The sequence below is a fragment of the Pseudomonas sp. KH_040 genome (assembly GCF_057839305.1).
The window spans coordinates 6,284,665-6,397,147 of record NZ_CM174487.1 but is presented as its reverse complement, the minus strand read 5'-3'; the positions used below and the strand labels follow the sequence as shown (position 1 = coordinate 6,397,147).

At 60.1% G+C, this 112,483-nt stretch carries 107 protein-coding genes and 1 other RNA gene (2 of these 108 running past the window's edge); 66 read left to right on the top strand and 42 right to left on the bottom strand.

Annotated features, from left to right (window positions below; all coding sequences use genetic code 11):
- The 3 genes from ubiD to AC3IUF_RS28615 form a co-directional block, all read left to right on the top strand.
- Window positions 1–902 carry the 3' portion of a 4-hydroxy-3-polyprenylbenzoate decarboxylase gene (gene ubiD / locus AC3IUF_RS28625; protein WP_489279908.1) on the top strand. The gene continues 565 nt to the left of window position 1, outside the view, so 902 of the gene's 1,467 nt are visible here — the last part of the coding sequence; its start codon lies off the left edge, out of view; the stop codon is at window positions 900–902.
- Window positions 902–1,870: a CDP-6-deoxy-delta-3,4-glucoseen reductase gene (locus tag AC3IUF_RS28620; RefSeq protein ID WP_016985911.1), complete on the top strand. Its 969-nt coding sequence runs from the start codon at window positions 902–904 to the stop codon at window positions 1,868–1,870. Before ubiD ends, AC3IUF_RS28620 begins: the two co-directional genes overlap by 1 nt.
- Before the next feature lie 222 nt (window positions 1,871–2,092).
- A complete protein-coding gene (locus AC3IUF_RS28615; protein ID WP_095112845.1) occupies window positions 2,093–2,761 on the top strand; it encodes a gamma-glutamylcyclotransferase in 669 nt (222 codons plus the stop codon).
- Here AC3IUF_RS28615 and glpT read toward each other — a convergent pair.
- Window positions 2,737–4,086, bottom strand: a complete 1,350-nt coding sequence (gene glpT / locus AC3IUF_RS28610; protein WP_007911178.1) for a glycerol-3-phosphate transporter — start codon at window positions 4,084–4,086, stop codon at window positions 2,737–2,739. The two genes, AC3IUF_RS28615 and glpT, sit on opposite strands and share 25 nt — an antisense overlap.
- 224 nt (window positions 4,087–4,310) lie before the next feature.
- On the opposite strand from glpT, the gene AC3IUF_RS28605 reads away from it, so the two are divergent.
- Window positions 4,311–4,928, top strand: a complete 618-nt coding sequence (locus AC3IUF_RS28605) for a hypothetical protein (protein ID WP_007911180.1) — start codon at window positions 4,311–4,313, stop codon at window positions 4,926–4,928.
- Between the two features lie 187 nt (window positions 4,929–5,115).
- Window positions 5,116–5,730 carry an energy transducer TonB gene (locus AC3IUF_RS28600; RefSeq protein WP_007911182.1) on the top strand — a complete coding sequence of 205 codons (615 nt, stop codon included), beginning with the start codon at window positions 5,116–5,118 and terminating at the stop codon, window positions 5,728–5,730.
- A 54-nt stretch (window positions 5,731–5,784) separates the two neighbouring features.
- Here the strand turns inward: AC3IUF_RS28600 and AC3IUF_RS28595 are convergent, their stop codons facing one another.
- Complete coding sequence (locus tag AC3IUF_RS28595) at window positions 5,785–6,762, bottom strand: NADPH:quinone oxidoreductase family protein (protein ID WP_007911184.1); 978 nt, start codon at window positions 6,760–6,762, stop codon at window positions 5,785–5,787.
- Between the two features lie 150 nt (window positions 6,763–6,912).
- Here AC3IUF_RS28595 and AC3IUF_RS28590 point away from each other — a divergent pair, with 150 nt between their 5' ends.
- On the top strand, window positions 6,913–7,320 hold the full coding sequence (locus AC3IUF_RS28590) for a flagellar basal body-associated protein FliL (protein ID WP_027610485.1): 408 nt from the start codon (window positions 6,913–6,915) through the stop codon (window positions 7,318–7,320).
- A 139-nt stretch (window positions 7,321–7,459) separates the two neighbouring features.
- On the opposite strand, the gene AC3IUF_RS28585 is transcribed toward AC3IUF_RS28590, so the two are convergent.
- Complete coding sequence (locus tag AC3IUF_RS28585; RefSeq protein ID WP_489279907.1) at window positions 7,460–7,912, bottom strand: EVE domain-containing protein; 453 nt, start codon at window positions 7,910–7,912, stop codon at window positions 7,460–7,462.
- Window positions 7,913–8,110: 198 nt separating this feature from the next.
- Here AC3IUF_RS28585 and AC3IUF_RS28580 point away from each other — a divergent pair, with 198 nt between their 5' ends.
- Entirely contained in the window at window positions 8,111–8,266 is a 156-nt protein-coding gene (locus AC3IUF_RS28580) for a hypothetical protein (RefSeq protein ID WP_007911192.1), read from the top strand.
- Between the two features lie 36 nt (window positions 8,267–8,302).
- Here AC3IUF_RS28580 and AC3IUF_RS28575 read toward each other — a convergent pair whose 3' ends face one another.
- The 4 genes from AC3IUF_RS28575 to AC3IUF_RS28560 form a co-directional block, all read right to left on the bottom strand.
- Entirely contained in the window at window positions 8,303–8,908 is a 606-nt protein-coding gene (locus AC3IUF_RS28575) for a 5-formyltetrahydrofolate cyclo-ligase (RefSeq protein WP_489279905.1), read from the bottom strand.
- Between the two features lie 81 nt (window positions 8,909–8,989).
- Window positions 8,990–9,168, bottom strand: a non-coding RNA gene (gene ssrS / locus AC3IUF_RS28570) — 6S RNA.
- 30 nt (window positions 9,169–9,198) lie between these two features.
- Window positions 9,199–9,516 (bottom strand): cell division protein ZapA, encoded by a 318-nt coding sequence (locus AC3IUF_RS28565; RefSeq protein WP_007911195.1) that lies wholly within the window; start codon window positions 9,514–9,516, stop codon window positions 9,199–9,201.
- Window positions 9,513–9,722, bottom strand: a complete 210-nt coding sequence (locus AC3IUF_RS28560) for a TIGR02449 family protein (protein WP_007911197.1) — start codon at window positions 9,720–9,722, stop codon at window positions 9,513–9,515. Before AC3IUF_RS28560 ends, AC3IUF_RS28565 begins: the two co-directional genes overlap by 4 nt.
- Before the next feature lie 130 nt (window positions 9,723–9,852).
- Here AC3IUF_RS28560 and AC3IUF_RS28555 point away from each other — a divergent pair, with 130 nt between their 5' ends.
- From AC3IUF_RS28555 to gcvP, 10 genes are all read left to right on the top strand, one after another.
- Entirely contained in the window at window positions 9,853–10,413 is a 561-nt protein-coding gene (locus tag AC3IUF_RS28555) for a YecA/YgfB family protein (protein WP_134176010.1), read from the top strand.
- Between the two features lie 27 nt (window positions 10,414–10,440).
- Entirely contained in the window at window positions 10,441–11,775 is a 1,335-nt protein-coding gene (gene pepP, locus AC3IUF_RS28550) for a Xaa-Pro aminopeptidase (RefSeq protein ID WP_007911201.1), read from the top strand.
- Window positions 11,772–12,959, top strand: a complete 1,188-nt coding sequence (gene ubiH, locus AC3IUF_RS28545) for a 2-octaprenyl-6-methoxyphenyl hydroxylase (RefSeq protein WP_038359031.1) — start codon at window positions 11,772–11,774, stop codon at window positions 12,957–12,959. Before pepP ends, ubiH begins: the two co-directional genes overlap by 4 nt.
- Complete coding sequence (locus AC3IUF_RS28540) at window positions 12,952–13,437, top strand: DUF4442 domain-containing protein (protein WP_007911204.1); 486 nt, start codon at window positions 12,952–12,954, stop codon at window positions 13,435–13,437. Before ubiH ends, AC3IUF_RS28540 begins: the two co-directional genes overlap by 8 nt.
- 9 nt (window positions 13,438–13,446) lie before the next feature.
- Window positions 13,447–14,664: a 2-octaprenyl-3-methyl-6-methoxy-1,4-benzoquinol hydroxylase gene (locus tag AC3IUF_RS28535; protein ID WP_162835966.1), complete on the top strand. Its 1,218-nt coding sequence runs from the start codon at window positions 13,447–13,449 to the stop codon at window positions 14,662–14,664.
- Between the two features lie 164 nt (window positions 14,665–14,828).
- On the top strand, window positions 14,829–15,833 hold the full coding sequence (locus tag AC3IUF_RS28530) for an extracellular solute-binding protein (protein ID WP_016772637.1): 1,005 nt from the start codon (window positions 14,829–14,831) through the stop codon (window positions 15,831–15,833).
- Between the two features lie 245 nt (window positions 15,834–16,078).
- A complete protein-coding gene (locus AC3IUF_RS28525) occupies window positions 16,079–17,695 on the top strand; it encodes an ABC transporter permease (protein ID WP_414894584.1) in 1,617 nt (538 codons plus the stop codon).
- 155 nt (window positions 17,696–17,850) lie between these two features.
- Window positions 17,851–18,933: a glycine cleavage system aminomethyltransferase GcvT gene (gene gcvT, locus AC3IUF_RS28520; protein ID WP_489279902.1), complete on the top strand. Its 1,083-nt coding sequence runs from the start codon at window positions 17,851–17,853 to the stop codon at window positions 18,931–18,933.
- A 47-nt stretch (window positions 18,934–18,980) separates the two neighbouring features.
- Window positions 18,981–19,364, top strand: coding sequence for a glycine cleavage system protein GcvH (gcvH, locus tag AC3IUF_RS28515; RefSeq protein ID WP_007911216.1), 384 nt, complete (start codon window positions 18,981–18,983; stop codon window positions 19,362–19,364).
- A 205-nt stretch (window positions 19,365–19,569) separates the two neighbouring features.
- On the top strand, window positions 19,570–22,443 hold the full coding sequence (gene gcvP / locus AC3IUF_RS28510; RefSeq protein ID WP_489279900.1) for an aminomethyl-transferring glycine dehydrogenase: 2,874 nt from the start codon (window positions 19,570–19,572) through the stop codon (window positions 22,441–22,443).
- A 176-nt stretch (window positions 22,444–22,619) separates the two neighbouring features.
- Here gcvP and AC3IUF_RS28505 read toward each other — a convergent pair whose 3' ends face one another.
- The 3 genes from AC3IUF_RS28505 to AC3IUF_RS28495 all read right to left on the bottom strand — a co-directional run bounded on the left by AC3IUF_RS28505 (window position 22,620) and on the right by AC3IUF_RS28495 (window position 25,222).
- Window positions 22,620–22,940 (bottom strand): DUF2388 domain-containing protein, encoded by a 321-nt coding sequence (locus AC3IUF_RS28505; protein ID WP_174245147.1) that lies wholly within the window; start codon window positions 22,938–22,940, stop codon window positions 22,620–22,622.
- A gap of 66 nt (window positions 22,941–23,006) precedes the next feature.
- Window positions 23,007–24,791, bottom strand: a complete 1,785-nt coding sequence (gene tfpB, locus AC3IUF_RS28500) for a type IV pilus assembly ATPase TfpB (protein ID WP_095112836.1) — start codon at window positions 24,789–24,791, stop codon at window positions 23,007–23,009.
- A 92-nt stretch (window positions 24,792–24,883) separates the two neighbouring features.
- Entirely contained in the window at window positions 24,884–25,222 is a 339-nt protein-coding gene (locus AC3IUF_RS28495; protein ID WP_095112835.1) for a hypothetical protein, read from the bottom strand.
- Window positions 25,223–25,348: 126 nt separating this feature from the next.
- Here AC3IUF_RS28495 and AC3IUF_RS28490 point away from each other — a divergent pair, with 126 nt between their 5' ends.
- Window positions 25,349–25,819 (top strand): Lrp/AsnC family transcriptional regulator, encoded by a 471-nt coding sequence (locus tag AC3IUF_RS28490; protein ID WP_489279897.1) that lies wholly within the window; start codon window positions 25,349–25,351, stop codon window positions 25,817–25,819.
- 88 nt (window positions 25,820–25,907) lie between these two features.
- Here the strand turns inward: AC3IUF_RS28490 and AC3IUF_RS28485 are convergent, their stop codons facing one another.
- A complete protein-coding gene (locus AC3IUF_RS28485; RefSeq protein ID WP_007913820.1) occupies window positions 25,908–27,278 on the bottom strand; it encodes a CYTH domain-containing protein in 1,371 nt (456 codons plus the stop codon).
- Window positions 27,279–27,433: 155 nt separating this feature from the next.
- On the opposite strand from AC3IUF_RS28485, the gene argE reads away from it, so the two are divergent.
- Complete coding sequence (argE, locus tag AC3IUF_RS28480) at window positions 27,434–28,603, top strand: acetylornithine deacetylase (RefSeq protein ID WP_489279895.1); 1,170 nt, start codon at window positions 27,434–27,436, stop codon at window positions 28,601–28,603.
- Between the two features lie 263 nt (window positions 28,604–28,866).
- Window positions 28,867–30,165, top strand: coding sequence for an amino-acid N-acetyltransferase (argA, locus tag AC3IUF_RS28475; RefSeq protein ID WP_489279893.1), 1,299 nt, complete (start codon window positions 28,867–28,869; stop codon window positions 30,163–30,165).
- Between the two features lie 129 nt (window positions 30,166–30,294).
- Here argA and tauA read toward each other — a convergent pair whose 3' ends face one another.
- Complete coding sequence (gene tauA / locus AC3IUF_RS28470) at window positions 30,295–31,284, bottom strand: taurine ABC transporter substrate-binding protein (protein WP_489279892.1); 990 nt, start codon at window positions 31,282–31,284, stop codon at window positions 30,295–30,297.
- Window positions 31,285–31,648: 364 nt separating this feature from the next.
- On the opposite strand from tauA, the gene AC3IUF_RS28465 reads away from it, so the two are divergent.
- The 8 genes from AC3IUF_RS28465 to AC3IUF_RS28430 all read left to right on the top strand — a co-directional run bounded on the left by AC3IUF_RS28465 (window position 31,649) and on the right by AC3IUF_RS28430 (window position 38,923).
- Window positions 31,649–32,992 (top strand): OprD family porin, encoded by a 1,344-nt coding sequence (locus AC3IUF_RS28465; protein ID WP_489279890.1) that lies wholly within the window; start codon window positions 31,649–31,651, stop codon window positions 32,990–32,992.
- A gap of 297 nt (window positions 32,993–33,289) precedes the next feature.
- Window positions 33,290–33,928 carry a peroxiredoxin gene (locus AC3IUF_RS28460; RefSeq protein WP_007913831.1) on the top strand — a complete coding sequence of 213 codons (639 nt, stop codon included), beginning with the start codon at window positions 33,290–33,292 and terminating at the stop codon, window positions 33,926–33,928.
- Window positions 33,929–34,262: 334 nt separating this feature from the next.
- On the top strand, window positions 34,263–34,856 hold the full coding sequence (gene ssuE, locus AC3IUF_RS28455) for an NADPH-dependent FMN reductase (protein ID WP_034151973.1): 594 nt from the start codon (window positions 34,263–34,265) through the stop codon (window positions 34,854–34,856).
- A 90-nt stretch (window positions 34,857–34,946) separates the two neighbouring features.
- Entirely contained in the window at window positions 34,947–35,912 is a 966-nt protein-coding gene (locus AC3IUF_RS28450; RefSeq protein ID WP_007913834.1) for a sulfonate ABC transporter substrate-binding protein, read from the top strand.
- A gap of 25 nt (window positions 35,913–35,937) precedes the next feature.
- The gene (gene ssuD / locus AC3IUF_RS28445; protein ID WP_007939251.1) at window positions 35,938–37,086 is read left to right on the top strand and encodes an FMNH2-dependent alkanesulfonate monooxygenase; all 1,149 of its coding nucleotides are present in this window, start codon (window positions 35,938–35,940) and stop codon (window positions 37,084–37,086) included.
- A gap of 8 nt (window positions 37,087–37,094) precedes the next feature.
- Window positions 37,095–37,877 carry an aliphatic sulfonate ABC transporter permease SsuC gene (ssuC, locus tag AC3IUF_RS28440; protein ID WP_489279889.1) on the top strand — a complete coding sequence of 261 codons (783 nt, stop codon included), beginning with the start codon at window positions 37,095–37,097 and terminating at the stop codon, window positions 37,875–37,877.
- A complete protein-coding gene (ssuB, locus tag AC3IUF_RS28435) occupies window positions 37,874–38,680 on the top strand; it encodes an aliphatic sulfonates ABC transporter ATP-binding protein (RefSeq protein ID WP_007913838.1) in 807 nt (268 codons plus the stop codon). Before ssuC ends, ssuB begins: the two co-directional genes overlap by 4 nt.
- Window positions 38,681–38,707: 27 nt before the next feature.
- Entirely contained in the window at window positions 38,708–38,923 is a 216-nt protein-coding gene (locus tag AC3IUF_RS28430) for a TOBE domain-containing protein (RefSeq protein ID WP_003229256.1), read from the top strand.
- A 106-nt stretch (window positions 38,924–39,029) separates the two neighbouring features.
- On the opposite strand, the gene AC3IUF_RS28425 is transcribed toward AC3IUF_RS28430, so the two are convergent.
- Entirely contained in the window at window positions 39,030–39,656 is a 627-nt protein-coding gene (locus AC3IUF_RS28425) for a TetR/AcrR family transcriptional regulator (protein WP_489279886.1), read from the bottom strand.
- A gap of 228 nt (window positions 39,657–39,884) precedes the next feature.
- The gene (locus AC3IUF_RS28420) at window positions 39,885–41,261 is read right to left on the bottom strand and encodes a glutamine synthetase family protein (RefSeq protein ID WP_007913842.1); all 1,377 of its coding nucleotides are present in this window, start codon (window positions 41,259–41,261) and stop codon (window positions 39,885–39,887) included.
- 278 nt (window positions 41,262–41,539) lie between these two features.
- On the opposite strand from AC3IUF_RS28420, the gene AC3IUF_RS28415 reads away from it, so the two are divergent.
- The 8 genes from AC3IUF_RS28415 (at window position 41,540) to AC3IUF_RS28380 (ending at window position 50,354) form a co-directional block, all read left to right on the top strand.
- Window positions 41,540–41,896 (top strand): gamma-glutamyl-gamma-aminobutyrate hydrolase family protein, encoded by a 357-nt coding sequence (locus AC3IUF_RS28415; RefSeq protein ID WP_447795636.1) that lies wholly within the window; start codon window positions 41,540–41,542, stop codon window positions 41,894–41,896.
- Between the two features lie 94 nt (window positions 41,897–41,990).
- The gene (locus AC3IUF_RS28410; RefSeq protein ID WP_007913846.1) at window positions 41,991–43,349 is read left to right on the top strand and encodes a glutamine synthetase family protein; all 1,359 of its coding nucleotides are present in this window, start codon (window positions 41,991–41,993) and stop codon (window positions 43,347–43,349) included.
- Window positions 43,350–43,405: 56 nt separating this feature from the next.
- Entirely contained in the window at window positions 43,406–44,770 is a 1,365-nt protein-coding gene (locus AC3IUF_RS28405; protein WP_007913848.1) for an aspartate aminotransferase family protein, read from the top strand.
- Between the two features lie 172 nt (window positions 44,771–44,942).
- Window positions 44,943–46,055 carry a polyamine ABC transporter substrate-binding protein gene (locus AC3IUF_RS28400; RefSeq protein ID WP_007913851.1) on the top strand — a complete coding sequence of 371 codons (1,113 nt, stop codon included), beginning with the start codon at window positions 44,943–44,945 and terminating at the stop codon, window positions 46,053–46,055.
- Between the two features lie 188 nt (window positions 46,056–46,243).
- Window positions 46,244–47,341, top strand: a complete 1,098-nt coding sequence (locus tag AC3IUF_RS28395; RefSeq protein WP_007913853.1) for a polyamine ABC transporter substrate-binding protein — start codon at window positions 46,244–46,246, stop codon at window positions 47,339–47,341.
- 66 nt (window positions 47,342–47,407) lie between these two features.
- Window positions 47,408–48,550 carry an ABC transporter ATP-binding protein gene (locus AC3IUF_RS28390; protein ID WP_007913856.1) on the top strand — a complete coding sequence of 381 codons (1,143 nt, stop codon included), beginning with the start codon at window positions 47,408–47,410 and terminating at the stop codon, window positions 48,548–48,550.
- Between the two features lie 35 nt (window positions 48,551–48,585).
- A complete protein-coding gene (locus AC3IUF_RS28385; RefSeq protein ID WP_176091783.1) occupies window positions 48,586–49,467 on the top strand; it encodes an ABC transporter permease subunit in 882 nt (293 codons plus the stop codon).
- Window positions 49,464–50,354: an ABC transporter permease subunit gene (locus tag AC3IUF_RS28380; protein WP_007913861.1), complete on the top strand. Its 891-nt coding sequence runs from the start codon at window positions 49,464–49,466 to the stop codon at window positions 50,352–50,354. The genes AC3IUF_RS28385 and AC3IUF_RS28380 overlap by 4 nt, the downstream gene beginning before the upstream one ends.
- Before the next feature lie 140 nt (window positions 50,355–50,494).
- Here the strand turns inward: AC3IUF_RS28380 and AC3IUF_RS28375 are convergent, their stop codons facing one another.
- Window positions 50,495–51,136 (bottom strand): HD domain-containing protein, encoded by a 642-nt coding sequence (locus tag AC3IUF_RS28375; protein WP_414894595.1) that lies wholly within the window; start codon window positions 51,134–51,136, stop codon window positions 50,495–50,497.
- 178 nt (window positions 51,137–51,314) lie between these two features.
- Here AC3IUF_RS28375 and AC3IUF_RS28370 point away from each other — a divergent pair, with 178 nt between their 5' ends.
- Window positions 51,315–52,280: a GlxA family transcriptional regulator gene (locus tag AC3IUF_RS28370; RefSeq protein ID WP_489279882.1), complete on the top strand. Its 966-nt coding sequence runs from the start codon at window positions 51,315–51,317 to the stop codon at window positions 52,278–52,280.
- A 216-nt stretch (window positions 52,281–52,496) separates the two neighbouring features.
- Here the strand turns inward: AC3IUF_RS28370 and AC3IUF_RS28365 are convergent, their stop codons facing one another.
- On the bottom strand, window positions 52,497–54,905 hold the full coding sequence (locus AC3IUF_RS28365) for a penicillin acylase family protein (RefSeq protein ID WP_489279881.1): 2,409 nt from the start codon (window positions 54,903–54,905) through the stop codon (window positions 52,497–52,499).
- Window positions 54,906–55,006: 101 nt separating this feature from the next.
- Window positions 55,007–55,585, bottom strand: a complete 579-nt coding sequence (locus AC3IUF_RS28360; RefSeq protein WP_414894598.1) for a DUF6436 domain-containing protein — start codon at window positions 55,583–55,585, stop codon at window positions 55,007–55,009.
- Between the two features lie 99 nt (window positions 55,586–55,684).
- On the opposite strand from AC3IUF_RS28360, the gene bipL reads away from it, so the two are divergent.
- A complete protein-coding gene (bipL, locus tag AC3IUF_RS28355) occupies window positions 55,685–56,632 on the top strand; it encodes a phospholipase BipL (RefSeq protein WP_007913866.1) in 948 nt (315 codons plus the stop codon).
- Between the two features lie 42 nt (window positions 56,633–56,674).
- Here bipL and AC3IUF_RS28350 read toward each other — a convergent pair whose 3' ends face one another.
- The gene (locus AC3IUF_RS28350) at window positions 56,675–57,406 is read right to left on the bottom strand and encodes a DUF2059 domain-containing protein (protein WP_007913867.1); all 732 of its coding nucleotides are present in this window, start codon (window positions 57,404–57,406) and stop codon (window positions 56,675–56,677) included.
- A 108-nt stretch (window positions 57,407–57,514) separates the two neighbouring features.
- Between AC3IUF_RS28350 and AC3IUF_RS28345 the strand changes: the two genes are divergently transcribed.
- Window positions 57,515–58,147 (top strand): 2OG-Fe(II) oxygenase, encoded by a 633-nt coding sequence (locus tag AC3IUF_RS28345; protein ID WP_007913869.1) that lies wholly within the window; start codon window positions 57,515–57,517, stop codon window positions 58,145–58,147.
- Window position 58,148: 1 nt separating this feature from the next.
- Complete coding sequence (locus AC3IUF_RS28340) at window positions 58,149–58,634, top strand: 2-thiouracil desulfurase family protein (RefSeq protein ID WP_489279879.1); 486 nt, start codon at window positions 58,149–58,151, stop codon at window positions 58,632–58,634.
- Between the two features lie 285 nt (window positions 58,635–58,919).
- On the opposite strand, the gene AC3IUF_RS28335 is transcribed toward AC3IUF_RS28340, so the two are convergent.
- On the bottom strand, window positions 58,920–59,483 hold the full coding sequence (locus tag AC3IUF_RS28335) for a transporter substrate-binding domain-containing protein (RefSeq protein WP_414916444.1): 564 nt from the start codon (window positions 59,481–59,483) through the stop codon (window positions 58,920–58,922).
- Between the two features lie 135 nt (window positions 59,484–59,618).
- Here AC3IUF_RS28335 and AC3IUF_RS28330 point away from each other — a divergent pair, with 135 nt between their 5' ends.
- Window positions 59,619–60,044, top strand: coding sequence for a DUF4399 domain-containing protein (locus tag AC3IUF_RS28330; RefSeq protein WP_489279878.1), 426 nt, complete (start codon window positions 59,619–59,621; stop codon window positions 60,042–60,044).
- Between the two features lie 62 nt (window positions 60,045–60,106).
- Here AC3IUF_RS28330 and serA read toward each other — a convergent pair whose 3' ends face one another.
- On the bottom strand, window positions 60,107–61,336 hold the full coding sequence (serA, locus tag AC3IUF_RS28325; RefSeq protein ID WP_008085296.1) for a phosphoglycerate dehydrogenase: 1,230 nt from the start codon (window positions 61,334–61,336) through the stop codon (window positions 60,107–60,109).
- A gap of 204 nt (window positions 61,337–61,540) precedes the next feature.
- Here serA and AC3IUF_RS28320 point away from each other — a divergent pair, with 204 nt between their 5' ends.
- The 4 genes from AC3IUF_RS28320 to AC3IUF_RS28305 all read left to right on the top strand — a co-directional run bounded on the left by AC3IUF_RS28320 (window position 61,541) and on the right by AC3IUF_RS28305 (window position 65,984).
- Window positions 61,541–62,935 (top strand): FAD-binding oxidoreductase, encoded by a 1,395-nt coding sequence (locus AC3IUF_RS28320; protein WP_042704915.1) that lies wholly within the window; start codon window positions 61,541–61,543, stop codon window positions 62,933–62,935.
- Between the two features lie 41 nt (window positions 62,936–62,976).
- Window positions 62,977–63,642: a fumarylacetoacetate hydrolase family protein gene (locus AC3IUF_RS28315; protein ID WP_007913879.1), complete on the top strand. Its 666-nt coding sequence runs from the start codon at window positions 62,977–62,979 to the stop codon at window positions 63,640–63,642.
- Window positions 63,643–63,900: 258 nt separating this feature from the next.
- The gene (locus tag AC3IUF_RS28310) at window positions 63,901–64,824 is read left to right on the top strand and encodes an SdiA-regulated domain-containing protein (protein ID WP_489279876.1); all 924 of its coding nucleotides are present in this window, start codon (window positions 63,901–63,903) and stop codon (window positions 64,822–64,824) included.
- Between the two features lie 242 nt (window positions 64,825–65,066).
- Entirely contained in the window at window positions 65,067–65,984 is a 918-nt protein-coding gene (locus AC3IUF_RS28305; protein ID WP_489279874.1) for an SdiA-regulated domain-containing protein, read from the top strand.
- 147 nt (window positions 65,985–66,131) lie between these two features.
- Here the strand turns inward: AC3IUF_RS28305 and rpiA are convergent, their stop codons facing one another.
- A complete protein-coding gene (gene rpiA, locus AC3IUF_RS28300; protein ID WP_489279873.1) occupies window positions 66,132–66,806 on the bottom strand; it encodes a ribose-5-phosphate isomerase RpiA in 675 nt (224 codons plus the stop codon).
- A 147-nt stretch (window positions 66,807–66,953) separates the two neighbouring features.
- On the opposite strand from rpiA, the gene ilvA reads away from it, so the two are divergent.
- Window positions 66,954–68,468, top strand: a complete 1,515-nt coding sequence (gene ilvA / locus AC3IUF_RS28295) for a threonine ammonia-lyase, biosynthetic (protein ID WP_007913893.1) — start codon at window positions 66,954–66,956, stop codon at window positions 68,466–68,468.
- 40 nt (window positions 68,469–68,508) lie between these two features.
- Window positions 68,509–68,922 carry a DUF2269 family protein gene (locus AC3IUF_RS28290; RefSeq protein WP_095112822.1) on the top strand — a complete coding sequence of 138 codons (414 nt, stop codon included), beginning with the start codon at window positions 68,509–68,511 and terminating at the stop codon, window positions 68,920–68,922.
- A 120-nt stretch (window positions 68,923–69,042) separates the two neighbouring features.
- Here the strand turns inward: AC3IUF_RS28290 and AC3IUF_RS28285 are convergent, their stop codons facing one another.
- Window positions 69,043–69,699: a histidinol-phosphatase gene (locus tag AC3IUF_RS28285; RefSeq protein ID WP_007913897.1), complete on the bottom strand. Its 657-nt coding sequence runs from the start codon at window positions 69,697–69,699 to the stop codon at window positions 69,043–69,045.
- Window positions 69,700–69,842: 143 nt separating this feature from the next.
- On the opposite strand from AC3IUF_RS28285, the gene AC3IUF_RS28280 reads away from it, so the two are divergent.
- Entirely contained in the window at window positions 69,843–70,322 is a 480-nt protein-coding gene (locus AC3IUF_RS28280) for an RNA pyrophosphohydrolase (protein WP_003229203.1), read from the top strand.
- Between the two features lie 22 nt (window positions 70,323–70,344).
- A complete protein-coding gene (gene ptsP / locus AC3IUF_RS28275; protein WP_007913900.1) occupies window positions 70,345–72,624 on the top strand; it encodes a phosphoenolpyruvate--protein phosphotransferase in 2,280 nt (759 codons plus the stop codon).
- A 276-nt stretch (window positions 72,625–72,900) separates the two neighbouring features.
- Here the strand turns inward: ptsP and AC3IUF_RS28270 are convergent, their stop codons facing one another.
- Window positions 72,901–73,647 carry an NRDE family protein gene (locus tag AC3IUF_RS28270; RefSeq protein ID WP_414916446.1) on the bottom strand — a complete coding sequence of 249 codons (747 nt, stop codon included), beginning with the start codon at window positions 73,645–73,647 and terminating at the stop codon, window positions 72,901–72,903.
- Between the two features lie 132 nt (window positions 73,648–73,779).
- Here AC3IUF_RS28270 and AC3IUF_RS28265 point away from each other — a divergent pair, with 132 nt between their 5' ends.
- From AC3IUF_RS28265 to AC3IUF_RS28255, 3 genes are all read left to right on the top strand, one after another.
- Entirely contained in the window at window positions 73,780–74,562 is a 783-nt protein-coding gene (locus AC3IUF_RS28265; protein WP_007913005.1) for a sulfite exporter TauE/SafE family protein, read from the top strand.
- A gap of 79 nt (window positions 74,563–74,641) precedes the next feature.
- Complete coding sequence (gene lgt / locus AC3IUF_RS28260; protein ID WP_007913003.1) at window positions 74,642–75,457, top strand: prolipoprotein diacylglyceryl transferase; 816 nt, start codon at window positions 74,642–74,644, stop codon at window positions 75,455–75,457.
- Window positions 75,458–75,507: 50 nt separating this feature from the next.
- Window positions 75,508–76,479 (top strand): thymidylate synthase, encoded by a 972-nt coding sequence (locus AC3IUF_RS28255; RefSeq protein ID WP_489279870.1) that lies wholly within the window; start codon window positions 75,508–75,510, stop codon window positions 76,477–76,479.
- Between the two features lie 118 nt (window positions 76,480–76,597).
- Here AC3IUF_RS28255 and cadR read toward each other — a convergent pair whose 3' ends face one another.
- On the bottom strand, window positions 76,598–77,047 hold the full coding sequence (gene cadR / locus AC3IUF_RS28250; RefSeq protein WP_007912999.1) for a Cd(II)/Pb(II)-responsive transcriptional regulator: 450 nt from the start codon (window positions 77,045–77,047) through the stop codon (window positions 76,598–76,600).
- A gap of 84 nt (window positions 77,048–77,131) precedes the next feature.
- On the opposite strand from cadR, the gene AC3IUF_RS28245 reads away from it, so the two are divergent.
- The 7 genes from AC3IUF_RS28245 (at window position 77,132) to AC3IUF_RS28215 (ending at window position 86,213) form a co-directional block, all read left to right on the top strand.
- Complete coding sequence (locus AC3IUF_RS28245) at window positions 77,132–79,441, top strand: heavy metal translocating P-type ATPase (RefSeq protein ID WP_489279868.1); 2,310 nt, start codon at window positions 77,132–77,134, stop codon at window positions 79,439–79,441.
- A 16-nt stretch (window positions 79,442–79,457) separates the two neighbouring features.
- Window positions 79,458–80,321: a LysR family transcriptional regulator gene (locus AC3IUF_RS28240; RefSeq protein WP_064116303.1), complete on the top strand. Its 864-nt coding sequence runs from the start codon at window positions 79,458–79,460 to the stop codon at window positions 80,319–80,321.
- Window positions 80,322–80,514: 193 nt separating this feature from the next.
- Entirely contained in the window at window positions 80,515–81,591 is a 1,077-nt protein-coding gene (locus tag AC3IUF_RS28235) for a putative 2-aminoethylphosphonate ABC transporter ATP-binding protein (RefSeq protein WP_122842270.1), read from the top strand.
- A complete protein-coding gene (locus AC3IUF_RS28230; RefSeq protein ID WP_007912990.1) occupies window positions 81,591–83,315 on the top strand; it encodes a putative 2-aminoethylphosphonate ABC transporter permease subunit in 1,725 nt (574 codons plus the stop codon). The genes AC3IUF_RS28235 and AC3IUF_RS28230 overlap by 1 nt, the downstream gene beginning before the upstream one ends.
- A gap of 36 nt (window positions 83,316–83,351) precedes the next feature.
- Complete coding sequence (locus tag AC3IUF_RS28225; protein ID WP_034153698.1) at window positions 83,352–84,377, top strand: putative 2-aminoethylphosphonate ABC transporter substrate-binding protein; 1,026 nt, start codon at window positions 83,352–83,354, stop codon at window positions 84,375–84,377.
- 142 nt (window positions 84,378–84,519) lie between these two features.
- On the top strand, window positions 84,520–85,656 hold the full coding sequence (locus AC3IUF_RS28220; protein WP_489279866.1) for a TIGR03364 family FAD-dependent oxidoreductase: 1,137 nt from the start codon (window positions 84,520–84,522) through the stop codon (window positions 85,654–85,656).
- On the top strand, window positions 85,653–86,213 hold the full coding sequence (locus AC3IUF_RS28215) for a phosphonate degradation HD-domain oxygenase (protein ID WP_489279865.1): 561 nt from the start codon (window positions 85,653–85,655) through the stop codon (window positions 86,211–86,213). Before AC3IUF_RS28220 ends, AC3IUF_RS28215 begins: the two co-directional genes overlap by 4 nt.
- A gap of 160 nt (window positions 86,214–86,373) precedes the next feature.
- Here AC3IUF_RS28215 and AC3IUF_RS28210 read toward each other — a convergent pair whose 3' ends face one another.
- Window positions 86,374–87,759, bottom strand: a complete 1,386-nt coding sequence (locus AC3IUF_RS28210; protein ID WP_489279864.1) for a GTPase/DUF3482 domain-containing protein — start codon at window positions 87,757–87,759, stop codon at window positions 86,374–86,376.
- Complete coding sequence (locus AC3IUF_RS28205; protein WP_489279862.1) at window positions 87,752–89,125, bottom strand: DUF2868 domain-containing protein; 1,374 nt, start codon at window positions 89,123–89,125, stop codon at window positions 87,752–87,754. Before AC3IUF_RS28205 ends, AC3IUF_RS28210 begins: the two co-directional genes overlap by 8 nt.
- A gap of 85 nt (window positions 89,126–89,210) precedes the next feature.
- Between AC3IUF_RS28205 and AC3IUF_RS28200 the strand changes: the two genes are divergently transcribed.
- Window positions 89,211–89,723 (top strand): dihydrofolate reductase, encoded by a 513-nt coding sequence (locus tag AC3IUF_RS28200; RefSeq protein ID WP_007913563.1) that lies wholly within the window; start codon window positions 89,211–89,213, stop codon window positions 89,721–89,723.
- 88 nt (window positions 89,724–89,811) lie between these two features.
- Here the strand turns inward: AC3IUF_RS28200 and AC3IUF_RS28195 are convergent, their stop codons facing one another.
- Window positions 89,812–91,203, bottom strand: coding sequence for an L-cystine transporter (locus AC3IUF_RS28195; protein ID WP_489279861.1), 1,392 nt, complete (start codon window positions 91,201–91,203; stop codon window positions 89,812–89,814).
- Window positions 91,204–91,444: 241 nt separating this feature from the next.
- Between AC3IUF_RS28195 and AC3IUF_RS28190 the strand changes: the two genes are divergently transcribed.
- A complete protein-coding gene (locus AC3IUF_RS28190) occupies window positions 91,445–92,506 on the top strand; it encodes an HAD family hydrolase (protein WP_007913565.1) in 1,062 nt (353 codons plus the stop codon).
- A gap of 142 nt (window positions 92,507–92,648) precedes the next feature.
- On the opposite strand, the gene ilvD is transcribed toward AC3IUF_RS28190, so the two are convergent.
- From ilvD to AC3IUF_RS28160, 6 genes are all read right to left on the bottom strand, one after another.
- Complete coding sequence (gene ilvD / locus AC3IUF_RS28185) at window positions 92,649–94,490, bottom strand: dihydroxy-acid dehydratase (protein WP_489279860.1); 1,842 nt, start codon at window positions 94,488–94,490, stop codon at window positions 92,649–92,651.
- Window positions 94,491–94,758: 268 nt separating this feature from the next.
- Window positions 94,759–95,991 carry a multidrug effflux MFS transporter gene (locus AC3IUF_RS28180; RefSeq protein ID WP_095112809.1) on the bottom strand — a complete coding sequence of 411 codons (1,233 nt, stop codon included), beginning with the start codon at window positions 95,989–95,991 and terminating at the stop codon, window positions 94,759–94,761.
- Window positions 95,984–96,961: a diiron oxygenase gene (locus AC3IUF_RS28175; RefSeq protein ID WP_123376164.1), complete on the bottom strand. Its 978-nt coding sequence runs from the start codon at window positions 96,959–96,961 to the stop codon at window positions 95,984–95,986. The genes AC3IUF_RS28180 and AC3IUF_RS28175 overlap by 8 nt, the downstream gene beginning before the upstream one ends.
- Window positions 96,958–98,031 carry a SagB family peptide dehydrogenase gene (locus AC3IUF_RS28170; protein ID WP_489279858.1) on the bottom strand — a complete coding sequence of 358 codons (1,074 nt, stop codon included), beginning with the start codon at window positions 98,029–98,031 and terminating at the stop codon, window positions 96,958–96,960. Before AC3IUF_RS28170 ends, AC3IUF_RS28175 begins: the two co-directional genes overlap by 4 nt.
- 438 nt (window positions 98,032–98,469) lie before the next feature.
- Window positions 98,470–99,666, bottom strand: coding sequence for a class I SAM-dependent rRNA methyltransferase (locus AC3IUF_RS28165; protein WP_007913577.1), 1,197 nt, complete (start codon window positions 99,664–99,666; stop codon window positions 98,470–98,472).
- A 187-nt stretch (window positions 99,667–99,853) separates the two neighbouring features.
- Window positions 99,854–100,393 (bottom strand): type 1 glutamine amidotransferase domain-containing protein, encoded by a 540-nt coding sequence (locus tag AC3IUF_RS28160; RefSeq protein WP_489279856.1) that lies wholly within the window; start codon window positions 100,391–100,393, stop codon window positions 99,854–99,856.
- Between the two features lie 228 nt (window positions 100,394–100,621).
- Here AC3IUF_RS28160 and AC3IUF_RS28155 point away from each other — a divergent pair, with 228 nt between their 5' ends.
- From AC3IUF_RS28155 to AC3IUF_RS28145, 3 genes are all read left to right on the top strand, one after another.
- Entirely contained in the window at window positions 100,622–101,434 is an 813-nt protein-coding gene (locus AC3IUF_RS28155; RefSeq protein ID WP_162131202.1) for an HDOD domain-containing protein, read from the top strand.
- Between the two features lie 12 nt (window positions 101,435–101,446).
- Window positions 101,447–102,259 carry a bifunctional DNA-formamidopyrimidine glycosylase/DNA-(apurinic or apyrimidinic site) lyase gene (gene mutM, locus AC3IUF_RS28150; protein WP_007913582.1) on the top strand — a complete coding sequence of 271 codons (813 nt, stop codon included), beginning with the start codon at window positions 101,447–101,449 and terminating at the stop codon, window positions 102,257–102,259.
- 69 nt (window positions 102,260–102,328) lie between these two features.
- Complete coding sequence (locus AC3IUF_RS28145) at window positions 102,329–102,652, top strand: hypothetical protein (RefSeq protein ID WP_007913584.1); 324 nt, start codon at window positions 102,329–102,331, stop codon at window positions 102,650–102,652.
- 125 nt (window positions 102,653–102,777) lie between these two features.
- Here the strand turns inward: AC3IUF_RS28145 and AC3IUF_RS28140 are convergent, their stop codons facing one another.
- From AC3IUF_RS28140 to AC3IUF_RS28120, 5 genes are all read right to left on the bottom strand, one after another.
- Window positions 102,778–103,029 (bottom strand): YfhL family 4Fe-4S dicluster ferredoxin, encoded by a 252-nt coding sequence (locus tag AC3IUF_RS28140; RefSeq protein WP_003195146.1) that lies wholly within the window; start codon window positions 103,027–103,029, stop codon window positions 102,778–102,780.
- Between the two features lie 141 nt (window positions 103,030–103,170).
- Complete coding sequence (gene coaD / locus AC3IUF_RS28135) at window positions 103,171–103,650, bottom strand: pantetheine-phosphate adenylyltransferase (protein WP_003229157.1); 480 nt, start codon at window positions 103,648–103,650, stop codon at window positions 103,171–103,173.
- Between the two features lie 115 nt (window positions 103,651–103,765).
- Complete coding sequence (locus AC3IUF_RS28130) at window positions 103,766–105,361, bottom strand: GMC family oxidoreductase (protein WP_095112805.1); 1,596 nt, start codon at window positions 105,359–105,361, stop codon at window positions 103,766–103,768.
- Between the two features lie 119 nt (window positions 105,362–105,480).
- Window positions 105,481–106,026 (bottom strand): twin-arginine translocation pathway signal protein, encoded by a 546-nt coding sequence (locus AC3IUF_RS28125; RefSeq protein WP_123376166.1) that lies wholly within the window; start codon window positions 106,024–106,026, stop codon window positions 105,481–105,483.
- 29 nt (window positions 106,027–106,055) lie between these two features.
- Window positions 106,056–107,486: a coniferyl aldehyde dehydrogenase gene (locus AC3IUF_RS28120; RefSeq protein ID WP_095112803.1), complete on the bottom strand. Its 1,431-nt coding sequence runs from the start codon at window positions 107,484–107,486 to the stop codon at window positions 106,056–106,058.
- 146 nt (window positions 107,487–107,632) lie between these two features.
- On the opposite strand from AC3IUF_RS28120, the gene AC3IUF_RS28115 reads away from it, so the two are divergent.
- Both AC3IUF_RS28115 and AC3IUF_RS28110 read left to right on the top strand, forming a co-directional pair.
- Window positions 107,633–108,304 carry a TetR/AcrR family transcriptional regulator gene (locus tag AC3IUF_RS28115; protein ID WP_007913599.1) on the top strand — a complete coding sequence of 224 codons (672 nt, stop codon included), beginning with the start codon at window positions 107,633–107,635 and terminating at the stop codon, window positions 108,302–108,304.
- A 32-nt stretch (window positions 108,305–108,336) separates the two neighbouring features.
- On the top strand, window positions 108,337–109,191 hold the full coding sequence (locus AC3IUF_RS28110; RefSeq protein WP_123376167.1) for a sulfurtransferase: 855 nt from the start codon (window positions 108,337–108,339) through the stop codon (window positions 109,189–109,191).
- Window positions 109,192–109,269: 78 nt separating this feature from the next.
- Here the strand turns inward: AC3IUF_RS28110 and AC3IUF_RS28105 are convergent, their stop codons facing one another.
- The 4 genes from AC3IUF_RS28105 to AC3IUF_RS28090 form a co-directional block, all read right to left on the bottom strand.
- A complete protein-coding gene (locus AC3IUF_RS28105; RefSeq protein WP_489279852.1) occupies window positions 109,270–110,100 on the bottom strand; it encodes an AraC family transcriptional regulator in 831 nt (276 codons plus the stop codon).
- Window positions 110,097–111,092 carry a hydrolase gene (locus AC3IUF_RS28100; RefSeq protein WP_489279851.1) on the bottom strand — a complete coding sequence of 332 codons (996 nt, stop codon included), beginning with the start codon at window positions 111,090–111,092 and terminating at the stop codon, window positions 110,097–110,099. Before AC3IUF_RS28100 ends, AC3IUF_RS28105 begins: the two co-directional genes overlap by 4 nt.
- Before the next feature lie 63 nt (window positions 111,093–111,155).
- Window positions 111,156–111,770 (bottom strand): 16S rRNA (guanine(966)-N(2))-methyltransferase RsmD, encoded by a 615-nt coding sequence (rsmD, locus tag AC3IUF_RS28095; RefSeq protein ID WP_007913608.1) that lies wholly within the window; start codon window positions 111,768–111,770, stop codon window positions 111,156–111,158.
- Window positions 111,770–112,483: the final stretch of a M16 family metallopeptidase gene (locus tag AC3IUF_RS28090; protein ID WP_489279850.1), read on the bottom strand. 774 nt of this gene lie beyond the right edge of the window; the window shows 714 of its 1,488 coding nt (coding positions 775–1,488); the start codon falls outside the window, past its right edge — the gene reads right to left on this strand; it ends in the stop codon at window positions 111,770–111,772. The genes rsmD and AC3IUF_RS28090 overlap by 1 nt, the downstream gene beginning before the upstream one ends.

Genomic DNA, 112,483 nt, shown 5'->3' with positions numbered 1-112,483 from the left:
GCTGGCTCAGCCACCGTGGCGGCGCCCTCGACTTCCGCGAGTGGTGCGAGAAGCATCCGGGTCAGCCGTTCCCGGTGTCGGTGGCCCTTGGCGCGGATCCGGCGACCATTCTCGGCGCCGTGACGCCGGTGCCGGACAGTCTTTCCGAATACGCTTTCGCAGGGCTCTTGCGTGGTAACCGTACCGAACTGGTCAAGTGCCGTGGCAACGACCTGCAAGTGCCGGCCACCGCCGAAATCATCCTCGAAGGCGTGATCCATCCGGGCGAAATGGCCGATGAAGGCCCGTACGGCGACCACACCGGTTACTACAACGAAGTCGACAGCTTCCCGGTGTTCACCGTCGAGCGCATCACCCACCGGATCAAACCGATCTACCACAGCACCTACACCGGCCGTCCGCCGGATGAGCCGGCAATCCTCGGCGTGGCGCTGAACGAAGTGTTTGTGCCGATCCTGCAAAAGCAGTTCCCGGAGATCACCGACTTCTACCTGCCGCCGGAAGGCTGCTCTTACCGCATGGCCATCGTGACCATGAAGAAGTCGTATCCGGGGCATGCCAAGCGCGTGATGCTCGGTGTCTGGTCGTTTTTGCGACAGTTCATGTACACCAAGTTCGTTATCGTCACCGACGACGATATCAATGCCCGCGACTGGAACGACGTGATCTGGGCCATCACCACGCGCATGGATCCCAAGCGCGACACGGTGATGATCGATAACACGCCGATCGACTACCTCGATTTCGCCTCGCCGATCTCCGGCCTGGGCTCGAAAATGGGCCTCGATGCCACCCACAAGTGGCCGGGCGAAACCACTCGCGAGTGGGGCCGCGTGATCGTCAAGGACGACGCCGTCACCCAACGGATCGATGCCCTCTGGAATCAGTTAGGAATAGATTGATGCGTGTAACCTTGCAGCCCTCCGGAGCAGTGCTTGAGATACAGCCCGGCGAGCGGATTCTCGATGGTGCGCGGCGCCTGGGCTACGAATGCCCGCAAAGCTGCCGCAACGGCAATTGTCATGTGTGTGCGGCGCTGCTGGTTGAAGGCCGCGTTGCGCAGGACGGCAAGGTGCACGACCACGGCGAGTTCTACACTTGCATAGCCGAGCCGCTGGAAGACTGCATCCTGCTGTGGGATGGCGTGCTCGCGCTGGGAGAACTGCCGGTGCGCAGCCTGTCGTGTCAGGTCATCGAATGCCGCGATGTGGGCGGCGACACTTGGCGCGTGCGTCTGCGTGCGCCGGCGGGCAAGCCACCGCGTTATCACGCCGGGCAATACTTGATGATCGAGCGCGAGAACGGCGAGAAGTCGGCGTTCTCCATGGCCTCGGCACCGCATGGCGGGCGTGATCTGGAAATCCACGTGCTGGCGCGCGAAGCCAGTGCACTGAGCCTGATCGAACAGCTGCAACGCAACGCCATGGTGCGTGTCGAGCTGCCGTTTGGCGATACGCATCTGGCCGAGCTGCCCGACGGGCCGTTGGTGCTGGTCGCCGCCGGCACCGGCATGGGCCAGATTCATGCGCTGATCGAGCATTGCCGCGCCAACGGCTTCAAACACCCGGTGCATCTGTACTGGGGCGTGCGCCGCCCAGAAGATTTTTATGAGATCGAACATTGGGACGAATGGCTGAAGTTGCCTAACCTGTTCCTGCACAAAGTCGTCAGTGATCAATGCGGCTGGGAAGGGCGCTGCGGCATGCTGCACGAGGCAGTCTGTGAAGACTTCCCTGACCTGAAACCGCTGCACGTCTACGCCAGCGGCTCGCCGGCCATGGTCTACGGCACCCTCGACGCCTTGGTCGAAGCCGGGATGGATGCCCATCAAATGCGTGCCGATGTGTTCGCTTACGCCCCGCGCTCTTGAGCCGCGCTCTTGAGCCTCGTGCTGAATCCGTTATAACTCCCTATATAGCCGATCGGTATTTATGTAATTGCATAAATACCGCTAGGTTATATATCAATCAGGCAATCAATTAAGAACTGTGCCATGGCACTCAAATTGCCTTAAAACATATGTGCCTTATTGTTACAGCGGTGCGTTCTATTAAGTAATTCTTCACCCGCGGGGAGCTGAACGCTATTCGCCATGAGCGCCATTGAAAACGCTTTTCTGAATTTGAATTACCCTCCGCGGCTCGATCTTGGGCCGCAGCTGACGCACGAACAACTTCTCGCTTCCATGCAATCGACCATGGCGCGCCACAAGGGCGGGCCGGTGTGGCTGTTCGCCTATGGTTCGCTGATCTGGCGGCCGGAGTGTTCGGCGGTGGAGCGGGTGCGCGGACGTGTGCATGGCTACCATCGCGGCCTGTACCTGTGGTCGCACGAGCACCGCGGTACGCCGGAAATGCCTGGTCTGGTGTTTGGTCTGGATCGTGGCGGTTCGTGCAGTGGCTTTGCCTACCGCTTGCCGGAAGACAATCTCGATACCGCACTCTATGCGCTGTGGAAACGCGAGATGCCGGTGCCGTCCTATCGGCCACACTGGCTCAACTGCCGTCTTGAAGATGGCAGTCAGGTTCAGGCCTTGGGATTTGTGTTGGAGCGTCACCTGCCCAGCTATGCCGGCAACTTGCCGGATCACGTGCTGAGCCAGGTGTTCGAAAGCGCCAGCGGGCGTTACGGTACCACTCGCGATTATGTCGAGCAGACCGCGCACGCCCTGCGCAGCCACGCCATGCCAGATCGCAATCTGGAGGCGCGGCTCAAGCGCTGTCAGTCACAGGTCGATCAAGCGACTGCTTCACGGCTCTGACTGGCGACTTGCTTGTGCCACAGCGTCGGGGCCAGGAAGGCCATCGACAGCAGGCAAGCGCCCACCAGCAGGACAAAACCACCGTCCCAGCCGAAATGGTCCACGGTGTAGCCCATCGCCGCACTGGCCGCGACCGAGCCACCCAGATAACCGAACAGGCCAGTGAAACCCGCAGCGGTGCCAGCGGCTTTCTTCGGTGCCAGCTCCAGCGCTTGCAGGCCGATCAGCATCACCGGGCCGTAGATCAGGAAGCCGATCGAGAACAGCGCGATCATGTCGACGGTCGGGTTGCCGGCCGGGTTCAGCCAATAGACCAGCGTTGCCACGGTCACCAGTGCCATGAACACCATGCCGGTCAAGCCACGGTTGCCACGGAAGATCTTGTCCGACATCCAGCCGCACAGCAGCGTGCCCGGGATACCCGCCCATTCGTAGAAGAAATAGGCCCACGAGGTTTTATCGACGGTGAAACCCTTGGCTTCCTTCAGGTACGTCGGTGCCCAGTCCAGTACGCCGTAGCGCAGTAGATAGACGAAGACGTTGGCCATGGCGATGTACCAGAGCATTTTGTTGCGCAGCACGTATTTGACGAAGATCTCTTTCGCGCTGAATTCGTCTTCGTGGCTGGCGTCGTAGCCTTCCGGGTAATCGTTCTTGTACTTCTCGATCGGCGGCAGGCCAACCGATTGCGGGGTGTCGCGCATGGTGATGAACGCGAACACCGCGACGCCCAGCGCTACCGCTGCCGGTACGTAGAACGCTGCATGCCAGTCGTTGAACAAGCCCATGCCGAGCAGGAACAGCGGGCCGATCAGGCCGCCGCCGACGTTATGCGCCACGTTCCATACGGACACCACGCCGCCACGCTCCTTCTGCGACCACCAGTGCACCATGGTCCGGCCACTTGGCGGCCAGCCCATGCCCTGGGCCCAGCCGTTGATGAACAGCAGAATGAACATCATGGTCACGCTGGACGTTGCCCAAGGCGCGAAACCGAAAATGAACATTACCCCGGCCGAGACCAGCAGGCCGAACGGCAGGAAGTAGCGCGGGTTGGAACGGTCGGACACCAGGCCCATGAGGAATTTCGACAAACCATAAGCGATGGCGATTGCCGACATCGCCAGACCCAGGTCGCCGCGGCTGTAGCCTTCGTCGATCAGGTACGGCATGGCCAGGGAAAAGTTTTTGCGCAGCAGGTAGTAACCCGCGTAGCCAAAGAAAATACCGGCGAAGATCTGCCAGCGCAGGCGTCGGTAGGTGCTGTCTATTTTTTCTTCAGGCAATGGAGCCTGATGTGCGGCAGGACGAAAGAAAGCAAACATTCAAGAGCTCCAGATTTCTTGTTTTGACTGCGGATGCGAATGTTACAGTTTCGTTACCGAAAATAGCACCGGTTCGCATCGAGCAAATAGCGGAAAATGTTGGAAGTCGCGTGTTCCTTTACGAACCTGTCGCTCAGCTGTAAGAACAGGGCGTTTTTGTCACGCTCGGGACGTTGTGACTTAGACTCGCGATCTACAGATCGACTGATATCTCGAGATAAGCGATGACCCGGAAAGTTCGCAGGCTATTGCCCAGACTGTTGATGGTCGCAGCGGTGACTGTTTCAGTGTTGGCACTGAGCTTCGCCCAAGGTTCTGCAGCACCAGGTCTGCGCAATGTCACCGTATTGATCATCCGCCATGCAGAAAAGCCTGATGTCGGCCGAGAACTCAATGCCCGGGGCGAACAGCGCGCCGCGGCTTACGCGGACTATTTCACCTCGTTGCAGTTGGACGACCAGACACTCACACCCCAACGTCTGATCGCTACCGCCGACAGCCCGGAAAGCATCCGCCCGCGACAGACGCTGATTGCACTGTCCCAGCGCCTGCAACTGCCGATCGAGCAGCCCTACGCCAATAACGACGTCGACAAACTGGTCAGCTCGCTGCGCAAGAATAATCAGGCGAAAACCGTGCTGATCGCCTGGCACCACAGCCACATCAACAAACTGATTGCGGCGTTCGGCGGAGACGGCCCGGCACTGATCGGTCAGCCGAAATGGCCGGTGGATGTTTATGACTGGCTGATTGTTTTGCGTTTCGATGACAAGGGGCAGTTGATCAAGTCGCGTAGCGAGAAGGTTCAGGAACATCTGATGCCAGGCGATATTGCAGGCTGAAACGGTATAGGGTCCGTCAGAAAAGTTACCTTTGAGCATTCGCGTGGTGCGTTCGCCCGATTTACCGTCGTGTCTTGGGAAACGTCCTGCGTCCAAAGCAGAAGTTGCGCCATTCAGTTAAACGCCATAGCTCCGTAACCTTTGTGCTGTTGCCGGGATCGGCATTCGGGTGCTCAGGGGGCGGATCATGCGGTGGATTGTGGCGTTGCTTTTGTTGCTGGTCGGCGGTGTCGTGCAAGCGGCGGGAGCGCTGTTGATTCCCGAAGACAACCCCCGACCAATTTATCCACTGGCATTGTCCAGGGCCGGGATTACGGGAGAGGTTAAGGCTCGTTTCATCGTCAGGGCGGATGGCTCGGTCAGCGAAATCAGCATTCTGAAAAGCGACCACCCCGATCTGGCTGAAGCGGTCAGAGTTGCGCTGGTGCAGTGGCGTTTCAAGCCTTGGGCTGTAGAGGAGGACAAACCCGAAAAGCAGGAAGTCGTCGCGCCGATAGTCTTTCGGCTCGATCTGGATCAATCCATTCACGTCAACCAGCAACTGAAAGCCTTGCGATGCCGTGCAGTTAACGACAACCTCGCCAACATTGCAGAGTACTCATGGATCGATTCGACGGTGTTCGCACAAACCCGCGCCTATCTATCGAACGTCTTCCATAAAACTCAGCTACCGGAGGCACAGCGTCTGGCGATGATTGCCAGGATGAATCGGCAGGTTGAAAAGATTGTCAGGGCTTGTCGAGAGAGCCCTGCGCGCAAATTCATGAGCCTGTTGCCGGCGGATATTCGTGAGTTGCTTTGATAGCAAAGGCCAGTACAACCGAACCGGACATTCTGGCCTTTATCGAAAGGTCACTCAGCGAACCTGCACCACAACCTTGCCTACAGCCTTGCGCTGGCCAAGGTCATTGATCGCCTGTGCGGCATTGCTCAGCGGATAGACCTGCGACACCAGCGGCTTCAACTTGCCCTCGGCAAACCAACCGAACAATTGCTGGAAGTTCGCCGCATTGTCTTGCGGCTGGCGCTGGGCGAAGGAGCCCCAGAACACGCCGAGTACCGCCGCGCCTTTGAGCAGGGCGAGATTGACTGGCAACTCCGGAATGCGCCCGCTGGCGAAGCCGACCACCAGCAGGCGGCCATTCCAGGCGATGGCGCGGATGGCCTGGTCGAACAGGTCGCCGCCGACCGGGTCGTAAATCACATCGGCGCCCTGGCCGTCGGTGAGGCGTTTGATTTCGTCCTTGAGGCTGGTTTCGCTGTAGTTGATCAGCTCATCGGCGCCCGCAGCCTTGGCCACCGCGAGTTTCTCGGCGCTGCTGGCGGCAGCAATCACGCGGGCGCCCATGGCTTTGCCGATTTCCACAGCCGCCAGGCCGACACCGCCGGAAGCGCCGAGCACCAGCAGGGTTTCGCCCGGTTGCAGGTTGGCGCGTTGCTTGAGCGCGTGCATCGAGGTGCCGTAGGTCATGCTGAAGGCGGCAGCGATATTGAAGTCCATCGACGGCGGGATCGGCAGCACGTTATAGCCCGGTACCGCGACCTGTTCGGCGAAGCTGCCCCAACCGGTCAGCGCCATGACCCGGTCACCAACCTTGAGGTGGCTGACCTTTTCCCCGACTTCGCGGACCACGCCTGCGGCTTCTCCGCCCGGCGAGAACGGGAAGGGCGGCTTGAACTGGTATTTGCCCTCGATGATCAGCGTGTCCGGGAAGTTGACCCCGGCGGCGTGCACGTCCAGCAGGATTTCGTTCTTCTTCAGGGCGGGACTGGCGACGTCTTCCAGCACCAGCGATTCGGCAGGGCCGAAGGCTTTGCACAGCACGGCTTTCATCAGGGCTATTCCTTTGGGAGTGATGGCCGATAAGTGTAGGTGTGTCAGTCAACGGGTCAACGAGCATGCCCGCCCCTGATAGTCAGCCATAAGCTTGTGCTTGCGCGGCGGGTCGTTATGCTAGGCCGCAAACCGGATAAGGAGCGAATTGTGAAAGCGTGGATCATGTTGTTGCTGGCCCTGTCTCTGCCTGTGGCAGCGCTGGCCGAAGAAGCCAAAGAAGGCGAGGCGCCGAAGGTCAACTACATCACCCTGAGCCCGCCATTTGTGGGCAACTACGGGCTGGACGGCACGCCGAAGCTCAAGGTCTACAAGGCCGATGTGGCATTGCGCGTGACTGGTGAAGAAGCGACCAAACTGGTCAAGGCCAACGAGCCGCTGATCCGTAATCAACTGGTGGCGTTGTTTACGCAGCAGACCACCGAGGCGATGGGCAGCATCGAAGGTAAAGAGAAGCTGCGTCAGGAAGCGCTGAAACAGACCCAGCAAGTGATGAATGACGAGACCGGCAAGCCGGTGGTTGAAGATCTGTTGTTCAACAACCTGATCATTCAATAAATCTTCTGTTGTCCGGGCCGGCCTCATCGCTGGCAGCCAGCTCCCACAAGGTTCTGCGGCGATCACAATATTGTGTTCCATCGCAAATCCTGTGGGAGCTGGCTTGCCAGCGATTGCATTATGGCAGGCGCCAAATAAATCAGGGTTTGAGGGTGATCACCGCCGCCCACTGCTCAGCCGTCACCGGCATCACCGACAACCGCGATCCCTTCTGCACCAACGGCATCTCGGCCAACGCGATCTGCTGCTTCAGATAATCCAGCTTCAACACCCGCGCAAACGTCTCGACGTGTTCAACGTCAATCGCGCTCCAGGCATTTTTCTCCGCTGTAGCCTTCGGGTCGAAGTAATGACTTTCCGGCTCCAGTGCGGTGGGATCCGGGTACGCCGCTGCGATTATTTTGCCGATTCCGGCAATTCCCGGCTCCGGGCAACTGGAATGGTAAAAAAAGAACTCATCGCCCACCGCCATCGCACGCAGGAAGTTGCGCGCCTGATAGTTGCGAACCCCGTCCCAGCGCGCTTTGCCGAGTTTTTCCAGACCTTTGATCGAGAGTTCGTCGGGCTCGGACTTCATCAGCCAATAGGCCATGGTTTTGTGCTCCTGAAACGGTCATTGGGCAGGTTGTCGGGCAATTTTATGACAAACCGACAGTCGGTTGACGTCAGCGTTTGCGCGCAGGTTCACGTTGTCGCAAAATGCCGGCCTTTAAAGCTTGACGCTGCTGCACGGCCTACAAACGGAAACCGCTGCTGTCATCGTGATGATGTGCCTTGAGGGGGGCAATCGATGAAACGCAAACCGGATTTACTATGGACTTTGGTAATTTTGTTCGGCCTGGGCGTCGTGACCACCGGTTACGCGCAGAGCCTGTGGGCCAATAAGGCCGATGCGCCGATCGAAGTCGCGCAACAGGTTCAACAGTCGACAGCCTTCAAGCGCTGAAACGGCTTTTTCGACGCCGCTGATCTGCGCGGCGTCCTATCCTGCGAAATACCACGCCTTGTCGCTGACCGTGCCCTGTAACGGTACATCCCAACTCGCCTGCGCCAACCGCTCGACCTTCTGACATTCATGGGCCAGCCCCAGCAACGTCGGCTTGCGCCAGCTTTTGCGTCGAACCAGATACCCCAGACTGCGATCATAGAAACCGCCGCCCATGCCCAGGCGCCCGCCGACATCGTCAAACCCTACCAACGGCAACAACACCAGATCCAGCGCCCAGACTTTGCGTTGCTGCGCCAGATTGGCGCGCGGCTCGAGAATGCGGAAGCGATTGGGTTTGAGTTTTTCCCCGGGACGAATGCGCTGGAAAACCATCTTGGTCCGCGGCCAGGCGCTGAGCACCGGCAGGTAGGTCGCTTTGCCGCGACGCTGGGCTTCACGCAGCAGCAGGCGCGGATCGATTTCACCGTCGGTGGGCAAATACAAAGAGATGTGTCTGGCCCGGCGAAAGTGCGGGTCTTGCGCCAATTGCCGGTACAGGCCCTTGGCAGCCTGGCGTTGTTCGCTTTTGCTCAGCGAACGGCGCGCCTTGCGCAGCAGGCGGCGGAGTTGCGGGCGGGGCAGCAGCGCGGGTTCGGTCATGGTTCGGCTTCGGCAGGATGGGTGCAAAAACGTACGCATAAAAAATCCGATGGCGGTTTTCACCGACATCGGATTCGAATCAGGCTCCCCGGATGAACCGCTGTCAACTTAGCCCTTGAACCCGAAAGTTCAAGGTGGAAGATGCAGTAGACTTTAAGGCTTTCCGTCTAGCGGACATGCACACCAGCCCAACGTGCAACTTCCAGGGTAGTGCGAATCGGCTCAGGGACATCGTCAACTGGCAAGCACCCCAGGGAGTGCCGCGAGTATACCGCAAGCGGCCAGTCGAATCAGCCCTTGGTGGTGGTCTGATCGTCGGCGAGCACCAGATCGACACGATCAAGCAAGTCGCGCACCTGTTCACGGGTCGAACCGCTGGCCTGGATGTCCGGGCGCTCTTCTTTGTGCAAGAGGTCGTGAGTGATGTTCAGCGCGGCCATCACAGCAATGCGATCGGCGCCGATGACTTTGCCGCTGCTGCGGATTTCGCGCATCTTGCCATCCAGGTAGCGCGCGGCGCTGACCAGATTGCTGCGTTCTTCCTGCGGACAGATGATCGAATACTCTTTATCGAGGATCTGCACGGTGACGCTATTGCTTGAACTCATGAGTCTTGCTCCAGGGCCTTGAGGCGCGAAATCATCGATTCGACCTTACGCCGGGCGATTTCGTTTTTTTCAATGAGGTGAGCGCGTTCCTCGCGCCAGGTCTTTTCCTGAGCTAGTAAGAGTGCGTTTTGGCTCTTAAGTTGCTCGACTCGGCCAATCAGCAGTTCGAGTCTGGCCATCAGCGCTTGCAGGTCGGTGTCTTCCATTGTGTCCACTGGGTCGGAGTCTGTCTGATGGGATAGCTGGCGGACAGCCTTTAATAGTCTTGGCGAGTCTGTCGATGTAGGATACAAGGCCTTCATTCTAGACATAGCGCCGTCTGGCGCCTAGCTGCCCATGACCATTGCGAATTCCCCGTACCAAGCCTTTGCCACCCTGCTGACTGCCAGCGGCCACAACGTCTCGCCTGCCGAACTGCACGGCGTGCTGCTCGGACGCAGCTGCGCCGGTGCCGGCTTCGATAACGAAGGCTGGTTGATCGACGCCGCCGAACTGCTCGAAGGCGATATCCAGGACAACGTCCGTAACGCCTTGATCGGCCTGCAAGAGATGGTCAAAGGTGAACTGACCGGCGACGACGTCACTGTCGTCCTGCTGCTGCCGACCGATGATGCGCCACTGGCCGACCGCGCCGCTGCACTGGGCGAATGGTGCCAGGGCTTCCTCAGCGGTTTCGGCCTGAACTGCCGCGACAGCAGCATGCTCAGCACGGAAGCCACCGAAGTGCTGCAGGACTTGGCGGCCATTTCTCAGGTGCAAGACGCCCTCGAAGAATCCGAAGACGGCGAGACCGACTACATGGAAGTCATGGAGTACCTGCGCGTCGCGCCGCTGCTGCTGTTCTCGGAAACCAAGAAAGCCGACGTGCCGCCAGCCGCCAAGCCGTCGCTGCATTAATCGCGTGCCAGGGAAAGCCATCTGCCCATGACCCATATCCCGAAAGCGGAATACAGCCGTCGCCGCAAGGCCCTGATGGCGCAGATGGAACCCAACAGCATTGCGATTTTGCCCGCCGCCGCGGTGGCCATTCGCAACCGCGACGTCGAGCACGTCTACCGCCAGGACAGCGACTTCCAGTACCTCAGCGGGTTTCCCGAGCCGCAAGCCGTCATCGTTTTGATGCCCGGCCGCGAGCACGGCGAATACGTGCTGTTCTGCCGTGAGCGCAACGCCGAACGCGAATTGTGGGACGGCTTGCGCGCAGGCCAGGAGGGCGCGATCCGCGACTTCGGCGCCGACGACGCTTTCCCGATCACCGACATCGACGACATCCTCCCGGGCCTGATCGAAGGCCGTGACCGGGTGTATTCGGCGATGGGCAGCAACCCCGAATTCGATCGCCACTTGATGGACTGGATCAACGTCATCCGCTCCAAGGCGCATCTTGGCGCCCAGCCGCCGAACGAATTCGTTGCCCTGGATCATCTGCTGCACGACATGCGCCTGTATAAATCGGCGGCGGAAGTGAAGGTGATGCGCGAAGCCGCACGGATCTCGGCGCAAGCCCACATCCGCGCGATGCAAGCCAGTCGGGCCGGGCTCCACGAGTACAGCCTCGAAGCCGAACTCGACTACGAATTCCGCAAGGGCGGGGCGAAAATGCCCGCGTACGGTTCCATCGTCGCCGCCGGGCGCAACAGCTGCATCCTGCATTACCAGCAGAATGACGCAGTGCTCAAGGACGGCGATCTGGTGTTGATCGACGCTGGCTGCGAGATCGATTGCTACGCCAGCGACATCACCCGCACCTGGCCGGTCAACGGCAAGTTTTCGCCCGAGCAGAAAGCGATCTACGAATTGGTACTGGCCTCGCAGGAAGCCGCGTTCGCTGAAATCGCCCCGAACAAGCACTGGAATCAGGCGCACGAAGCCACGGTTCGAGTGATTACCACGGGGCTGGTGAAGCTCGGATTGCTGCAAGGCGAGGTCGATGAATTGATCGCCAGTGAAGCCTACAAAGCTTTCTATATGCACCGCGCCGGTCACTGGCTGGGCATGGATGTACACGACGTCGGCGAGTACAAGGTCGGCGGCGAATGGCGCGTGCTGGAAGTCGGCATGGCGCTGACCGTGGAACCGGGCATCTACATCGCTCCGGACAATCAGAACGTTGCGAAGAAATGGCGCGGCATCGGCGTGCGCATCGAGGACGACGTGGTGGTGACCAAAACCGGTTGTGAAATCCTCACCAGCGGCGTGCCGAAAACCGTCGCCGACATCGAAGCGCTGATGGCGCAAGCAAGGACACACGCGGCATGAGTCGAGTCAATCTGGCAATCATCGGTGGCGGTCTGGTCGGCGCCAGTCTGGCGTTGGCCTTACAGGCCGGCGCCAAGGCGCGAGGCTGGAAGATCGTGCTGATCGAGCCGTTCGCTCCCGGCGACAGCTGGCAGCCGAGCTACGACGCACGTTCGTCGGCGTTGTCCTTCGGCTCCCGGCAGATTTATCAACGCTTGGGCGTGTGGCAGGAAATCTCCCGTCGCGCCGAGCCGATCAAACAGATTCACGTGTCCGACCGTGGCCGTTTCTCTACCGCGCGCTTGTCGGCGATGGAAGAGGGCGTGCCAGCGCTCGGTTACGTGGTGGAAAACGCCTGGCTCGGCCAGTGCCTGTGGCAGCACATCGATAAAGACGTGATCAGTTGGCGCTGCCCGGCGGAAGTCACGCGCATGGAGCCGCTGCCCGATGGCTATCGCCTGACCCTCAACGATGAAACCACCCTTGAGTGCGACCTCGCAGTGCTCGCCGATGGCGGTCGTTCCGGTCTGCGCGAACAGCTAGGCATCAACGTGCGCAAGCGTCCGTACAACCAGAGCGCGCTGATCGCCAACATCACCCCGAGTGAAGCGCACAACGGCATGGCCTTCGAGCGTTTCACCGACGAAGGCCCGATGGCGCTGCTGCCGCTGCCGGACAACCGCTGCGCACTGGTCTGGACGCGTCTGGGCATGGACGCGCAGCGCTTGGCCGATTTGAGCGAGCGCGATTTCCTCAGCGAATTGCAGGGTGTGTTCGGTTATCGCCTCGGAACTTTGAAGCAGGTTGGCGCACGGCATTTGTATCCGCTGACGCTGGTCGAAGCCGAAGAGCAGGTGCGTTCGCATCTGGCCGTGCTCGGTAATGCTGCGCATAGCCTGCACCCGATAGCCGGGCAGGGTTTCAACCTCTCGCTGCGTGATGCCGATGCCTTGGCCGCCGCGTTGTTGTCCAGTGAAAAGCCGCTGGGCGACTTCGCCACGTTGCAGGCTTATCGCGAGCGGCAGCGCCTCGATCAGGACCTCACCGTCGGTTTTTCCGATCAGGTCACGCGCCTGTTCGGCAGCACGCAGCCGCTGGTTTCGCTGGGGCGCAACATCGGTTTGCTCGGTCTCGATCTGTTGCCGCCGGCCAAGCGCTGGTTTGCGCGTCAGGCCATGGGTTTGGGAACGCGTCCGGATGCGTAACTGGTTGATCCGTTCGTTCGGCAAGGCGCGGTTGATGCGCTGGATCATGACGTTCTACCCACCATATCTAGGCGCCGGTGTTCGGGTTCGGCACATCAGCGATGATTTTCGCGACGTGCAGGTGTCGATGGGGCTGGGCTGGTACAACCGCAACTACGTCGGCACGCAGTTTGGCGGCAGTCTGTATTCGATGGTCGATCCGTTCTTCATGCTGATGCTCATGGAAAACCTCGGATCGAAGTACATCGTCTGGGACAAGGCTGCCGACATCGATTTCATTGCGCCGGGCAAAGGCCCGGTGTTCGCCCGGTTCACGATCGACGAGACCTTGCTCGCCGAGGTTCGCCGGCAGACCGCCAATGGCGAAAAGTACCTGCCGCAGTTGCAGGTCGACATTCATGACGGCGCCGGCAATCTGGTGGCGCGGGTCGGTAAAACCCTTTACGTGCGGCTCAAGCCGCAAGCGAGACAGGCTTAAAGCATGGAAATGCGCGCAGATCTGCTGATTGTCGGAGCCGGAATGGTCGGCAGCGCCTTGGCGTTGGCGCTGCAGGACAGCGGGCTGGAAGTCCTGCTGCTCGATGGCAGCCCGCTGAGCGTCAAACCGTTCGATGCCGACGCGGCGTTTGAACCGCGCGTGAGCGCCTTGTCGGCCGCCAGTCAGCGGATTCTCGAACGCCTTGGCGTGTGGGACGGCATCGCCAAACGCCGCAGCAGCCCGTACACCGACATGCACGTCTGGGACGGCAGCGGCACCGGGCAGATTCATTTCTCGGCGAGCAGCGTGCATGCCGAGGTACTCGGTCATATCGTCGAGAACCGCGTGGTGCAGGATGCCTTGCTCGACCGTTTGCACGATTGCGATCTGGGCATGCTGGCCAATGCGCGGCTGGAACAGATGCGCCGCTCGGGCGATGACTGGCTGCTGACGCTGGCCGATGGTCGACAGTTACGCGCGCCGCTGGTGATTGCCGCTGACGGCGCCAATTCGGCAGTGCGACGTCTGACCGGTGTGGCGACGCGTGAGTGGGATTATCTGCACCACGCCATCGTCACCAGTGTGCGCAGCAGCAAACCACACCAGATGACCGCGTGGCAGCGTTTTACCGATCACGGGCCGTTGGCGTTTTTGCCATTGGAACGTGACGGGCAGCAGGATTGGTGTTCGATCGTCTGGTCGACCACGCCGAGCGAGGCCGAGCGTTTGATGGCGCTGGATGAAGCGGATTTCTGCCGTGAGCTGGAGCGCGCCTTTGAGGGGCGTCTTGGTGAGGTAATCAGTGCTGACCCGCGACTGTGCGTGCCGCTGCGTCAGCGCCACGCCAAACGCTATGTGGCTGAAGGCTTGGCGTTGATCGGCGATGCGGCGCACACCATTCACCCGTTGGCGGGGCAGGGTGTGAATCTGGGTTTCCTTGATGCGGCGGTGCTCGCTGAAGTGCTGTTGCAGGCGGCGGAACGCGGTGAGCGTTTGGCCGATGTGAAGGTGTTGAGCCGTTACGAGCGTCGGCGCATGCCGCATAACCTGGCGTTGATGGCGGCGATGGAAGGGTTTGAGCGGTTGTTTCAGGCTGATCCGTTGCCGGTGCGTTGGTTAAGGAATGCCGGGTTGAAGCTGGTTGAGCAGATGCCGGAGGCGAAGGCTTTGTTTGTGCGGGAGGCCCTCGGGTTGACGGGTGATCTTCCGGCGCTCGCAAAGCCTTGATCTTTTCGTTGCTGCTGATGGCCTCATCGCGAGCAGGCTCACTCCTACAGGGGTGGCGGTCAATCATGCAACATCTGGTAACTCCTTCAAAAAGAGTTCGATTGAGGTGGTAAATGTGAGTCCTTATCATTTGGCCCACATTTCCCGACCGAGAGACCACTCCCATGTTGGCACCCAAGCGTCTTCTGACCGCACTGGCCTTGACCCTGATCGGCAGCACCACGGCCCAGGCCGCTGATGAGGTGGTGGTTTACTCGTCGCGCATCGATGAACTGATCAAACCGGTCTTCGATGCCTACACCGCCAAGACCGGGGTGAAGATCAAGTTCATTACTGACAAGGAAGCGCCGCTGATGCAGCGCATCAAGGCCGAAGGTGAAAACGCCACCGCCGACCTGCTGCTCACCGTCGACGCTGGTAACCTCTGGCAGGCCGAGCAGATGGGCATCTTGCAGCCGTTCACCTCGAAAACCATCGACGCCAATATTCCCCTGCAATATCGCTCGTCCACTCACGCCTGGACTGGCCTGAGCCTGCGCGCGCGGACCATCGCCTACTCCACCGAACGCGTGAAGCCGGGCGAGCTGACCACCTACGAAGCGCTGGCCGACAAGAACTGGGAAGGGCGCCTGTGCCTGCGCACGGCGAAGAAGGTCTACAACCAGTCGCTGACCGCGACCATGATCGAAGTCCATGGCGCCGAGAAGACCGAGAAGATCCTCAAGGGCTGGGTCAACAACCTGTCCACCGACGTGTTCTCCGATGACGTTGCGGTGCTCGAAGCGATCAACGCCGGGCAGTGCGACGTCGGCATCGTCAACACGTACTACTACGGCCGCCTGCACAAGCAGAAACCGGAGTTGCCGGTGAAACTGTTCTGGCCGAACCAGGCCGATCGTGGTGTGCACGTGAACCTGTCCGGCATTGGCTTGACCAAACATGCGCCGCACCCGGAAGCGGCCAAGGCTTTGGTTGAGTGGATGACCACGCCTGAGGCGCAGAAGATTTTTGCTGATGTGAACCAGGAATTCCCGGCTAACCCGGCGGTGGCGCCTTCGGAAGAAGTAGCGGCGTGGGGCAAGTTCATTGCCGATACGTTGCCGGTGGAAGTGGCGGGCAAGCGTCAGGCTGAAGCGATCCGGATGATGGATCGGGCGGGTTGGAATTGAGGCTTTTCCGATAGACTTGTCTGCTTCAAGATCGCAGCCCCTCACCCCAGCCCTCTCCCAAGGGAGAGGGAGCCGATCTGTGTTGTTTTCGAAACTTGAGTTCGACTCAATATCTCAGTTCGATGTAGCTTGCATGAGCACCTCACCCTAGCCCTCTCCCTTTGGGAGAGGGCTAGGGTGAGGGCAACAATCCCAACCTGAAATACCTAATCCAAGAACACCCCAATCCCCCCAGAGACCCAAAAGTGGCCCACCCCGCCCAACGCCGCTGGTACCCCATCGTCTTCGCCATCGCCGCGCTGGTGCTGTTGCCCCTGAGTGTCCTGCTGCTCTCCTGGCAAACCATCGATCAGCAGATCTGGTCGCACTTGTGGCAAACCCAGATGCCACGCCTGCTGGGCAACACTCTGACGCTGGTCGTCGGCGTCGGTGTCGGTGTGACGCTGCTCGGTGTCAGCCTCGCCTGGCTCACCAGCCTCTGCGAATTCCCCGGGCGGCGCTGGCTCGACTGGGCACTGATGCTGCCTTTCGCCATTCCCGCCTATGTGTTGGCCTTCGTTTTCGTCGGCCTGCTCGACTTCGCCGGCCCTGTGCAGACCTTGCTGCGCGAATGGTTCGGCACCGGCCTGCGCCTGCCACGGGTGCGCTCCACCAGCGGGGTGATCATCGTGCTGGTGCTGGTCTTCTATCCCTATGTTTACCTGCTGGCGCGCACCGCGTTCCTCGCGCAGGGCAAGGGCTTGATGGAAGCGGCGCGGGTGCTCGGGCAATCGCCGTGGCAAGCCTTCTGGCGCGTGGCATTGCCGATGGCGCGGCCGGCCATCGGTGCGGGTGTGGCGCTGGCGCTGATGGAAACCCTGGCGGATTTCGGCGCGGTGTCGGTGTTCAACTTCGACACCTTCACCACGGCGATCTACAAAACCTGGTACGGCTTCTTCAGCCTGTCGAGCGCGGCGCAACTGGCCAGCCTGTTGCTGCTGGTGGTGATGCTGGTGCTCTACGGTGAACGCCGTGCGCGCGGGGCTAATCGGGCAAGCAACGAGCGGCCACGGGTCAAGGCGCTGTACCACCTGCGTGGATTCAAGGCGCTCGCGGCGATGAGCTGGTGCGGATTGGTCTTCGCCTGCGCTTTTGTCATCCCGATGCTGCAACTGATCGTCTGGTTCTGGCAGCGTGGACGTTTCGATCTGGATGAGCGTTACGCCGGGCTGATCCTGCATACCCTGTATCTGGGCGGCATGGCGGCGCTGATTACGGTCAGTGTTGCCCTACTGCTAGCGTTCGCTCGGCGACTGGCGCCGACGCCAGCGATCAACTCCGGGGTTGGTCTGGCCAACCTCGGTTACGCCTTGCCGGGTTCGGTGCTGGCGGTGTCGATCATGCTGGCGTTCAGTTATCTGGACCGTGAGCTGGTGATCCCACTGTCAGGCTGGTTCGGCGGCGCTGCCAAACCGCTGCTGCTCGGCAGTCTGGCCGCTCTGCTGATGGCCTATCTGGTGCGCTTCATCGCTGTCGCGTACGGCCCGCTGGAAAACAGCTTGGCGCGTATACGGCCATCTTTGCCCGAAGCAGCACGTAGCCTCGGTGTCAGTGGGCCGCGACTGTTTTTCAAAGTGTATCTGCCACTGTTGCTGCCCGGCACGCTGAGCGCCGCGTTGCTGGTGTTCGTCGATGTGCTCAAGGAAATGCCCGCGACCCTGCTGATGCGCCCGTTTGGCTGGGACACGCTGGCGGTGCGGATCTTTGAAATGACCAGCGAAGGCGAATGGGCACGGGCGTCATTGCCGGCGTTGACGCTGGTTCTGGTCGGCTTATTGCCGGTCATCGGACTGATTCGCCGTTCTGCGCACAGAAACACTTAGTCGTCAGTCCTGAATCATGCGGCTACAATGCGCGGCATTCGGTGCGGTTAGTCTGACAGACCTGTTCGCTGGAATCGGCTGAGAGCCTTCTATTTCAAGGCTTTCACCCGTGCAGCGGCTGTCCGCACCTTCGCCACGCCCGGAAGGAGAAACCCATGGGACAGCGTACGCCTCTGTATGACCTGCATCTCGCCTTAGGCGCGAAGATGGTCGATTTTGGCGGTTGGGACATGCCACTGCATTACGGCTCGCAGGTCGAGGAGCACCACGAAGTGCGCCGCGATTGCGGGGTGTTCGATGTATCCCACATGACCGTGATCGATGTCACCGGCAGTCAGGCCAAGGCCTGGCTTCAGCATCTGCTGGCCAATGATGTCGACCGCCTGCACCGCCCCGGCCGTGCGTTGTACAGCACCATGCTCAACGAGCGCGGCGGCATCGTCGATGACATGATCGTCTATCGTCTCTATGACTGTTATCGCCTGGTGTTCAATGCCTCCACCCGCGATCAGGATCTGGCCTGGATGAACGCGCAGCGCGGCGATTACGACGTGCAACTGCACGAACGCGCCGAACTGGCGATGCTCGCCATTCAAGGTCCGCAGGCCCGGCACAAGATTGCCGAACTGGTGACCCAGTCGCGCGCCACGCTGATCCAGCACCTCAAACCCTTCGAAGGCTATACCGATGGCGACTGGTTTATCGCCCGGACCGGTTATACCGGTGAGGATGGTCTGGAAATCTGTCTGCCGGCCAATCAGGCGCCGGGGTTCTTCAACGATCTGGTCGGTGCCGGCATTTCCCCGATCGGCCTCGGTGCCCGCGACACTCTGCGGGTTGAAGCCGGTATGAACCTTTACGGTCAGGACATTCATCAAGACGTTTCGCCGCTGGCCTCGAACATGGCCTGGAGCATTGCCTGGGAACCGACTACGCGCCAGTTCATCGGCCGCGCCGCGCTGGAAGCGGAAAAAGCCGCCGGTGTTGCACACAAACTGGTCGGCCTGGTGCTGGAAGAGCGCGGTGTTTTGCGCGCTCATCAAGTGGTTCGCATCGCTGATGTTGGCGAAGGGGAGATCACCAGTGGTAGTTTCTCTCCTACGCTAAGCAAATCGATTGCCCTGGCGCGTGTGCCGATGGCCACCGCCGACCGCGCCGAAGTGGAAATCCGTGGCAAGTGGTACCCGGTACGAGTGGTCAAACCGACCTTCGTACGCCATGGCAAAACTTTGATCTAACCTTTTCCGGCGGGCAGCCCGCTGACAATTTCTTGAGGACACCGAAGATGAGCGATATCCCTGCCGAACTGCGTTTTGCCGAAAGTCACGAATGGGCGCGTCTGGAAGCCGACGGCACCGTAACTGTGGGCATCAGCGATCACGCGCAGGAAGCGCTGGGCGATGTGGTGTTTGTCGAGCTGACCGAAGTGGGCAAGGTGTTCGCTGCCGGTGATCAATCCGGTGTGGTCGAGTCGGTGAAAGCCGCTTCCGATATCTATTCGCCGGTCAGCGGTGAAGTCATCGCGATCAACGAAGAACTGGGCGCCTCGCCCGAGCTGCTGAACTCCGACCCGTATGGCGCGTGGATCTTCAAGCTCAAGCCAAGCGACAAGGCTGAGCTGGACAAGCTGCTGGATGCTGCAGCGTACAAGGCTGCCATCGGCGAGTAAGCGTTAAGCAACACCCCAAAGCCCCGACTTGTCGGGGCTTTTTTTTAGGATCAAAAGATCGCAGCCTTCGGCAGCTCCTACAGGAGGATGGTGTACATCTTGTAGGAGCTGCCGAAGGCTGCGATCTTTTGATCTTCAAGGGCACTGCTATGCTGGTTTGACCGTGTTGCATTGACGCCGAGCGCCAGCCAAGAGAGAGCCCGTCATGTCCCAGTTGCCGTCCCTGAGCCAGTTACGCGACCCCGACGCTTTTCTGCGCCGTCACCTCGGCCCCGATGCTGCCGAACAGCAGGCGATGCTCGACAGCCTCGGCCTCGGTAGTCGAATCGAACTGATCGAGCAAACGGTGCCGCCAGGCATTCGCTTCAATCGCGCGCTCGACCTGCCGGCGGCGCTGGATGAACAAGCCGCGCTGGCCAAGCTGCGCAGTTACGCCGAGCAGAATCAGGTCTGGACCAGCCTGATCGGTATGGGCTACCACGGTACCCTGACGCCAACCGTCATCCTGCGCAGCGTGCTGGAAAATCCCGGTTGGTACACCGCGTACACGCCATATCAGCCCGAGATCGCGCAGGGCAGACTCGAAGCGCTGCTGAACTTTCAGCAGCTGACCATCGACCTCACCGGCCTCGAATTGGCCAATGCCTCGCTGCTCGATGAAGCCACGGCAGCGGCGGAAGCCATGGCACTGGCCAAGCGTGTGGCGAAGTCGAAGAGCAATCTGTTTTTCGTCGATGAGAACTGCCACCCGCAAACCATTTCCGTGGTGCAGACCCGTGCCGAAGGCTTCGGTTTCGAGCTGATCATCGACGCTGTGGATAACTTGAAGCAGCATCAGGTGTTTGGCGCGCTTCTGCAATATCCGGACACTCATGGCGAGGTTCGCGACCTGCGTCCGCTGATCGATCACTTGCATGCGCAACAGGCATTGGCTTGTGTCGCTACTGATTTATTGAGCTTGCTACTGCTGACACCCCCGGGAGAGTTGGGCGCGGATGTGGTGTTCGGTTCCTCGCAGCGTTTTGGCGTGCCAATGGGTTATGGCGGCCCGCACGCGGCGTTCTTTGCCAGCCGCGAGGAATACAAAAGGGCGATTCCCGGGCGGATCATCGGTGTGTCGAAAGATGCCCGGGGCAACGTCGCGTTGCGCATGGCATTGCAAACCCGCGAGCAACATATTCGTCGTGAGAAGGCCAATTCGAACATCTGTACGGCGCAGGTATTGCTGGCCAACATCGCCAGTTTTTACGCGGTCTATCACGGGCCGGAAGGCTTGAAGCGTATCGCCCAGCGCGTCCATCGGCTGACCTGCATTCTGGCCGCAGGACTTGAGCGCAAAGGGATCAACCGGATCAATGCGCAATTCTTCGACACGCTGACGCTGGACGTCGGCGGTGCGCAAACGGCGATCATCGAGAGTGCTCAGGCTGCGCAGATCAACCTGAGGATTCTCGGCCGTGGGCGGGTAGGGCTGAGCCTCGACGAAACCTGCGATGAAACCACCGTCGCCAGACTGTTCGATGTATTGCTCGGAGCTGATCACGGGTTGACCGTCGTCGATCTCGACGCCGAGGCGCTGACCTCAGGCATTCCCGACAACCTTCAACGCCAAACACCGTATCTGCGTCATCCGGTGTTCAACGCGCATCACAGCGAAACCGAGATGCTGCGCTACCTCAAGCAACTGGAAAACAAGGATCTGGCGCTCAACCAGTCAATGATCCCGCTGGGCTCCTGCACCATGAAACTCAACGCCACCAGCGAAATGATCCCGATCACCTGGCCGCAGTTCGCTAACCTGCATCCGTTCGTGCCGCGTGAGCAGGCGGTCGGTTATACGTTGATGATCGAAGAACTGGAGCGCTGGCTGTGCGCAATCACCGGGTTCGATGCTATTTGCATGCAACCCAACTCCGGCGCCCAAGGCGAGTACGCCGGGTTGCTGGCGATCCGCAAATACCACGAAAGCCGTCAGCAGGGCGCGCGGGAGATCTGCCTGATTCCGTCCTCGGCCCATGGCACCAACCCGGCCTCGGCGCAAATGGCCGGGATGCGTGTGGTGATCGTTGAGTGCGACGAGGCGGGCAACGTCGATCTGCAGGATCTGAAAGCGAAAGCCGCCGAGGCTGGGGATAAGTTGTCGTGCCTGATGGCGACCTATCCGTCGACCCACGGGGTGTACGAGGAGGGCATCAGCGAGATCTGCGAGGTTATCCACAAGTACGGCGGTCAGGTTTACATGGACGGCGCCAATCTCAATGCGCAGGTCGGGCTGGCGCGGCCGGCGGACATCGGCGCCGACGTGTCGCACATGAATTTGCACAAGACTTTTTGCATTCCCCATGGCGGCGGTGGGCCGGGCATGGGGCCGATCGGTATTCGTGCGCACCTGGCGCCGTTCGTCGCCAATCATCCGGTGGTGCCAATCGATGGGCCGTTGGCGCAGAACGGCGCCGTCAGCGCAGCACCGTGGGGCAGCGCGAGCATTTTGCCGATCAGCTGGATGTACATCGCCATGATGGGGCCGCAGTTGGCCGATGCCAGTGAAGTGGCGATCCTGGCGGCGAATTACCTGGCGCAGCATTTATCCGGCGCGTTCCCGGTGTTGTACACAGGACGCGACGGGCGTGTGGCTCATGAATGCATTCTCGACCTGCGACCGTTGAAAACGCAGACCGGCATCAGTGAGGAAGACGTAGCCAAGCGTCTGATGGATTACGGCTTCCATGCACCGACCATGTCATTCCCGGTACCGGGGACTTTGATGGTCGAGCCGACCGAGAGTGAATCCAAAGCAGAGCTGGACCGATTTATTGGTGCAATGTTGAGTATTCGCGCGGAAATCACTGAGGTGCAAAACGGCAACTGGCCGACCGAGGACAACCCGCTGAAACGCGCGCCGCATACCTTGGCGGATGTCACCGGGGTGTGGGAGCGGCCGTACAGCATCGAGCAAGGAGTTACCCCGGATGCGCACACCAAGGCACACAAGTATTGGCCGGCGGTGAATCGTGTCGACAATGTCTACGGCGATCGCAACCTGTTCTGCGCCTGCGTCCCGGTGGACGACTACCGCTGATACTTAGGTCCACTCAGTTCCCCTGTAGGAGTGAGCCTGCTCACGATAGCGGTGGATCAGTCACCGGAAAATTTGCCTGATACACCGCTATCGCGAGCAGGCTCACTCCTACAAGGGATTGTGGTGAATCTGAAATCCGGGCAAAAAAATGCCGCTCGATTGAGCGGCATTTTTTGTTACTCGGACGCCACGGCGTTTTTCGCCAGAATCGCGTTCGCCAGTTCCATGTCCGACGCCTGCAGGCCCGGATTGTCGGCGCGGACTTTCTGCATCGCTGCTTCCAGATACGGCCCACGAATACCGCCGTCGCTGGCAACGAAGCTGCCGGCATCGTCCTGCGCGGCGATGATCAGCTTGTGATCCTTGAAGGTCAGGTAGGTCGAACCGGTGGTGGCGCCGGACGAGATGACGTTACGCCAAAAGCTGTCCGCCATGGCCGAACCAACGGGAAGGGACAGCAAGGCCAGTGTGGCAACAGCAAGTTTGAGACGCATGATGAGGTGACTCCTGGGGGTTAACTAGGGCGTTGGATTGCCATTCCCCCGATCCAGTTCCGTGATGGGCTATTTCTGCTCGCTCTGCGGCGTCACCCGGAGCACTTCCTCAACCGTCGTCAGCCCTGCCGCGACTTTTTGCGCACCGGACAAACGCAAACTGCGCATGCCTTCCTTGAACGCCTGCCGGCGAATCGCCGTGAGGTCGGTGTCCGGGGTGATAAAAGCCTTGAGGCTATCGCTCAGTTGCATGATTTCGTAGACACCGGCGCGGCCGCGATAGCCGGTGTCGCGGCATTCCACACAACCGATCGCACGTTGCGCGTTGCCCGGCAGCGGCGCTTGCCACGGGCGTGTCAGGGTTTGCCAATCCTCGTCTTCCAGCGTTAGTGGCGCCTTGCAATGCGGACACAAGGTGCGCACCAAACGCTGGGCCATGACGCCGAGCACGGTGGCTTTGATCAGGTAGTGCGGCACGCCGAGTTCGAGCAAACGACTGATCGCGCTGGGTGCGTCGTTGGTGTGCAGCGTCGACAGCACCAGGTGCCCGGTGAGCGCCGCCTGAATCGCCATTTCAGCGGTTTCCAGATCACGGATCTCGCCAATCATGATGATGTCCGGGTCTTGTCGCATCAGCGCACGCACGCCGGCGGCGAAGCTCAGGTCGATGTTGTGCTGCACCTGCATCTGGTTGAACGCCGGCTCGACCATTTCGATCGGGTCTTCGATGGTGCAAAGGTTCACTTCCGGCGTCGCCAGTTTTTTCAGCGTGGTGTAGAGCGTGGTGGTCTTGCCCGAACCAGTCGGCCCGGTAACCAGAATGATGCCGTTGGGCTGACGGGTCATGTCCTGCCAGCGCCTCAGGTCATCGGCGCTGAAACCCAACTGATCGAAATCCTTGAGCAGCACTTCCGGATCGAAGATCCGCATGACCATTTTTTCACCGAACGCTGTAGGCAGGGTCGAAAGCCGCAGTTCGACTTCGCCGCCATCCGGAGTCTTGGTCTTGACCCGGCCGTCCTGCGGTTTGCGCTTTTCGGCGACGTTCATCCGCCCGAGGCTTTTCAGGCGACTGACGATCGCCATGGTCACCTGCGGCGGAAATTGATAGACGTTGTGCAACACGCCGTCGATGCGAAACCGCACCGTTCCTTGCTCGCGCCGCGGTTCGATGTGGATATCGCTGGCGCGCTGCTGGAAGGCGTACTGGAACAGCCAGTCGACAATGTTGACGATGTGCGCGTCGTTGGCGTCCGGCTCCTGATCGCTGGCGCCGAGGTTGAGCAGTTGTTCGAAGTTGCCGAGGTTACCGCTTTGCTGATCGGCATTGCTGGCGCCGCTGACCGATTTCGCCAGGCGGAAGAACTCGACGCTGAAGCGCTGGATATCCGCCGGGTTGGCCACCACTCGTTTGATCGGCAGCTTCAACACGTGAGTCAGATCCGCTTCCCAACCGGTGACGTAAGGCTGAGCGCTGGCCACGGTTACCGCATCACGGTCGACCGCCACGGCGAGGATCTTGTGTCGTTGCGCGAAGGCGTAAGACATCAACGGTGTAATGGCGGCGACGTTGATCTTCAGCGGATCGATACGCAGATAAGGCTGGCCGGCCTGTTGCGCCAGCCAGAGGGTCAGGCTTTCCAGGTCGAGGTGTTTGCCCGGACGGCTGAGGTCGTCCAGTTGCTGGCTGGCGATGAATTCCAGCGGGTGCATCTGGCCATTCGCGGCGTGACGGCGGCGCGCATTCAGCGCCTGCTCCGCCGAGTCCTGGCAGATAAAACCCTGGGCGACCAGTTCACGCAGCACATCATTGAGCTCCAGCCAGCGGTCCTGAGTGGCGAATTGAACGGACATGCGGGCTTCCTTTTGAACGACAGTGCGCAAAAGGATAGTCGCGGCCCGGTAGACCGTTGGGCCACTACCCGACGAAGGCGTTGCCGGGTTTGTCAGCCGGCCGCTTGCGTCCGCGCATCCCAAGCGCTGTCGGCGTTTTGCAGATTCACCGAGCAAACGCTGATCAGGTTACGAAGTTTTTCCGCGATCACTTGCGCGCGATGCCAACTGAGACCGCCCATGACCAGGTCGATCGACAGCAGATCGTCCATGCGCTGCACGTTGACCTGCTCGGGCGTGAGGAACTGCAACGCGAACAGATTCAACACCCGCACCAGCAGATCCGGTTCAGCCTCGGCAAGGATTTGATACTGCGCCAGGCAATGGGCGTTGCTGACGTTCCAGACATCGGCGCGGGTTGGCGGGGAGGTGACGGCTTCGAGGTGCGGCATGACAAGTCTCCAAAATCTCTGGAGGAATTTTTACATTCGGTGCGGGGTATTTCTTGGCTATGATCGGCGTTAATGACGGTTGATCGAAAAGATCAATTCGCATAATCCGGTTATTGAGGTTTTTCTATGCACGGCGAACTGGACAGCTACGACCGCAAGATTCTCGCCCTGCTGCAAGAGGACGCATCGCTCTCGAGCGCGCAGATCGCCGAGCAGGTCGGCCTGTCGCAATCGCCGTGCTGGCGGCGGATTCAGCGGATGAAAGAAGAGGGGATCATTCGCGGGCAGGTGACTTTGCTCGATCGCAAGAAGATTGGCCTGAATACGCAGATCTTTGCCGAGATCAAACTCAACGCACACGGGCGTTCGAACTTCACTGAGTTCACCGAAGCGATTCGCGGGTTTCCGGAGGTGCTGGAGTGTTATGTATTGATGGGGGCGGTGGATTTTTTACTGCGGATTGTTGCGGCGGACATCGAGGCGTATGAGCGGTTCTTCTTCGAGAAGCTGTCGCTGGTGCCGGGGATACAGGAAGTGAATTCGATTGTGGCGTTATCGGAGATCAAGTCCACCACCAGCTTGCCTGTGTTGCGATAAAGCAAAAGATCGCAGCCTGCGGCAGCTCCTCCATGGGGCGGGTGTACACCCTGTAGGAGCTGCCGAAGGCTGCGATCTTTTAGCGGTGTTACATGCGCAGGAGCATTTTCCACGCGCGATTCTGGTAAACCGCAATCGCCTGTTGCTTGCGTGCGTCGAGCAGTTCGTCAGTGATCGTCGGTTCGTTGGCCAGTTGCGCCAGCTTGTTCAGCTCGCCGTACAGGCGATCCATTTCCGGGATCTCCAGCACGTTGCGTGCGTGGTGCAGCCAGACCTGAATGCGCTCGATACGCGGCAGTTGTTCAGCCAGATCTTCCGGCTGCTGCTGATAACGCTGCAATTGCAGGGCCGTGGCCTCTTCGCCCAACAGGCGTGGCAACCAGCTGTGCAACTGCGCGCCGCCCTGACGGTTACCACGAACGTTGCGGTCGGCGGTCCAGGTGCGGGCCAGCAACCAGCGTGACGTGCTCAGCGAGAACAGGCCCCAGCGCGGGTCTTCGAGTTCTTCGAGGAACTGCTCCGGCGCGGCTTTGCGCACGTCTTCGTCTTCGATACCGGCCTGCACCAGCGGGCGCCAGTCTTCCAGCAACGCATCCAGGGCAACGCGCAAGTCGTGGGTCGACTGACGCGGCGCGGCCTGGCCGAGGCTGCTGAGCAGGGCACGCATTTCCGCGAGGTTCTCGACCCAGTCGAGCAACAGGCGCCAGTGGCCGTTGAAACGGTACTGTTCGGCCAGACGCTGGCTGCTGCCGAGCAAATGCCAGCTCAGCGCAGCGAAGGCGTCGTCGAGTTGGGTTTCCGGGGTCAGCTCCGGCGCCGGCAGGCTCAGCGAGTAACTGTTGGCGTCGTACAGGCGATAGCCACGCTCAGCCTTGCTGATGTCACACGGCATCAACGCCAGGGTTTCCGCCAGCTCGGCAGCCAGTTCCAGCAGCGCGGCAGGCTCGCCTTCGCGTAGTTCCAGTTCCAGCTCGCAGATTTCTTCTTTCTGTTTGCCGACCACTACGTGGCCAAGATCCAGCGCGGCTTCGATGACTACTTTGCTCTTGCCACGGCCCCAGGCGATTTCGGCGCGTTCGCGAACGAAGTCGGTGGTGAAGATCGGCTTGAGGGTTTTCTTGTCCAGCTCGGCCAGCGACTCGGGCCAGCATTCGCCGTCGAGTTTCTTCACGTCGAGCTTGGCTTTCGGCAACTTCCAGTCGTATTCATTGCGTTCGGACAGACCGGCAACGCTTTGGCCACGGGTCTTGAGGGTCTGAATCACTTCGTCACCGTCCTTGCGCAGGCGCAGGGCGACTTTGGCCTGAGCCAGATCGCGCTCGGGGGTGTCGAAATACTGGTTCATCAACTCACGGCGTTCCCAGCCACTTTTGTTGCGTTTTTTCAGTAACGGGTGCTCGCGCAGGGCGGCGAGGGTTTCGCGGCTGACGCGGAGTTTGATTTCGGTTTCTTTCTGCATGGCCGGAAAATCCAGGATCGGGAGCGCAGCCGGGGAATATGTGGCTGCCAAGGCCGTGCAGTGTACAGGACTGATTCGTCCTACGCCCTGCGGCGGTTTATTCCTGACGCCGGATGGTTCTATGATGGACTTCAATTCGGGAGTTGGAGTCAGCGATGCCTTTGCCGTCCATGCAAGACCAGTTCGCTGCGCTGATCGCCGCGCCATCGGTCAGCTGTACCCAACCGAACCTTGATCAATCCAATCGCGCGGTGATCGATTTGCTCGCCGGTTGGCTGGGGGATCTGGGTTTCAATTGCGACATCCAGCAGGTCAGCCCCGGCAAATTCAACCTGCTCGCCAGTTTCGGCAGCGGTCCCGGCGGGCTGGTGCTGGCCGGACACAGCGACACGGTGCCGTACGACGATGCGTTGTGGCAGACCGATCCGCTGAAGCTCACCGAGGTCGATGGCCGTTGGGTCGGGCTGGGCAGTTGCGACATGAAAGGTTTCTTCGCGCTGATCATCGAAGCGGTGCTGCCGCTGCTCGATCAGCCGTTCAAGCAGCCGCTGCTGATCCTCGCCACTTGCGATGAAGAAAGCTCGATGTCCGGCGCCCGTGCGCTGGCCGAGGCCGGGCGTCCGTTGGGCCGCGCAGCGGTAATCGGTGAGCCGACCGGGCTGAAACCGATCCGCATGCACAAAGGCATCATGATGGAGCGCATCGACATCCTCGGGCAGAGCGGCCATTCGTCGGATCCGCGCCTGGGGCACAGCGCACTCGAAGCGATGCACGATGCCATCGGCGAACTGCGCGGTTTGCGCCTGTTGTGGCAGCGCGAATTCAACAATCCGCAGTTCAGCGTGCCGCAGCCGACGATGAATTTCGGCTGCATTCATGGCGGCGACAACCCAAACCGTATCTGCGGCCAGTGTTCGCTGGAGTTCGATCTGCGGCCATTGCCGGGCATGGACCCGAAAGTCCTGCGCGCGGAGATTCTGCGCAAGCTCAACCCGGTGGCCGAGCGGCATCAGGTGAAGATTGATTACAAACCGCTGTTCCCGGAAGTGCCGTCGTTCGAGCAGTCTGAAGACGCCGAACTGGTGCGCATCGCTGAAAAGCTCACCGGTCACAGTGCCGAAGCAGTGGCGTTCGGCACCGAAGCGCCTTATCTTCAGCGCCTTGGCTGCGAAACCATTGTGCTCGGCCCTGGCGACATCGCCTGTGCGCATCAGCCGGGCGAGTACCTTGAAATGTCACGTTTGCAGCCTACCGTGCATCTATTACGGCAACTGATTGAACATTACTGTCTGACAGGTGCACCAACGTCAAAGGATCCCAAGTGACCCTTTGTAGGAGTGAGCCTGCTCGCGATAGCGGTGAGACAGTCCCGGAGGTATTGACTGAAACTCCGCTATCGCGAGCAGGCTCACTCCTACAAGGGATCTATGTTTTGTCTGACCAATCGCTGTAAATTGCCAGCATTCCAACCCGTATTCATGAGGAGAGCGCGCGTGTCGCCAAGCCTGTTCCGACGATAACCATCAGCCCGCTGTGCGTTTTCCGTTTCGCCCCTTTTTAGGCTGCTATTTATTACAGGCCCAGGTTCATGCCCGAATACGTTAACTGGCTTCGTCACGCGTCCCCTTACATCAATGCCCACCGCGACTGCACCTTCGTCGTCATGCTGCCCGGCGATGGCGTGGAGCATCCGAACTTCGGCAACATCGTCCACGACATTGTTCTGCTGCATAGCCTTGGCGTGCGTCTGGTGCTGGTGCACGGTTCGCGTCCACAGATCGAAACCCGCCTCGCCGCGCGTGGCCTGACCCCGCATTACCACCACGGCATGCGCATCACCGATGCCGCGACCCTGGAATGTGTGATCGACGCGGTCGGCCAGTTGCGCATCGCCATCGAAGCGCGGCTGTCGATGGACATGGCTTCGTCGCCGATGCAGGGCTCGCGTTTGCGCGTGGCTAGCGGCAACCTTGTTACCGCGCGGCCGATCGGCGTGCTGGAAGGCGTCGACTATCACCACACCGGCGAAGTGCGCCGGGTCGACCGCAAAGGCATCAACCGTCTACTCGATGAGCGCTCGATCGTGTTGCTGTCGCCGTTGGGCTACTCGCCGACCGGTGAAATCTTCAACCTCGCCTGCGAAGACGTCGCGACCCGCGCCGCCATCGACCTGGGCGCGGACAAGTTGCTGCTGTTCGGTGCTGACCTCGGTCTGATCGACGAGAACGGCAAACTCGTGCGCGAGCTGCGTCCACAGCAAGTGCCGGCACACTTGCAGCGTTTGGGCAGCAACTATCAGGCAGAACTGCTCGATGCTGCCGCCGAGGCTTGCCGTGGCGGCGTGGCGCGCAGCCATATCGTCAGCTACGCCGAAGACGGCGCGCTGCTGACCGAGCTGTTCACCCGTGACGGTGGCGGCACGCTGGTCGCGCAGGAGCAATTCGAACTGGTCCGCGAGGCGGCGATTGAAGACGTCGGCGGCTTGCTCGACTTGATCAGTCCGCTGGAAGAGCAGGGGATTCTGGTGCGTCGTTCGCGCGAAGTGCTGGAGCGCGAGATCGAGCAGTTCAGCGTGGTCGAGCGTGAAGGCATGATCATCGCCTGTGCGGCGCTGTATCAGATTGCCGATTCGGATGCCGGTGAACTGGCGTGCCTGGCAGTGAACCCGGAGTACCGCCATGGCGGTCGCGGTGATGAATTGCTGGAGCGCATCGAAACCCGAGCACGGGTGCAGGGTTTGAAGACCTTGTTCGTCCTCACCACGCGCACCGCGCACTGGTTCCGTGAGCGTGGTTTCGAGCCGAGCAGCGTTGAGCGCCTGCCGGCGGCGCGGGCTTCGCTGTACAACTTTCAGCGTAATTCGAAGATCTTCGAAAAAACCCTTTAACCGAGTTGGTCCATTCGATCGTTCCCACGCTCTGCGTGGGAACGCCTCAACGGACGCTCCGCGTTCGGCTTTTGATGGGACGCGGAGCGTCCCGGGCTGCATTCCCACGCAGAGCGCGGGAACGATCAATCACTCGGTGATGAATTTGGCGCTGACGTAGGGTGAATAATCCGGCAGCACCGTTTCAACCTTGCCCTGTTCCTTCAAAAACTTCGCCGTCTCGCCAATCGCTTTCGCCGTGCCGCCATCCAGCAGCGCCGTGGTTTGCTGCGCCTTTGCGTCCGGGAACGCTGAACCTGCCAGCAATTCCGGCACATCAGCGGCATTGGCACCGGTCAGTTTGGCGATTTTCTGTACCGGCACCGAGTCAGCCGTCCAGCGGTCTTTGTGTGCGGCGTAATCGGCGAATGAGTCGAGCGTGACCTTGGCGAACTTTGCGACAACCTCAGGATGCTTCTCGGCAAAATCCTTGCGCGCGACCCAGACCTCGAAGGTCGGCGCGCCCCACTGGCCGACCTGCGCGGCATCGGTCAGGGTCTTGCCGGTCTTGCGGATTTCCCCCAGCGCCGGCGACCAGACAAATGCGCCATCGATATCGCCACGCTTCCACGCCGCTGCGATCTCTGCTGGTTGCAGGTTCACCACTTTGACTTTCGAGGCGTCCAGGCCCCAATGCTTGAGGGCGCCGAGCAGGCTGTAGTGTGAGGTCGAAACGAAAGGTGTGGCGATGGTTTTGCCGACCAGGTCCTGGGGGGTGTTGATACCGCTGCCATTGCGCACCACTAGCGCTTCGGCGGCATTGATCTGCGCCGAAACGATGAACGCCACAATCGGCAGATTGCGCGAAGCCGCCGCGGCCAACGGGCTGGAACCGAGGTTGCCGATCTGCACGTCACCCGAAGCAATGGCTGTCACAACTTCCGGGCCGCTGTTGAAGCGACGCCAGTCGATTTTCTCGCCAATGGTTTTCTCGTAGACGCCGTCGGCCTGGGGGACTTTGCTCGGGTCGATACCGGTTTGATACCCCACTGTGAGGTTGGTGGCATGCGCGGAAAAAGAAATCAGCGCTGACACACAAACTGTAACAAATTGACTAGATAGTGCGCGTTTGGCCATCATGGCGTCGCCTTTTCGATAGGGTTTGACGATTCGGGGTTACGCCAAAGCTAATCGATATAAAAAAAGGCTAACAAATACCATTTAGGAATGAGCTTAGTCGCCGATACGCTGTTTCCCGGCGGAGGTGGCAAGATAATGGCCATATTCCGAAATGATATGAAAAAGAATGAATAAATTCTTTTTGGGTTTATCAGGAAATCTTTACTCTGCACGGACCAAATCACTGCGATTAGACCTTGGTCGTAGACACACAAGGTTACGATTGACTTGTCGGTCACGGTCTGGCGCTAATCGCGCATCTTAGGACCCAGGGCATCAGACCCCGGGCCAGGAACACAAGAATTAGAAACGAGAGGAGCTTTACATGAACAAGTCCACCTTGGCCCTGGCTGTGGCCGTAGGGGTTATGGCGCAGCAGGCAGGCGCCGCCGGTTTCATCGAAGACAGCAAAGCTACCTTGGGGCTGCGTAACTTCTACATCAACACCGATAACCGTGATGGCGCTGGCGCCAACAAGAACGAAGAGTGGGGCCAAGGCTTCGATCTGCGTTTCATCTCCGGTTATACCCAAGGCACCGTAGGTTTCGGTATCGATGCCATCGGCCTGCTGGGCGTACGTCTGGATTCGGGCGGCGGCACTAACGGCAACAGCGGTACCGCTTACGGCGGCACTGTGTTCCCGAGCGAGTCCAACGGCAAAGCGGTGGACAACTTCTCCAGCCTGGGTCTGACTGCCAAAGCCAAGATCTCCCAGACTGAACTGAAGCTGGGTACTCTGCAGCCGAAGAACCCGGTCATCGTGACCAACGACGGTCGTCTGCTGCCACAAACCTGGCAGGGTGGCCAGATCACTTCCGGCGAAATCAAGGACCTGACTCTGGTCGGCGGTCAGATCGAAGCTGCGAAAGGTCGTAACTCCAGCAACAACGAAAACCTGTCCATCAGCGGTGCAAACACCCGTGGTACTGCGTTCCGTGACAGCAACAAATTCATCTACGCCGGTGGTGACTACAAGATCACCAAAGACCTGACTGCCCAGTACTACTACGGCAACCTGGAAGACTTCTACAAGCAGCACTTCCTGGGTCTGGTTCACAACTGGGCAATCGGCCCCGGCGTATTGAAATCCGATTTCCGTTACTTCAACAGCTCCGATGACGGCAAAAACGGTACCGATCCAGCCTACTACAGCACCGGTAACTACACCGGCGTGCGTAACGGTCGCGGTGAAGTCGACAACAACCTGTACAGCGGCCTGTTCCTGTACACCGTTGAAGGCCACACCTTCGGTGGCGGTTACCAGGTTTCCAATGGCAGCAGCGACTTCCCTTGGCTGAACCAGGGCGACGGCTCGTCGAACTACACCATCACCGACATGCAGATCCAGAAGTTCGGCCGTGCCGGCGAGAAAACCTGGCAAGCTCGCTACTCGTATGACTTCGCTAAAGTCGGCGTACCTGGCCTGACCGCCGGTGTCGTTTACCTCAAAGGCGATTCGATCGATACCGTTGGCACCAACGGTCGTGAGAACGGTTCGAACAGTTCCGAGTGGGAACGCGACTTCACCATCGGTTACGTTGTACCGGAAGGTCCGTTCAAGAACGTCGGCCTGATGTGGAAAAACGCTGTATGGCGCACCGATCTGCCGAACACCCGTTCGCAGGACGAAAACCGCCTGATCGTCAGCTACTCGATCCCGCTGCTGTAATAGCGCGTCTCGATTCGCGGATGTAAAAAAAGCCCCGTCCGGCATCGCGCCGGACGGGGCTTTTGCGTTTTCGAGTCAGGCTCACCCCCGTAAGCCTGCCCCGAAATTCCCCTCTTTACAGCAACTCAAGGCCTTCTCGAACCTTGTGAGCGATGTTCGTCGGGATGCCGTCGAGCGTCCAGTGAACAGATGTTTAATATTCAATAATGATCTAGATATCTAGTTATTTATTCTTTTTCACGATGGCAAATCCCGGGCTACAGTTGAGGTCTCGAACAACTCATCAGGAGCAGCACCATGAGCCTCAGACTCGGCGACATCGCCCCCGATTTCGAACAGGATTCCAGCGCCGGCAAGATTCGTTTCCACGAATGGCTGGGCGATAGCTGGGGCGTGCTGTTCTCCCACCCGGCGGACTTCACCCCGGTGTGCACCACTGAGCTGGGCTTCACCGCCAAGCTCAAGGATGAGTTCAGCAAACGCGGTGTCAAAGCCATCGCGCTGTCGGTCGACCCGGTGGATTCGCACCACAAGTGGATCGAAGACATCAACGAAACCCAGAACACCGTCGTCAACTTCCCGATCCTGGCCGATGCCGATCGCAAAGTCTCTGATCTGTATGACCTCATTCACCCGAACGCCAACGATACGCTGACCGTGCGTTCGCTGTTCGTGATCGACCCGAACAAAAAGATCCGCCTGACCATCACCTACCCGGCGAGCACCGGCCGTAACTTCCACGAGATTTTGCGAGTGATCGATTCGCTGCAGCTCACCGACAACTACAAGGTGGCCACCCCGGCCAACTGGCAGGACGGTGAAGAGGTGGTGATCGTGCCTTCGTTGAAAGATGAAGAAGAGATCAAGCAGCGCTTTCCGAAGGGTTATCGCGCGGTGAAACCGTATCTGCGTCTGACGCCACAGCCGAACAAATGATCTTCTTGGGCAGACTCGTTCCCACGTCGAGGCGTCGAACCGTCCGCGTGGGAATGCCGTCCGTGACGCTCCGCGTCACAGTGGACGCGGAGCGTCCATGGATTCATTCCCACGCAGAGCGTGGGAACGATCAGTGGTAGCTACTAAGCAGGGGATTTGAGGCCGTTTCGACGGCCTTTTTTTTCGCCTTGAATAACCTGAATTGCATATCTCTAAAACGAATAACCAAATGAATAAATATGATTTATGGATATATAAATCAGCTGGTAAGGTCACTCCATCGAAGCGAGATCGCAACCCGCGAATCGCCTGTAACGCTTAAGGAATGGTCTCAATGCTGGTCGTCTCACTCGGTGGCAGTCCCAGCCTGCGCTCCCGTTCCGGAGTGCTGCTGGAGCGCTCGCAACGTTGGTTGCAGCAGCAAGGCGTGGAAGTGGTGAGTTATCAGGTGCGCGACTTTCCGGCTGAAGACCTGCTCCATGCCCGCTTCGACAGCCCGAAGGTGCTCGACCTGCTGCAACAGATTGAAAATGCCGACGGCCTGCTGATCGCCACGCCGGTTTACAAAGCGTCGTTCTCCGGTGCCCTGAAAACCCTGCTGGATCTGTTGCCCGAGCGCGCCCTGAACCACAAGATTGTTTTGCCGATGGCTACCGGCGGCAGCATCGCCCACATGCTGGTGGTCGATTACGCCCTCAAACCCGTGTTGTCGGCATTGAAAGCCCAGGAAATGCTTCAGGGGATTTTCGCCGAGGACAGCCAGATCGCTTACGGCGAAGGCAGTGCTGCGGCGCAACTGGCACCGGCGCTGGAGCAGCGTCTGCATGAAGCGCTGGATCAGTTTGTCGGTGCCATGGCCCGCCGGCCGAAACCGCTGGAGCCGGGCCTGTTGAACGAACGTTTGTTGAGTGCTCGCTGGAGCATTTAAGCCTCACCAGAATTTGATGTAACTCACCTTACTTCGCCGACAACGGCCAAGCAGGTGCAGCCAAAACCCAACAGCAAAAAGGAGAGCGCTATGCGCACTGTATTTTTGCGTCGTGGTCTGGTCGCTCTGTTTGCTGCGGCTGTTACCTTCGGCGCCATCACTCAAGCTCAAGCCGAGACATTGCGGATCGGTTATCAGAAGTACGGCACGCTGGTGCTGCTCAAAGCCAAAGGCACTTTGGAAAAGCGTCTGGCCGCCCAAGGCGTCGACGTGCAATGGACTGAATTCCCCGGTGGCCCGCAACTGCTCGAAGGCCTGAACGTCGGCTCGATCGACTTCGGTGTCACCGGCGAAACCCCGCCAGTCTTCGCCCAGGCTGCCGGCGCCGATTTGCTTTACGTCGCTTATGAACCACCAGCGCCCAACAGCGAAGCGATCCTCGTGCCGAAAGACTCGCCGATCAAATCGGTGGCCGATCTCAAAGGCAAGAAAGTCGCCCTGAACAAAGGTTCCAACGTGCACTACCTGCTGGTGCGCGCACTGGAAGACGCCGGCCTCAAATACAGCGACATTCAAACCGTATTCCTGCCGCCCGCCGATGCTCGCGCCGCGTTCGAGCGTGGCAGCGTCGACGCCTGGGTTATCTGGGATCCGTACCAGGCTGCCGCCGAGAAACAACTGCAAGCACACACCCTGCGCGACGGCAAAGGCATCGTCGACAACCACCAGTTCTATCTCGCGACCAAACCTTACGCGCAGAAAAATCCTGAGGTGATCAAGACCCTCGTGGAAGAAGTACGCGCCGTTGGCGAGTGGTCCAAAGCCAATCCTGAAGACGTGACTCAACAAGTTGCGCCACTGCTCGGTCTGCCGGCGGACATCACCCTGACCTCGGTGAAACGCCAGGGCTACGGCGCGTTGTTCCTGACCCCGGAGGTGGTCGCCGCGCAGCAGAAGATCGCCGACACGTTCTTCCAGCTCAAGCTGATTCCCAAGCCATTGAGCATCAAGGATGTGATCTGGACCCCACCGGCCGCTGTGGCTAAAGCGCAGTAATTCGAATCCCCAAGGAGACCACTCCATGAGCCTCAATATCTTCTGGTTCCTGCCCACCCACGGCGACGGCCATTACCTTGGCACCGCCGAAGGCGCTCGCGCCGTCGACCACGGTTATCTGCAACAGGTCGCGCAAGCGGCGGATCGTCTGGGCTTCGGCGGTGTGCTGATCCCCACCGGCCGTTCCTGCGAAGACTCGTGGCTGGTGGCAGCGTCGCTGATCCCGGTGACCCAGCGTTTGAAATTCCTCGTTGCCCTGCGCCCCGGGATCATTTCCCCGACGGTGGCAGCGCGGCAGGCCGCCACGCTGGATCGTCTGTCCGGCGGCCGTGCGCTGTTCAATCTGGTCACCGGTGGCGACCCGGAAGAGTTGGCAGGCGACGGTCTGTTTCTCAGCCACGAAGAACGCTATCAAGCCTCGGTGGAGTTCACTCGCATCTGGCGCCGTGTGCTCGAAGGCGAAACCGTTGATTACGACGGTCAGCACATCAGCGTCAAAGGCGCCAAGTTGCTCTATCCACCAATCCAGCAACCACGTCCGCCGCTGTACTTCGGTGGCTCGTCGGAAGCCGCGCAGGATCTGGCTGCTGAACAAGTGGAAATGGTCCTGACCTGGGGCGAACCGCCCGCAGCGGTCGCGGAGAAGATCGAACAGGTCCGCGCCAAGGCCGCCAAGCTTGGCCGCACCGTGCGCTTCGGCATTCGTCTGCACGTAATCGTTCGCGAAACCAACGCAGAAGCATGGCAAGCGGCAGATCGGCTGATCTCGCACCTGGACGACGACACCATCGCTCGCGCTCAGGCTTCGCTGGCGCGTTTCGATTCGGTCGGCCAGCAACGCATGGCCGCACTGCACGGCGGCAGCCGCGACAATCTCGAAGTCAGCCCGAACCTGTGGGCCGGTGTTGGCTTGGTACGCGGCGGTGCCGGTACGGCGCTGGTTGGCGATGGCCCGACCGTCGCAGCGCGCGTGAAGGAGTACGCCGATCTGGGCATCGACACCTTTATCTTCTCCGGTTATCCACACCTCGAAGAATCGTATCGCGTCGCTGAACTGCTGTTTCCGCACCTCGACATCGAGCGTCCGGAACTGCCGAAAAGCGCCGGTTATGTCAGCCCGTTCGGCGAGATGGTCGCCAACGATATTCTTCCCAAAGCCGCGTCGCAGAGCTGAGGCGCGCCATGAAGAAAATCATCCACAGCCTCGCGCCCTGGGCGTTGCCGGTGTTGTTGCTGGCGGTGTGGCAGTTGTCGGTGTCGGCGGGTTGGTTGTCGACGCGGATTCTGCCGGCACCGGTGGCGGTGATCGAGGCCGGCGTGAGCCAGGTGCGCAGCGGCGAAATCTGGACGCACCTGGCGATCAGTGGCTGGCGCGCGGCGCTCGGTTTCACCATCGGCGGCAGCATCGGTCTGGTCTTGGGCTTTATCACTGGCCTGTCGAAATGGGGCGAACGCTTGCTCGACAGCTCGGTGCAGATGATCCGCAACGTGCCGCACCTGGCGCTGATTCCGCTGGTGATCCTGTGGTTCGGCATCGACGAGTCGGCGAAGATTTTTCTGGTGGCGTTGGGCACGCTGTTCCCGATCTACCTCAACACTTATCACGGCATCCGCAACGTCGACCCGGCGCTGGTGGAGATGGCGCGCAGTTATGGCTTGAGCGGGTTCAGCCTGTTCTGGCAGGTGATTCTGCCGGGGGCACTGCCTTCGATTCTGGTCGGCGTGCGCTTCGCCCTGGGCTTTATGTGGCTGACGCTGATCGTCGCCGAAACCATTTCCGCCAGCTCCGGCATTGGCTATCTGGCGATGAACGCTCGCGAGTTCCTGCAGACCGATGTGGTGGTGCTGGCAATCCTGCTTTACGCGGTGCTGGGCAAACTCGCTGACCTTGCGGCGCGCGGACTTGAACGTGTGTGGTTGCGTTGGCACCCGGCCTATCAGGTTTCCAAAGGAGGTGCGGCATGACTGCTCAACAACCTCCACGCCTGCTGCGCGGGATTCCGCTGGCGGTGCGCAACCTGCAGAAAACCTTTGGCGCGCGGCAGGTGCTGCGTGACATCGATCTGCACATTCCGGCAGGGCAATTCGTCGCTGTGGTCGGTCGCAGTGGTTGCGGCAAAAGTACCTTGCTGCGCTTGCTCGCCGGCCTCGATCAACCAACGGGCGGTGACTTGCTGGCCGGCTCTGCGCCGCTGAGCGATGCGCGGGAAGACACCCGATTGATGTTCCAGGAAGCGCGTCTGCTGCCGTGGAAAAAGATCATCGACAACGTGGGTCTCGGCCTCAAAGGCAACTGGCGCCCGAAGGCTCTCGAAGCCCTGGATGCGGTGGGTCTGGCTGATCGCGCCAATGAATGGCCGGCGGCGTTGTCCGGTGGGCAGAAGCAGCGGGTTGCACTAGCTCGCGCGCTGATCCATCAGCCGCGTCTGCTGCTGCTCGACGAACCGCTCGGCGCACTGGACGCGCTGACCCGCATCGAAATGCAGCAACTGATCGAACGTCTCTGGCAGCAACACGGCTTCACCGTGCTGCTGGTGACCCATGACGTCAGCGAAGCGGTGGCGATTGCCGACCGGGTGATTCTGATCGAGGACGGCGAAGTCGGTCTCGACCTGCATGTCGAACTGCCGCGCCCAAGGGTGCGTGGTTCACATCGACTGGCGGCGCTGGAAACCGAAGTGCTTAACCGTGTTCTCTCCCTGCCCGGCGAACCGCCGGCGCCGGAACCTGTTTCACCACTGCCTACGCAACTGCGTTGGGCTCAATAACTCAAGCAAACGACAGGAATCATTGCCATGACTATCAAAGCCATCAACGTCCGTAACCAGTTCAAAGGCTCGATCAAGGAAATCGTCCTCGGTGACGTGCTGTCGGAAATCGACGTGCAGACCGCTTCCGGCATCGTCACTTCGGTGATCACCACCCGCTCGGTAAAGGAGCTGGAACTGGTGGTCGGCAGCGAAGTGATCGCCTTTGTGAAATCCACCGAGGTGTCGATCGCCAAGTTGTAAGCCGGTGAGTAAAAAACAACCCCGAAGGGCGTGAGCCCTTCGGGGTTTTTTGTGTTTTGAAGAGCAAAAGATCGTCCGATCGCGGCCCGAGCCTTCGGACGATCTTTTAGCGTTTAGGTAGATACGGCGGCAGATACAGGCCGATATAGGCATCAAACACCCGCATCCCTTCCTCGGCCATGCGCGGCGTGATTTGCCCATGTTGCTGCACCGAGCGCGCATAAACCCGGTCACCCAACTCCATCGCCAGGGCGAATACATCGACATCCTCCGGCAGCCTCGGCAACTCGAAGTGATGATTGAACAGCTTGTGCATCAGGTCGCCCAGTTCTATGTCGTGCTGACGGTCAGCCTGGGTCACTTCGGTCAAGCCGTGTTGGGCGAGGATCAACTGGCGCGCCGCCGCATCTTCGTCGTAGATCTCCAGCATCCGTTGCTCGACCAGTCGCGACAGATCTCGCCAGTCACGCAGCGCGTCATGATCGATCGGCGCTTGCAGGCAGGCGCGGAACGCCGCGTGTACATCTGCCGTCAGTGCCTCAAGCAGCGCCGGCACACTGGCGAAGAAGTGGTACACGGAGGAGGGCGGAATCTGCGCGCGCTCGGCGACGCTATAGATCGACAGACTCGCCACACCCTCGGCCGCCAGTAATGTGCGCGCGGCGTCGAGTATCGAGTCGATGCGCGCCTGGCTGCGGGCACGGGGTTTGCGGACGGGGGCGGGTCGCGTCATGAAAGTCTCCTGCGGGGCAGCGGGCATTGTACGAGCCGGTTCCTGTGTTGTCTTGTCGGCCGCCATCGCTGGCAAGCCAGCTCCCACAGTGATCTTCAGTGAACCGGGATTTATGTGCGCAGAAAATCCCTGTGGGAGCTGGCTTGCCAGCGATCCGCCGCAGGCGGCCATAAAAAAACGCCGTTGGCTAAATCAGCCAACGGCGTTCTTTCCTGAAGCTGCAACCGCTTAAACGGTATGCAGATACCAGTTGTACTCAAGGTCGGAGATGGAGTGTTCGAACTCCTCCAGCTCGCTTTCCTTGCAGGCGACGAAGATATCGATGTACTTCGGATCGATGTACTTGGCCATCACCTCGCTGTCGTCCAGCTCACGCAGGGCATCGCGCAAGTTGTTCGGCAGGCTTTGCTCGTTCTGCTCGTAGCTGTTGCCTTCGACTGGCGCGCCCGGCTCGATCTTGTTGGTCAGACCGTGGTGCACGCCGGCCAGTACCGAAGCCATCAGCAGGTAAGGGTTGGCGTCGGCACCGGCGACGCGGTGTTCGATACGCACGGCATCGGACGAGCCGGTCGGTACGCGAATCGCCACGGTGCGGTTGTCCAGGCCCCAGCACGGTGAGTTCGGCACGTAGAACTGTGCGCCGAAACGACGGTACGAGTTGACGTTCGGGCAGAGGAAAGCCATCTGCGCGGGCAGGGTCTCGAGCACACCGCCGATCGCGTGACGCAGCGCGGCGTTCTGCTCGGGATCCTCGCTGGCAAAAATGTTTTTGCCTTCTTTATCCAGAATCGAAATGTGTACGTGCAGACCATTACCGGCCTGACCCGGATAAGGCTTGGCCATGAAGGTGGTGTCCATTTCATGGTCGTAGGCGATGTTCTTGATCAGACGCTTGAGCAGTACCGCGTAGTCGCAGGCCTTGATCGGGTCGGCGACGTGGTGCAGGTTCACTTCGAACTGCGCCGGGGCACTTTCCTTGACGATGGCGTCGGCCGGGATGCCTTGCTCTTTGGCACCTTCCAGAATGTCCTGGAGGCAGTCGACGTATTCGTCGAGGTCGTCGATCAGGTAGACCTGCGTCGAGTGCGGGCGTTTGCCGGAGATCGGCGAGCGTGGCGGCTGAGGGCGGCCGTTCACGTTTTCCTGGTCGATCAGGTAGAACTCGAGTTCGAATGCGGCGCAGATGGTCAGGCCCAGCTCGTCAAACTTTGCAACAACTTGACGGAGCACTTCGCGCGGATCGGCGAAGAATGGGTCGCCTTCGAGTTCGTGCATGGTCATCAACAGTTGCGCGGTCGGGCGTTTCTGCCATGGCTCGTTGCACAGGGTATCGGGGATTGGATAGCAGATACGATCGGCGTCGCCGATGTCCAGGCCCAGGCCGGTGCTTTCCACCGTAGAGCCATTGATATCCAGAGCAAATAGAGAGGCCGGCAGGTTGATGCCTTTCTCGTAAACCTTGTGGAGGCTGGTGCGTTCGATGCGCTTGCCGCGCACCACACCATTCATATCCGCAATCAGAAGGTCAACGTACAGAACCTCAGGATGTTCCTTAAGGAACGCGTTCGCTTCGTTAAGCTGAACGGCACGCGGGGGTACCGACATGATGCAACACCTTTGTTGTTAAAAATATCAATCATTGATCTTTTCTGGTTTCAGTCAACCCGAACGGCCTGCCGAAGTCAAGCGAGGCCTTTTTTGCCCTAAAAAAGCGCTGCAAGGGCATTTATGGGGCACTTTCGGGCGTTTTTTTGTCCCTGGAAGACTGTGCACCCGCGGGCTTGAGCAGGCCGTGTTGTATTTTTTACGGGGGTGTTGTGTAAAAAAATGAACAAGGCTAAGCTCGGATCAAACCCATAACAGCAATAATACCGGGGTGCTTCATGTCTCGCCTGCCGTTAATCGGCATCACCGACTGCTCGCAACAGTCCGGTCTGCATGCTCATCACATCAGTGGCGACCAATCCGTCCGTAGCGCAGCCAGCATGGCTCGCCAGTTGCCGACGATATTCCCGTCCATGGCCGTTCAAACGCCAGCGTCCGATATTCTGGACGTACGGGAAAGCATCCTGTTTATGGCGTCCCCTTCCAATATAGATCGCTTTCACCCTCAAAGCCTGTGCCGCTTGCCCAGCCGTGCTCATGATTCTGCACGCCTGGACTGTGCACAGGAAATGCAACGCCAGCGTAAAGGGCAGGTAAGCTCCTCTTTCATTGTCTATGCGCGGTGCCGGGCGTAAGCCGGTACTGCGCGAGCAAGCCCCCTTTAACGCGACGCTCCAAGCGTCAAACTTTGCCTGACATTCTGTCAGGAGACTCAGCCCAGAGGCATTTATGAGTAACAACCTCGACCAGCTCACCGATTGGTTGAAAGACCACAAGATCACAGAAGTCGAATGCATGATCGCCGACTTGACCGGTATCACCCGGGGCAAGATCTCGCCGACCAACAAGTTCATCGCCGAAAAAGGCATGCGTCTGCCAGAAAGCGTGCTGTTGCAGACCGTGACCGGCGACTACGTCGAAGACGACATCTATTACGAACTGCTCGACCCGGCCGACATCGACATGATCTGCCGCCCCGACCAGAACGCCGTGTACATGGTGCCGTGGGCCATCGAGCCGACCGCGCAGGTGATCCACGACACCTACGACAAGCAAGGCAACCCGATCGAGCTGTCGCCGCGCAACGTCCTCAAGAAAGTCCTCAAACTCTATGCTGACAAAGGCTGGCAGCCGATCGTGGCGCCGGAGATGGAGTTCTACCTGACCAAGCGCAGCGACGACCCTGACTATCCGTTGCAGCCGCCGATTGGTCGCTCGGGCCGTCCGGAAATCGGTCGTCAGTCGTTCTCGATCGAAGCGGCGAACGAATTCGACCCGCTGTTCGAGGACGTCTACGACTGGTGCGAACTGCAGGAGCTGGATCTCGACACGCTGATCCACGAAGACGGCACGGCGCAGATGGAAATCAACTTCCGTCACGGCGACGCACTGTCGCTGGCCGACCAGATCCTGGTGTTCAAACGCACCATGCGCGAAGCCGCGCTCAAGCACGATGTAGCCGCGACATTTATGGCCAAACCGATGACCGGCGAGCCGGGCAGTGCGATGCACTTGCACCAGAGCATCATCGACATCGAGACCGGCAAGAACGTCTTCTCTAATGAAGACGGGACCATGAGCCAGTTGTTCCTGCACCACATCGGTGGTTTGCAGAAACTGATTCCTGAGCTGTTGCCGTTGTTCGCACCGAACGTCAACTCGTTCCGCCGCTTCCTGCCGGACACCTCGGCACCGGTGAACGTCGAGTGGGGCGAAGAAAACCGCACCGTCGGCCTGCGCGTACCGGATGCCGGCCCGCAGAACCGCCGTGTGGAAAACCGCCTGCCGGGCGCTGACGCCAACCCGTACCTGGCGATCGCCGCGAGCCTGCTCTGCGGCTATATCGGCATGGTCGAAGGCCTCAACCCGAGCGCGCCAGTGGTGGGCCGTGGTTACGAGCGCCGCAACCTGCGCCTGCCGCTGACCATCGAAGATGCGCTGGAGCGTATGGAAAACAGCGCGACCATCGAGAAGTACCTGGGCAAAACCTTCATCACAGGCTACGTCGCGGTAAAACGGGCCGAGCATGAAAACTTCAAGCGCGTGATCAGTTCCTGGGAGCGTGAGTACCTGCTCTTCGCCGTCTGATACGCCGGGCGCGGTCCTCACCGGCCGCGCCTTCACCGATAACAAGGAGAATTGGCATGACCAGCAACAACCCGCAAACCCGCGAGTGGCAAGCACTCAGCAATGATCATCACCTGGCCCCGTTCAGCGACTTCAAGCAGCTGAAAGAGAAAGGCCCGCGGATCATCACCAACGCCAAGGGCGTTTACCTGTGGGACAGCGAAGGCAACAAGATTCTCGACGGCATGGCCGGTCTGTGGTGTGTGGCCATCGGTTATGGTCGCGATGAGCTGGCCGACGCGGCTGCCAAACAGATGCGCGAACTGCCGTACTACAACCTGTTCTTCCAGACCGCGCACCCGCCGGCGCTGGAACTGGCCAAGGCCATTGCCGACGTGGCACCGCAAGGCATGAACCACGTGTTCTTCACCGGTTCCGGCTCCGAAGGCAACGACACCATGCTGCGCATGGTCCGCCACTACTGGGCGATCAAAGGCCAGCCGAACAAGAAAGTCATCATCAGCCGCAAGAATGGTTATCACGGTTCGACCGTGGCCGGCGCGAGCCTCGGTGGCATGACGTATATGCACGAACAAGGCGACTTGCCGATCCCGGGCATCGTCCATATCGCGCAGCCGTACTGGTTCGCCGAAGGCGGCGACATGTCGCCGGAAGAGTTCGGTATCTGGGCGGCCAATCAGCTGGAAGAGAAGATTCTCGAAGTCGGCGTCGACAACGTCGGTGCCTTTATTGCCGAGCCGATCCAGGGCGCCGGCGGCGTGATCATTCCGCCCGACAGCTACTGGCCGCGCATCAAGGAAATCCTCGCCAAGTACGACATCCTGTTCGTCGCGGACGAAGTGATCTGCGGTTTCGGCCGTACCGGTGAGTGGTTCGGCAGTGATTTTTACGATCTCAAGCCGGACATGATGACCATCGCCAAAGGCCTGACCTCCGGCTACATCCCGATGGGTGGCCTGATCGTTCGCGACTCCGTGGTGGCGGTGCTCAATGAAGGCGGCGATTTCAATCACGGCTTCACTTACTCCGGTCACCCGGTGGCAGCAGCGGTGGGCCTGGAAAACATCCGCATCTTGCGTGATGAAAAAATTATCGAGAACGCGCACAACGAAACGGCACCGTATTTGCAGAAACGTCTGCGGGAACTGAACGATCACCCGTTGGTGGGTGAAGTTCGCGGAGTCGGTCTGTTGGGCGCGATCGAGCTGGTGCAGGACAAGGCCACGCGCAAGCGTTACGAAGGCAAGGGCGTCGGCATGATCTGCCGCCAGTTCTGCTTCGACAACGGCCTGATCATGCGCGCTGTGGGCGACACCATGATCATTGCGCCGCCGCTGGTGATCAGCAAAGCGGAAATCGATGAGCTGGTTACAAAGGCACGCAAGTGTCTGGACCTGACCCTCAGTGCGTTGCAGGGCTAAGTGCTAGGCTTTGAGCGGGGGAGCCGTGGCGCTCGCGCTTAAAGCTGTCAGAAAGGCTGGTCTTTTCTTGAAAGACCGCCTCGGATCTTGCCAGACTAGCCGCGGTTCCAGTTGTCCGGGTTCGGCCGCTGAACAAAGTGGTTCAAAAAAGAAAAATTTGGAGCATTAACGCATGAAGGCATTAGGCAAAAAGCTCGCTGGCAAGACTCTGCTCGCCATGTCCCTGATGGGAGTCATGGCGGCTGCGGCGCAGGCGGACGACAAGGTGTTGCACGTCTACAACTGGTCCGACTACATCGCCCCGGACACTGTGGCCAACTTTGAAAAAGCCACCGGGATCAAAGTCGTTTATGACGTCTTCGACAGTAACGAAACCCTGGAAGCCAAGCTGCTGGCCGGCAAGTCCGGTTACGACATCGTGGTGCCTTCCAATAACTTCCTCGCCAAGCAGATCAAGGCCGGTGTTTACCAGGAGCTGGACAAGTCCAAGCTGCCGAACTGGAAGAACCTCGACGAAGACCTGCTCAAGGCTGTTGGCGATGCCAGCGACCAAGGCAACAAGCACGCGTTCCCGTACATGTGGGGCTCGATCGGCATCGGCTACAACCCGGCCAAGGTCAAGGCAGCGCTGGGCATCGACAAGATCGATTCCTGGGACGTGGTGTTCAAGCCGGAAAACATCGAGAAGCTCAAAAGCTGCGGCGTAAGCTTCCTCGACGCACCGACCGAAATGATTCCGGCGGCGTTGCACTATCTGGGCAAGCCGACCAACAGCAAGGACAAGGCTGACCTGAAAGCCGCCGAAGACCTGTTCCTGAAAATTCGTCCTTCGGTTGCCTACTTCCATTCCTCCAAGTACATCTCCGACCTGGCCAACGGCAACATCTGCGTCGCCGTCGGTTACTCGGGCGACCTGGAACAATCCAAGACCCGCGCCCAGGAAGCCGGTGACAAGGTCAAGCTGGCCTACACCATTCCAAAAGAAGGTGCTGGCACGTTCTACGACATGGTCGCCATTCCCAAGGATGCCGAAAACGTCGAAGCCGCCTACAAGTTCATGAACTACCTGCTTGAGCCGCAAGTGATGGCCGGCATCACCAACGCCGTGCGTTTCCCGAACGGCAACAAAGCTGCTACGCCACTGGTCGACAAAGACATCACCAGCGATCCGAGCATCTACCCATCGGCTGAAGTGAAGAAACAGCTCTATGCGATCAGCGACCTGGATGCAGCGACCCTGCGCCTGATCACTCGCAGCTGGACCAAGATCAAATCCGGTAAATAACCCGGTTTGAAGCAGCAACCGCTGGCCGTCGTCTCCCGCGAAGGCGGCCAGCGGATCAATTAAATGACAGGAAGTTTTGCAGGAACGGTTTTTCGAGGGTAAGTTGCGCGCCGGTTTTGTTGCCGGGCAGCCACGGCTGTCATGCAGCGCGGGGCAACTTGGGCCCAACTAATTTAGAGGACCTCCACTTGCCTATTTTTTCTTCTTTGCGCAAAGCCCTGCTGGCCACTGCCGGCCTGACGATTGCTGTCGGAGCCCAGGCCGCCGGTACGGTGCATATTTATAACTGGTCCGATTACATCGGCGAGACCACCCTGGCCGACTTCCAGAAAGCCACCGGGATCAAGCCGGTCTATGACGTGTTCGATTCCAACGAAACCCTGGAAGGCAAACTGCTGGCCGGGCGTACCGGTTACGACGTGGTCGTGCCGTCGAACCACTTCCTCGGCAAGCAGATCAAGGCCGGCGCGTTCCAGAAACTCGACAAGTCGCAGCTGCCAAATTATTCCAATCTCGACCCGGCGCTGCTCAAGCGTCTGGAGCAGAACGATCCGGGCAACCTGTACGCCGTGCCGTACCTGTGGGGCACCAACGGCATCGGTTACAACGTCGATAAAGTGAAGGCCGTTCTGGGTGTCGACAAGATCGATTCGTGGGGCGTTTTGTTCGAGCCTGAGAACATCAAGAAGCTGCAAAGCTGCGGTGTGGCATTCCTCGATTCGGCGGATGAAATGATGCCGACCGTGCTCAACTATCTGGGCCTGAATGCCAACAGCACCAATCCGAAGGATTACGAAAAAGCCACCGACAAATTGCTCGCGGTGCGTCCTTACGTGACCTACTTCCACTCCTCGAAATACATCGGTGATCTGGCCAACGGCGACATCTGCGTGGCCATCGGTTTCTCTGGCGATATCTTCCAGGCGAAGAACCGCGCAGCCGAAGCCAAGAAGGGCGTGAACATCGCCTACGCGGTGCCGAAAGAAGGTGGTGCGCTGTGGTTCGACATGCTGGCAATCCCCAAGGATTCGTCGAACGTGAAGCAGGCCCATGCCTTCATCAACTATCTGCTGAAACCTGAGGTGATCGCTCAGGTCAGTGATTACGTCGGTTATGCCAACCCTAATCCGGGTGCGGACAAGTTGATGGAGCAATCCATCCGCACCGATGCGTCGGTGTATCCGCCGCAGGCCGTTATCGACAAGGCTTATGTGTCGATCGAGTTGCCACCGAACATTCAGCGCCTGATGACCCGCAGCTGGACCAAGGTCAAGTCGGGGATGTAAGGCACACACTATCCTGGGTTCGCCTTGCGGGGCGAACTGCATTGTTTTTTTCTGGGAGTTTCGTAAATGGCAGTTGCCTCCGGCGCCTATAAGAAAGCCCTCGAGGGCGACCAGACACCGAAACAGGTGTTGGTCAAAATCGACCGGGTCACGAAGAAGTTCGACGAGACGATTGCCGTGGACGATGTGTCCCTGGAAATCAAAAAGGGCGAAATCTTCGCCCTGCTCGGCGGTTCGGGATCGGGCAAATCCACTCTGCTGCGGATGCTGGCAGGGTTCGAACGGCCCACGGAGGGGCGCATTTTCCTCGACGGCGTCGACATCACCGACATGCCGCCGTACGAACGTCCGATCAACATGATGTTCCAGTCGTACGCCTTGTTCCCGCACATGACCGTGGCGCAGAACATCGCCTTCGGCCTCAAGCAGGACAAGATCCCGGCCGCTGAAGTCGATGCCCGCGTGGCCGAGATGCTCAAGCTGGTGCAGATGAGCCAGTACGCCAAGCGCAAGCCGCATCAACTGTCCGGCGGTCAGCGTCAGCGCGTGGCGCTGGCACGTTCGCTGGCGAAGCGGCCGAAGCTGTTGCTACTCGATGAGCCGATGGGCGCACTGGACAAGAAACTGCGCTCGCAGATGCAGCTGGAACTGGTCGAGATCATCGAGCGCGTCGGTGTGACCTGCGTGATGGTGACCCACGATCAGGAAGAGGCCATGACCATGGCCGAGCGCATCGCGATCATGCACCTGGGCTGGATCGCCCAGATCGGCAGCCCGATCGACATCTACGAAACCCCGACCAGCCGCTTGGTCTGCGAATTCATCGGCAACGTCAACATCTTCGAAGGCGAAGTGATCGACGACGCTGAAGGCCACGCAACCATTACCTGCAAAGATCTCGATCGGCAGATCTACGTCGGCCACGGCATCAGTACTTCGGTGCAGGACAAATCGGTGACTTACGCGATCCGTCCGGAGAAGCTGCTGGTCACCGCCGATCAACCGACCTGTGAATACAACTGGTCGAGCGGCAAGGTGCACGACATCGCCTACCTCGGCGGGCACTCGGTGTTCTACGTTGAATTGCCGAGCGGCAAACTGGTGCAGTCGTTCGTCGCCAACGCCGAGCGCCGTGGCGCGCGTCCGACCTGGGGCGATCAGGTTTACGTGTGGTGGGAAGACGACAGCGGCGTGGTACTTCGCTCATGAACATGCGCAAATTCAAACGCCGCATCAACCGAATAATCCCCAATGGCCGCCAACTGGTCATCGGGGTCCCGTTCATCTGGCTGTTCCTGTTCTTCATGCTGCCGTTCTTCATCGTTCTGAAGATCAGCTTCGCCGAAGCCGACGTGGCCATCCCGCCGTACACCGAGATCTACACGTACGCCGAGCAGAAGCTGCAACTGCTGCTGAACCTGGGCAACTACGCAATGCTGGCGGGCGACGAGTTGTACATCGCCGCTTACCTCGGCTCGCTGAAGATGGCGCTGATCAGCACCATCCTCTGTCTGGTGATCGGCTACCCGATGGCCTACGCCATTGCCACCGCCCGTAAAGAGCTGCAAACGGTGCTGGTGTTGCTGATCATGATGCCGACGTGGACGGCGATCCTGATCCGCGTTTACGCGTGGATGGGCATCCTCAGCAACAACGGTTTGCTCAACGGTTTCCTGATGAGCATGGGTTTCATCGACGAGCCACTGCAGATCCTCAACACCAACCTTGCGGTGTACATCGGTGTCGTTTACTCGTACCTGCCGTTCATGATCCTGCCGCTGTACGCCAACCTGGTGAAGCACGACAACAGTCTGCTCGAAGCCGCATCGGACTTGGGTTCGAGCACCTTCAACAGTTTCTGGAAAATCACCATCCCGCTGTCCAAGAACGGCATTATTGCCGGCTGCATGCTGGTTTTCATCCCGGTGGTCGGTGAGTTCGTGATCCCGGAACTGCTCGGCGGTCCGGAAACCCTGATGATCGGTAAAGTGCTCTGGCAAGAGTTCTTCAATAACCGTGACTGGCCGGTGGCATCCGCGCTGGCAGTGGTGATGCTGGCGATCCTGATTGTGCCGATCATTCTGTTCAACCGCAGTCAGGCCAAAGAAATGGAGGGCAAAGAATGAAGCGCATCCGTTTCTCCAGCCTGATGCTGGTCATCGGTTTGTTGTTCATCTACCTGCCGATGCTGATCCTGGTGATCTACTCGTTCAACGCCTCGAAACTTGTAACGGTGTGGGGCGGCTGGTCGATCAAGTGGTACGTCGGGTTGCTCGACAACACCCAACTGATGGGCTCGGTGCTGCGCTCGCTGGAAATCGCCTGCTACACCGCAGTTGCTGCGGTGGCGCTGGGCACACTGGCGGCGTTCGTGCTGACCCGCATCACCCGCTTCAAGGGTCGCACGCTGTTCGGCGGTCTGGTGACGGCGCCATTGGTAATGCCGGAAGTGATCACCGGTCTGTCGCTGTTGCTGTTGTTCGTGGCCATGGCGCAGATGATCGGCTGGCCGCAGGAACGTGGCATCGTCACCATCTGGATCGCCCACACCACATTCTGTGCGGCGTATGTGGCGGTGGTGGTGTCGGCGCGTCTGCGTGAGCTGGACCTGTCGATCGAAGAAGCGGCGATGGACCTCGGTGCGCGGCCGTGGAAGGTGTTCTTCCTGATCACCATCCCGATGATCGCGCCATCGCTGGCGGCGGGCGGCATGATGTCGTTCGCGCTGTCGCTGGATGACCTGGTGCTGGCGAGCTTCGTTTCCGGTCCGGGTTCGACGACCCTGCCGATGGAAGTGTTCTCGGCGGTGCGTCTGGGCGTGAAGCCCGAGATCAACGCCGTGGCCAGTCTGATTCTGCTGGCGGTGTCGATCGTGACCTTCATGGTCTGGTTCTTCAGCCGCCGTGCCGAAGAAGCGCGCAAGAAAGCCATCCAGCAAGCCATCGAAGAAAGCGCAGCCGATTCGTGGAAGCAGCCGGACGTGCGTCGCGCACCAAGCCCGGAAGCCGCGTAAGCACTAATGGGTTGGCCTCATTCTCGAGGTCAACCCAATTCAAACTGTAGGAGTGAGCCTGCTCGCGATAGCGGAGTGTCAGTCAGGAAATTTCCAACTGACAGGACGCCATCGCGAGCAGGCTCACTCCTACATGGGTTTTAGGCAGTCCAGGGTGAGTGGCGGATGACCTCGACAAAGTTCATCGGCTTGAACCCCGGCTCCTGATCCTTCAGCACATCGGTCTTCACATTGCCGAACGTGGTCTGCGGACGATGGCGCAAACCCTCGGCAAACGCGCAGATGATGCATTCCTTGAAGCCTTCCCCACGCGGGTGCGCATGCACCACTGCCTCGCGCTGCACCGTGCTGAACGCGGCGTAGTCCATTCCGAGTACATCCATCTCGACACCTGCAGTGACCAGCGCCACGGTCGGACGCAGATGCTTCGGTACGCCCGGCGTGGTGTGCAGGGCAATCGACAGCCACACCTGTTCGATATCGTCATCGCTGAGCCCGTACGGTTTGAGAAACGCCGCCGCCGCGTTGGCACCGTCCACTTCGAAACGCTCGTCATCACTGCGATGACCTTCGACCAGACCGAGGTCGTGGAACATCGCGCCGACGTAGAGCAGCTCCGGATCGTAAGCCAGTTGTTGGCGTTCACCGCTCAGTGCGCCGAACAGAAATACCCGCCGCGAGTGGTGGTAGAGCAGGTCGGATTCGATATCGCGGATGTACTCGGTGGTGGCCCGGACGAGGGCGCTGTCGGGGATTTTGATGCCGGCAATGGTCGTGCTCATGGGGAGTTTCCTCAGTGAACGCCGTCGTGGCGCTGATGGGGAAAGTCTGTTCCCGGCGCTGAAAGCGAACAATCGATGCATGGCTGCGATCCTTGCCAATCCACCTGCAAATCGTGCCAAGCTAAAAGATCGTCCGATCGCGGCCCGATCTTTTGCATTTGAAAGGGAATCCACAGTCATGACTAAAACCGTCGCCATCGTCGTGTTCGCCGGCGTGCAGTCGCTGGACGTCAGCGGCCCGATGGATGTGTTCGCCGAGGCCAATCGCTTCCTGACGCCCGAGGATCACTATCGGCTCGAAGTGATCGGCGTCGAACGCGGCCCGATGGCCTGCTCCAACGGTTTGAACCTGAATGCCCATCGGCATTTCAGCGAAGCACTCGACGCCTACGATCTGCTGCTGGTCGCCGGTGGGCCACAATTGCCGTTCATGGATTTTGGCGCGACGTTCGACGGTTGGCTGCGTGAGGCCTGTGCACGGGCGCAGCGTTTTGGTTCGATCTGCAACGGCGCGTTCACGCTCGCGCGCGCGGGGTTGCTGGAGGGGCGCACCGTGACTACGCACTGGAATGACGCCGAGGCGTTGGCGCAGTTGTGTCCGACGACGCAGGTCGAGGCTGATCGCTTGTATGTCGAGGACGGCACGCTCTATACCTCGGCCGGGGTCACGGCGGGGATTGATCTGTCGCTCTACCTGCTGGCGCGTGATCACGGTGCTGAAGTGGCGCTGAGCGTGGCTAAACGGCTGGTGGTGTTCACCCAGCGGTCTGGTGGGCAGTCGCAGTTCAGCCCGTTCCTCACGCCGCATGCAGAGCCGACGTCGGCGGTGGCGATGGTGCAGTTGTATGTGTTGGCCAATCTCACGGGTGATCTGACGATCGCCGATCTGGCCAATGCGGCGAACATGAGTGCGCGTAATTTCTCCAGAGTGTTTGCCCGGGAAGCCAAAGTCACGCCGGCGGAGTTTGTCGAGCGGGCGCGGGTGGATGCGGCGCGGGTGATGCTGGAGAGCACGGCGGCGCCGTTGAAAACTGTGGCGTATCAGTGTGGGTTTCGCGATGCGCAGCATATGCGTGGGGTGTTTAACCGGCGGTTGGGGGTTACGCCGCAGCAGTTTCGGCTGAATTTTGCGGTGATGCTTTGACCCTTACCCTCACCCCAGCCCTCCCGAAACGTCGGACCGCCCAGAGGGAGAGGGGGCCGACCGCAGTGTCTGGCGTGATACATCGACCTGAAAGACCTTAGCGATTATGGATTCGGTAAAGCAGTGTCAGGTCGCTGTAAACCTTGAGCATCCCCCAATCAGTCCCCTCTCCCTCTGGGCGGTCCGACGTTTCGGGAGGGCTAGGGTGAGGGGCTTTTACGGTGCCCGCATCGGCAACAGCTTCAAGGTACTGCGCGTATTCGCCGTCACCTCTTCGTCATTGAAATGCGCCTGCACATACATCCCGTCGACATACGCCTCAGCCTGATCGTCATAGTGACTGTCGAACGGCACACCGCTCTGCCCAACCGGGTTAATCGTTAACCCATGCGCCGGATCGGCAAAATCCACCAAGCGCCGCGTCGACGGCCCATACGTCACCGGCCATGGCGCCGGGCCGATCCTCGCCGACAGGTTGTTCGGCACTTCATGACTGCCCGGCGCCGCAAACGGCCCAACGTTGAAAATCCGATCCAGCGGCTTCTGCTGTCCCAACGGATGGCCGTGAGTCAGCGTGTGCGCAGCGCCCCATTTCCACTCGGCAGAGTTATCGCCGAGGGTCAGCTTCAAGTGCTGAATGCTCGCCTGCCACGCCGCGCGGACGATATCGGCGCGGGTCTCCTTGTTCGGCGTGCTGCGGTTGTCCCACCACGGTGAATCGGCATTCGCCGCCAGTTTCGGCAGCGCCGCATCGATCACCCGCGTCGACAGTAATGTCTCGAAGAAGTCATTGCCCAACTCATCACGCATCGCCGCATCGGCCAGGTCGTAGAGGAACTGGCTGAATACCGTCGCGCTGACCGAATCCAGCGGATAGTCGCCTGGCCACTGCGCCAGTTGCTCGACCAGTTTCAGTTGCGCCGGATCGCTGACCACCTCACGCAGCACCGGCAGCAACGGCGCGAGCAAGCGCGGGCCGTAACCGGTAGTGGTGCCCAGTTGCAGCTTCTGATTGGCCTCGTTGGTCCACTTCACGCTCTTGTCGCTGAGCTGCCGGTTCAGTTGCTGACCGCGATCGGCGAGGTTGTAGTAACCAGGAATCTGCATGCCGGTCGGCGACACGGGCTGGAAGTTGGCCGAGACGATGTAGCCGCGCGCCGGGTTTTCTTCCTGCGGGTTGGCGCTGAACGGGTAGAAACCGTCCTTGTCGGCCTGATTGCTGCTGCCGTCGAGCATGAATTCCGGCCGCACCCCGGCCGGGCGCTTGGGCAGCAATGCCGAGGCCCACCAGGCGATATCGCCCTTGGCGTTGGCGTAAACCAGGTTCAGCCCCGGCGCCTGGACTTTTGCGGCAGCGGCGCGGGCCTTGGCCAGGGTGTCGGCGCGATTGAGCTGGTAGAAGCCTTCGAGGATCGGGTTCGGTGTTTCGAGAAAGGCCCACCACATGGCGATCGGCGTCTTGCCGGCAGCGGTGCCGAGCGCATCGTTGACGATAGGGCCGTGGGGCGATTGGCGCAGGGTCAGGGTCACCGGCGACTGCCCCTTCACGTTGATCTGCTGTTGCGTGACGACCATGTCGGTCCACTGGCCGCGATACCAGACCTGATTCGGATTATCCGGGTTGACCTTCTCGGCGATCAGATCGAGATCGTCGTTCTGGAACATGGTCAGGCTCCAGCCGAAATCGAGGTTGTGACCGAGAAACGCAAACGGCACCAGCGCCTGATGATGGCCGTACAACTCGAAGCCGGGCGCCGACAATTGCGCTTCGTACCACACCGACGGCACCGAGAAACGAATGTGCGGATCACCCGCCAGCAATGGCTTGCCGCTCTGGCTGCGGCTGCCCGCGATGACCCAAGCGTTACTTCCTTCGAACTGCGGCAGACCGTTGTCGATCAACGCCTGTTCGCTGAGGCGGGCGAGGGCGTTGAGGTCCTTCCAGTCGCCAGCGGCGAGGGCCGGCGCAGGCTTGGCGTGACCGTTGACCAGCACGCCTTTGGGCTGCCAGTCGAGGTCGAAGACGTTGAGGTAATCGGCGCCGAGCTGATCGCGCACGTAGGTCAGCAGCGGTTCGGTGCGAAACGCCGCGGCAAAGCTATAGGCCATGTAGCCGGCGACGCTGATGCTGTCTTCCGCCGTGAACGGCCGTTTGGGGATGCCCAGCACATCAAACTCGATCGGTGCAGCGTGGCTGTCCTGATATTGATTGATGCCATCCAGATAGGCTTGCAGGCCCTTCCACGCCGGAGACTGTTTATCGAGACTGGCGACGTAACTGGCCGCGCGTTCACGGATGCGCAGGCTGCGGAACAGTTTGTCGGTGTCGAGCAGCTTCGGCCCGAGCACTTCGGCCAGTTCGCCGCGAGCTAGGCGGCGCATGGCTTCCATCTGGAACAGGCGATCCTGGGCATGCACATAGCCAAGGGCACGGTAGAGGTCGGTTTCGTTCTCGGCGCGAATGTGCGGCACGCCGCGTTCGTCGTAGCGCACGGTCACCGAACCCTGCAGGTTGCGCAGCTCGACCTGACCCTGGCGCGTCGGTTGTTTGCTGTAGACATACCCGCCGACGCCGACAAGCAGAACAACGATGAGCAGGGCAAGTACGGTGAACACGCGCTTCATGGTGACTCCTTGTGCAGGCGGGATGCCGCCCGTCGGGCTGCAAACAATTAGCACAGACCTTCAGTGCCGTGCAGCGCTGTCCTTGAAAAGTCCGGAATGCCTTACTGCGTCTCCACCGGCCACGGGCAGTAACACCCGACCGCCAGGGTGTGCGTGGCACTGACTGGGCGATCTTCCGTCAAGGCATTCAAAATCGGTTCGATAAAGCTGTTGCTGGAATTGCAGGTGAGGCCTTCGCTGTACGGACCGAAGTAGGCCAGTTTGCCGCTGCGATCCCAGATCGCCACGGCCGGGCTGGCGGGTACCTGTTCGGAGCCGGGCAATATCGTGATGGTTTTCAGGCTGCTGAGGGTTGCCGGCAACTGACCGTGGCTGCCAGCCTTCTGCACAGCGAAGAACTCCACGCCTTTGGCGCCAAACTGCTCGACCATCTCGGTCAGGTGCTGTTGATTGCCGACATTGCACGGGCAGGCCGGGTCCCAAAAGTGCACCAGACGAATCTTGCCGGGACCGGCGAGATTGTCCGGCAGGCGCAGCGGATCACCGGAAAACACCGCCGTGTGTTCGCTGAACGCTCGCAGATAACGCCCCTGAAACCAGTCATACGCCGCCCACAGCACCCCGGCGCAAATCAGCGCGAGCAGGCTGGCAAACAGTGCGGTGCGGTAGGGCGAACGCATGGTTTTCGATCCTCGAAAGGTCGGCTAGCTTGCCATGTCTGTCACTACAGATGAATATCGCAGGCCGATAAAGTCTGTTTACCGCTTTGGAATTGCCTTATGTCTGCCACTTTCGACCCCGATCAAATCCGCGCCAGCCTCAAGCCTTTGGCCGAGTGGCAGCCGTTGTCGGACGAGGCGAAGGCGTACCAGCAGTTTTATCAAACCGATTTTCCCCATCGCGATGTCTGGCGTGGCATGGGCCGTTTCGAAGTCGATGGTTATGAAGTGGTCAGCCATTGCTGGTGGCCGGAGAAGGTCAAGGCGACGCTGTTTCTGCTGCACGGCTACTACGATCACACCGGGCTGTATCGGCATGTGATCGAGTGGGCGCTGGATCAGGACTTCGCGGTGATCGCCTGCGATTTGCCGGGGCATGGTCTGTCGAGCGGGCCGCGCGCGAGCATTCGCGATTTCTCCGAGTATCAGGACGTCCTGCAAGCGTTGTTCGCCGAGGCGCAGTCGATCGCCCTGCCGCAGCCGTGGCATTTGTGCGGGCAGAGCACTGGCGGGGCGATTGTGGTCGATCACCTGCTCAACCATGCTGAAAACAGCCCGGCGCAGGGCCAGGTGATTTTGATGGCGCCGCTGGTGCGGCCACGGGCGTGGGGCTGGTCGCAGCTGAGTTATTACCTGCTCAGGCCTTTCGTCAGGGGTGTCGCGCGACGCTTCAGCGAGAATTCCAACGACCCGGATTTCCTGCCGTTTCTGCAGGCCGATCCGTTGCAGCCACGACGCTTGCCGACGAAATGGGTGGGGGCGTTATCGCGTTGGATCATCCGCGTCGAGCACGCGAAGAAGAGTCCGCGGCGGCCGCTGATCATTCAGGGGCAGGCGGACATGACCGTCGACTGGCAGCACAATCTACAGGTGTTGAAATGGAAGTTTGATCGGCCGCAGATCTTGTTGTTAGCCGAGGCGCGGCATCATCTGGCGAATGAGACGGCGGAGATGCGGGAGGAGTATTTCGAGTTTCTCAGCAAGCGCATCAGAGGCCGGAATCTCTAGTGAAGCTGAAGGCCCCATCGCTGGCAAGTCAGGCGCTGAAGCTCATTGCCCGACCGCCAACCCTGCGCGAATCGCCGCCAGCGCCGCCTGATAGTAGGCCTTGCCTTCAGTCGACTCGGCAAACGTCGCAAACTCTTCCAGCTCTTCATCCGACAAATCGCGATAGACGTAGAGCAACGTGTTGTTCATGTCCGCGCCAATCTGATCCATCAAACGCTGGCGCTGACCGTTGAGCATACCTTGCGCCTGACCACCACCGAGCAGCCCCGGAATCATCGAACTCAAGCTGTCCGCCGCCACACCAGCAATCGCCAAGCTCACTTCGGCGCCAGCTTCACGGGCCGGCAAGGCTTGCGCGAGGTGGCCGATGATCAGCAGACGGCTGTCGCTGGCCTGCATCTTTGGCAGACCCTTGGCATTTTTCGCCAATTGATCGCGCCGGGTCGCCAGCAATTCGGCTGCGACGATTTTCTTGCCCAGCGGTGATTGAAAGAAGGTCAGCGCCGGTTTCGGGTCGGCAAGCTTCTGCCGCAGTTGCGCTTCGGCGCGTTGATCGACGGCCTGCGGGGCGAAGCGCTGATTACTGTTGTTCACCAATGCTTGAAACACCGCCGGCGGCAGGCTGTTCTGATAGCGCTGCTGTGCGGCCGTCAGGGCGTCATTGAAATGCGCACGTTGATCTGGCCAGCCGGCGACCTTGTACAACTGATCGTGGCCGTCCGCCCAGGCGGGCAAAACGCAGAACATCAACAGTGAAAAAAGCAAACGGCGCATAGGGACTCCTGTCAGCAGCGGACTATTCTCCGTGCGGTGCCGGTACTTGTCGAGAATTCGTAGCAAGCCGCCGCGTGGCTCTGTCGGATTTGTTGCCGCCGACATACTATGCGCGCCATGCAAATATCCTCTGAACACCCACTGCTGTTACGCATTGTCGATGACCTGGCCGAACACGGCTGGTCGCAGCAGAACATATTCCTGCCCGCCGGTTTGACCCGCGAGCTGGCGGCCGAGTGCCGCAAACGTGAAGCCGAGGGTGAACTGGCGCCGGCGGCGGTGGGGCGTGGGCCGTTTTCGGAGATCCGCGAGGGGATTCGTGGCGACCACATTCAGTGGATCGATCCCGGTCAGGCCGAGGCCAGCGACCGCTATCTGAACTTGATGGAAAGCCTGCGTGAGGCGCTCAACCGTGGCCTGTTTCTCGGTCTTGAGGATTTTGAGTGCCATTTCGCCTTGTATCCGCCCGGCGCTTTTTATCGCCGGCATGTCGACCGTTTTCGCGACGATGACAAGCGCATGGTGTCGGTGGTGGTCTATCTCAATGACGCGTGGCTGCCGGAGGATGGCGGTCAGTTGCGCATGTACCTGAATGATGAGCGCGTGCATGACGTGCAGCCTACTGGCGGGTGTCTGGTGGTGTTTCTCTCTGGTGAGGTGCCTCATGAAGTGCTGCCGGCGAACCGCGAGCGCCTGTCGCTGACTGGCTGGTTTCGTCGCCGTGGCAACGAGCCGTTCTGAGATGCACAGGATTCTGGTCAGTCGCTGCCTGTTGGGTCATCGCGTGCGTTATGACGGTGGTGCGAGCGGGCCGTTTGATTTGCTTGAACAGTGGATTGCCGAAGGGCGGGTGGTGCCGTTGTGTCCGGAGGTTGCGGGTGGTTTGCCAACGCCACGGGCGGCGGCGGAGATCCCGGGCGGGCAGGGCGGTGAAGTGCTCGATGGTGTCGCGGCGGTGATCACCACTGAGGGCGAAAATGTCAGTGCGCAGTTTCTCGATGGTGCGCGGCAGGCACTGGAGTTGGTGCAGAAGCACGGGATTCGTGTGGCGGTGCTCAAGGCCAACAGTCCTTCTTGCGGGAATCTGTTGACGTATGACGGGACGTTCAGCGGAGTGAAAGTCTCTGGCGAAGGCGTGACGGCTGCGTTGCTCAAGCGCCATGGTGTGCAGGTTTTCAGTGAGCTTGAATTGGCTGAGGCGGCGGTGGCCCTGGCGGCTTTGGGCTGATCCGGAATCGTTGCCCTCACCCCAGCCCTCCCGAAACGTCGGACCGCCCGGAGGGAGAGGGGGCCGACCGAGGTGTCTGACGTCTTGCATCGACCTGGAAGACCTTATCGACTATGGATTCGACACAGCCATGACCGATCGATTATGGAATCGACAAAGCCATGACCAGTCGATTTCGGATTCGGTATAGCCATCCCAGGTCGGCGTATCTCTAAAGCAACCCCAAATCAGTCCCCTCTCCCTACGGGCGGTCCGACGTTTCGGGAGGGCTAGGGTGAGGGGCTTCTAAGGCTTCAACCACTTCTCGGTCAGCGCCGCCAGGCGTCCGTCCTCCTTGATCCGCTGCATCGCACTCGCAAGGCTGGCCTGAAATGCCGGATTACCCTTCTGAAACGGAATCGCCAATTCCACCGGCTCTGCCACTTTCGGCTTCTCTTCCGTCAACGCCTGCACCAGCACCATCGGCCGTGGCTGCTCGTCTTTTTTCGCCAGCAACTGCGAATCGACCTTGCCGTAAGACTCGCTGAAGTCGAAACGATCCTTGAGTTCGGATGTCAGTGCTATGTGGTTGAGCGCAACGTCGTACTTGCCGCTTTCAACGCCCTGGAGCAGGTCTGCCTCATCTGTGACGATGAAATCGGCGCGTACATCCAGCTCCCGGGCCAGCAGTTGCCCAAGCTCGACCTCGAACCCCGTGAGTGTGTCGCCTTCCTTGTAATTGAACGGCGGTGTATTAGCCTCAAGGGCTATGCGCAGCTCGCCACGGTCGTTGACGTCATCAATCAGTTCGGCGTGAGCCAAAGGGCTCAAAAGGGGTAGCAGGCAGATCAGGCCAGGCAGAAAACGCATGGTCACTCCTTTGAAATCATTATCGCGACGCTCTGATTCAGGCTCGCTTTGCTATGGTTGTCGAGTGCCTTCGACAACGAATGGTCATGAAGTTGTCATGACCGTGCGGATTTTACGGAAAAACTGGAGAAGAAAATGAAAAGCTTTTTGTCACGTGCAGCGTTGGCGGGTGTGCTGATGGGTGTTTCGGTGCTGGCCAGTGCGGCGACACCGGCACCAAAAGGCGCCGAAGTGTTCATCGTTTCTCCCGAGGACGGGGCCACGGTTTCGCAGACATTTACCGTCAAATTCGGTACCAAGGGCGTCGCGCTGGCGCCGGCCGGTGACGTCACCAAAAACACCGGTCACCATCACCTGCTGATCGACGCCAAGGAAATCGTTCCTGCCGGTTCGGTCGTCCCTACCGATGCCAATCATATGCACTTCGGCAAGGCGCAGACCCAGGCTGACATCAAGCTCGCCCCGGGCCAACACACCTTGCAGCTGGAACTTGGCGACAGCGGTCACATGGCGTTCGACCCGCCAATCGTTTCGAAGAAAATCACCATCAACGTCGAATAACCGTTTCGCCGTGCATGAAAAAGGGAGCCCGAAGGCTCCCTTTTTTGTCGCTCAACGCTAAATCAGAACAACACACGGCTACGGATAGTGCCGTTGATGTGCTGCAGCTTCTCTTGCGCCAGATCCGAGTACTCGGCGTCGACGTCGATCACCACGTAGCCAACCTTCTCGTTGGTCTGCAGGAACTGACCGGAGATGTTGATGCCGTTTTCGGCGAAGACCTTGTTGATCTCGCTCATCACACCCGGGATGTTCTCGTGGATGTGCAGCAGGCGGTGCTTGCCAGGGTGAGCCGGCAGGGCCACTTCCGGGAAGTTCACCGACGAAACGGAGGTACCGTTGTCGCTGTACTTGACCAGTTTTTCTGCCACTTCCAGACCGATGTTGGCTTGCGCTTCGGCGGTCGAACCACCGATGTGCGGAGTCAGGATCACGTTGTCGAGGCCACGCAGCGGGCTTTCGAACTCTTCGTCGTTGGAGCGTGGCTCCACCGGGAACACGTCGATGGCCGCGCCGATCAGGTGCTTGTCCTTGATCGCGTCCGCCAGGGCGTCCAGCTCGACCACGGTACCGCGCGCCGCGTTGATCAGGATGCCGCCCTTTTTGATGGCGCGGATTTCCTTCTCGCCGATCATCCACTGGGTCGCAGCGGTTTCCGGAACGTGCAGGGTGACGATGTCGGACATGCCCAGCAGTTCGGTCAGGCTGCCGATCTGAGTAGCGTTGCCCAGTGGCAGCTTGGTCACGGTGTCGTAGAAGTACACCTGCATGCCCAGGCCTTCAGCCAGAACCGACAGCTGCGTACCGATCGAGCCGTAGCCGACGATACCCAGTTTCTTGCCACGGATTTCGAAGGAGTTAGCTGCGGATTTGATCCAGCCGCCACGGTGGCAGGAAGCGTTTTTCTCCGGGATGCCGCGCAGCAGCAGGATCGCTTCGGCCAGCACCAGTTCCGCTACGGAGCGGGTGTTGGAGTACGGCGCGTTGAACACGGCAATGCCGCGCTCACGGGCAGCACTCAGGTCAACCTGGTTGGTGCCGATGCAGAAACAGCCGACCGCTACCAGCTTCTTCGCGTGATCGAAGATCTCTTCGGTCAGTTGGGTGCGCGAACGAATGCCGATGAAGTGAGCGTCAGCGATCTTTTCCTTGAGCTGGGCTTCCGGCAAGGAACCTGTCAGGTATTCGATGCTGGTGTAGCCCGCCGCCTTGAGGACGTCGACAGCCGATTGGTGGACGCCTTCGAGAAGAAGGAACTTGATCTTGCTCTTATCGAGAGAAGTCTTGCTCATCTGCGTAAACCTGTATCCCGGAGAAAAATGGCAGGAAATGGTCAACAGACGCTGACCCGGACGACAAGAATGTCGTCTCCGCGGATCTGGCCTTGGGCGCTGTCCTGCGGGGTCGATATGCTAGCATAGCCTCCCCGCTAAACACTCATTCCTGCGACGTGAAGCGTTCTCAGGATGACCATGAATTGTTCGAGAGTTCTGTCGATGACCAATCCTGCCCTGATTGATGAACTGAAGACCCTGGTCGAGCCTGGCAAGGTCCTGACCGACGCCGACTCCCTGAATGCGTACGGCAAGGATTGGACCAAGCACTTCGCCCCGGCGCCAAGTGCCATCGTGTTTCCCAAGACCATTGAGCAGGTGCAGGCGGTGGTCCGTTGGGCCAACTCGCACAAGGTCGCACTGGTGCCATCGGGCGGGCGCACCGGGCTTTCCGCCGCTGCCGTGGCGGCGAATGGCGAAGTGGTCGTGTCGTTCGATTACATGAATCAGATTCTCGACGTGAACCTCACCGACCGCACCGCCGTTTGTCAGCCGGGCGTGGTCACCGAGCATTTGCAGAACGTCGCGGAAGAGAAAGGCTTGTACTACCCGGTCGATTTCGCTTCGGCAGGTTCCAGCCAGATTGGCGGCAATATCGGCACCAATGCCGGCGGGATCAAGGTGATTCGCTACGGCATGACCCGCAACTGGGTCGCCGGCATGAAGGTGGTCACCGGCAAGGGTGATGTGCTGGAACTGAACAAAGACCTGATCAAGAACGCCACCGGCTACGACTTGCGTCAGCTGTTTATCGGTGCTGAAGGCACCCTCGGTTTTGTCGTCGAAGCGACCATGCGCCTCGATCGAGCGCCGAAAAACCTCACCGCGATGGTCCTCGGCACCGCTGATTTCGACTCGATCATGCCGGTGCTGCACGCCTTCCAGGGCAAGCTTGACCTGACCGCGTTCGAATTCTTCTCCGACAAAGCTCTGGCCAAAGTCATGGGCCGTGGTGACGTGCCGGCACCTTTCGAAACCGATTGCCCGTTCTACGCACTGCTGGAATTCGAAGCGACCACCGAAGAAGTGGCCAACAGTGCACTGGAAACCTTCGAGCATTGCGTCGAGCAGGGCTGGGTGCTGGACGGCGTGATGAGCCAGAGCGAAACGCAGTTGCAGAACTTGTGGAAACTGCGCGAATACATCTCCGAAACCATCTCGCACTGGACGCCGTACAAGAACGACATCTCGGTCACCGTGTCGAAAGTGCCGGCATTTCTCAAGGAAATCGACGCGATCGTCGGCGAACACTATCCGGACTTCGAAATCGTCTGGTTCGGCCACATCGGCGACGGCAACCTGCACTTGAACATTCTCAAGCCGGATAACCTTAGCAAGGACGAGTTCTTCGCCAAGTGCGCGACCGTCAACAAGTGGGTGTTCGAAACCGTCGAGAAGTACAACGGTTCGATTTCCGCTGAACATGGCGTGGGCATGACCAAGCGCGATTACTTGACCTACAGCCGTTCCCCGGTCGAGATCGAGTACATGAAAGCGGTAAAAGCGGTGTTCGACCCGAACGGCATCATGAACCCGGGCAAGATTTTTGCGGTTTGATCGGCAATCTTTGATGAATCAATGAAGGCAGGAGTCGGTAAATGAGCTATCAGCACCAGTACGTCGACGGCACGCGCATCCACTTCCCGATCGGGAAAGTCGTGTGCATTGGCCGTAATTACGCCGAACACGCCAAGGAACTGGACAACCCGGTGCCTACCGAGCCGTTACTGTTCATCAAACCGGGCAGTTGCGTGGTCGAGCTGGAAGGCGGTTTCGCCATTCCGACCGAGCGCGGTTCGGTGCACTACGAAGCGGAAATCGCCGTGTTGATCGGCAAGCCGTTGTCGACCAAACCGAGCCGTGAAGAAGTGCTCGACGCCATTTCCGGTTTCGCCCCGGCGCTGGACCTGACCCTGCGCGACAAGCAGGCCGAGCTGAAAGCCAAGGGCCTGCCGTGGGAAATCGCCAAGTCGTTCGACGGCGCGGCGGTGCTTGCGCCGTTCGTGGTCGGCAGCACCTTTGCTGATCTGACCGACATCGGCATTCGTCTGACCATCAACGGCGAAGTCCGCCAGGACGGCAACAGCAGTGCGATGCTCAATCCGATCGTGCCGATGATCCAGCACATGGCCGGCTGCTTCTCGCTGCAGGCCGGTGATGTGATCCTCACCGGTACGCCGGTGGGTGTTGGCCCGCTGAACGTGGGCGACGACATCGTCCTCGAGCTGGTCGGCGCGAGCAGCTTCACCAGCAGCGTGCGCTGATTTAACGCGGTCCCCTTGCAGGAGTGAGCCTGCTCGCAATAGCGGTCTGTCAGTCAACGATTGTTTCGACTGACCTGACGCCATCGCGAGCAGGCTCACTCCTACAGGGTTTTGTGATCTCTCCCACAATGGCGCAGGGCAATCCCGCCATTTGCCGTTTTTTTCACATCCTGTACGGATAATTCCTCTCATTCTGGCGTCTGAGCCGGCCTCTTTGTGCTATTACCCATAGCCTGAATTTTCGGAACGCGTCCATCGATGTCATCTCAAACTCAGCTCAAACCCACCCGCCGCTCACGTTTCTCCCTGCGCTGGTATGTCTGGCTCTTGCTGGTGGTTGCCGCCGCTTATGCCTTGGCGTTTGCCATGCATTGGGATGATCGCGGGGTGCTCTGGCTGCAGGAAAGCTTCGAAAGCCAGGCCGAGCAGAAGGAAAGCATCTGGCTGCCGGACTATCGAGTGGTGATAGATGCCAAGCCGCTCAAGGGGATGGAGAAGGACGAAGCTTCGGATCTGGCGTACAACCCGCAGACCAAAACGCTGTTCTCGGTGATGGGCAAGAACCCGTTTCTCGCCGAGCTGACCTTGCAAGGTGATGTGCTGCGCAAGATGCCGCTGGTGGGCTGGAGCAATCCGGAAGGCCTGACGATGATGGAAAACGGCCTGATGGCCATCGTCGACGAGCGCCAGCACATGCTGTCGATCGTCAGGGTCGACGCTGATACTCGCGAATTGAACATCGCCGATTTCCCGAAATACGATCTCGGCCCGTCGAAAGACCAGAACAAAGCGTTCGAAGCCATCACTTGGGACGCTCGCAATCAGCAACTGTTGCTGGGCGAGGAGCGGCCACCAGCGCTGTTCACCTGGAAAAGCGATGGCAGCCAGACCCTCAAGGGCGACAAGCAGAAACTCGTCAGTGATGAACTGGATATTCGCAACCTCTCGGCCTTGGCGATTGACCCGCGCACCCAGCACACACTGGTGCTGTCTGCCGATTCACACCTGCTGCTGGAGCTGGACGAGAAGGGCGAACAGGTCAGCTTCATGACCCTGCTTGGCGGCTTCAACGGATTGAAAAACACCATCCCGCGCGCCGAAGGCGTGACCATGGACGAGGCGGGCACGCTGTATATGGTCAGCGAGCCGAACCTGTTCTATCGCTTCGAAAAACAGAAATAGCAGCCTTTACCGATTCCAATGTAGGAGCTGCCGAAGGTTCGGGCCGCGTTCGGACGATCTTTTGACTGTGGGACGCAGAGCGTCCCCGGCTGCGTTCCCACGCAGAGCGTGGGAACGATCAGATCGCAGCCTGCGGCAGCTCCTACAGGGGTTGGCTTGTGGTTTGAGGCAAGTGGCCATTAAGCTTCAGTTCAGACGGGCGTGATATTTCATCCGCCTGTTTTGATCCCGAGCTCATCCGAATGCGTCGACTTGCCCGCCCCAAGCCTCTGATTATTTTCCTGTCGGTGATTGCCCTGATCGCGTTGATTGCGATCGGCCAATACATGCGCCTGTTCGAGCGCGCCTGGTTTAACTTGCACACACTGTGGCAACCGCAGAGTAGCGAGTCGATTGGGCTGGATCAGTATCGCGTGGAGATTGAGGCGCGGGTGATTGAAGGGCTGGACGACGATGTTTCGGCGCTGACCTTCGATCCGGTGCGCAAAAGCCTGTTTACTGTGACCAACAAAAATTCCGAGCTGGTCGAGCTGTCGCTCGAAGGCAAGATCCTGCGGCGCATTGCCCTGATTGGTTTTGGTGATCCCGAAGCCGTCGAGTACATCAGCGCCGACACCTACGTGATCACTGATGAGCGTCAGCAGCGGCTGATCAAGATACACCTGGAAGCAGACACCACATTCCTCGACGCGGCGGACGCCGAGCAGATGACCCTCGGCGTGCATATGGCCAGCAACAAAGGTTTTGAAGGCCTGGCGTATGACTCGGTAGGCAAGCGCTTATTTGTCGCGAAAGAGCGTAACCCGATGCTGATCTACGAAGTGCACGGCTTTCCGCATTTCAATCCGGAGAAGTCCTACGCGGTGCATGTGATCAACGATCCCAAGCGTGACGCCGGGATGTTTGTGCGCGATCTGTCGAGTTTGCAGTACGACGAGCGCAGCGGGCATTTGCTGGCACTGTCGGATGAGTCGCGGCTGATTCTGGAGCTGGATGTCGGCGGGCGGCCGTTGAGCACGATGTCCATCAGTGGCGGGCGGCAGGGTTTGAAGAAAACCGTACCGCAGGCGGAAGGCATTGCGATGGATGATGACGGGACGTTGTATCTGGTGAGTGAGCCGAATCTGTTTTACGTCTTCAAAAAACCAACACCGAACTAACCAACACCACAGAACCATTGTAGGAGTGAGCCTGCTCGCGATAGCGGTGTGTCAGTCGACATTTATCTCAACTGACACACCGCTATCGCGAGCAGGCTCACTCCTACAGGTTTATTCGTCTGCCCACAAATCTGTAGGTGACCGGGCTTACTCAGCCTTGAGGGTTTTCACGTCTTCGCTAGTACCCAGCAACAACAGATCCGCCGGACGCGCCGCGAACAAGCCGTTGGTGACCACGCCGACAATCGCATTGATCTGCGCTTCCAGCTCCACCGGGTTGGTGATCTGCAGGTTGAACACATCCAGAATGATGTTGCCGTTGTCGGTCAAAACGCCTTCGCGGTACACCGGGTCGCCGCCCAGTTTCACCAATTGGCGGGCGACGTGGCTGCGGGCCATCGGGATCACTTCGACTGGCAGCGGGAATTCGCCCAGCACCGGCACCAGTTTGCTGGCGTCGGCGATGCAGATGAAGGTCTTGGCCACGGCGGCAACGATCTTCTCGCGGGTCAGAGCGGCGCCGCCGCCCTTGATCAGGTTCAGGTGCGCGTCGCTTTCATCGGCGCCATCAACGTAGAACTCCAGGTCGCTGACGGTGTTCAGCTCATACACTGGAATCCCGTGGCCCTTCAGACGCGCGGCAGTGGCTTCGGAACTGGCAACCGCGCCATCGAACGCGCCCTTGTGCTGGGCCAGAGCGTCGATGAAGCAGTTGGCGGTGGAGCCGGTGCCGACCCCGACGATGCTCTTGTCGTCGAGTTTCGGAAGGATGAAGTCGACGGCGGCCTGAGCCACTGCCTGTTTGAGTTGATCCTGGGTCATGCGGGCTCCGGAAGCGGGCAAGGTGAGAACGGAAAGGCCGGCATTATAGCCGCAAGCGCGGCTAAAACCTCTGGATTCGTGTGGTCGTGCGGGCAAAAGCCGGGTTAGACTCCCCGGTCCCGCTCAACCGCTCAGTGATGCTTTCCGATGCTCGAACAGTACGTCAAAAAGATCCTCACCTCGCGCGTTTATGACGTTGCCGTAGAAACCCCGCTGCAGAACGCTCGCCAGCTCTCCGAGCGGCTGGGCAATGACATCTGGCTCAAGCGTGAAGACTTGCAGCCGGTGTTCTCGTTCAAGATTCGCGGCGCCTACAACAAGCTGACGCAACTGAGCGATGAAGAGCGCGCGCGTGGCGTGGTCACCGCGTCGGCGGGCAATCATGCGCAGGGTCTGGCCCTGGCGGCGAAAGTGCTGGGCGTCAAAGCCACCATCGTCATGCCCAAGACCACCCCCGAGATCAAAGTCGAAGGCGTGCGCTCGCGCGGCGGCAAAGTCGTGCTGCACGGCGATTCGTTTCCGGAAGCGCTGGCCTACTCACTGAAACTGGTCGACGAAAAAGGCTACGTCTACATCCACCCGTATGACGATCCGCACACCATTGCCGGGCAGGGCACCGTGGCGATGGAAATTCTGCGCCAGCACCCGCAGCCGCTGGACGCGATTTTCGTTCCGGTCGGTGGCGGTGGTTTGATCGCCGGTATCGCCGCGTACGTGAAATACCTGCGTCCGGACATCAAAGTCATCGGCGTCGAGCCGGACGACTCCAACTGCCTACAAGCGGCGATGGCTGCCGGCGAGCGCGTGGTGCTGCCGACCGTCGGCATCTTTGCCGACGGCGTGGCCGTGGCGCAGATCGGTCAGCACACCTTCGACATCTGCAAAGACTATGTCGATGAAGTGATTACTGTCAGCACCGACGAGATCTGTGCAGCAATTAAAGATATCTACGACGATACCCGCTCGATCACCGAACCTGCCGGCGCGTTGGGCGTGGCCGGGATCAAGAGGTACGTCGAGCAACGCGGTGTCAGCGGCCAGACCTTCGTCGCCATCGACTCCGGTGCCAATGTCAACTTCGACCGCCTGCGTCACGTTGCCGAGCGCGCCGAACTGGGCGAGGGCCGTGAAGCGATCATCGCCGTGACCATCCCCGAGAAGGCCGGCAGCTTCAAGGCGTTCTGCGAAGCCATCGGCAAGCGCCAGATCACCGAATTCAACTATCGCTACAACACCGGCAGCGAAGCGCACATCTTCGTTGGTGTGCAGACTCACCCGGAAAACGACCCGCGCAGCGCATTGCTGGCGAGCTTGGCCGAGCAGGGTTTCCCGGTGCTCGACCTGACTGACAACGAACTGGCCAAGCTGCACATCCGCCACATGGTCGGTGGTCACGCGGCGCATGTGATTGATGAAGTGGTGTTCCGCTTCGAGTTCCCGGAACGTCCGGGCGCACTGTTCAATTTCCTCAATAAGCTCGGTGGGCGCTGGAACATCTCGATGTTCCACTACCGCAACCACGGCGCCGCTGATGGCCGCGTGGTCGCGGGCCTGCAAGTGCCGCACGACGAGCGTCATCTGGTGCCGGCGGCGCTTGAGGAAATCGGCTACCCGTACTGGGATGAAAGCGACAACCCGGCCTATCAGCTGTTTCTTGGCTGAGCGGCTACGCTGATGGGCATGGCCCAAGGAAGAGAAATTCATGGAAACCCTGACCACCCTGAAAGTCCTTCATGTCGCGGCGACCGTGGTGATCCTCGCCAGCGGGTTGGGGCTCGCTGCTCTTTCCTGGCGTAATCGCAGCGAAGGGCCGGCCAGCACGATGCAGCGGCCCTGGCTGTTTATCTGGTGTTTGATGCTGATCGGTATGCTGAGCATGCCTTTCACCGGCTGGTGGTTGGTACATCTGATCGGCTGGCCACTGGGGCAGTTCTGGATTCTGGGGTCCAGCGTGATCTATGCCGTGGCCACGTTGAGTGCGGTCTGGCTGCTGGTTCGGCTGAATCGGCTGTGGACGAGCGGGGTTGGTAACTGGAAATTCACGTTGGCGCTGGCGATTGTCAGCGGCGTCGGGTTTCTCGCCATTGCGGGGTTGATGGGGGCCAAGCCTGTTTAAGGCTATATACCGAGTCGAGCCAATCGCTGGCAAGCCAGCTCCCACAGGGATCTTCAGTGAACACGGATATTGTGGACAGCCGAAAAACCTGTGGGAGCTGGCTTGCCAGCGATGGCGTAATCAGCCGCGCAGACTAATCACCGGCCAGCCACGCTTCTCTGCTTCGGCGCGCAGATTCGGATCCGGATCGACAGCAACCGGATTCGCCACCTGCTCCAGCAACGGCAAATCATTCATCGAATCGCTATAGAAATAGCTGTCATCCAGAGAATATCCGGTCTCTTCCAGCCAACGATTCAGCCGCGTCACCTTGCCCTCGCGAAAGCACGGAATGTCGGTGCTGCGCCCGCTATAACGGCCATCAACCATTTCACACTCGGTTGCGATCAGGGTTTCAACGCCCAGGCGCACAGCAATCGGCGCGGTGACGAAGCGGTTGGTCGCGGTGATGATCACCAGTTTGTCGCCAGCATCGCGGTGCTTTTTCAGCAGTTCCAGCGCCTTGGGCAAGATGATCGGTTCGATGCAGTCGCGCATGTAATCGTTGTGCCATTGATCGAGCACGGCCATTTCGGTGCGGCCGAGGATCTCCAGGCAGAAGTTCAGGTACGCGGCGTTATCCAGTTTGCCGGCCAGGTAATCCTGATAGAACTCGTCGTTGCGAGCCTTGTACGCAATCGGGTCGAGGAAGCCGCGTTCACACAGATAGTCGCCCCAAGCGTGATCGCTGTCGCCGCCCAGAAGGGTGTTGTCCAAATCGAATAGAGCCAGGCGCATTGCAGTTACCCGCTGATAAGTCTGTAAAAAGGCGACAAGAATACGGTCTTTTCACAAGAGTGCACATAAGGTAGGAAGCCTCGTTGCCGCCTTATCAACCTTTGTGGAACAATGCGGCGACATGCGTTTGCGAGGTTGTTGCCGTGATCGACCCCGATGGTTTCCGCCCCAATGTCGGGATCATTCTGACGAATGACGCCGGCCAGGTGCTATGGGCTCGCCGTATCAATCAAGATGCCTGGCAGTTTCCGCAAGGGGGAATCAACCCTGAAGAGACGCCGGAAGACGCCTTGTACCGCGAGCTGAACGAAGAAGTTGGCCTGGAACGTGAAGATGTTGAAATACTGGCCTGTACTCGGGGCTGGTTGCGCTATCGTTTGCCGCAACGTCTGGTGCGTACGCACAGCCAACCGCTGTGCATCGGCCAGAAACAGAAATGGTTTCTCCTGCGCCTGATCTCCAACGAGCAACGGGTGCGGATGGATTTGACCGGTAAACCGGAGTTCGATGGCTGGCGCTGGGTCAGCTATTGGTATCCGTTGGGCCAGGTGGTGACATTCAAGCGCGAGGTGTATCGCCGCGCCCTCAAAGAGCTTGCCCCGCGCCTTTTAGCGCGCGACTGACGACGGAGTTCGACCCCGAGCCATGCTCAATACGCTGCGCAAGATCGTCCAGGAAGTTAACTCCGCCAAGGATCTCAAGGCGGCGTTGGGGATTATTGTGTTGCGCGTCAAAGAGGCCATGGGCAGCCAGGTCTGCTCGGTCTACCTGCTTGATCCCGAGACCAACCGCTTCGTCCTGATGGCCACCGAGGGCTTGAACAAGCGCTCGATCGGCAAGGTCAGCATGGCACCCAACGAAGGTCTGGTCGGTCTGGTCGGCACGCGTGAAGAACCCCTGAACCTCGAAAACGCTGCGGATCACCCGCGCTACCGTTACTTCGCCGAAACGGGCGAGGAGCGTTACGCTTCGTTCCTCGGTGCACCGATCATTCACCACCGCCGCGTCGTCGGCGTGTTGGTCATCCAGCAAAAAGAACGCCGCCAGTTCGACGAAGGTGAAGAAGCCTTCCTCGTGACCATGAGCGCGCAGCTCGCCGGCGTAATCGCCCACGCCGAGGCCACCGGTTCGATCCGCGGTCTGGGCCGTCAGGGCAAAGGCATTCAGGAAGCCAAGTTCGTCGGCGTGCCGGGTTCGCCGGGTGCGGCGGTCGGTACGGCGGTGGTCATGCTGCCGCCGGCCGATCTCGACGTGGTGCCGGACAAGACCATCACCGACATCAACGCCGAGCTGGCGCTGTTCAAGACCGCCATCGAAGGCGTGCGCGCCGACATGCGCGCGTTGTCCGCCAAGCTGGCGACGCAACTGCGCCCGGAAGAGCGCGCGCTGTTCGACGTCTACCTGATGATGCTCGACGATGCTTCACTAGGCAGCGAAATCACCACCGTGATCAAGACCGGTCAGTGGGCCCAAGGCGCGCTGCGCCAGGTGGTCACTGAGCACGTCAACCGTTTCGAACTGATGGACGACGCCTACCTGCGTGAGCGTGCCTCGGACGTCAAAGACCTCGGTCGCCGCCTGCTCGCCTATTTGCAGGAAGAGCGTCAGCAGAATCTGGTCTACCCGGAAAAAACCATTCTGGTCAGCGAAGAACTGACGCCGGCGATGCTCGGCGAGGTGCCGGAAGGCACGCTGGTCGGTCTGGTCTCGGTACTCGGTTCGGGTAACTCCCATGTGGCGATCCTGGCCCGGGCCATGGGCATTCCGACGGTGATGGGTCTGGTCGACCTGCCGTATGCCAAGGTCGACGGCATCGAAATGATCGTCGACGGCACACGCGGCGAGGTCTACACCAACCCAAGCGAAGTGCTGCGCAAGCAGTTCGCTGAAGTCGTCGAAGAAGAGAAACAACTGGCGCTGGGCCTCGACACCCTGCGTGACTTGCCATGCGTGACCCTCGACGGTCACCGCATGCCGCTGTGGGTCAACACCGGTTTGCTCGCCGATGTGGCGCGGGCGCAGAAGCGTGGCGCCGAAGGTGTCGGCCTGTACCGCACCGAAGTGCCGTTCATGATCAACCAGCGCTTCCCGAGCGAGAAGGAACAACTGGCGATCTACCGCGAGCAGCTCGCCGCGTTCCACCCGCAACCGGTGACCATGCGCAGCCTCGACATCGGCGGTGACAAGTCGCTGTCGTACTTCCCGATCAAGGAAGACAACCCGTTCCTCGGCTGGCGCGGTATTCGCGTCACCCTCGACCACCCGGAAATCTTCCTGGTGCAGACCCGCGCGATGCTCAAGGCCAGCGAAGGCTTGAACAACCTGCGGATTCTGCTGCCGATGATCTCCGGCACTCACGAACTCGAAGAAGCCCTGCACCTGATCCACCGCGCCTGGGGCGAAGTACGCGACGAAGGCACCGATGTGCCGATGCCGCCGATTGGCGTGATGATCGAGATTCCGGCAGCGGTGTACCAGACCAAGGAACTGGCGCGGATGGTCGACTTCCTGTCCGTCGGCTCCAACGACTTGACTCAGTATTTGCTGGCGGTCGACCGTAACAACCCGCGTGTGGCCGATCTTTACGATTACCTGCATCCGGCAGTACTGCAAGCCCTGCAAACCGTGGTACGCGATGCCCATGCCGAAGGCAAACCGGTGAGTATCTGCGGCGAAATGGCCGGTGATCCGGCGGCGGCGGTGCTGTTGATGGCGATGGGGTTCGACAGCCTGTCGATGAACGCCACCAACTTGCCGAAGGTGAAGTGGATGTTGCGTCAGGTCAATCTGAGCAAGGCTCAGGAGTTGTTGGCCGAGTTGATGACCATTGATAACCCGCAGGTTATCCACAGTTCGCTGCAATTGGCGCTGAAGAACCTTGGGTTGTCGAAGATGCATCCGCCGGCGGTGGTCAAAGCCCTCTGAAGATCAAAAGCCCCTCACCCTAACCCTCTCCCAAAGGGAGAGGGGACTGATCCGGGGATGCTGCAGAACTCCGCCGACCTGAAGCTGCCTTGCTGAATCCATAATCGATTCACACCGGGATGAAAGTGCTGTGCTGAATCCATAATCGATTCACGCGGGGGTGAAAGTGCTGCGCTAAAGCCATAATCGACTCGGTCTTTCAGGTCGATGTACGGCTCAAGACACCTCGGTCGGCCCCCTCTCCCTTTGGGAGAGGGCTGGGGTGAGGGTCTGCTCTTAAGCTGTTATCTCCACTTCGCCCAAATGCCCGCCATACGGCCCGAAACTCCGCTCGACTATCCGTCGCGTCCCATCCGCCTGCACGATCAACGCCGTACTCGCCCGCGTTCCATAGCTCTGGCTGGCAATAAACACACTCGACAGCAATGTTTCAGTGGCCAGACCCACCCCGGTATCCGGCAATTCCGCTTCCGGCGCGGTCTGGGCATCGCTTAGCAAATCGAGCAAGTGCTGCGGTTGCGGATCATCCAGCACCGCACTCAACCCAGCCTTGGCCTTGAGCAACTTCGGCCACGGCGTGTCCAGCCCGGCATTGGATACCCCGTAGACGCCCGATTCCAGCATCACCGGCTCCGACAGCCGCGCATTGAAGTGCCACAGCTCATGACTATTGCCGAGCAACAGATTAAACCCGGCATATTCCGCCGAATGCCCGACCACTTCGTTCAAATAATCATCAATCGACGCATCGCCAGTCAGAAACCGCGCCACCAGCTCACCCCGCGACTTGCGTGCCGTTGGCTGCTGCGGATCACGAATATTGGTCAGCGCAGCAAAGCGCCCGCTGGCACCTATCCCCAGCCAGGTTCCGCCGGCCTCCAGATCACGTCCGGCATGCACATGCGGCGCCTCCGTCCACTGCGCCAGAGGCAGGCTCGGCCGGGCGTAGAATTCGTCGCGGTTGGCCGCGACGATCAGCGGCTGGGCATGGCCCGGGCGCCAGGCGAAAACAATCAGGCACATAAGGTGGTCCTTGTGTGTTTTTTGCTCACTCTACGCATCCCGCGTCCGTGCATCCATCGCCAGTGGAGCCAAAGGGTGTGCATCCGTTACCATGCCGCTCCGGTTTTGCGGATGCGGTCTGGGGAGACGGTCATGGAATTTCTGCTCTATCTGGCGCTGGGCGCCTGTGCGGGCGTGCTGGCCGGGCTGTTCGGGGTTGGCGGCGGGATCATCATTGTCCCGGTGCTGGTGTTCAGTTTCACCTTGCAGGGCTTTGATCAGTCGATCCTCACCCATCTGGCGGTCGGCACGTCGCTGGCGACGATCATCTTCACCTCGGTCAACGCCGTGCGTGAGCATCATCGACGAGGCGCAGTGCGCTGGCCGATCTTCATGTGGATGGCTGTCGGCATCCTGCTCGGTGCAGGCTTCGGCGCATTGACTGCAGAAGCGATCTCCGGCCCGCACCTGCAAAAGATCATCGGCGTGTTTGCCTTGATCATCTCGGTGCAACTGGCACTGGACATCAAACCCAAGGCCAGCCGAACGGTGCCGGGTAAACTCGGTCTGACCGTGGCCGGCAGTGTGATTGGCTGGGCCTCGGCGATTTTCGGCGTCGGTGGCGGCTCGCTGACCGTGCCGTTCCTGACCTGGCGCAGTGTGCCGATGCAGCAAGCGGTGGCGACATCGTCGGCCTGCGGCCTGCCGATCGCCTTGGTCAGTGCATTAAGTTTCATGATTCTGGGGTGGCACGATCCGTTGTTGCCGGCCCATAGTCTCGGTTTTGTGTATTTGCCGGCGTTGTTGGGCATTGCCCTGACCAGCATGATCTTCGCCCGCATCGGCGCGCGTTTGGCGCATCGCTTATCGCCGCGCTTGCTGAAACGGCTGTTCGCCGCTTTGCTGTTCAGCGTGGGCGTGAGCTTCCTGCTTTAATCGCGTCGCAATCCTGGCTTAATCCTGAGGTGGCAGCGTCGCCCGGGAATTTTGGTTTCAACTCTAACGAGGAGTCGCAATGCTGCCTTACCCGCAGATCGACCCGGTGGCCCTGGCCATCGGTCCGCTGAAAATCCACTGGTACGGTCTGATGTACCTGATCGGCATCGGCGGTGCGTGGCTGCTGGCGTCGCGCCGGCTCAACCGTTTCGACCCGACCTGGACCAAGGAGAAACTCTCCGACATGGTCTTCTGGATGTCGATGGGCGTGATCGTCGGCGGGCGCCTGGGCTATGTGCTGTTCTACGATCTGAGCGCCTACCTGGCCAACCCGACACTGATTTTCGAAGTGTGGAAGGGCGGCATGTCGTTCCACGGCGGGTTCATCGGTGTGATGCTGGCCGCGTTGTGGTTCGGCAAGCGCAACGGCAAGTCGTTCTTCCAGTTGATGGACTTCGTCGCGCCAATGGTGCCGATCGGTCTGGGCGCCGGGCGCATCGGCAACTTCATCAACGCCGAGTTGTGGGGCAAGGCCACCGACGTGCCGTGGGCCATGGTCTTCCCGCCATTCAGTGATCCGGCGCAACTGCCGCGTCACCCGTCGCAGCTGTATCAGTTCGCGCTCGAAGGCGTCGCGCTGTTCCTGATTCTGTGGATTTTCTCGCGCAAACCGCGTCCGACCATGGCCGTTTCCGGCATGTTCGCGCTGTTCTACGGCATCTTCCGTTTTATCGTCGAATTCGTTCGCGTGCCGGATGCACAACTGGGCTATCTGGCCTGGAACTGGCTGACCATGGGCCAGGTGCTCTGCGTGCCGATGATCGTCGGCGGGCTGTTCCTGATCTGGCTGGCCTATCGTCGCGCGCCGGCAGCACCGCTCGCGCCGACGGCTTAAACTACGAACCCCGGCGCGCGACGCCGGGGCTCAAAGGACACAGGTAACTCATGAAGCAATATCTCGAACTGGTCTCGCACGTTATCCAGAACGGCACCAAACAGGCCAACCGCACCGGCATCAACACCATCAGTTTCCCGGGTGCGATGCTGCGCTTCGATCTGCAGGAAGGTTTTCCGGCGATCACCACGCGCAAGATGGCCTTCAAATCGGCCATCGGCGAGATGTGCGGTTTTCTCCGTGGCGTCAACAACGCCGCCGAATTCCGGGCGCTGGGCTGCAAGGTCTGGGACCAGAACGCCAACGAAAACGCGCAGTGGCTGGCCAACCCGTTCCGTCAGGGTGACGACGACCTCGGCGAAATCTACGGCGTGCAATGGCGCAAATGGCCGGCGTACAAGCAGATCCCGCTGAGCAACACCGCCGCCATCGAACAAACCCTGGCCAACGGCTACAAGCAGATCGCTCAGGGCGAAGAAGACGGCCAAGCCTACGTGGTGTTGTACAAAGCCATCGACCAGGTGCGCCAGTGCGTCGACACGATCATCAATGATCCAGGCAGCCGCCGCATCCTGTTCCACGGCTGGAACGTCGCTCAGCTGGATGAAATGGCCCTGCCGCCGTGCCATCTGCTGTACCAGTTCCACCCGAATGTCGAGACCAAAGAGATTTCTCTGACCCTCTACATCCGCTCCAACGATCTGGGCCTGGGCACACCGTTCAATCTCACCGAAGGCGCCGCGCTGCTGAGCCTGATCGGTCGCCTGACCGGTTACACGCCGCGCTGGTTCACCTATTTCATCGGTGATGCACACGTCTACGAGAACCATCTGGACATGCTCAACGAACAGCTCAAGCGCGAGCCGTTCGCGATGCCGAAACTGAAAATCTCCGACCGCGTGCCGGAGTTTGCCAAGACTCGCGTGTATCAGCCGGAATGGTTGGAGCTGGTCGAGCCGAGCGATTTCTCGCTGGAAGGCTATGAGCATCACGCGCCAATGACCGCGCCAATGGCGGTCTAGTCAGCAGGATCGTTCCCACGCTCTGCGTGGGAATGAATCCCGTGACGCTCCGCGTCACTTAGGACGCGGAGCGTCCATGGCGGCATTCCCACGCGGAGCATGGGAACGAGCGCCAACGTCAATGGCCGTGGCTGCGGCCTACGTGGGAGTGTTCCACTTCCGTCGCGACAACCCCGCCACTCACTTCCAGCCGCTGCAAAATCCCGCATTGATCGGCCATCGGCCCTTCGCCACAGCGTTGGCGCAGGTCGAGCAACTGTGTCTGCAACGCCAGCAACCCATCAATCCGCGCCTTCACATGCTGGATATGCTCGTCGATCAACGCATTGACGCTCTCACACTGATCCTGCGGGCTGTCGCGCAAGGCGAGCAGGCTGCGGATTTCTTCGAGGGTCATGTCGAGGGTGCGGCAGTTGCGGATGAACGTCAGGCGTTCGGCGTGGGCCTGGGTGTAGACGCGGTAGTTGCCGTCGCTGCGCGCCGGTTCCGGCAGGAGGTTTTCGCGCTCGTAGTAGCGGATGGTTTCCACGGCGCAGTCGGTGAGTTTGGCCAGTTCTCCGATCTTCATGACGACAATCTCCAAAAGGGTGCTTGACCCTATAGTGGCTACAGGGTCTTTACTTGGCAACAGGCACCTTCATGGACGCGACCAATGAGTGATTCCCAGCATACCCACAAGCCCGGCGACGGCCACGACCACAGTCATAAATTGCAGCCTGTGCATAAGCATTCACATGGCGGCGATGCCTGCTGCGGATCGAAAGCCGCAGCACCGGCACCGGTTCATGCGCACGAAGATTCCTGCTGCTCGTCGACAGCTGCCGCGCCTGCGTTGGTGCAACTGAGCGAGAAAACCAGCGCCGACGCGCGGCTGAGCAGTTTCCGTATCGAGGCGATGGACTGCCCGACCGAGCAGACACTGATTCAGAATAAACTCGGCAAACTCGCCGGCGTGCAGCAGCTCGAATTCAATCTGATCAACCGCGTACTCGGCGTGACCCATAACCTGCCGGGCACCGAGCCCATCACCGAAGCGATCAAATCCCTCGGCATGCACGCCGAACCGCTGGAGGCGGGCGTCGAAGCGCCAGCCCCGGCACCGGTGAAAAAACACTGGTGGCCGCTGGCGCTGTCCGGTGTCGGTGCGCTGGCCGCTGAAGTCATCCACTTCACCAGCGCCGCACCGACCTGGGTGGTGGCGATCATCGCGCTGGTGTCGATCCTCAGCGGTGGTCTGAGCACTTATAAAAAGGGCTGGATCGCCCTGAAGAACCGCAACCTCAACATCAACGCGCTGATGAGCATTGCTGTGACCGGTGCCATCCTCATCGGCCAGTGGCCGGAAGCGGCGATGGTGATGTTCCTGTTCACCGTCGCCGAGTTGATCGAAGCGCGCTCGCTGGACCGTGCGCGCAACGCGATCAGCGGTTTGATGCAGATGACGCCGGAGCAAGCCACGGTGTTGCAGGCTGACGGCAGCTGGATTGAGCAGGACGTGAAAAGCGTCGAGCTCGGTGCCCGTGTGCGGGTAAAGCCCGGCGAGCGCATTGCGCTGGACGGTGAAGTGGTCAGCGGCAGTTCGACCATCGACCAGGCGCCGATCACCGGTGAGAGCCTGCCGGTCGAGAAAACCGTCGGCGACAAAGTTTTCGCCGGCACCATCAACCAGGCCGGTTCGCTGGAATACACGGTGACCGCAGCGGCGAACAACTCGACCCTGGCGCGCATCATCCACGCCGTCGAACAGGCCCAAGGTGCGCGCGCCCCGACCCAGCGCTTCGTCGATCAGTTCTCGAAAATCTACACGCCGGTGGTGTTCGTGTTTGCCTTGGCCGTGGCGATCATTCCGCCGCTGTTCATGGGCGCAGTGTGGTTCGACTGGATCTACCGCGCGCTGGTGTTGCTGGTGGTCGCCTGCCCATGCGCTCTGGTGATTTCCACCCCGGTGACCATCGTCAGCGGCCTCGCGGCAGCGGCGCGCAAAGGCATTCTGGTCAAGGGCGGCGTGTATCTGGAGGGCGGTTTCAAGCTCGATTATCTGGCGCTGGATAAAACCGGCACGATCACCCACGGCAAACCGGTGCAGACCGATTACCTGTCCCTTGATCCGACCGCCGATGCCACCGCACCTTCAATCGCCGCGGCGTTGGCCGGCCGTTCCGATCACCCGGTGTCGCTGGCTATCGCTAACGCCGCTGTGGATAAACACTTCGCAGCGCTGATTGTGGATAACTTCGAAGCGTTGGGCGGGCGTGGTGTCAAAGGCGACATCAACGGTCAGACCTACCATTTGGGCAACCACCGTCTGGTCGAAGAGTTGGGCCTGTGCTCGCCGGCACTGGAAGAAAAACTCTTCGCGCTGGAGAAACAGGGCAAATCCGTGGTGCTGCTGCTCGACAATTCTGGCCCGCTGGCACTGTTCGCGGTGGCGGATACCGTCAAGGAAACCAGTCGCGAAGCAATCCGTCAGCTCCACGAACTCGGGGTGAAAACCCTGATGCTCACCGGCGACAACGTTCACACCGCCCAAGCGATTGCCGCGCAGGTTGGCATCGACGAGGCCCGTGGCGACTTGCTGCCGACCGACAAACTGCAAGCCATCGAGGAGCTTTACGGTAAAGGTCATCGGGTCGGCATGGTCGGCGACGGCATCAACGATGCCCCGGCACTGGCCCGCGCCGAGATCGGTTTCGCCATGGCCGCTGCCGGCACCGACACCGCGATTGAAACCGCCGATGTCGCCCTGATGGACGACGATCTGCGCAAGATCCCGGCGTTCATCAGCCTGTCGCGCAACACCGCGAGCATCCTGAAACAGAACATCGCCCTGGCGCTGGTGATCAAGGCTATCTTTCTTGCGGTAACCTTCGCCGGGCTCGCCACCATGTGGATGGCGGTGTTCGCTGACATGGGCGTGAGCCTGTTGGTGGTGTTCAACGGTTTGCGCCTGTTGCGCAAATAAACGATGAGGGATGGTTGTGCTGAGTGCCGAGCTGAAAGCGTTTTACATGGTCGCCCGCCTGGGCAGCATTACGCTGGCGGCGAAAAAACTCGGCCTCAGCCAACCGACCGTGACCACGCAGATCCGCAATCTGGAAAGTCAGTATTCGGTGGAGCTGTTCTACCGCGGCGGCCGGCGCCTGAGCGTCAGTGACGAAGGCGCGCGGCTGCTGCCGATGGTCAAGACGCTGTTGCAGCAGGAAGCCGACATCGAGTTTTTCCTGCGCAACAGCGGTCAGGTGCAGGGCACATTGCGCATCGCCGCGACGGCGCCGTATTACATTCTCGATCTGGTGAAAACCTTCCGCGAGCGCTTGCCGCAAGTGGAAGTGTCGGTGGAAATCGGTAACTCGCAGCAGGTGCTCGAAGCGCTGGAGGATTACCGGGTGGACATCGCTGCGTCGTCGCAATTGCTCGATGACGCGCGGTTGATTCGGCGGGTGCTTGGCACTGATCCGCTGGTACTGGCGGTGCATCGCAATCATCCGCTGGCGGCGCAGGAGCATGTGGCGTTGAGCGCACTGGCCGGGCATACGTTGTTGATGCGTGAGTCGGGTTCGACCACGCGGCGGCTGACGGAAGAGTTGCTGGCGAGTGCCGGGGTGAGCTTCGGGCCGTTACTGGAGATCGGCAGCCGTGAGTCGATTCGTGAGGCGGTGTTGCGCAATATCGGCATCAGCATTATTGCCCGGCAGGAAGTGCCGCATGATCCGCAGTTGCGCGTGCTGACGATCGAGAATGCGCCGCAGATTCCTGAGTATCTGTATTGCCTGAAGGAGCGCAAGGGCGCGCGGTTGCCGGCGGCGTTCCTCGGCTTGGCACAGGAAATGTCCCCAGCTTGAAGATCAAAAGATCGCAGCCTTCGGCAGCTCCTACAGGGGGACGCATTCCAATGTAGGAGCTGCCGAAGGCTGCGATCTTTTGATCTCCAACCAAAATCCCCGAATACCACTATCGGCGGTTTTTGCCTCACTGCCACATGACGGACGCATTACAACTCTAGGATTGGCCCCATCTGCTTGATGAGGTCTGTCCATGAATCCTGCCATCGCAACTGCCCTGACCAACCCCGGTGCGCCGATGAAAGTGCGCGGCGTGCAGAAACGCTTCGGCGCGTTCACTGCGCTGGATAACGTCTCCCTCGACGTCGCCGCCGGTGAACTGGTGTGCCTGCTCGGCCCGTCGGGCTGCGGCAAAACCACCTTGCTGCGCTGCATCGCCGGTCTGGAAAAACAGGACAGCGGCGAACTGTACCTCGGTGACCGCGACGTCTCGCACCTGGCCCCGCAAGCCCGTGATTACGGGATTCTGTTCCAGTCTTACGCGCTGTTCCCCAATTTGACCGTCGAGGCGAATATTGCCTACGGCCTTGCTGGCAGCGGGCGCGACGAAGTGCGCCAGCGCGTCGGGCAGATGCTGGAACTGGTCGGCCTCACCGGCAGCGAGAAAAAGTACCCCGGCCAGTTGTCCGGCGGCCAGCAACAGCGCGTTGCTCTCGCTCGGGCCTTGGCGCCGGCACCGTCGCTGCTGTTGCTCGACGAACCGATGTCGGCCCTCGACGCCCGCGTCCGCGAGCATCTGTGTACTGAACTGCGCCAACTGCAGCGCAACCTCGGCATCACCACACTGATGGTCACGCACAATCAGGACGAAGCCATGCTGATGGCCGACCGTATCGCCGTGATGAACAACGGCCGCGTCGAGCAGTACGCCACCCCGCAGGAAATCTACAACCGCCCGGCCACGCCGTTCGTGGCCGAGTTTGTCGGCCAAGGCAACTGGTTGCCGTTCCAGCGCAGCAGCGACACTCACGCGCAGGTCGGCGGGATGAATCTGCGCCTCAGCGACGGCAGCATCCAGCGCGCCTCGGGCCGTTTGTTTTGCCGCCCGGAAGCGATCAACGTCAATCCACCGGTGCACGAAGAGAACCTGTTCCCGGCCAAAGTCCGCGAGATCACCTTTCTCGGCAATCGCTGCCGCATGAGCTTCGAACTCGATCAGTTGCCCGGCCACGCCTTGCTCGCCGAACTCGCCCCGGAAGCCATGCCGCGCCTCGGCGCCCAGCAAATCATGGTCGCCTTGCCGCCGCGCAGCCTGCAGGTGTTTGCCTGATGAACAGCAACCTCGCGCTGCCGCTACCGCACAAGCAGGTGCGCCAGACTTCGAAAGCCGAGATCGGCGATCGCATTTTTGTCGTCGGCGGCAAAGTCCTTCTGCTGCTGTTGCTCGGCGTCGCGGTGTTGCTGCCGTTGCTGGCGATCTTCTGGCGTGGCTTCAGCAGTGAGGCCGGGCAGGGCGGTGGCTGGGTCGCGGCGAAGGAGTTGGTGACCAGCGAGAATTTCCACTGGCTGCTCGGCAACAGCCTGAAAGTGTCCCTGAGCGTCGCGGCCATCGTTGTACCGCTGGCTTACCTGTTTGCCTACGCCTTGCAACGCACGATGATTCCGGCCAAGGGCATCTGGCGCGGGATTTCCCTGCTGCCGCTGATGGCGCCGTCGATGTTGCCGGGCATTGCGCTGGTCTATCTGTTCGGCAACCAGGGCATGTTGCGCGGGTTGCTCTCGGACAACATCTACGGGTTCTGGGGGATTGTGCTGGGTGAGGTGATTTACACCTTTCCCCATGCGTTGATGATTTTGCTCTCGGCGTTGTCGCTGGCCGATGCGCGACTGTTCGATGCGGCGTCGAGCATGGGCGCCAGTCCGGCCAAGGCGTTTCGCAGCATCACCTGGCCGGCCACTCGCCAGGCCGTGTTCGCCGCGTTCTGTCTGGTGTTTACCCTGACCATCACCGATTTCGGTGTGCCGGTGGTGGTCGGTGGCGACTATCAAGTGCTGGCGCTGGAGGCCTACAAAGCCGTGGTCGGCCAACAACAATTCGGTCGCGGCGCGTTGATCGGCATGGTGCTGTTGCTGCCGGCGCTGTTCAGCTTCGGTGTCGATGCCTGGTTGCGTCGGCGTCACGGCGATTCCATGAGCGGTCGCGCTCAGGTGTTCAAACCGGCGCCGTCGAAGTTGCGCGATGGCTGCTATCTGGCGATTGTCTTGCTGATCAGCGCCGCGTTGATTCTGGTGTTCGGCATGGCGGTGTTCTCCTCCTTGGTAAAGTTCTGGCCGTACAACCTTTCGCTGTCGCTCAATCATTACCAGTTCAACGAAACCGCTGGCGGTGGCTGGCTGGCCTACAGCAACAGTTTGAAAATGGCGTTGGGCACGGCACTGATCGGCAGCGTGCTGATCTTTACCGGCGCTTACCTGATGGAGAAAACCCGCAGCCAACGCGGCCTCAACCTGGCGTTGCGCATGCTCAGTTTTGTGCCGATGGCGGTGCCGGGGCTGGTGCTCGGCTTGGGTTACGTCTTCTTCTTCAACCTCACTGGCAACCCGCTGCACGTGCTGTACGGGACGATGACGCTGCTGATCGTCTGCACCATTGCGCACTACCTGACCACTGCACAAATGACTGCAACCACCGCGTTGCGCCAACTCGACGCCGAGTTCGAAGCGGCTGCACTGTCGCTGAAGGCGCCGCTGTATCGGCATTACCTGCGTGTCACCGTGCCGATCTGCCTGCCGGCGCTGCTCGACATTGTGCGCTACCTGTTCGTCTCGGCGATGACCACCGTTTCCGCGGCGATCTTCCTCTACAGCCCCGACACCATCCTCGCGGCGGTGGCGGTGCTGAACATGGATGACGCCGGCAACGTCGGCGGCGCGGCGGCGATGTCGACCCTGATTCTGTTCACCTCGGCGGGCGTGTCCTTGCTGCTGGCGTGGGCTTCGCGCGGCTTGCTGCGCCGTTCTCAAGCCTGGCGGCAAACCGCGCCCGGTCACTGATTCCAACCCCGTTCAACTCATTACAGGAAAACGATCATGTTCAAGCCTATGGCCCTGGCCGCTGCTGTGCTCGCTACTTTCAGCCTGAATGCCTTCGCGGCAAAAACCGAGTTGACGGTGTACACCGCCCTCGAAGCCGAGCAGCTGAAGTCCTACAAAGAAGCCTTCGAAAAGGCCAACCCGGACGTCGAAATCAAATGGGTGCGTGATTCCACCGGGATCATCACCGCCAAACTGCTCGCCGAAAAGGCCCGTCCACAGGCTGACGCGGTGTGGGGCCTCGCCGCTTCGAGCCTGGCAATCCTCGACCAGCAAGGCATGCTGCAAAGCTACGCGCCGAAGGATCTCGGCAAGATCGGCGCGAACTACCGCGACGCCGCCAACCCGCCAGCCTGGGTCGGTATGGACGTCTGGGCCGCGACCATTTGCTTCAACACCGTCGAAGCCGAGAAGCAGGGCCTGAGCAAGCCAGTGAGCTGGCAGGACCTGACCAAACCTGAGTACAAGGGCAAGATCGTCATGCCGAATCCGGCGTCGTCCGGCACCGGTTTCCTCGACGTCAGTGCCTGGCTGCAAACCTTCGGCGAGAAGCAGGGCTGGGCGTATATGGACGGTCTGCACCAGAACATCGGCCAGTACGTTCACTCCGGTTCCAAGCCTTGCAAACTGGCGGCGGCGGGCGAGTTCCCGATCGGAATTTCCTTTGAATACCCGGCCGTACAGTTGAAGCGCCAGGGCGCGCCGCTGGACATCATCCTGCCGAAGGAAGGCCTAGGCTGGGAGATCGAAGCGACTGCGGTGATCAAAGGTACGCCGCATGAAGAGGCCGCGAAGAAACTGGCTGACTTCTCGGCGAGTGCTGAGGCGATGGATCTGTACAAGGAGAACTTCGCTGTCCTCGCGCAACCGGGTATCGCCAAGCCGCAGACCGAATTGCCGGCGGATTACGAGCAGCGTCTGATCAAGAACGACTTTGCCTGGGCTTCGAAAAATCGTGACGAAATCCTCACCGAGTGGCGCAAGCGTTATGACGGCAAGTCCGAGAAAGTTGCGGCCAAGTAAATCTTCGTAGTCTGACCGGGCCTCATCGCTGGCAAGCCAGCTCCCACAGGGTTTTGCGGTGAACACGAATTTTGGGAACACCTCGATACCTGTGGGAGCTGGCTTGCCAGCGATGACGGCCTCTCTTTCAGAGCACCTCTAAATGACACAACACAAAGACCTGCTCATCGTAGGCGCTGGCATTCTCGGCCTATCGCACGCCTATGCCGCCGCCAAACGCGGCCTAAAAGTCGCCGTTTTTGAACGCACAGCCACGCCCCTCGGCGCCTCGGTGCGCAACTTCGGCCAGGCCCTGGTCACCGGCCAGCCTCCGGGCACCATGCTCGAACTGGCCAAGGCCAGCCGCGAGATCTGGGGTGATTGGGCGCAGCTCGCCGGTTTGCAAATCAAGCGCAACGGTTCCTATCTGTTCGCCCGCACTGAAGCCGAAGAACATCTGCTCGAAGCCTTCTGCAACGGTCGCGCCGTGGAACACGGTTACAACATCCAGTTGCTGCGCGGTGCTGCCTTGCGCGATCTGTATCACGGCCAGTTCCGCCACCACCGCGCCGCGTTGCACGGCATGGACGATCAACAGCTGTACTCACGGGAAGCGATTCCGGCACTGATCGATTATCTGCGTCGCGACCTCGGCGTCGAGTTTCACTTTTCCACGCTGGTACGCGACGTGGAGCCGGGACGCCTGCACAGCACCGCCGGCAGCTTCACGGCGAAGCAGATCATCGTCTGCTCCGGCCACGATTATCAAACCCTGCTGGCCGAGCCGATCGCTGCGCTCGACCCGCAAATCTGTCGCCTGCAAATGCTCCGCGCCAAACCTGCGACCGAGCTGAATCTGCAACACGCCTTGCTCACCGGTTTGAGTTGCGTGCACTACGGCGCCTTCGCCGATCTGCCGGAAGCAGCGGCGGTGCAGGCGCAGATCCTCCGTGAGCAACCGCACCTGCACGACAACGGCATTCACCTGCTGATCAGCCCGACGCCTTACGGCGAGCTGATCATCGGCGACTCGCACCATTACGGCAGCGACGCTTCACCGTTCAACGCCGAGCAAGTGGATAACTGGATGCTTGAACTCGCCGAGCAGACGCTGGGCTGCAAGGTGCAAGTGGTCGAGCGCTGGCAGGGCGTCTATGGTTCCCGGGGGCCGGGGCCGTTTTCGTTGCTGCGCCCGGCAGCGGGATTGAGTGTGGCGCTGATGCACACCGGTGTCGGCATGAGCGTCGGCCCGGCGCTGGCCGAGCGCAATGTTGCGCAGTTGCTGGAGGAAATTGAATGACAGCTCACGAGCAAGTCGTCGCGCGGGTATTCGGGCTGTATGAACGCTTTGGCACCAGTGATTACATCGGCGAACCGGTGTCGCAGATCGAGCACATGTCCCAGACCGCCGAACTGGCGATCGCCGAAGGCTTCGATGACGAAGTGGTGCTGGCGGCGTTCTTTCATGACATCGGTCATTTGTGTGCCGAGGGCGCGGAGAACATGGGCGGTTTTGGTGTGGTCAGTCATGAACGGCTGGGCGCGGATTATTTGCGTGAGGCCGGTTTCAGCGAGCGCATGGCGCGGCTGGTGGAGTATCACGTGCAGGCCAAGCGGTATCTGACGTTGCGTGAGCCGGGATATTTCGAGCGCTTGAGTGAGGCGAGTCGGCGGACGCTGGAGTATCAGGGCGGGGTGATGACCGCGGCTGAGGCGGATGCGTTTGAGCGTGATCCGTTGTGTGCGGTGAGTTTGCGGATGCGGCAGTGGGATGAGTTGGCCAAGGAGAGGGCGGTGCCGGTGATTGATCTGGCGGTGCTCAAGCGTAAGGCTGAGGTTTTGTTGTTGGCTGAGTGATTGTCTCCCTCACCCCAGCCCTCTCCCGGAGGGAGAGGGAGCCGATCTTCATGCCTTTCAAACCTGAGTTCGACTGGATATCTCAGGTCGACGTATGACGGAAGAACAACACGGTCAGCGCCCTCTCCCTCTGGGAGAGGGCTGGGGTGAGGGTCGGCGTCTACAGCTCAAGCACCTTCCCCACCAACGCCTCAATCTGCTCCTGCCTTTCCGCCTGATTCAACTTCGCCTGCGGATTCAACGACGACCACTGCGGATGCGCCCGTGCCTTGTTCAGCGCCTCGGGCAACTTGCCCTCACGCCAGGTCTTATCCTGCGGAGTCGCCACCTGAACCGTATCCATCGCCGCATGCCCACGTTGATCCAGCGCCAACACCAACTGCCGCTGGCGCAACGCCAACAGCCGCAACACACCGTCATCCACCGTCAGTTCGCGCTGCCCCTTGATCTTGCCCAGCAAGCGACTGCCATAACTGCGCGCCGTTTGCAGCGCACCACCGGCAATCGCCCCCGCCAAAGCCGCCGCACCAAGGGTAATCCCGCCAACCAGCAAATCCACACCAGCTCCTGCCGCCGCACCTGCAGCAATCCCGCCGCCCACCCGTACGCCGAGTTGCTTCAAGGTCTCAGGGTTGAACAAGTCATCGCCCCAACGTCCATCGAGCAACGGCAAATCACTCGACGCCGCGTCCTGCGGACGAAACGCATACAGTTTTAACAACGCCTCGACACACTTCTGCTCGCGCTGGCGCACAGCCTTGCGCAGCTCGCTGATGGCTTGCTGTTCCTGCGCAGCTTCACTGACCACACTGCGCCGGCACGCGGCGCAGTCGATCAACAATTCAGCAATCAACCGCGCCGCACTTTGCTGACGGGCGAGGCGCTGAGCCTGCTGATCGGCAATCAATCGCTCCAGTTGCGGCCGGGCATTCTCCAGCAGCAGCGCAAGGCTTTCGTACAACCGGCGCTCGCCATCCTCGGGCGGCGCAACGCTGTCAAAACGTACCAGCGCGTGCAGTCCGAGCCTTGCCAACGCCTCACGCCAGTCCGGCTCGCGATGATTGGCGCTGCTGACGAAATTCAGCACCGGCAGCAGCGGCTTGCCGCAACTGGCGAGCACTTCCAGTTCGTCGCGGTACTTGGCCAATACCGGCTCGCGCGCATCGATCACATACAATCCGGCATCCGAGGCGAGCAGTTGCCGCAGCACTTTGGCTTCCTGTTCGAAACGCTGGCGCGCCTCGCTGCCATCGAGAAACCGCGCCAATCGCGCCGGGCCATCGAGACGTTCGCCGGGACGTTCCAGGCGTTCGAGAAAATCCAGCAGGGCGATGGCGTCTTCCAGGCCGGGCGTGTCGTAGAGGTCGAGCAGCGGCTCGCCGTCCACCGACAACCGCGCGCCTTCGACATGCCGCGTGGTGCTCGGGCGATGGGAGACTTCGCCGAAGCCGACATCGCGGGTCAGCGTGCGTAACAGTGAGGTCTTGCCGACGTTGGTGTGGCCGACCACCGCGAGTTTCAGCGGCGCTTTCCAGGCATCAGTCATGGCCAGTCTCCAGCCAGTTCAACGGCGCGCAATCGGCGAACGGCAGCTCAAGTTGTTGCAGTGCAACGTGCCAATCGCCGAGACGTTCGGCGTCCAGCGCTTCGCCGGGCGGCGCTTGCAGCAGCCACACGCGGGTTTCGCCAGCGCTGCGCGCCAGCTCGGCGATTAGCGCGAGGCTGCCACGATCCGGCGAGCGCCGTGGATCGCAGGCAATCGCCAGACGCGCCGGCGGGAAGCGGCTCAATTGTTCGAGGAGTTTGTGCCGTGACTCGCGGCTGTCGAGGATGCCGGCGTTGCTGACGTTTTTCGGCATTGCAGGCGGCCATGGGCGTTGTTCGTCGAGTTCGATGGCGACCAGCAACGCACCTTCGCTGGCGAGTTCGCCGACGCCACTTTCGACGCGATGCAGTTGCGCAGGCTCCGGATCATTGACGCCGAGGCGTTCGCTGGTTGGCATCAGACGTTCACGCAATTGCGCGTAGCCGGGCAGGTTCAAGTCCAGACGCAGCGCGGTTTTACCGCTGTTCCAGCGCCAGAAACACAACAGCGTCAGCAGCAGACGCGGCAGCACGCCGTAGACCACCAACACGCCGACCAGCCAGGTTGCCCAGGCCTGTCGAGCGCTTTCAATATCGAGCGCGCCGTCGCCGCTGGCGCGGATCATCTCCACCGTTGGCACGTTGAAGCCGAGCAGCGATGGCAGATAACCGAGCGCGTGGGTGACGTGGATAAAGGTGTCGGCGCTGAGAATCGTGGTTTCCCAGACGAAGCCGTAGCGCCGGGTCGCCATCAGCGTCAGCAGCAGAATCAATGCGCTGAACATCGCCAGCAGCCACAAGCCGTTGACCAGCGTACCGAGCGCCCAGCGATTGAGCTTCTTGCGTTGCAGCATCAAGAGCAGTGCCGGCGCCAGTTGCGCGGCTTTGGCGTCGCGGGCCATTTTTTCGCTGAGCCATAACCACAATCGGCCGAGCGTGGCGCCGTGCTCGCCGGCAAAGATCAATCCCAGCAACCAACTCAGTAGCAGAATCAGGTTCAGCCCGAGCAGACTGCCTAAGGCCCAGAACACATTGACCGGCGTTTGGCTCAACGCAGCAAAGGCCAGACCAGCGCCGCTAAGCACAGCGAAAATCATCAATAGCAGCAGCGCCAGGCGCGCACCTTGCAGCCAGTGTTTGAGGGCCGAAGTCAGCCCGTCACGTTCGGCCAGCCATAACGCCCGGCATTGAATGCGGCTCGGCAGATCGCCGCCGGCCGTGCGCGCCAGTCGGTTGGCTTCCAGATCATCCAATGGGCCTGCGTGTTCTTCGCGCAGGCGCACGGTCTCGGTGAGCCAGAGGTTTTGCAGTGGAGTCAGTTCAGTCACGCGGCTTTCCGTCGCTTAATTGATTGAAGAGCATAACCGCTGTGGCGCTTATCGGGGTAAGCGCGGCTCTGGTATCCTCGCCGGCATGACTAAATCACTCCCCCTCAGCCTGATCGCAGCCCTCGGTGAAAACCGCGTGATCGGCGTCGACAACAGCATGCCCTGGCACCTGCCGGGGGACTTCAAATACTTCAAGGCCACGACCTTGGGCAAGCCGATCATCATGGGTCGCAAGACCTGGGATTCGCTCGGTCGGCCGTTGCCGGGGCGCTTGAACATTGTGGTCAGCCGTCAGACCGGTCTGGTGCTGGAAGGTGCCGAAGTCTATCCGTCGCTGGAAGCAGCCGTGGTTCGCGCCGAGGAGTGGGCGAAGGAGCAGGGCGTCGATGAGCTGATGCTGATTGGTGGCGCGCAGTTGTACGCGCAAGGGCTGGCGCAGGCGGATCGTCTGTATCTGACTCGCGTGGCGCTGAGCCCGGAAGGGGATGCGTGGTTTCCGGAGTTTGATTTGCACCAGTGGAAGCTGGTGTCGAACGTTGAAAACCCGGCGATTGAAGATAAGCCCGCGTACAACTTCGAAGTCTGGGAAAAAGCTTAAAAGATCGCAGCCTGCGGCAGCTCCTACACGGTATCCGCGTTCCCTGTAGGAGCTGCCGAAGGCTGCGATCTTTTGATCTTGCTTTACATCACGCTTGAGCCAACTCCGCATGCTCATCAGCATCCAGCAACGCTTTATCGGTCTGCTGCATCACCTGACTGGTAATCGCACCAGCGGTGATCGAACCACTCACGTTCAACGCCGTGCGCCCCATATCGATCAGCGGCTCAACCGAAATCAGCAACGCCACCAGTGACACCGGCAAACCCATCGCCGGCAGCACGATCAGCGCCGCGAAGGTCGCGCCGCCACCAACACCCGCCACGCCCGCCGAACTCAAGGTCACAATCGCCACCAGCGTCGCGATCCACAGTGGATCCAGCGGATTGATGCCTACGGTTGGCGCAACCATCACCGCCAACATCGTCGGGTACAGACCGGCGCAACCGTTCTGGCCAATGGTCGCACCGAACGACGCAGCAAAACTCGCCACCGACTGCGGAATCCCCAGACGACGGGTCTGCGCTTCAATGCTCAGCGGAATGCTGGCGGCGCTGGAACGGCTGGTGAACGCGAACGTCAGCACTGGCCAGATTTTGCGGAAGAAGCGCAGCGGGTTGATCCCGGCCGCCGATACCAGCAAACCGTGCACGACGAACATCAGGCCCAGACCGAGGTACGACACCACGACGAAACTGCCGAGTTTGATGATGTCTTGCAGGTTGGAACCGGCGACCACTTTGGTCATCAGCGCCAGCACGCCGTACGGCGTCAGCTTCATCACCAGACGCACCAGACGCATTACCCAGGCTTGCAGGGTGTCGATGGCGTTGATTACTTTCTGACCTTTTTCGACGTCATCCTTGAGCAGTTGCAGCGCGGCAACCCCGAGGAATGCGGCGAAAATCACCACGCTGATGATCGAGGTCGGCTTGGCCCGCGCCAGATCGGCGAACGGGTTCTGCGGGATGAACGACAGCAGCAGTTGCGGCACATTCAGGTCGGCAACCTTGCCGGCATAGTCGGACTGAATGGTTTGCAGACGGGCCATTTCCTGGGTGCCGGCGACCAGACCTTCAGCGGTGAGGCCGAACAGGTTGGTCAGGCCGATGCCGATCAGCGCCGCAATCGCGGTGGTGAACAGCAGGGTGCCGATGGTCAGGAAGCTGATTTTGCCCAACGACGAAGCGTTGTGCAGACGCGCCACGGCGCTGAGGATCGAGGCGAACACCAGCGGGATAACGATCATTTGCAGCAACTGCACGTAGCCGTTGCCGACCAGATCGAACCAGCCAATCGAGGCTTTCAGCACCGGGTTGCCGGCACCATAAACGGTGTGCAGCGCGACGCCGAACGCAACGCCGAGCACCAGCGCCAGCAGGACTTTTTTCGCCAGACTCCAGGTGGTGTGGCGGGTCTGTGCCAGACCGAAGAGCAGGGCGAGGAACACCAGCAGGTTGAGAATCAACGGTAGATTCATGAGATCTCCAGGAAAGACTGTGCCAACAGCCTTCCGGGGCTGCTGCGAACCGGCAAGCCTAACAGCTTGATTTGCAATGAATTAATATCAAAATCGAAGGTTGTCCGTCGTTTTTGGAATAAGCCTGTGTCGCTCTCGGCAATGCATCTGGCGCAATAGGGACGCGGGCGGTCGCTGACAGACGAGGACTGTCACACTTATTTGTTAGCGTCGATCTCTTTGAATCAGGGAGAAGAGGCTTATGAAGTTCGCACCGAAATTTCTGGCTGTCGCGCTGACAGTGGGCATGGGTCTGGCCACTCAGGCCTTCGCTACTGACCTGAAACACTGGCCGGCCGATCAGGCCAAGGCGCTGGACGCGATGATCGCCGCCAACGCCAACAAGGGTAACTACGCGGTGTTCGACATGGACAACACCAGTTACCGCTACGACCTCGAAGAGTCCTTGTTGCCGTTCATGGAAAACAAGGGCCTGATCACCCGCGACAAACTCGACCCCTCGCTGAAACTGATGCCGTTCAAGGACACCGCCGAGCACAAGGAGAGCCTGTTCAGTTACTACTATCGCCTCTGCGAAGTCGACGATATGGTCTGCTACCCGTGGGTGGCGCAGGTATTCTCCGGCTTCACTCTCAAGGAACTCAAAGGCTACGTCGATGAACTGATGGCCTCGGGCAAACCGGTGCCGGCGACCTATTACGAAGGCGATGTGGTCAAGAAACTCGACGTCAACCCACCGAAGATCTTCACCGGCCAGCAAGAGCTGTACAACAAGCTGATGGAAAACGGCATCGAGGTCTACGTGATGACCGCCGCGTCTGAAGAACTGGTGCGTATGGTCGCGGCGGATCCGAAGTATGGCTACAACGTCAAACCGCAGAACGTCATTGGCGTTTCGATGTTGCTCAAGGATCCGAAGACAGGCGAACTGACCACCGCGCGCAAGCAGATCACCGCCGGTAAATATGACGAGAAGGCCAACCTCGGCCTGGAACTGACGCCGTATCTCTGGACCCCGGCGACGTGGATGGCCGGCAAGCACGCGGCGATCCTCACTTACATCGATGAGTGGAAAAAACCGGTACTGGTGGGTGGCGATACCCCGACCAGCGACGGTTACATGCTGTTCCACGATGTCGACGTGGCCAAGGGCGGGATTCACTTGTGGATTAACCGCAAGGACAAGTACATGGCGCAGATCAACGGCATGATGGCCAAGCATGCGGCGGCGCAGGCGAAAGAAGGGTTGCCGGTAACGGCGGACAAGAACTGGGTGATCGTCAAGCCAGAAGAAATTCAGTAACAGACACAGGGCCACTGTGGGAGCGAGCCTGCTCGCGAAAGCGTAGTGTCAGTTGATCGTTCCCACGCAGAGCGTGGGAACGATCAAAGGCAAAAAAATGCCCCGCACATTGGCGGGGCATTTTGTCTCGGCGATTTGACGCTTACAGCCCGTCGAGCATCGCTTTGTTACGCACAGCACCTTTGTCGGCGCTGGTCGCCAGCAGGGCGTAGGCCTTGAGGGCGGTGGTCACTTTGCGTGGACGCACTTCTACAGGTTTCCAGCCTTTCTTGTCCTGCTCGGCACGGCGTGCGGCCAGTTCTTCGTCGCTGACCAACAGGTTGATCGAGCGGTTCGGAATGTCGATCAGCACTTTGTCGCCGTCCTGCACCAGACCGATCGCGCCGCCGGCGGCAGCTTCTGGCGAAGCGTGGCCGATGGACAGACCGGAAGTACCGCCGGAGAAACGTCCGTCGGTGAGCAGCGCGCAGGCTTTGCCCAGGCCTTTGGATTTCAGGTACGACGTCGGGTAAAGCATTTCCTGCATGCCCGGGCCGCCTTTCGGACCTTCGTAGCGAATGATGACGATGTCGCCAGCCTTCACTTCGTCAGCGAGGATGCCGCGTACGGCGCTGTCCTGGCTTTCGAAGATCTTCGCGTTGCCTTCGAAGACGTGGATCGATTCGTCGACACCGGCGGTTTTCACCACGCAGCCGTCGAGGGCGATGTTGCCGTACAACACGGCCAAACCACCTTCTTGCGAATAGGCGTGTTCGAAGCTGCGGATGCAGCCGTTTTCACGGTCGTCATCCAGGGTTTCCCAACGGGTCGACTGGCTGAACGCCGTCTGCGTCGGGATACCGGCAGGGCCGGCCTTGAAGAAGTGATGCACCGCTTCATCGGTGGTCTGGGTGATGTCCCACTTGGCGATGGCTTCTTCCATGCTGTGGCTGTGCACGGTCGGCAGGTCGGTGTGCAGCAGGCCGCCACGGGCCAGCGAACCGAGGATGCTGAAGATGCCGCCGGCGCGGTGCACGTCTTCCATGTGGTACTTCTGGATGTTCGGCGCGACTTTGCACAGCTGCGGAACGCTGCGCGAAAGACGGTCGATGTCGCGCAGGTCGAAATCGATTTCGGCTTCCTGTGCGGCAGCGAGCAAGTGCAGGATGGTGTTGGTCGAGCCGCCCATGGCGATGTCGAGCATCATCGCGTTCTCGAACGCCTTGAAGTTGGCGATGTTGCGCGGCAGTACCGATTCGTCGTTTTCGCCGTAGTAACGCTTGCACAGCTCGACGATGGTGCGGCCGGCCTGCAGGAACAGCTGTTCGCGGTCGCTGTGGGTAGCGAGGGTCGAACCGTTGCCCGGCAGTGCTAGGCCGAGGGCTTCGGTCAGGCAGTTCATCGAGTTGGCGGTGAACATGCCGGAGCACGAACCGCAGGTCGGGCAGGCGCTGCGCTCGTACTCAGCGACTTTCTCGTCAGAAGCGCTTTCGTCGGCGGCGATCACCATGGCGTCGACGAGGTCGAGGCCGTGGGAAGCGAGTTTGGTCTTGCCGGCTTCCATCGGGCCGCCGGAAACGAAGATCACCGGAATGTTCAGGCGCAACGCGGCCATCAACATGCCCGGGGTGATCTTGTCGCAGTTGGAAATGCACACGATGGCGTCGGCGCAGTGGGCGTTGACCATGTACTCGACGGAGTCGGCGATGATCTCGCGGCTCGGCAGCGAATACAGCATGCCGTCGTGGCCCATGGCGATGCCGTCATCCACGGCGATGGTGTTGAATTCTTTCGCTACGCCGCCGGCGCGTTCGATTTCGCGGGCGACCAGTTGACCCAGATCCTTCAGGTGTACGTGGCCCGGTACGAACTGGGTGAACGAGTTGGCAATGGCAATGATCGGCTTTTTGAAGTCGTCATCTTTCATCCCCGTGGCGCGCCACAATGCGCGGGCACCGGCCATGTTGCGGCCGTGGGTGGATGTTTTCGAGCGGTAATCTGGCATGGAGCACTCCGGGCGGCTAATCACTTACTAATCAGGTGCAAAAGGGGAGTGAGCTTCTATTGACGTCTGGAACACTCAGAAATGGCCGTGTGTTCGTGAAGTTGCCGATGACGTTGCGGGATCGCCGCTGGTCTCAGCTTGAGCTCATAAACCCGCCGGGGGATGAATGGCGATGAATCAGCCGATTCTACACCGCTGGCGTCTGGAGGGAATGGCGCAAAGTGTTGTTCCAGTGCCGACGGGGTGTATGGGATGACGACCGGCGGGTTTAATCACCGCCGGTCTGCGCCACGGTATTGGCTTCAAGGTTTCTGGCGCGATGGCTGAGCCTGTTGTTGAGCACCAGCGCTGTCGCGCTCAGCAACACAAAGCTGTAGCCGAGCGTGGATTGCAGATTGGCTGGGCTGAGGCTGATCAACGCGCTGATAAGGCCGCCACAAATAAAGATGATCGTACTGCCCGCCGAGGCCGACGTCCCGGCGTTCTCGGGAAACAGGCCCATGGCCCGAGAGGTGGCGGCGGGGCGGGCAATGGTGGTACCCGCCGTGCAGATCAACATCGGGATCAACACAGTGGCTGGCGCCAGCGCGTGATTGGCTGCCAGGTACAGCATTGCCAGCCCCGACAGCAGTATCAGACTTAGCCCGGTGAAGACTTGCTGAGCAGGAGTGATCCGTCGATTGAGTACGGTGGCGAGGATGCCACCGACGACATAGGCCGCGCCGTAAACCAGCAGGATCAGTGAAAAGTCGTAGGGTGCGAGCTGCAATTGATCCATGAAAATCAGCGGCGAAATCACGATGAACGAGAAGTGACAGGCGAAAGCGAACGCTGAAATCAGCCAGTAGCCGACAAACTCGAAATCCCCCAGCACGCGGCGGTAGGACTGAATGAAACCGAGCCGTGTGCCGCTGTAGGCCGGACGGCTGTTTGGTAAAAACAGCCAGGCCTTGATCAGCACCGTGGCGGCCAGCGCGGTAAACACCCAGAAGCTGCCGCGCCAACCGAGTGAGGCCTGAAGAAAGGTGCCGGCCAGCGGCGACACCGAGATGAAGATGCCGGTAGCCGTGACCATCAGGATACGCAAACGGTCGCGTTCCTCACCTTCGAACAGATCCTGCACCAGCGCCTGGGACAGCACGAAACATCCACATCCCAGGGCCTGCATCACCCGGAATATGAGAAATAGCGTGTAATCGGAGGTCATCACGCAACCGAGCGCACCCAGCATCGATACGCTCATGCCGGCGAGTAACAAGCCCTTGCGTCCGATCACGTCCGAGAGGGGGCCGATCAGGACCTGAGCAAATGCGATCCCCACGGCGAACAGACTGATGGACAGTGCGATGTCTGCCGGCGAACGGTGAAAGTGCGTCGCCAGTGCCGGAAAGGAAGGCAGCAGCACATCCAGTGGAAACACACCCAGCAGCACCATGGCCAGCAACAGACTGACAGCGGCGCGACGTTGCCTTGTGGTTGCCACGGATTGTCCTTTATCCATCGATCAGTCCTGCCTTGGCGAAGAGTTTCTGGTTATGGGGAAGTGCGAAAAATCCTGCCTTTCGTAGTGCGTCCAGCGTGGCGATGGCGCCTGATCGTGCACGTGCCCGGTTGGCTTGCACCGTTGCCATGCCGCCGACAATTTCCATCACGTCACTGTCAGCGATGCCGGCTCCTCGCAAACTCTGTTGCAACCAGCGTTCGTCGGTCTCGAAAAAAATCCCGATGATCTCCAGCAGTGTCCTGCTCACAAACGTGCGCTGGCGGCTGTTCATCGACAGCCAGAAGTAATGGAACGCTTCGGCGAAATATCGACTGTGGCGGGCTTCGTCCGCCAGATGGTCACGCAGCATGTCGTTGACGCTGGACACCAGGCTGTCGCGGCATACGTCCAGCAGCTCACGGGCAATGATGGTTTCCGAGACGAAACCGAGCAGAAACCATGCCAGCGCCCGGTTCTTTTCCGGCGTGCGAGCAATCAGCGAGTTCAGGCGGGTGATGCGCTTCGGAATCGCCGGCCGTTCGGTGATTCCATAGAAATTGGCGATCTGCTCCGCGAGACGATTGGAAAACAGCGCGTGATAACCCTCGTCGGTGTAAAGCTGCAACGCGGCGTTTTTCATTACCGCAGGCACGTGAATGGGCAGTTCGCGGTGCACGATGACTTCCACGGCACGGTTGACGATGCGGTGTTCGAGCAGGGTGGTGTAATCGAGAAAGTGCACCAAGTGGTTGGCTGACAGTCGGTGCAACACGTCCCGCCCCGCCATCTGGATAGCCGGATGTGCCAGATAAGGTAGAAACGCCGGTGGAAACCAATGGCGGGTTTGCAGTTGCAGCGGCACATCGTCGGGCAATTGGTAGTCATGGGTACTGCTGCGTACCGAGGCACGGCTGTCCCAGTCTCCCAAGGTGAATTTGAGTGCCCAGGACACCGGCGCTTGATCCGGGTCGGCATTCGACAGGGTCATGCCTGCACCTCACGCAACAACTCGCGCATTTCGTGACACATCACTTGCCCGTCGCTTTGTCCGCAACCAACGAAGAACAGCGGTTGTTCAGCACTGCCCTCAAGCTTGAGCAGTGCTTCGACCTGCTGGTCGGCAAACGCGCCGGTCAACCAAGTGTTGAGGCCCAATGCCGTGGCGACCAGTTGAAAGGTCTGCGACAAGTGGCCCGCTTCAACGAAGGCCATCCGATAGGCCCGCGAGTGTTCGTACTTCCACCAGAGCCGGTCGAAACGGGCGGTGATAAACAAACCCAACGGCAGGTTGTTGATGAAATGCTGACCGCCGAGCAATTGGCCCAGCGCGGGCTCAGGCAATGGATTAACCCGGCTCAGGGTGTGGTCGGCCGGATGATAGGCATAGATGCCGGGTTCCAGGCCATCGACGTTCTGCACCAGCAGAAAGCCTTCGCAAGCGTTCAGACCGCCAGCGGAAGGACTGCTCCGGCGTGCGCCGAGCCCTTGGGCGATGCTGTCGTCGCGGTCATTGTCACGTTCCTGGAGATAGCCGAGGGCAAGATAGAGCAGGGTGCCGACGTCCTTCAGCGTTATCGCTGCACCTGTATAGGAACGGCAGGTTTTGCGCTGGAGCAGAACATTTCCCAGACGGTCGTCATTCAACGCGCTCGGCGCAGGCAGGGCGATACGCTGCTCGGATGCCGGCATTGGGCGGTTTGTCGCGGGCTGTGGGTTAGCCAGTACTTCGTTGCAGTGCGCCAGATATTGTCTGGACCACTCGTGAATATTCTGTGGGGTATGTTCGCAGGGAATATTTTGCGTGCCGATGTGATAAATCTTCGACAGCTCATCCCAACCCCATTGCGGACTGTCTATTGGGGAAATAGTTAGAATGCCTGCGCTTAATAGTTGTGTGTCTATTAAGTTGTGGGTGTCGAAAAGTTCCGGGTTGTGGATTAGTTGTGCGAGTCGATTGGCATAATTAAGATCAAGTTCGTGCTGTGTGTGGTTTTTATAGTTCCACACGATTTGCCCGGGTGAACGCGGCAAGATAAATAAGTAAGGGTTGATGTGCATGTCTGTCGATTCACTCTGGAGAAAGTCAAAAGGACGCCGGGTGCCGGCACTTCCCAGCGTCCAGACTCACTTAACGGGCTTTAGGGGCAACCAGAAAAGCCAGGTTTGCGATTTTTTTACTTTCCAGAGAAATACGTTTCATGATGTGAACTCCTTGTTCGTTGATAGTTGAAGTCACCTCGTGGTGACGACTTCATAATAGTTTGTAATGGATTATTGGCAAGAGGATATTAAGTAGGAAATTTCCAGTAATTTTGTCGGAGCAGTCTTTAGCCGGAAATAAACTTGTAGGGGAAGTTTCGGTAATAAAAAGATGTAAGGAAATGTCCTGCATGTCTGCGGGAATATAATTGTAGGAACTCGAGGGAGATAGCGAAGGGAAGGGTGATGCCTGAGATAAAAACGGGGAGCCTGCTGGCTCCCCGATGTCCGCATGGATCAGCTGTTGGGCAGCAATCGGCAGGTGATGCTCTTGATGTAGCGCGTTTCGGCGATGGCAGGGTGCACCGGGTGATCCGGACCCTGGCCGCCACGCTCGAGCAACTGGATGTTGCGATCCAGGTGACGCGCGCTGGTCAGCAGGATGTTCTGCAGGTCATCTTCCGGCAGGTGCATCGAGCACGATGCGCTGACCAGGATGCCGTCCTTGTTGAGCAGGCGCATGGCTTGCTCGTTCAGGCGACGGTAGGCGCCTTCGCCGTTTTTCATGTCTTTCTTGCGTTTGATGAACGCTGGCGGGTCGGCCACGATCACGTCGAAACGTTCTTCGCTGGCCTTCAGTTCTTTCAGGGCTTCGAAGACGTCGCCTTCGATGCAGGTCATCTTGTCGGCGAAGCCGTTCAGCGCAGCGTTGCGCTCAACACCGTCGAGGGCGAAAGCCGAGGCATCGACGCAGAACACTTCGCTGGCGCCGAACGCCGCAGCCTGCACGCCCCAGCCACCGATGTAGCTATAGAGGTCGAGGACGCGTTTGCCTTTGGCGTAAGGGGCCAAGCGGGCGCGGTTCATGCGGTGGTCGTAGAACCAGCCGGTTTTCTGACCCTGAATCACCGGGGCTTCGAACTTCACGCCGTTCTCTTCCAGCGCCACCCACTCCGGCACCAGGCCGAACACGGTTTCGACGTAGCGGTTGAGGCCTTCGGCGTCACGTGCGGCGGAGTCGTTCTTGAACAGGATACCGCTTGGCTTGAGCACTTGGGTCAGGGCCGCGATCACGTCATCTTTATGCGCTTCCATGGTCGCCGAGGCGATCTGCACCACAAGAATGTCGCCGAAACGGTCAACGACCAGGCCTGGCAACAGGTCGGAATCACCGTAGACCAGACGGTAGAACGGTTTGTCGAACAGGCGCTCGCGCAGCGACAAGGCCACGTTCAGACGGTGCACCAGCAGCGATTTGTCCAGCGCAACTTTGGTGTCGCGCGACAGCAGGCGGGCGCAGATCAGGTTGTTCGGGCTCATCGCCACGATGCCCAGCGGCTTGCCGCCAGCGGCTTCGAGGATGGCCTGGTCGCCGGCATTGAAGCCGTGCAGAGGGGTGGCGGCAACATCGATTTCGTTGCTGTAGACCCACAGGTGGCCGGCGCGCAGGCGACGGTCGGCGTTGGCTTTGAGGCGCAAGCTAGGCAGGGACATGACGTCGCTCCGGAAAAAAGAGCGGGAGTATAGCGTGTTGCGACTTGTGCCGGGTTTGGAGTGCGATGAAACGCTAATGGCCTTTTCGCGAGCAGGCTCGCTCCCACAGGGGATTTGTGGCGGACACAAGACCAGTGTGGGAGCGACGGTGCGACGATTCGACTTGCTCGCGAAGCGGTTTTGACTTCTACGTCGACAGTGCGTCGATCAGCTCTTTGTTGAACGCCGGAATATCATCAGGCTGACGGCTGCTGATCAGGTGACCATCCTTGACCACTTCTTTATCGACCCAATTGGCCCCGGCATTCACCAGGTCATCCTTGAGCGTCTTGTAACTGGTCATGGTCTTGCCGTTGACCAGCCCCGCCGAGATCAGCAGCCAGCCGCCATGGCAGATCACCGCGATCGGTTTGCCGGCCGAGGCGCCGGTCTTGACCAGATGCTGGGCATCCTGATCGATGCGGATGGTGTCGGAGTTCTGCACGCCGCCCGGCAGGACGATTGCGTCGTACTGCTCGCTGCTGGCGCTCTGGAATGTCTGGTCGACCTTGAAGTCGTCCGCCGGTTTGTCGTGGTTCCAGCCTTTGACCTTGCCGGCCTCGGCGGAAAGGATGTCGACTTGCGCGCCGGCTTGCTCCAGTGCCTGCTTGGGACCGGTCAGTTCGACCTGTTCGAAACCGTCTGTTACCAAAATGGCGACGCGTTTGCCGTTGAGGGAGGTGGCCATCGATAAGCTCCTGAGTCTGTGGGAGTTTGCCGCCGTAATGGACCGGAGTGATCCGTTGGGCATTACAGATTCCGAAGCCGTGGCCTGAATGAAAGTTCCTGACAATTGCCCACTGGTGTGTCGTCGTGCGGTTTTTAGAGGTTAGAATCGCCGCCTGTCCCAGAGTGTGTACTTATGTCCCAAGAGCTGACCACCGAACAGATTCAACAATCGCTGCAAGGCATCAGTGTGCCGGCGCAACCGCAGATCATGGTGGATCTGCAAATGGAGCAGTACATGCCCGACCCGGACCTGGAGGTGATCGCCAAGCTGATCTCCCAGGATCCCGGCCTGTCCGGTTCGCTGCTGAAAATCGTCAACTCGCCGTATTACGGCCTGAGCAACAAGATCACTTCGATCCAGCGTGCGGTGAACCTGCTGGGCAGCCGTTCGATCATCAACCTGATCAACGCGCAGTCGATCAAGGGCGAGATGAATGACGACACCATCGTTACGCTCAACCGTTTCTGGGACACTGCCCAGGATGTGGCGATGACGTGCCTGACGCTGGCCAAGCGTATTGGCACTCAGGCGGGCGATGAGGCTTACGCCTTGGGCCTGTTCCACGATTGCGGCGTACCTTTGATGTTGCAGCGCTTCCCCAATTACATGACGGTTCTGGAAAAGGCTTACGCCAACGCCAGCGCCGAATGTCGCGTAGTGGACACTGAAAACAGCGAGTTCAATACCAACCATGCAGTGGTTGGTTACTACACGGCCAAGTCCTGGCGTCTGCCGGAGCACGTCAGCGCGGCCATCGCCAATCACCACAACGCCCTGGCGATTTTCAGCGATGAGACGTCACGCAACAGTCAGCTGAAAAACCTGCTGGCGATCCTGAAAATGGCCGAGCATATCTGCGCGTCGTATCGCGTGCTGGGCAACCAGACCGAAGATTTCGAATGGAACGCCGTCGGGCCGTTGGTACTCGATTACGTAGGGCTGTCGGATTACGACTTCGAAACCCTCAAACAAACGATCCGCGACCTCGGCGCGCATTGATTCGAGGACGCTATGCCTGAACTGCCGGAAGTCGAAACCACTCGTCGCGGGATTGCCCCGCACCTGGAAGGCCAGCGTGTCAGCCGGGTGATCGTGCGGGACCGGCGGTTGCGCTGGCCGATCCCCGAAGACCTCGATGTGCGTCTGTCGGGGCAGCGAATCGTGCTGGTCGAACGACGGGCCAAGTACCTGTTGATCAATGCCGAGGTTGGTACGCTGATCAGCCACTTGGGCATGTCGGGCAATTTGCGTCTGGTCGAAGTCGGTTTGCCGGCGCTCAAGCATGAACACGTCGATATTGAACTGGAGTCGGGGCTGGCGCTGCGTTACACCGATCCGCGACGGTTCGGCGCGATGTTGTGGAGCAATGATCCGCTCAATCATGAATTGCTGATTCGTCTCGGCCCGGAGCCACTGACCGATCTGTTCGATGGCGAGCGTTTGTTTCAGCTGTCGCGCGGGCGTTCGATGGCGGTCAAACCGTTCATCATGGACAACGCGGTGGTGGTCGGGGTCGGCAATATTTATGCGACCGAAGCGCTGTTCGCTGCCGGGATTGATCCGCGTCGTGAAGCCGGGGGCATTTCCCGGGGGCGCTATCTGAAGCTGGCCATCGAGATCAAACGCATTCTAGCCGCTGCCATTGAGCGTGGCGGGACGACGTTGCGCGATTTCATCGGCGGTGACGGTCAGCCGGGCTATTTCCAACAGGAACTGTTTGTCTATGGCCGTGGCGGTGAACACTGCAAGGTCTGTGGCACCGGCTTGCGTGAAGTGAAGCTGGGCCAGCGTGCCAGTGTGTTCTGCCCGCGCTGCCAGAGCTGAGGCAAACGGCTGAAAAAGTCCTACGGTCTATAGTGAGTTGTCTCACTGTTAAGCCCGAAGGATCGTGCCATGAAATCCTTGCAAGTCCTCTTTGTTACGCTGTTGCTGTGTTCCAGTCTGGCTGTTCAAGCCGCGGAAAATGGCAGTGGCGATCCGCGTTACACCATCCAGAATCCCCCGGCCTACGCGATGATCGGCGACTTGCTGATTGCCCGACCTTTATTGGTGGTGGCGACGGTGATTGGTGCGGGGGCGTTTGTCGTGTCGTTGCCGTTTACCGCACTGGGTGGCGGGGTGGGCGATGCGGGGCAGGCGTTGGTGGTGGATCCGGCGAAAGCCGCTTTTGTGCGGTGCCTGGGGTGTATCGGGGAGGGGTTTGAGCAGCGCGAGTAAGCTGATCAGGGATTTCCTGTGTGGCTGACGGCCTCATCGCGAGCAGGCTCACTCCTACAGTTGAAATGCGTTCCAATGTAGGAGTGAGCCTGCTCGCGATGGCGTCTGTACAGGCGCTGGAAGACTCAAGCCTTGCCGGTAATCTTGCGGTATTTCTCCATCAACTGTTCTTCAGTCTCCGGATGCGCTTCGTCCAGCGGAATGCAATCCACCGGGCAAACCTGTTGGCATTGCGGTTCGTCGTAGTGGCCGACGCACTGGGTGCACAGGTTCGGGTCGATCACATAGATCTCTTCGCCTTGGGAGATGGCGGCGTTCGGGCACTCGGGTTCGCAGACGTCGCAGTTGATGCAATCGTCGGTGATGATCAGGGACATGCTAACTCCAGCCGGGGCGGCAGGCCCGGGCGCTATAAATCAATGCGCGCAATTGTGCCGCATTGGCGCGCGCAGTGCACGCTGCTGCGATCAAGGGCTGTAATCAACAGCCAGGATCGCAGTCCGAGCCTTCGGCAGCGCCTACTTTTTGAAGCGCAGGGTCAGCGCATCGGCCACAGCGGGGTGGACGAACTTGCTGATATCGCCACCCAACGCGGCAATTTCCCGCACCAGCGTCGAGGAAATGAACGAATAACGCTCGGACGGGGTGAGAAACAGACTCTCCACATCCGGGGCCAACTGGCGGTTCATGTTGGCCAGCTGGAATTCGTATTCGAAGTCCGACACCGCGCGCAAACCACGCAGGAACACATTGGCGTTCTGCTCTTTGGCGAAATGCGCCAGCAGCGTCGAGAAGCCGACCACTTCCACGTTCGGCAGGTGTTTGGTGACCTCGCGAGCCAGTTCGACCCGTTGTTCCAGCGGGAACAGCGGGTTCTTTTTCGGGCTGGCAGCGACCGCAATGATCACGTGGTCGAACAGGCGCGAGGCGCGTTCGACCAGATCGCCATGGCCCTTGGTAATAGGGTCGAAGGTACCTGGGTACAACACTCGGTTCATCGCGTCGTCCTGGCGGGAGTCCGTTGGGGAGTCGGATGGTATCGCAGCCGTCCCGGTCGGCCAAGTCGCCTGTTGGGTAAGAAAGCACTATAGACGATGGCAATAATCGGTTTTTTCACGGGTTTCTCAGCCGATCGACGAGGGATGTCGCCAGTTGCGCGGTCAGGCCATACACCGACAGCTGCGGGTTGGCGCCGATGCTGGTGGGGAACAGTGAGCCGTCATGGATCGACAGATTAGCCAGTTGATGATGCCGGCCGAGACTGTCGGTGACCGCGCTTTTCGGGTCTTCGCCCATCGCGCAGCCGCCCATGACGTGAGCGCTGCCCAACCGAGTGCGGTACAGCTCAAGGCTCAAACCATCGATCAGCGTGCGCGCTTCGGCCAAGGTTTTCGCGTAGCGGGCGTCGGCGTGCATCGGCATTACCGATTTCGCACCGCCGGCGAACTGGATTTCGGCCATGACATGAAAGGCCCGGCGCAGGCCGTCCCAGGCGTAGGGCGAAACCTGATAGTCGAGCACCGGCGAACCATCGCCCCGTAATTCGACTGCGCCACCCGTGCTGTCCGGGTGAAAACCGTCGCGCAGCAACGCCAGCATGGCGTGGGTGTGCGGCAGGTCTGCCATGTGTTGCGCACTCTCCTCACCAAAGCCGCCGAGCAGGGTGGCCGCCAGTGCCGGATGCAACGGTGGTACTTCAAGTTTGAAAGCCATCGGCCCGGTGGTGCCGTCCTTCCATTGGAAATGGTCGGAATAGATCGACTGCGGCGCCCCGTAGAACGGGTTGATGACTTCGTCGAAGCGCGCGGCGGACATGTTCACCGGGTGCAGGAAGGTGCGTTTCCCGAGGTTTTTATGCGGATCCGGGGCATCCGAACGCAGCAACAGCGCCGGGCTGTTGATGCCGCCGCCGGCGAGCACGTAATGCCTCGCGTTGACGGTGATTTTGCGGCCGGTCGGTTCAACGCAGCGCTCATCCATCGCCACGCATTGCAGGCCAGTGACTTTGTTGCCGCTGATCAGCAGTTTCTCCGCTCGGGCCAGATAAAGCAGCTCGCCGCCCTTTTCCAGCGTCGCCGGAATGGTCGTGACCATCATCGACTGCTTGGCGTTGGTCGGGCAACCCATGCCGCAATAACCAAGGTTCCAGCAGCCGCGCACATTGCGCGGGATCACGTGCCAGCTGTAACCGAGTTGCTCACAGCCTTTGCGGATCACGTCGTTGTTGGCATTGGGCGGGACCATCCACGGCGCTACGCCGAGGCGCTGTTCCATTTTCTCGAACCACGGCGCCATCTCGGTGGGGCTATGGCCTTTGACGTTGTGTTCTTTGGCCCAGTGTTCGAGGGTCGGCTCCGGCGTGCGAAAGCTCGAGGTCCAGTTGATCAGCGTTGTGCCGCCAACCGCGCGGCCTTGCAGAATGGTGATCGCGCCGTCCTTGCTCATGCGGCCGATGCCCTCCTGATAGAGGCTGCTGTAGGCCTGGTCTTCGAGCATTTTGAAATCTGAACTGGTTTTCAGCGGGCCTTCTTCGATCAGCAGGACTTTGTAGCCGGCAGCGCTGAGGATTTCCGCAGTGGTGCCGCCACCGGCGCCGCTACCGATGATAGCGACGTCGGCTTCAAGGGTGAGGTCGTCGCTCAGTTGTGCGCCGTTGTAGGTTTTCCAGCCTCGGGCGAGGCCTTCGCGGAACGGGTCGGGTACGGGCATCGATCAGGTTCTCTTGTTTTTGTTGTTCTGGCGGGCCTCATCGCGAGCAGGCTCACTCCTACATTTGGAATGCAACCCCCTGTAGGAGTGAGCCTGCTCGCGATAGGTGCGACTCGGTCTCAGACCGAAGGCGGCCCTGGATAGCCGCAATGCGCCCACGATTCGGGGCGGGTGTACCAGGCCATCATCACCATCTGCTGCAACGAGCTATGCCCCATGCGTAACAGACTCAACGAGCTGTTTTCCCAGCGATCAAGGAAATGCCGCATCGCCTCGGCACTGGCGTTTTCCCAACTGCCCCAGATCCCGGTGAGTGGCCCGCGCGTCACCGCCATGCCGAGCACGTCGAACAACTGCCGGATGAGTTTGAGCATTTCCGGCGACAGGTGATCGAGGCTGTAGTCCAGCGACTTGAGCGTGCCTTCAACAGCGACCGGCATTTTCTCGGCCGCCAAGGCGCCGTCGAGCATCACCGGAATCAGCGCACGAAGAAACAGCAGGTCGCCGTCGCGCAGCGAGACAAAACCGTTGGCCGCGACGCTCGACGAGCAGCCGCTAAGGCTGGCGCCGAGTCCGGCGGTGGCGAGGAACGCCGTAGCGCCGAGGCTGAATTTCAGCAGGCCACGGCGTGACAGTGCAGGTGTTTCGGTCAGGCTTGGGTGCATTATTTTTATTACCCGGCGGTGACGAAGGTTTAGCGAATGAACAGCTTCTGGATCAGTTTCTGAATCGATTTGCCGTAGGGCGGATAAATCAGCCTGGCCGCGTTGAACCGCTGTTTGATCAGCACGCCTTTGGCTTTGCTGAAGGTCAAAAAGCCTTCGTGACCGTGGTAGTGGCCCATGCCGGAAGCACCGATGCCGCCGAACGGCATGTCGTCCTGAGCCACATGCAGCAACGTGTCGTTCAGGCACACGCCGCCGGAATGGGTTTCGTGCAGCACACGGTTCTGTTCGCGTTTGTCGTAGCCAAAGTAGTAAAGAGCCAGAGGACGTGGCCGCTGATTGATGTAAGCGAATGCCTGCTCCAGATCCTGATACGGCACGATCGGCAGCAGCGGCCCGAAGATTTCGTCCTGCATCACCGTCATCTCGTCGCTGACATTCAGCAGCACGCTGTGCGGCATGCGCCGGCCCTGGCCCTGCTCGAACAGCGGAATCAACAGCGCACCCTTGCTGGTGGCGTCGCTGACGTAGCCGTTGAGCCGTGCCAATTGACGTTCGTTGATGATCGCCGTGTAGTCCGGATTGTCAGTGAGTGTCGGATAGAAACCCTGCACGGCCTGGCGATAGGCTTCGACAAAAGCACCGACCCGGTCTTCCGGCACCAGCACGTAATCCGGGGCAACGCAGGTCTGGCCGGCGTTGAGGGTTTTACCGAAGGCGATGCGCTCGGCAGCATCCTTGAGCGGCACATCGTGGGAGACGATAGCCGGCGACTTGCCGCCCAGTTCCAGGGTGACCGGGGTCAGGTTTTCGGCGGCGGCGCGCATCACGTGTTTGCCGATGCTGGTGGCGCCGGTAAACAGCAAGTGGTCGAAGCGCAAGCGCGAGAACGCCACGCCGATGTCGGCTTCACCGAGCACCACGCAGACCAGGTCTTCGGGGAAAATTCTCGCCAGCAACTCTTTCATCAACAAGCCGGTGGCCGGGGTCGATTCACTGAGTTTGAGCATCACCCGGTTACCCGCTGCCAGGGCGCCGACCAGCGGGCCGACGGCCAGATACAGCGGGTAATTCCACGGCACGATGACGCCGACTACGCCCAGAGGCTGATACACCACTTTTGCCGAAGCAGGCTGGAACGCGATGCCGACCTTGCGTCGCGAAGCTTTCATCCAGCCTTTGAGATGACGGCTGGCGTAATGAATGCCGTGCAGGCTTGGCATCAGCTCGGCGAGCAGGGTTTCATCGGCGCTGCGATGGCTGAAATCGGAGCTGATTGCCTCGATCAATGCCTGACGCTCGTTGCTCAGCAAATCACTCAGCGCCTTGAGCCATTGCTGGCGTTGGGCGGCGGGTGGCATCGGGTTCGCGGCATACGCAGCCCGCTGCGCCTCGAACAACCGGTCCAGCTCGGCCAGCGGTTGTTGCAGCGTTTGCAGGTAGGCAATGTCGGCAGTCATGGTCTGCTCCGGATTTATTGTAATGATGAACTTTTTAGAGTCTATGCTCTAGAAAGTCAAATGACTTCCTTGCACAGCATTGTTTTATCCATTTCCGGTTAGGTCGTAAGATGCCCCCCAACGCACTCTGAATTAAAGCTCAAGCCATGGCCCCACGAATAAAAACCAGCGAGCGTATCGTGCTGAACAGCCTTGAGCTGTTCAATCAACAGGGCGAGCGCAGCATCAGCACTAATCACATTGCCGCCCACATGGAGATTTCTCCCGGCAATCTGTACTACCACTTCCCCAACAAGCAGGCGATCATCGCCGTGTTGTTCAGTGAGTACGAAAGCCTCGTGGACAGCTTTCTGCGTCCGCCGCAGGGGCGTGCGGCGACGGTCGAGGACAAGCGTTTCTATCTCAAGGAATTGCTCTCGGCGATGTGGCGCTACCGCTTTCTGCACCGCGATCTGGAGCATCTGCTCGACAGCGATCCGGAACTGGCCGCCCGCTATCGGCGCTTCTCGCAACGCTGTGTGATTCAGGGCGCGGCGATCTACGAAGGTTTTGTCGCCGCCGGGATTCTCGATATGGACCGCGTGCAAATCGAATCCCTGACCCTCAATGCCTGGATCATCCTGACGTCGTGGGTGCGCTTCCTGTGCACCACCCGCGAGAATTCCAACCACCTCAGTGAACAAGCCATTAAACGTGGCGTGTATCAGGTGCTGGTGCTGGAAGCCGGGTTTGTCACCGAGCAGGCGCGAGACGAGGTCAATGCGTTGTTCGAGGAGTTCTACGTGCCGCTGGCCCAGGCCCTCGAAGACGTGAAATAAACCGTTCTGTTGAAATCCCCCAGGAGCCTGTTATGCCGATTGCGCAACTGATCAGCCCCGAAGCACTGGATGCCCGCAGGGCGCAGCCGGGACTGGTGATTCTCGATTGTCGTTTTGCCCTCGAAGACCCGGACTACGGCCAGCGCAGCTATGCCGAAGGGCACATTGCCGGGGCGAGCTTCGCCGATCTTGAGCGTGACCTCAGCGGTAAAGTGGTGAAAGGCGTGACTGGCCGTCATCCGTTGCCCGAGCCGGCGGCGTTGATCGAGCGGCTGCAGACCTGGGGCATCAACAACGACAGCGATGTGATTTTGTACGATGACGGTCCCGGTGCCTACGCGGCGCGGGCGTGGTGGTTGCTGGCGTGGCTGGGCAAGCGCGATGGCGTGTTCATTCTCGATGGCGGGCTCAAGGCGTGGCATGCGGCGGGGCTGCCGCTGAGCCTGGATGCGCCGACGGTCAGTCGCGGTAGTTTCAGTGGTCAGGCGGATATGAGCCTGCTGATCAGCGCCGAAAAATTGCAAAAGCGTCTTAGCCAACCTGCGTTGACCTTGATTGATGCTCGGGCTTTGCCGCGATTCAAGGGTGAAGTTGAGCCGATTGATCCGATTGCCGGGCACATTCCCGGCGCGCAATGCGCGGCGTTCACCGACAACCTCGGCAACGATGGGCGATTCCTGCCGGCGGATCAGCTCAAACAACGTTTTGCCGCCAAGCTCGGCGAGCGCTCGCCAGCGGATCTGGTGGCGTATTGCGGTTCCGGCGTGACGGCGTGTCACAACCTGTTTGCGTTGTGCCTGGCGGGTTATCCGTTGGGGTCGTTGTACGCTGGATCATGGAGCGAGTGGATCAACGAGCCTTCGCGCGGTATCGCCACCGGCGAATAAGATCAAAAGATCGCAGCCTTCGGCGGCTCCTGCATTGGAATGCATTTCCCTGTAGGAGCTGCCGAAGGCTGCGATCTTTTAGCTTTCCATCCGGGCGCTACGGTAGGCAGCGGGCCCGACGCCATAAGCCTGCTTGAACTGCCGGCTCAAATGGCTCTGGTCGGCAAACCCCAATTGTGTGGCGACCTCCACCGGCAGGCAGCCGTGCTGCAGAAGTGCGCGCGCCTGAGCGATACGTTGCTGCATCAGCCAGGTGTGCGGCGGCATACCAGTAGCGCGGCGAAACACTCGGGCGAAATGGAACGGCGACAGATTGACCGCCGCCGCGAGCTCTTCAAGTGACGGTGGCGCCGCCAGTTGCGCGTTCAGCAATTCTTTGCCCAACAGCACTGCGCGGTGTTCCTTGCCGGCTCGACCGGGCACCGGCACCGCCGCATGGCGCTGCAACAGCAGCAACATCATCTCGCGCCACACCGTTTGCTGTTGCAGCGCGGTCGCTGGGCTTTCCAGCAAGCGGTGCAATTGCGCAAAGCCGTTGACCAGATCCGCATCGCGATACAGCGTGGCGCCGAACGCCGGCAGACTCGTGGTGGACAGCTCCAGCTCATCCAGCAACGAAACGATCTGTGAAGTATCGGGATAAAACGCCCGATACAGCCAGCCGTCCTCGGTGCCTTTGTGCCCGGTGTGCAATTCGTCCGGATTGATCAACACCAGTGTGCCGCTGCCGGCCAGATGCTCGGCGCCGCGATAGCGATAACGCTGGGCACCGGCCATGATCATGCCGATCACGAATCCGTCGTGCACATGCGGGGCGAAGCGCTGCTCGATGTAGCGCGCCGACAACAACTCGACCCCGGCCAGCGGCGCGGTTTGCCAGAAGCGGATCGACTCGCCCTGATCGCTCATGCGGGCACGCGCGCCAGCCACTGTGGAATGCGTCGTTCAAGATAGTAACCGGGCTGACGCAGGGAGCCGTCGACAAAGCCGACATGCCCGCCGCGTGCCTGCAATTCGAAGGCAATCGAGGCCGACAGCTCACTGGCTTGCGGCAAGCTGTGCGGGAACACGAACGGATCGTCCGCCGCCTGAATGATCAGGGTCGGCGTGCGGATCTCACCGAGGAAGTAGCGGCTTGAAGCGCGGCGATAGTAATCCTCGGCATCATTGAAACCGTGCAACGGCGCGGTTACCCGGCCATCGAAATCCCAGAACGTGCGCATGTTTTCCAGCGAGCCGAGGGCTGCCAGCGCGGCGAGTCCGTCTTCGCGACCGTCATGCTGAAACTGCCGTTGCTTGTTCTTGATGTAAGCGACCATCTCGCGCATGAAGTGCGCCTGATAGACCTTGGAAAATCCCTGGCCGATGCGGTCGGCGCATTGGTCGAGGCGAAACGGCACCGACACTGCGACTGCACCGAGCACACCGCTGGCGCTGCCGGTTTCCCCAAGATGTTTGAGCAGCACGTTGCCGCCCAGGGAGTAGCCGACGGCATACAACGGTGCCAATGGTCGTTTGGCGCGCAGGTGCTTGATAGTCTCGGCGAGGTCTTCGCTGGCGCCGGAGTGATAACTGCGCGGGAGCAGATTCGGTTCACCGGAACAGCCACGCCAGTTCAGCGCCACGCTGGCCCAGCCTTGATCGGCCAGCGCCTTCTGGATACCGGCGACGTAAGGCGAATTGGAGGAGCCGGTCAGGCCGTGCAGTACCAACACCAGGGGCGCATCGGCGGTGTGCGGGCCGTGCCAGTCGAGGTCGAGGAAGTCGCCATCCTCGAGCCACAGGCGTTCACGTTCACGCTCGATATGTACGGTTTTGCGCCACAGCGGCCCCCACAAGGTTTGCAGGTGCGGATTGCCGAGGCCGAGGGCGGGGGTGAAGCGTTCTGAAGAGCTGGACACGATGATTCTCGATGCAGAGCGGCGACCCTGTTGGAAGGGGCGCCGCCTATTCAGACCGGTCGATTAACCGGCGATCTCTGCCGTACGTTGCCACAGCGCGTAGTAAACCCGGCCGGATTTCTGTTCGCGGTGCAGGCGCCAGTTGCCCGGCAGGCCCAGCGTCGATGGCGCCGTTTCGCTTTCAGTGTAGATCCACGAGTCCGGCGCCAGCCACTGACGCTCTTCGAGCAAGGTGCAGACGGCAGGCAGCAGGTTCTGGTTGAACGGCGGATCGAGGAACACCAGGTCGTACGCGCTGGCGGTCTGGGTTTCCAGATAACGCAGGGCGTCGGCAGTCTGCACCTGGCCGTTGGTGCAGCGCAGGGTACCGAGGTGTTCTTTCAGGCTGGACACCGCAATGTTGCTGGCATCCAGTGCCTGGCCCATGGCCGCGCCACGGGACAGCGCTTCGAGAAACAGCGCGCCGCTGCCGGCGAACGGATCGAGTACCTTGGCCCCTTCAACATACGGCGCGAGCCAGTTGAACAGGGTTTCACGCACGCGGTCCGGCGTCGGGCGCAGGCCCGGCGCATCGGGGAAGCTCAGCTTGCGGCTGCGCCATTGGCCGCCAATGATGCGCAACTGGTTCACACCGTTGTGGACGTTGTGCGCAGGCTTTTTAGGGGAACGAGTTGCCATTAATGCTCCGGAACCCCGAGCGGTTGCTCGGCAGGTTTATCAGATGGGGCCGGTAACGGCTTTTGCGGCACGGTCGGGCCAGCGGTGACGATGACCATTTTGTCCGTGCTCAGATGTTTGTTCAGGGCGTCGCGGACTTGTTCCACGGTCAGGCTTTGCGACTGACGCATGAAATCGTCCAGATAGCTCAGCGGCAGATTATAGAAGCCCATCGCGCCAAGTTGGCCGACGATATCGGCATTGCTCGCGGTGGACAGCGGGAAGCTGCCGGCCAGTTCGCGTTTGGCGTCATCGAGCTCTTTCTGCGTCGGCCCGGTTTTCAGATAGTCGGCGAGCACGTCCTGCACCAGTTTCAGGGTGCCTTCGCTCATTTCTGCGCGGGTCTGCAGGTTGATCATGAACGGGCCACGTGCCTGCATCGGGCTGAATGCCGAGTACACGCCGTAGGTCAGGCCGCGTTTCTCACGCACTTCGCTCATCAGGCGCGTGCCGAAACCGCCACCACCGAGGATCTGGTTGCCCATCGACAGCGCCGCGTAATCCGGATCGTCACGGTCGATGCCCAGTTGCGCGAGCATCAAATTGGTTTGCTTCGACGGGAACTCGATGTGGTTGATGCTGGCTTTCGGTTCCTGCGGCTGAGCGATTTTCGCCAGCGCCGGGCCTTTGGGCAGGGCCGAGGAGACCTGATTGGCAATCGCCTCGGCTTCCGC

Excerpts from the sequence above, each read along its gene's own strand:
- AC3IUF_RS28620 (WP_016985911.1), top strand. The coding sequence starts at position 902 with ATGCGTGTAACCTTGCAGCCCTCCGGAGCAGTGCTTGAGATACAGCCC.
- AC3IUF_RS28615 (WP_095112845.1), top strand. The coding sequence starts at position 2,093 with ATGAGCGCCATTGAAAACGCTTTTCTGAATTTGAATTACCCTCCGCGG.
- glpT (WP_007911178.1), bottom strand. The coding sequence starts at position 4,086 with ATGTTTGCTTTCTTTCGTCCTGCCGCACATCAGGCTCCATTGCCTGAA.
- AC3IUF_RS28605 (WP_007911180.1), top strand. The coding sequence starts at position 4,311 with ATGACCCGGAAAGTTCGCAGGCTATTGCCCAGACTGTTGATGGTCGCA.
- AC3IUF_RS28600 (WP_007911182.1), top strand. The coding sequence starts at position 5,116 with ATGCGGTGGATTGTGGCGTTGCTTTTGTTGCTGGTCGGCGGTGTCGTG.
- AC3IUF_RS28595 (WP_007911184.1), bottom strand. The coding sequence starts at position 6,762 with ATGAAAGCCGTGCTGTGCAAAGCCTTCGGCCCTGCCGAATCGCTGGTG.
- AC3IUF_RS28585 (WP_489279907.1), bottom strand. The coding sequence starts at position 7,912 with ATGGCCTATTGGCTGATGAAGTCCGAGCCCGACGAACTCTCGATCAAA.
- AC3IUF_RS28580 (WP_007911192.1), top strand. The coding sequence starts at position 8,111 with ATGAAACGCAAACCGGATTTACTATGGACTTTGGTAATTTTGTTCGGC.
- AC3IUF_RS28575 (WP_489279905.1), bottom strand. The coding sequence starts at position 8,908 with ATGACCGAACCCGCGCTGCTGCCCCGCCCGCAACTCCGCCGCCTGCTG.
- AC3IUF_RS28565 (WP_007911195.1), bottom strand. The coding sequence starts at position 9,516 with ATGAGTTCAAGCAATAGCGTCACCGTGCAGATCCTCGATAAAGAGTAT.
- AC3IUF_RS28560 (WP_007911197.1), bottom strand. The coding sequence starts at position 9,722 with ATGGAAGACACCGACCTGCAAGCGCTGATGGCCAGACTCGAACTGCTG.
- AC3IUF_RS28555 (WP_134176010.1), top strand. The coding sequence starts at position 9,853 with ATGACCATTGCGAATTCCCCGTACCAAGCCTTTGCCACCCTGCTGACT.
- pepP (WP_007911201.1), top strand. The coding sequence starts at position 10,441 with ATGACCCATATCCCGAAAGCGGAATACAGCCGTCGCCGCAAGGCCCTG.
- ubiH (WP_038359031.1), top strand. The coding sequence starts at position 11,772 with ATGAGTCGAGTCAATCTGGCAATCATCGGTGGCGGTCTGGTCGGCGCC.
- AC3IUF_RS28540 (WP_007911204.1), top strand. The coding sequence starts at position 12,952 with ATGCGTAACTGGTTGATCCGTTCGTTCGGCAAGGCGCGGTTGATGCGC.
- AC3IUF_RS28535 (WP_162835966.1), top strand. The coding sequence starts at position 13,447 with ATGCGCGCAGATCTGCTGATTGTCGGAGCCGGAATGGTCGGCAGCGCC.
- AC3IUF_RS28530 (WP_016772637.1), top strand. The coding sequence starts at position 14,829 with ATGTTGGCACCCAAGCGTCTTCTGACCGCACTGGCCTTGACCCTGATC.
- gcvT (WP_489279902.1), top strand. The coding sequence starts at position 17,851 with ATGGGACAGCGTACGCCTCTGTATGACCTGCATCTCGCCTTAGGCGCG.
- gcvH (WP_007911216.1), top strand. The coding sequence starts at position 18,981 with ATGAGCGATATCCCTGCCGAACTGCGTTTTGCCGAAAGTCACGAATGG.
- gcvP (WP_489279900.1), top strand. The coding sequence starts at position 19,570 with ATGTCCCAGTTGCCGTCCCTGAGCCAGTTACGCGACCCCGACGCTTTT.
- tfpB (WP_095112836.1), bottom strand. The coding sequence starts at position 24,791 with ATGTCCGTTCAATTCGCCACTCAGGACCGCTGGCTGGAGCTCAATGAT.
- AC3IUF_RS28495 (WP_095112835.1), bottom strand. The coding sequence starts at position 25,222 with ATGCCGCACCTCGAAGCCGTCACCTCCCCGCCAACCCGCGCCGATGTC.
- AC3IUF_RS28490 (WP_489279897.1), top strand. The coding sequence starts at position 25,349 with ATGCACGGCGAACTGGACAGCTACGACCGCAAGATTCTCGCCCTGCTG.
- AC3IUF_RS28485 (WP_007913820.1), bottom strand. The coding sequence starts at position 27,278 with ATGCAGAAAGAAACCGAAATCAAACTCCGCGTCAGCCGCGAAACCCTC.
- argE (WP_489279895.1), top strand. The coding sequence starts at position 27,434 with ATGCCTTTGCCGTCCATGCAAGACCAGTTCGCTGCGCTGATCGCCGCG.
- argA (WP_489279893.1), top strand. The coding sequence starts at position 28,867 with ATGCCCGAATACGTTAACTGGCTTCGTCACGCGTCCCCTTACATCAAT.
- tauA (WP_489279892.1), bottom strand. The coding sequence starts at position 31,284 with ATGATGGCCAAACGCGCACTATCTAGTCAATTTGTTACAGTTTGTGTG.
- AC3IUF_RS28465 (WP_489279890.1), top strand. The coding sequence starts at position 31,649 with ATGAACAAGTCCACCTTGGCCCTGGCTGTGGCCGTAGGGGTTATGGCG.
- AC3IUF_RS28460 (WP_007913831.1), top strand. The coding sequence starts at position 33,290 with ATGAGCCTCAGACTCGGCGACATCGCCCCCGATTTCGAACAGGATTCC.
- ssuE (WP_034151973.1), top strand. The coding sequence starts at position 34,263 with ATGCTGGTCGTCTCACTCGGTGGCAGTCCCAGCCTGCGCTCCCGTTCC.
- AC3IUF_RS28450 (WP_007913834.1), top strand. The coding sequence starts at position 34,947 with ATGCGCACTGTATTTTTGCGTCGTGGTCTGGTCGCTCTGTTTGCTGCG.
- ssuD (WP_007939251.1), top strand. The coding sequence starts at position 35,938 with ATGAGCCTCAATATCTTCTGGTTCCTGCCCACCCACGGCGACGGCCAT.
- ssuC (WP_489279889.1), top strand. The coding sequence starts at position 37,095 with ATGAAGAAAATCATCCACAGCCTCGCGCCCTGGGCGTTGCCGGTGTTG.
- ssuB (WP_007913838.1), top strand. The coding sequence starts at position 37,874 with ATGACTGCTCAACAACCTCCACGCCTGCTGCGCGGGATTCCGCTGGCG.
- AC3IUF_RS28430 (WP_003229256.1), top strand. The coding sequence starts at position 38,708 with ATGACTATCAAAGCCATCAACGTCCGTAACCAGTTCAAAGGCTCGATC.
- AC3IUF_RS28425 (WP_489279886.1), bottom strand. The coding sequence starts at position 39,656 with ATGACGCGACCCGCCCCCGTCCGCAAACCCCGTGCCCGCAGCCAGGCG.
- AC3IUF_RS28420 (WP_007913842.1), bottom strand. The coding sequence starts at position 41,261 with ATGTCGGTACCCCCGCGTGCCGTTCAGCTTAACGAAGCGAACGCGTTC.
- AC3IUF_RS28415 (WP_447795636.1), top strand. The coding sequence starts at position 41,540 with ATGTCTCGCCTGCCGTTAATCGGCATCACCGACTGCTCGCAACAGTCC.
- AC3IUF_RS28410 (WP_007913846.1), top strand. The coding sequence starts at position 41,991 with ATGAGTAACAACCTCGACCAGCTCACCGATTGGTTGAAAGACCACAAG.
- AC3IUF_RS28405 (WP_007913848.1), top strand. The coding sequence starts at position 43,406 with ATGACCAGCAACAACCCGCAAACCCGCGAGTGGCAAGCACTCAGCAAT.
- AC3IUF_RS28400 (WP_007913851.1), top strand. The coding sequence starts at position 44,943 with ATGAAGGCATTAGGCAAAAAGCTCGCTGGCAAGACTCTGCTCGCCATG.
- AC3IUF_RS28390 (WP_007913856.1), top strand. The coding sequence starts at position 47,408 with ATGGCAGTTGCCTCCGGCGCCTATAAGAAAGCCCTCGAGGGCGACCAG.
- AC3IUF_RS28380 (WP_007913861.1), top strand. The coding sequence starts at position 49,464 with ATGAAGCGCATCCGTTTCTCCAGCCTGATGCTGGTCATCGGTTTGTTG.
- AC3IUF_RS28375 (WP_414894595.1), bottom strand. The coding sequence starts at position 51,136 with ATGAGCACGACCATTGCCGGCATCAAAATCCCCGACAGCGCCCTCGTC.
- AC3IUF_RS28370 (WP_489279882.1), top strand. The coding sequence starts at position 51,315 with ATGACTAAAACCGTCGCCATCGTCGTGTTCGCCGGCGTGCAGTCGCTG.
- AC3IUF_RS28365 (WP_489279881.1), bottom strand. The coding sequence starts at position 54,905 with ATGAAGCGCGTGTTCACCGTACTTGCCCTGCTCATCGTTGTTCTGCTT.
- AC3IUF_RS28360 (WP_414894598.1), bottom strand. The coding sequence starts at position 55,585 with ATGCGTTCGCCCTACCGCACCGCACTGTTTGCCAGCCTGCTCGCGCTG.
- bipL (WP_007913866.1), top strand. The coding sequence starts at position 55,685 with ATGTCTGCCACTTTCGACCCCGATCAAATCCGCGCCAGCCTCAAGCCT.
- AC3IUF_RS28350 (WP_007913867.1), bottom strand. The coding sequence starts at position 57,406 with ATGCGCCGTTTGCTTTTTTCACTGTTGATGTTCTGCGTTTTGCCCGCC.
- AC3IUF_RS28345 (WP_007913869.1), top strand. The coding sequence starts at position 57,515 with ATGCGCGCCATGCAAATATCCTCTGAACACCCACTGCTGTTACGCATT.
- AC3IUF_RS28340 (WP_489279879.1), top strand. The coding sequence starts at position 58,149 with ATGCACAGGATTCTGGTCAGTCGCTGCCTGTTGGGTCATCGCGTGCGT.
- AC3IUF_RS28335 (WP_414916444.1), bottom strand. The coding sequence starts at position 59,483 with ATGCGTTTTCTGCCTGGCCTGATCTGCCTGCTACCCCTTTTGAGCCCT.
- AC3IUF_RS28330 (WP_489279878.1), top strand. The coding sequence starts at position 59,619 with ATGAAAAGCTTTTTGTCACGTGCAGCGTTGGCGGGTGTGCTGATGGGT.
- serA (WP_008085296.1), bottom strand. The coding sequence starts at position 61,336 with ATGAGCAAGACTTCTCTCGATAAGAGCAAGATCAAGTTCCTTCTTCTC.
- AC3IUF_RS28320 (WP_042704915.1), top strand. The coding sequence starts at position 61,541 with ATGACCAATCCTGCCCTGATTGATGAACTGAAGACCCTGGTCGAGCCT.
- AC3IUF_RS28315 (WP_007913879.1), top strand. The coding sequence starts at position 62,977 with ATGAGCTATCAGCACCAGTACGTCGACGGCACGCGCATCCACTTCCCG.
- AC3IUF_RS28310 (WP_489279876.1), top strand. The coding sequence starts at position 63,901 with ATGTCATCTCAAACTCAGCTCAAACCCACCCGCCGCTCACGTTTCTCC.
- AC3IUF_RS28305 (WP_489279874.1), top strand. The coding sequence starts at position 65,067 with ATGCGTCGACTTGCCCGCCCCAAGCCTCTGATTATTTTCCTGTCGGTG.
- rpiA (WP_489279873.1), bottom strand. The coding sequence starts at position 66,806 with ATGACCCAGGATCAACTCAAACAGGCAGTGGCTCAGGCCGCCGTCGAC.
- ilvA (WP_007913893.1), top strand. The coding sequence starts at position 66,954 with ATGCTCGAACAGTACGTCAAAAAGATCCTCACCTCGCGCGTTTATGAC.
- AC3IUF_RS28290 (WP_095112822.1), top strand. The coding sequence starts at position 68,509 with ATGGAAACCCTGACCACCCTGAAAGTCCTTCATGTCGCGGCGACCGTG.
- AC3IUF_RS28285 (WP_007913897.1), bottom strand. The coding sequence starts at position 69,699 with ATGCGCCTGGCTCTATTCGATTTGGACAACACCCTTCTGGGCGGCGAC.
- ptsP (WP_007913900.1), top strand. The coding sequence starts at position 70,345 with ATGCTCAATACGCTGCGCAAGATCGTCCAGGAAGTTAACTCCGCCAAG.
- AC3IUF_RS28270 (WP_414916446.1), bottom strand. The coding sequence starts at position 73,647 with ATGTGCCTGATTGTTTTCGCCTGGCGCCCGGGCCATGCCCAGCCGCTG.
- AC3IUF_RS28265 (WP_007913005.1), top strand. The coding sequence starts at position 73,780 with ATGGAATTTCTGCTCTATCTGGCGCTGGGCGCCTGTGCGGGCGTGCTG.
- lgt (WP_007913003.1), top strand. The coding sequence starts at position 74,642 with ATGCTGCCTTACCCGCAGATCGACCCGGTGGCCCTGGCCATCGGTCCG.
- AC3IUF_RS28255 (WP_489279870.1), top strand. The coding sequence starts at position 75,508 with ATGAAGCAATATCTCGAACTGGTCTCGCACGTTATCCAGAACGGCACC.
- cadR (WP_007912999.1), bottom strand. The coding sequence starts at position 77,047 with ATGAAGATCGGAGAACTGGCCAAACTCACCGACTGCGCCGTGGAAACC.
- AC3IUF_RS28245 (WP_489279868.1), top strand. The coding sequence starts at position 77,132 with ATGAGTGATTCCCAGCATACCCACAAGCCCGGCGACGGCCACGACCAC.
- AC3IUF_RS28235 (WP_122842270.1), top strand. The coding sequence starts at position 80,515 with ATGAATCCTGCCATCGCAACTGCCCTGACCAACCCCGGTGCGCCGATG.
- AC3IUF_RS28230 (WP_007912990.1), top strand. The coding sequence starts at position 81,591 with ATGAACAGCAACCTCGCGCTGCCGCTACCGCACAAGCAGGTGCGCCAG.
- AC3IUF_RS28225 (WP_034153698.1), top strand. The coding sequence starts at position 83,352 with ATGTTCAAGCCTATGGCCCTGGCCGCTGCTGTGCTCGCTACTTTCAGC.
- AC3IUF_RS28220 (WP_489279866.1), top strand. The coding sequence starts at position 84,520 with ATGACACAACACAAAGACCTGCTCATCGTAGGCGCTGGCATTCTCGGC.
- AC3IUF_RS28215 (WP_489279865.1), top strand. The coding sequence starts at position 85,653 with ATGACAGCTCACGAGCAAGTCGTCGCGCGGGTATTCGGGCTGTATGAA.
- AC3IUF_RS28210 (WP_489279864.1), bottom strand. The coding sequence starts at position 87,759 with ATGACTGATGCCTGGAAAGCGCCGCTGAAACTCGCGGTGGTCGGCCAC.
- AC3IUF_RS28200 (WP_007913563.1), top strand. The coding sequence starts at position 89,211 with ATGACTAAATCACTCCCCCTCAGCCTGATCGCAGCCCTCGGTGAAAAC.
- AC3IUF_RS28195 (WP_489279861.1), bottom strand. The coding sequence starts at position 91,203 with ATGAATCTACCGTTGATTCTCAACCTGCTGGTGTTCCTCGCCCTGCTC.
- AC3IUF_RS28190 (WP_007913565.1), top strand. The coding sequence starts at position 91,445 with ATGAAGTTCGCACCGAAATTTCTGGCTGTCGCGCTGACAGTGGGCATG.
- ilvD (WP_489279860.1), bottom strand. The coding sequence starts at position 94,490 with ATGCCAGATTACCGCTCGAAAACATCCACCCACGGCCGCAACATGGCC.
- AC3IUF_RS28180 (WP_095112809.1), bottom strand. The coding sequence starts at position 95,991 with ATGGATAAAGGACAATCCGTGGCAACCACAAGGCAACGTCGCGCCGCT.
- AC3IUF_RS28175 (WP_123376164.1), bottom strand. The coding sequence starts at position 96,961 with ATGACCCTGTCGAATGCCGACCCGGATCAAGCGCCGGTGTCCTGGGCA.
- AC3IUF_RS28170 (WP_489279858.1), bottom strand. The coding sequence starts at position 98,031 with ATGCACATCAACCCTTACTTATTTATCTTGCCGCGTTCACCCGGGCAA.
- AC3IUF_RS28165 (WP_007913577.1), bottom strand. The coding sequence starts at position 99,666 with ATGTCCCTGCCTAGCTTGCGCCTCAAAGCCAACGCCGACCGTCGCCTG.
- AC3IUF_RS28160 (WP_489279856.1), bottom strand. The coding sequence starts at position 100,393 with ATGGCCACCTCCCTCAACGGCAAACGCGTCGCCATTTTGGTAACAGAC.
- mutM (WP_007913582.1), top strand. The coding sequence starts at position 101,447 with ATGCCTGAACTGCCGGAAGTCGAAACCACTCGTCGCGGGATTGCCCCG.
- AC3IUF_RS28145 (WP_007913584.1), top strand. The coding sequence starts at position 102,329 with ATGAAATCCTTGCAAGTCCTCTTTGTTACGCTGTTGCTGTGTTCCAGT.
- AC3IUF_RS28140 (WP_003195146.1), bottom strand. The coding sequence starts at position 103,029 with ATGTCCCTGATCATCACCGACGATTGCATCAACTGCGACGTCTGCGAA.
- coaD (WP_003229157.1), bottom strand. The coding sequence starts at position 103,650 with ATGAACCGAGTGTTGTACCCAGGTACCTTCGACCCTATTACCAAGGGC.
- AC3IUF_RS28130 (WP_095112805.1), bottom strand. The coding sequence starts at position 105,361 with ATGCCCGTACCCGACCCGTTCCGCGAAGGCCTCGCCCGAGGCTGGAAA.
- AC3IUF_RS28125 (WP_123376166.1), bottom strand. The coding sequence starts at position 106,026 with ATGCACCCAAGCCTGACCGAAACACCTGCACTGTCACGCCGTGGCCTG.
- AC3IUF_RS28120 (WP_095112803.1), bottom strand. The coding sequence starts at position 107,486 with ATGACTGCCGACATTGCCTACCTGCAAACGCTGCAACAACCGCTGGCC.
- AC3IUF_RS28115 (WP_007913599.1), top strand. The coding sequence starts at position 107,633 with ATGGCCCCACGAATAAAAACCAGCGAGCGTATCGTGCTGAACAGCCTT.
- AC3IUF_RS28110 (WP_123376167.1), top strand. The coding sequence starts at position 108,337 with ATGCCGATTGCGCAACTGATCAGCCCCGAAGCACTGGATGCCCGCAGG.
- AC3IUF_RS28105 (WP_489279852.1), bottom strand. The coding sequence starts at position 110,100 with ATGAGCGATCAGGGCGAGTCGATCCGCTTCTGGCAAACCGCGCCGCTG.
- rsmD (WP_007913608.1), bottom strand. The coding sequence starts at position 111,770 with ATGGCAACTCGTTCCCCTAAAAAGCCTGCGCACAACGTCCACAACGGT.